General features: G+C 70.9%; 108 protein-coding genes, 1 tRNA gene and 1 riboswitch (2 of these 110 only partly in view). Of the genes, 69 read left to right on the top strand and 40 right to left on the bottom strand.

The features are described from left to right. From O1G22_RS17920 to O1G22_RS17895, 6 genes are all read left to right on the top strand, one after another. Positions 1–543, top strand: partial view of a polysaccharide deacetylase family protein gene (locus O1G22_RS17920; protein ID WP_270082264.1) — the 3' end only. Its footprint begins 726 nt before the window's first position; 543 of the gene's 1,269 nt are visible here — the last part of the coding sequence; the start codon falls outside the window, past its left edge; its stop codon occupies positions 541–543. A 130-nt stretch (positions 544–673) separates the two neighbouring features. Next, positions 674–1,264, top strand: a complete 591-nt coding sequence (locus O1G22_RS17915) for a TlpA family protein disulfide reductase (protein WP_270082263.1) — start codon at positions 674–676, stop codon at positions 1,262–1,264. 1 nt (position 1,265) lies between these two features. After that, positions 1,266–2,036 carry a cytochrome c biogenesis CcdA family protein gene (locus O1G22_RS17910; RefSeq protein ID WP_270082262.1) on the top strand — a complete coding sequence of 257 codons (771 nt, stop codon included), beginning with the start codon at positions 1,266–1,268 and terminating at the stop codon, positions 2,034–2,036. A 3-nt stretch (positions 2,037–2,039) separates the two neighbouring features. Further along, positions 2,040–3,755: a cytochrome c biogenesis protein ResB gene (resB, locus tag O1G22_RS17905; RefSeq protein WP_270082261.1), complete on the top strand. Its 1,716-nt coding sequence runs from the start codon at positions 2,040–2,042 to the stop codon at positions 3,753–3,755. Beyond that, the gene (gene ccsB / locus O1G22_RS17900) at positions 3,752–4,849 is read left to right on the top strand and encodes a c-type cytochrome biogenesis protein CcsB (protein ID WP_270082260.1); all 1,098 of its coding nucleotides are present in this window, start codon (positions 3,752–3,754) and stop codon (positions 4,847–4,849) included. Before resB ends, ccsB begins: the two co-directional genes overlap by 4 nt. 25 nt (positions 4,850–4,874) lie before the next feature. Continuing rightward, a complete protein-coding gene (locus O1G22_RS17895) occupies positions 4,875–5,276 on the top strand; it encodes an SRPBCC family protein (protein WP_270082259.1) in 402 nt (133 codons plus the stop codon). Here the strand turns inward: O1G22_RS17895 and O1G22_RS17890 are convergent. The 5 genes from O1G22_RS17890 to O1G22_RS17870 all read right to left on the bottom strand — a co-directional run bounded on the left by O1G22_RS17890 (position 5,273) and on the right by O1G22_RS17870 (position 11,839). Then, positions 5,273–6,814: an ABC transporter substrate-binding protein gene (locus O1G22_RS17890; protein WP_270082258.1), complete on the bottom strand. Its 1,542-nt coding sequence runs from the start codon at positions 6,812–6,814 to the stop codon at positions 5,273–5,275. The genes O1G22_RS17895 and O1G22_RS17890 overlap by 4 nt on opposite strands. Beyond that, the gene (locus tag O1G22_RS17885; protein ID WP_270082257.1) at positions 6,814–8,919 is read right to left on the bottom strand and encodes a hypothetical protein; all 2,106 of its coding nucleotides are present in this window, start codon (positions 8,917–8,919) and stop codon (positions 6,814–6,816) included. Before O1G22_RS17885 ends, O1G22_RS17890 begins: the two co-directional genes overlap by 1 nt. Before the next feature lie 131 nt (positions 8,920–9,050). Next, a complete protein-coding gene (locus O1G22_RS17880) occupies positions 9,051–10,466 on the bottom strand; it encodes a condensation domain-containing protein (protein ID WP_270082256.1) in 1,416 nt (471 codons plus the stop codon). A 153-nt stretch (positions 10,467–10,619) separates the two neighbouring features. Then, complete coding sequence (locus O1G22_RS17875) at positions 10,620–11,069, bottom strand: nucleoside deaminase (RefSeq protein ID WP_270082255.1); 450 nt, start codon at positions 11,067–11,069, stop codon at positions 10,620–10,622. Between the two features lie 167 nt (positions 11,070–11,236). Then, positions 11,237–11,839 carry a TetR/AcrR family transcriptional regulator gene (locus tag O1G22_RS17870; RefSeq protein ID WP_270082254.1) on the bottom strand — a complete coding sequence of 201 codons (603 nt, stop codon included), beginning with the start codon at positions 11,837–11,839 and terminating at the stop codon, positions 11,237–11,239. Positions 11,840–11,924: 85 nt separating this feature from the next. Between O1G22_RS17870 and O1G22_RS17865 the strand changes: the two genes are divergently transcribed. Together O1G22_RS17865 and O1G22_RS17860 are read left to right on the top strand one after the other, a co-directional pair. Beyond that, entirely contained in the window at positions 11,925–12,476 is a 552-nt protein-coding gene (locus O1G22_RS17865) for an LppU/SCO3897 family protein (protein WP_270082253.1), read from the top strand. A gap of 15 nt (positions 12,477–12,491) precedes the next feature. Beyond that, the gene (locus tag O1G22_RS17860) at positions 12,492–14,378 is read left to right on the top strand and encodes a serine/threonine-protein kinase (protein WP_270082252.1); all 1,887 of its coding nucleotides are present in this window, start codon (positions 12,492–12,494) and stop codon (positions 14,376–14,378) included. A 21-nt stretch (positions 14,379–14,399) separates the two neighbouring features. Here the strand turns inward: O1G22_RS17860 and O1G22_RS17855 are convergent, their stop codons facing one another. Together O1G22_RS17855 and O1G22_RS17850 are read right to left on the bottom strand one after the other, a co-directional pair. Next, positions 14,400–14,744 (bottom strand): hypothetical protein, encoded by a 345-nt coding sequence (locus O1G22_RS17855; RefSeq protein ID WP_270082251.1) that lies wholly within the window; start codon positions 14,742–14,744, stop codon positions 14,400–14,402. Next, entirely contained in the window at positions 14,741–15,430 is a 690-nt protein-coding gene (locus tag O1G22_RS17850; protein WP_270082250.1) for a DUF6232 family protein, read from the bottom strand. The genes O1G22_RS17855 and O1G22_RS17850 overlap by 4 nt, the downstream gene beginning before the upstream one ends. Positions 15,431–15,660: 230 nt before the next feature. On the opposite strand from O1G22_RS17850, the gene O1G22_RS17845 reads away from it, so the two are divergent. The 3 genes from O1G22_RS17845 to O1G22_RS17835 are packed head-to-tail and all read left to right on the top strand — an operon-like array spanning position 15,661 to position 19,302. After that, the gene (locus O1G22_RS17845) at positions 15,661–16,938 is read left to right on the top strand and encodes a hypothetical protein (RefSeq protein WP_270082249.1); all 1,278 of its coding nucleotides are present in this window, start codon (positions 15,661–15,663) and stop codon (positions 16,936–16,938) included. Next, a complete protein-coding gene (locus O1G22_RS17840) occupies positions 16,935–18,530 on the top strand; it encodes a vWA domain-containing protein (RefSeq protein WP_270082248.1) in 1,596 nt (531 codons plus the stop codon). Before O1G22_RS17845 ends, O1G22_RS17840 begins: the two co-directional genes overlap by 4 nt. Continuing rightward, positions 18,517–19,302 carry a hypothetical protein gene (locus O1G22_RS17835; protein ID WP_270082247.1) on the top strand — a complete coding sequence of 262 codons (786 nt, stop codon included), beginning with the start codon at positions 18,517–18,519 and terminating at the stop codon, positions 19,300–19,302. Before O1G22_RS17840 ends, O1G22_RS17835 begins: the two co-directional genes overlap by 14 nt. 14 nt (positions 19,303–19,316) lie before the next feature. On the opposite strand, the gene O1G22_RS17830 is transcribed toward O1G22_RS17835, so the two are convergent. Further along, positions 19,317–19,604: a PLD nuclease N-terminal domain-containing protein gene (locus O1G22_RS17830; protein ID WP_270082246.1), complete on the bottom strand. Its 288-nt coding sequence runs from the start codon at positions 19,602–19,604 to the stop codon at positions 19,317–19,319. Positions 19,605–19,884: 280 nt separating this feature from the next. Between O1G22_RS17830 and O1G22_RS17825 the strand changes: the two genes are divergently transcribed. From O1G22_RS17825 to O1G22_RS17785, 9 genes are all read left to right on the top strand, one after another. Next, entirely contained in the window at positions 19,885–20,418 is a 534-nt protein-coding gene (locus tag O1G22_RS17825; protein ID WP_270082245.1) for a hypothetical protein, read from the top strand. A 68-nt stretch (positions 20,419–20,486) separates the two neighbouring features. Beyond that, positions 20,487–21,938 carry a menaquinone biosynthesis decarboxylase gene (locus tag O1G22_RS17820; RefSeq protein ID WP_270082244.1) on the top strand — a complete coding sequence of 484 codons (1,452 nt, stop codon included), beginning with the start codon at positions 20,487–20,489 and terminating at the stop codon, positions 21,936–21,938. After that, positions 21,935–22,831, top strand: a complete 897-nt coding sequence (gene mqnP / locus O1G22_RS17815) for a menaquinone biosynthesis prenyltransferase MqnP (RefSeq protein WP_270082243.1) — start codon at positions 21,935–21,937, stop codon at positions 22,829–22,831. Before O1G22_RS17820 ends, mqnP begins: the two co-directional genes overlap by 4 nt. A 125-nt stretch (positions 22,832–22,956) precedes the next feature. Then, positions 22,957–23,607, top strand: coding sequence for a UbiX family flavin prenyltransferase (locus O1G22_RS17810; RefSeq protein ID WP_270082242.1), 651 nt, complete (start codon positions 22,957–22,959; stop codon positions 23,605–23,607). A 53-nt stretch (positions 23,608–23,660) separates the two neighbouring features. Then, on the top strand, positions 23,661–24,116 hold the full coding sequence (locus O1G22_RS17805; RefSeq protein WP_153539471.1) for an Lrp/AsnC family transcriptional regulator: 456 nt from the start codon (positions 23,661–23,663) through the stop codon (positions 24,114–24,116). 38 nt (positions 24,117–24,154) lie between these two features. Continuing rightward, positions 24,155–25,318, top strand: a complete 1,164-nt coding sequence (mqnE, locus tag O1G22_RS17800) for an aminofutalosine synthase MqnE (protein ID WP_225100543.1) — start codon at positions 24,155–24,157, stop codon at positions 25,316–25,318. A 3-nt stretch (positions 25,319–25,321) separates the two neighbouring features. Continuing rightward, complete coding sequence (locus O1G22_RS17795; RefSeq protein WP_270082241.1) at positions 25,322–25,846, top strand: GNAT family N-acetyltransferase; 525 nt, start codon at positions 25,322–25,324, stop codon at positions 25,844–25,846. Positions 25,847–25,920: 74 nt separating this feature from the next. Beyond that, positions 25,921–26,229, top strand: coding sequence for a DUF4229 domain-containing protein (locus O1G22_RS17790; protein ID WP_270082240.1), 309 nt, complete (start codon positions 25,921–25,923; stop codon positions 26,227–26,229). A gap of 22 nt (positions 26,230–26,251) precedes the next feature. Further along, the gene (locus tag O1G22_RS17785; RefSeq protein ID WP_270082239.1) at positions 26,252–26,896 is read left to right on the top strand and encodes a TetR/AcrR family transcriptional regulator; all 645 of its coding nucleotides are present in this window, start codon (positions 26,252–26,254) and stop codon (positions 26,894–26,896) included. Positions 26,897–26,905: 9 nt separating this feature from the next. Here O1G22_RS17785 and O1G22_RS17780 read toward each other — a convergent pair whose 3' ends face one another. Further along, entirely contained in the window at positions 26,906–27,715 is an 810-nt protein-coding gene (locus O1G22_RS17780; RefSeq protein ID WP_270082238.1) for a MaoC family dehydratase, read from the bottom strand. A gap of 221 nt (positions 27,716–27,936) precedes the next feature. On the opposite strand from O1G22_RS17780, the gene O1G22_RS17775 reads away from it, so the two are divergent. Both O1G22_RS17775 and O1G22_RS17770 read left to right on the top strand, forming a co-directional pair. Then, positions 27,937–29,883 carry an AMP-dependent synthetase/ligase gene (locus tag O1G22_RS17775; protein WP_428986373.1) on the top strand — a complete coding sequence of 649 codons (1,947 nt, stop codon included), beginning with the start codon at positions 27,937–27,939 and terminating at the stop codon, positions 29,881–29,883. Positions 29,884–30,146: 263 nt separating this feature from the next. Continuing rightward, positions 30,147–31,058 (top strand): LysR family transcriptional regulator, encoded by a 912-nt coding sequence (locus tag O1G22_RS17770; RefSeq protein ID WP_270082237.1) that lies wholly within the window; start codon positions 30,147–30,149, stop codon positions 31,056–31,058. On the opposite strand, the gene O1G22_RS17765 is transcribed toward O1G22_RS17770, so the two are convergent. From O1G22_RS17765 to O1G22_RS17755, 3 genes are read right to left on the bottom strand one after another with little or no spacing between them, the layout of a single operon-like run. Next, entirely contained in the window at positions 31,055–31,705 is a 651-nt protein-coding gene (locus tag O1G22_RS17765; protein WP_270082236.1) for a class I SAM-dependent methyltransferase, read from the bottom strand. The two genes, O1G22_RS17770 and O1G22_RS17765, sit on opposite strands and share 4 nt — an antisense overlap. A gap of 59 nt (positions 31,706–31,764) precedes the next feature. Further along, positions 31,765–32,079 carry an AzlD domain-containing protein gene (locus O1G22_RS17760; protein WP_270082235.1) on the bottom strand — a complete coding sequence of 105 codons (315 nt, stop codon included), beginning with the start codon at positions 32,077–32,079 and terminating at the stop codon, positions 31,765–31,767. Further along, on the bottom strand, positions 32,076–32,855 hold the full coding sequence (locus O1G22_RS17755; RefSeq protein WP_270082234.1) for an AzlC family ABC transporter permease: 780 nt from the start codon (positions 32,853–32,855) through the stop codon (positions 32,076–32,078). Before O1G22_RS17755 ends, O1G22_RS17760 begins: the two co-directional genes overlap by 4 nt. Before the next feature lie 68 nt (positions 32,856–32,923). Between O1G22_RS17755 and O1G22_RS17750 the strand changes: the two genes are divergently transcribed. Next, complete coding sequence (locus tag O1G22_RS17750) at positions 32,924–33,487, top strand: helix-turn-helix domain-containing protein (protein ID WP_270082233.1); 564 nt, start codon at positions 32,924–32,926, stop codon at positions 33,485–33,487. Between the two features lie 89 nt (positions 33,488–33,576). Here O1G22_RS17750 and O1G22_RS17745 read toward each other — a convergent pair whose 3' ends face one another. Then, complete coding sequence (locus O1G22_RS17745; protein WP_003974443.1) at positions 33,577–33,780, bottom strand: cold-shock protein; 204 nt, start codon at positions 33,778–33,780, stop codon at positions 33,577–33,579. A 286-nt stretch (positions 33,781–34,066) separates the two neighbouring features. Here O1G22_RS17745 and O1G22_RS17740 point away from each other — a divergent pair, with 286 nt between their 5' ends. From O1G22_RS17740 to O1G22_RS17715, 6 genes are all read left to right on the top strand, one after another. After that, positions 34,067–34,915, top strand: coding sequence for a menaquinone biosynthetic enzyme MqnA/MqnD family protein (locus O1G22_RS17740; RefSeq protein ID WP_270082232.1), 849 nt, complete (start codon positions 34,067–34,069; stop codon positions 34,913–34,915). A 107-nt stretch (positions 34,916–35,022) separates the two neighbouring features. Next, positions 35,023–36,867: a serine/threonine-protein kinase gene (locus O1G22_RS17735; protein WP_270082231.1), complete on the top strand. Its 1,845-nt coding sequence runs from the start codon at positions 35,023–35,025 to the stop codon at positions 36,865–36,867. Then, positions 36,864–37,583, top strand: coding sequence for a prepilin peptidase (locus O1G22_RS17730; protein WP_270082230.1), 720 nt, complete (start codon positions 36,864–36,866; stop codon positions 37,581–37,583). Before O1G22_RS17735 ends, O1G22_RS17730 begins: the two co-directional genes overlap by 4 nt. A gap of 78 nt (positions 37,584–37,661) precedes the next feature. Next, positions 37,662–38,876 carry a cyclic dehypoxanthinyl futalosine synthase gene (gene mqnC, locus O1G22_RS17725; protein ID WP_270082229.1) on the top strand — a complete coding sequence of 405 codons (1,215 nt, stop codon included), beginning with the start codon at positions 37,662–37,664 and terminating at the stop codon, positions 38,874–38,876. A 7-nt stretch (positions 38,877–38,883) separates the two neighbouring features. Continuing rightward, a complete protein-coding gene (locus O1G22_RS17720; protein WP_270082228.1) occupies positions 38,884–39,483 on the top strand; it encodes a hypothetical protein in 600 nt (199 codons plus the stop codon). Positions 39,484–39,533: 50 nt separating this feature from the next. Next, positions 39,534–40,229 carry a demethylmenaquinone methyltransferase gene (locus O1G22_RS17715; RefSeq protein ID WP_270082227.1) on the top strand — a complete coding sequence of 232 codons (696 nt, stop codon included), beginning with the start codon at positions 39,534–39,536 and terminating at the stop codon, positions 40,227–40,229. A gap of 25 nt (positions 40,230–40,254) precedes the next feature. On the opposite strand, the gene O1G22_RS17710 is transcribed toward O1G22_RS17715, so the two are convergent. Together O1G22_RS17710 and O1G22_RS17705 are read right to left on the bottom strand one after the other, a co-directional pair. Next, positions 40,255–40,563: a PASTA domain-containing protein gene (locus O1G22_RS17710; RefSeq protein WP_225100527.1), complete on the bottom strand. Its 309-nt coding sequence runs from the start codon at positions 40,561–40,563 to the stop codon at positions 40,255–40,257. Between the two features lie 109 nt (positions 40,564–40,672). Then, a complete protein-coding gene (locus O1G22_RS17705) occupies positions 40,673–41,191 on the bottom strand; it encodes a GNAT family N-acetyltransferase (protein WP_270082226.1) in 519 nt (172 codons plus the stop codon). Between the two features lie 97 nt (positions 41,192–41,288). Between O1G22_RS17705 and O1G22_RS17700 the strand changes: the two genes are divergently transcribed. Then, the gene (locus O1G22_RS17700) at positions 41,289–42,581 is read left to right on the top strand and encodes a geranylgeranyl reductase family protein (protein ID WP_270082225.1); all 1,293 of its coding nucleotides are present in this window, start codon (positions 41,289–41,291) and stop codon (positions 42,579–42,581) included. Between the two features lie 7 nt (positions 42,582–42,588). On the opposite strand, the gene def is transcribed toward O1G22_RS17700, so the two are convergent. Together def and O1G22_RS17690 are read right to left on the bottom strand one after the other, a co-directional pair. Then, positions 42,589–43,215, bottom strand: a complete 627-nt coding sequence (gene def / locus O1G22_RS17695; RefSeq protein WP_270082224.1) for a peptide deformylase — start codon at positions 43,213–43,215, stop codon at positions 42,589–42,591. 163 nt (positions 43,216–43,378) lie between these two features. Further along, positions 43,379–44,194: a C40 family peptidase gene (locus tag O1G22_RS17690; protein ID WP_270082223.1), complete on the bottom strand. Its 816-nt coding sequence runs from the start codon at positions 44,192–44,194 to the stop codon at positions 43,379–43,381. Positions 44,195–44,962: 768 nt separating this feature from the next. Here O1G22_RS17690 and O1G22_RS17685 point away from each other — a divergent pair. From O1G22_RS17685 to recQ, 15 genes are all read left to right on the top strand, one after another. After that, positions 44,963–45,322 (top strand): NADH-quinone oxidoreductase subunit A, encoded by a 360-nt coding sequence (locus O1G22_RS17685; protein ID WP_003992243.1) that lies wholly within the window; start codon positions 44,963–44,965, stop codon positions 45,320–45,322. A gap of 15 nt (positions 45,323–45,337) precedes the next feature. Continuing rightward, a complete protein-coding gene (locus O1G22_RS17680; RefSeq protein ID WP_003998928.1) occupies positions 45,338–45,892 on the top strand; it encodes a NuoB/complex I 20 kDa subunit family protein in 555 nt (184 codons plus the stop codon). Next, a complete protein-coding gene (locus O1G22_RS17675) occupies positions 45,889–46,659 on the top strand; it encodes an NADH-quinone oxidoreductase subunit C (protein ID WP_270082222.1) in 771 nt (256 codons plus the stop codon). The genes O1G22_RS17680 and O1G22_RS17675 overlap by 4 nt, the downstream gene beginning before the upstream one ends. Continuing rightward, positions 46,656–47,996, top strand: a complete 1,341-nt coding sequence (locus tag O1G22_RS17670) for an NADH-quinone oxidoreductase subunit D (protein WP_270082221.1) — start codon at positions 46,656–46,658, stop codon at positions 47,994–47,996. Before O1G22_RS17675 ends, O1G22_RS17670 begins: the two co-directional genes overlap by 4 nt. Next, positions 47,993–48,784 (top strand): NADH-quinone oxidoreductase subunit NuoE, encoded by a 792-nt coding sequence (gene nuoE / locus O1G22_RS17665; RefSeq protein ID WP_270082220.1) that lies wholly within the window; start codon positions 47,993–47,995, stop codon positions 48,782–48,784. Before O1G22_RS17670 ends, nuoE begins: the two co-directional genes overlap by 4 nt. Beyond that, positions 48,781–50,130: an NADH-quinone oxidoreductase subunit NuoF gene (nuoF, locus tag O1G22_RS17660; RefSeq protein WP_270082219.1), complete on the top strand. Its 1,350-nt coding sequence runs from the start codon at positions 48,781–48,783 to the stop codon at positions 50,128–50,130. Before nuoE ends, nuoF begins: the two co-directional genes overlap by 4 nt. Then, positions 50,127–52,631 (top strand): NADH-quinone oxidoreductase subunit G, encoded by a 2,505-nt coding sequence (locus O1G22_RS17655; RefSeq protein ID WP_270082218.1) that lies wholly within the window; start codon positions 50,127–50,129, stop codon positions 52,629–52,631. The genes nuoF and O1G22_RS17655 overlap by 4 nt, the downstream gene beginning before the upstream one ends. Next, positions 52,628–53,992 (top strand): NADH-quinone oxidoreductase subunit NuoH, encoded by a 1,365-nt coding sequence (nuoH, locus tag O1G22_RS17650; protein WP_225100516.1) that lies wholly within the window; start codon positions 52,628–52,630, stop codon positions 53,990–53,992. The genes O1G22_RS17655 and nuoH overlap by 4 nt, the downstream gene beginning before the upstream one ends. Beyond that, the gene (gene nuoI / locus O1G22_RS17645; RefSeq protein ID WP_270082217.1) at positions 53,985–54,593 is read left to right on the top strand and encodes an NADH-quinone oxidoreductase subunit NuoI; all 609 of its coding nucleotides are present in this window, start codon (positions 53,985–53,987) and stop codon (positions 54,591–54,593) included. The genes nuoH and nuoI overlap by 8 nt, the downstream gene beginning before the upstream one ends. Continuing rightward, positions 54,590–55,432: an NADH-quinone oxidoreductase subunit J gene (locus tag O1G22_RS17640; RefSeq protein ID WP_270082216.1), complete on the top strand. Its 843-nt coding sequence runs from the start codon at positions 54,590–54,592 to the stop codon at positions 55,430–55,432. Before nuoI ends, O1G22_RS17640 begins: the two co-directional genes overlap by 4 nt. Then, positions 55,429–55,728 (top strand): NADH-quinone oxidoreductase subunit NuoK, encoded by a 300-nt coding sequence (nuoK, locus tag O1G22_RS17635; protein ID WP_071384283.1) that lies wholly within the window; start codon positions 55,429–55,431, stop codon positions 55,726–55,728. The genes O1G22_RS17640 and nuoK (O1G22_RS17635) overlap by 4 nt, the downstream gene beginning before the upstream one ends. Before the next feature lie 15 nt (positions 55,729–55,743). Beyond that, positions 55,744–57,639 carry an NADH-quinone oxidoreductase subunit L gene (gene nuoL, locus O1G22_RS17630; RefSeq protein WP_270082215.1) on the top strand — a complete coding sequence of 632 codons (1,896 nt, stop codon included), beginning with the start codon at positions 55,744–55,746 and terminating at the stop codon, positions 57,637–57,639. Between the two features lie 5 nt (positions 57,640–57,644). Continuing rightward, a complete protein-coding gene (locus tag O1G22_RS17625) occupies positions 57,645–59,216 on the top strand; it encodes an NADH-quinone oxidoreductase subunit M (protein ID WP_270082214.1) in 1,572 nt (523 codons plus the stop codon). Continuing rightward, positions 59,213–60,862 (top strand): NADH-quinone oxidoreductase subunit NuoN, encoded by a 1,650-nt coding sequence (gene nuoN / locus O1G22_RS17620; protein ID WP_270082213.1) that lies wholly within the window; start codon positions 59,213–59,215, stop codon positions 60,860–60,862. The genes O1G22_RS17625 and nuoN overlap by 4 nt, the downstream gene beginning before the upstream one ends. Before the next feature lie 181 nt (positions 60,863–61,043). Beyond that, positions 61,044–63,032, top strand: coding sequence for a DNA helicase RecQ (gene recQ / locus O1G22_RS17615; protein WP_270082212.1), 1,989 nt, complete (start codon positions 61,044–61,046; stop codon positions 63,030–63,032). A 33-nt stretch (positions 63,033–63,065) separates the two neighbouring features. On the opposite strand, the gene O1G22_RS17610 is transcribed toward recQ, so the two are convergent. The 8 genes from O1G22_RS17610 to fahA all read right to left on the bottom strand — a co-directional run bounded on the left by O1G22_RS17610 (position 63,066) and on the right by fahA (position 72,685). Further along, complete coding sequence (locus O1G22_RS17610; protein ID WP_428986372.1) at positions 63,066–65,831, bottom strand: fumarate reductase/succinate dehydrogenase flavoprotein subunit; 2,766 nt, start codon at positions 65,829–65,831, stop codon at positions 63,066–63,068. Positions 65,832–65,842: 11 nt separating this feature from the next. Continuing rightward, on the bottom strand, positions 65,843–66,631 hold the full coding sequence (locus tag O1G22_RS17605; RefSeq protein ID WP_270082211.1) for an ABC transporter ATP-binding protein: 789 nt from the start codon (positions 66,629–66,631) through the stop codon (positions 65,843–65,845). Next, positions 66,615–67,529 (bottom strand): ABC transporter permease, encoded by a 915-nt coding sequence (locus O1G22_RS17600; protein ID WP_270082210.1) that lies wholly within the window; start codon positions 67,527–67,529, stop codon positions 66,615–66,617. The genes O1G22_RS17605 and O1G22_RS17600 overlap by 17 nt, the downstream gene beginning before the upstream one ends. Further along, positions 67,526–68,869 carry an ABC transporter substrate-binding protein gene (locus O1G22_RS17595; RefSeq protein ID WP_270082209.1) on the bottom strand — a complete coding sequence of 448 codons (1,344 nt, stop codon included), beginning with the start codon at positions 68,867–68,869 and terminating at the stop codon, positions 67,526–67,528. The genes O1G22_RS17600 and O1G22_RS17595 overlap by 4 nt, the downstream gene beginning before the upstream one ends. A gap of 15 nt (positions 68,870–68,884) precedes the next feature. After that, positions 68,885–69,112, bottom strand: coding sequence for a 4Fe-4S dicluster domain-containing protein (locus O1G22_RS17590; protein ID WP_030180763.1), 228 nt, complete (start codon positions 69,110–69,112; stop codon positions 68,885–68,887). Between the two features lie 45 nt (positions 69,113–69,157). Beyond that, positions 69,158–69,949, bottom strand: coding sequence for a GntR family transcriptional regulator (locus tag O1G22_RS17585; RefSeq protein WP_270082208.1), 792 nt, complete (start codon positions 69,947–69,949; stop codon positions 69,158–69,160). Positions 69,950–70,082: 133 nt separating this feature from the next. After that, positions 70,083–71,021, bottom strand: coding sequence for a M56 family metallopeptidase (locus O1G22_RS17580; protein ID WP_270082207.1), 939 nt, complete (start codon positions 71,019–71,021; stop codon positions 70,083–70,085). A 446-nt stretch (positions 71,022–71,467) separates the two neighbouring features. Then, positions 71,468–72,685 carry a fumarylacetoacetase gene (fahA, locus tag O1G22_RS17575; RefSeq protein WP_270082206.1) on the bottom strand — a complete coding sequence of 406 codons (1,218 nt, stop codon included), beginning with the start codon at positions 72,683–72,685 and terminating at the stop codon, positions 71,468–71,470. A 280-nt stretch (positions 72,686–72,965) separates the two neighbouring features. Here fahA and O1G22_RS17570 point away from each other — a divergent pair, with 280 nt between their 5' ends. The 3 genes from O1G22_RS17570 to O1G22_RS17560 all read left to right on the top strand — a co-directional run bounded on the left by O1G22_RS17570 (position 72,966) and on the right by O1G22_RS17560 (position 76,484). Then, positions 72,966–74,210, top strand: a complete 1,245-nt coding sequence (locus tag O1G22_RS17570; RefSeq protein WP_270086446.1) for a carboxylate--amine ligase — start codon at positions 72,966–72,968, stop codon at positions 74,208–74,210. A gap of 135 nt (positions 74,211–74,345) precedes the next feature. Next, the gene (locus tag O1G22_RS17565; protein WP_270082205.1) at positions 74,346–75,548 is read left to right on the top strand and encodes an FAD-dependent oxidoreductase; all 1,203 of its coding nucleotides are present in this window, start codon (positions 74,346–74,348) and stop codon (positions 75,546–75,548) included. A 123-nt stretch (positions 75,549–75,671) separates the two neighbouring features. Then, entirely contained in the window at positions 75,672–76,484 is an 813-nt protein-coding gene (locus tag O1G22_RS17560; RefSeq protein ID WP_270082204.1) for an HAD family hydrolase, read from the top strand. 134 nt (positions 76,485–76,618) lie between these two features. On the opposite strand, the gene O1G22_RS17555 is transcribed toward O1G22_RS17560, so the two are convergent. Next, the gene (locus O1G22_RS17555) at positions 76,619–77,113 is read right to left on the bottom strand and encodes a transglycosylase SLT domain-containing protein (protein WP_270082203.1); all 495 of its coding nucleotides are present in this window, start codon (positions 77,111–77,113) and stop codon (positions 76,619–76,621) included. 3 nt (positions 77,114–77,116) lie between these two features. Then, a riboswitch (cyclic di-AMP (ydaO/yuaA leader) is annotated at positions 77,117–77,296 on the bottom strand. A 654-nt stretch (positions 77,297–77,950) separates the two neighbouring features. On the opposite strand from O1G22_RS17555, the gene O1G22_RS17550 reads away from it, so the two are divergent. The 4 genes from O1G22_RS17550 (at position 77,951) to O1G22_RS17535 (ending at position 82,473) form a co-directional block, all read left to right on the top strand. After that, positions 77,951–78,961, top strand: a complete 1,011-nt coding sequence (locus O1G22_RS17550; protein WP_270082202.1) for a polyprenyl synthetase family protein — start codon at positions 77,951–77,953, stop codon at positions 78,959–78,961. 375 nt (positions 78,962–79,336) lie between these two features. Further along, positions 79,337–80,536, top strand: coding sequence for a LolA family protein (locus tag O1G22_RS17545; protein ID WP_270082201.1), 1,200 nt, complete (start codon positions 79,337–79,339; stop codon positions 80,534–80,536). 70 nt (positions 80,537–80,606) lie between these two features. Continuing rightward, a complete protein-coding gene (locus O1G22_RS17540; RefSeq protein WP_270082200.1) occupies positions 80,607–81,605 on the top strand; it encodes an ABC transporter ATP-binding protein in 999 nt (332 codons plus the stop codon). Continuing rightward, a complete protein-coding gene (locus O1G22_RS17535) occupies positions 81,592–82,473 on the top strand; it encodes an ABC transporter permease (protein ID WP_270082199.1) in 882 nt (293 codons plus the stop codon). Before O1G22_RS17540 ends, O1G22_RS17535 begins: the two co-directional genes overlap by 14 nt. A 6-nt stretch (positions 82,474–82,479) precedes the next feature. On the opposite strand, the gene O1G22_RS17530 is transcribed toward O1G22_RS17535, so the two are convergent. Further along, a complete protein-coding gene (locus tag O1G22_RS17530; RefSeq protein WP_270082198.1) occupies positions 82,480–83,067 on the bottom strand; it encodes a flavodoxin family protein in 588 nt (195 codons plus the stop codon). A gap of 204 nt (positions 83,068–83,271) precedes the next feature. Between O1G22_RS17530 and O1G22_RS17525 the strand changes: the two genes are divergently transcribed. Next, positions 83,272–84,600 (top strand): tetratricopeptide repeat protein, encoded by a 1,329-nt coding sequence (locus O1G22_RS17525; protein WP_270082197.1) that lies wholly within the window; start codon positions 83,272–83,274, stop codon positions 84,598–84,600. A gap of 28 nt (positions 84,601–84,628) precedes the next feature. Here the strand turns inward: O1G22_RS17525 and O1G22_RS17520 are convergent, their stop codons facing one another. The 3 genes from O1G22_RS17520 to O1G22_RS17510 all read right to left on the bottom strand — a co-directional run bounded on the left by O1G22_RS17520 (position 84,629) and on the right by O1G22_RS17510 (position 87,096). Beyond that, a complete protein-coding gene (locus O1G22_RS17520; protein ID WP_270082196.1) occupies positions 84,629–85,096 on the bottom strand; it encodes a VOC family protein in 468 nt (155 codons plus the stop codon). Between the two features lie 66 nt (positions 85,097–85,162). After that, positions 85,163–86,122, bottom strand: a complete 960-nt coding sequence (gene rarD, locus O1G22_RS17515) for an EamA family transporter RarD (protein ID WP_270082195.1) — start codon at positions 86,120–86,122, stop codon at positions 85,163–85,165. Positions 86,123–86,241: 119 nt separating this feature from the next. Then, positions 86,242–87,096: an SDR family oxidoreductase gene (locus O1G22_RS17510; protein WP_270082194.1), complete on the bottom strand. Its 855-nt coding sequence runs from the start codon at positions 87,094–87,096 to the stop codon at positions 86,242–86,244. A gap of 93 nt (positions 87,097–87,189) precedes the next feature. On the opposite strand from O1G22_RS17510, the gene O1G22_RS17505 reads away from it, so the two are divergent. After that, positions 87,190–87,600: a winged helix-turn-helix transcriptional regulator gene (locus O1G22_RS17505; protein WP_270082193.1), complete on the top strand. Its 411-nt coding sequence runs from the start codon at positions 87,190–87,192 to the stop codon at positions 87,598–87,600. Between the two features lie 16 nt (positions 87,601–87,616). On the opposite strand, the gene O1G22_RS17500 is transcribed toward O1G22_RS17505, so the two are convergent. From O1G22_RS17500 to O1G22_RS17485, 4 genes are all read right to left on the bottom strand, one after another. Then, positions 87,617–88,678 carry a 2-oxoacid:ferredoxin oxidoreductase subunit beta gene (locus O1G22_RS17500; RefSeq protein WP_270082192.1) on the bottom strand — a complete coding sequence of 354 codons (1,062 nt, stop codon included), beginning with the start codon at positions 88,676–88,678 and terminating at the stop codon, positions 87,617–87,619. After that, positions 88,671–90,599, bottom strand: coding sequence for a 2-oxoacid:acceptor oxidoreductase subunit alpha (locus O1G22_RS17495; protein WP_270082191.1), 1,929 nt, complete (start codon positions 90,597–90,599; stop codon positions 88,671–88,673). The genes O1G22_RS17500 and O1G22_RS17495 overlap by 8 nt, the downstream gene beginning before the upstream one ends. Before the next feature lie 177 nt (positions 90,600–90,776). Then, positions 90,777–91,466 carry a response regulator transcription factor gene (locus O1G22_RS17490; protein ID WP_263636806.1) on the bottom strand — a complete coding sequence of 230 codons (690 nt, stop codon included), beginning with the start codon at positions 91,464–91,466 and terminating at the stop codon, positions 90,777–90,779. A gap of 197 nt (positions 91,467–91,663) precedes the next feature. Then, positions 91,664–93,025, bottom strand: coding sequence for a sensor histidine kinase (locus O1G22_RS17485; protein WP_270082190.1), 1,362 nt, complete (start codon positions 93,023–93,025; stop codon positions 91,664–91,666). Here O1G22_RS17485 and O1G22_RS44885 point away from each other — a divergent pair. Next, positions 93,018–93,197: a hypothetical protein gene (locus tag O1G22_RS44885; RefSeq protein ID WP_428986371.1), complete on the top strand. Its 180-nt coding sequence runs from the start codon at positions 93,018–93,020 to the stop codon at positions 93,195–93,197. The genes O1G22_RS17485 and O1G22_RS44885 overlap by 8 nt on opposite strands. A 74-nt stretch (positions 93,198–93,271) precedes the next feature. Here the strand turns inward: O1G22_RS44885 and O1G22_RS17480 are convergent, their stop codons facing one another. Beyond that, positions 93,272–94,453, bottom strand: coding sequence for a sensor histidine kinase (locus O1G22_RS17480; RefSeq protein WP_270082189.1), 1,182 nt, complete (start codon positions 94,451–94,453; stop codon positions 93,272–93,274). A 264-nt stretch (positions 94,454–94,717) separates the two neighbouring features. Between O1G22_RS17480 and O1G22_RS17475 the strand changes: the two genes are divergently transcribed. From O1G22_RS17475 to O1G22_RS17420, 12 genes are all read left to right on the top strand, one after another. Beyond that, positions 94,718–95,137 carry an NADH-quinone oxidoreductase subunit A gene (locus O1G22_RS17475; RefSeq protein WP_067040487.1) on the top strand — a complete coding sequence of 140 codons (420 nt, stop codon included), beginning with the start codon at positions 94,718–94,720 and terminating at the stop codon, positions 95,135–95,137. After that, positions 95,128–95,724 (top strand): NADH-quinone oxidoreductase subunit B, encoded by a 597-nt coding sequence (locus O1G22_RS17470; RefSeq protein WP_270082188.1) that lies wholly within the window; start codon positions 95,128–95,130, stop codon positions 95,722–95,724. Before O1G22_RS17475 ends, O1G22_RS17470 begins: the two co-directional genes overlap by 10 nt. Then, positions 95,721–97,361 (top strand): NADH-quinone oxidoreductase subunit C, encoded by a 1,641-nt coding sequence (locus O1G22_RS17465; protein WP_270082187.1) that lies wholly within the window; start codon positions 95,721–95,723, stop codon positions 97,359–97,361. The genes O1G22_RS17470 and O1G22_RS17465 overlap by 4 nt, the downstream gene beginning before the upstream one ends. Further along, complete coding sequence (locus O1G22_RS17460; RefSeq protein WP_270082186.1) at positions 97,358–98,326, top strand: complex I subunit 1/NuoH family protein; 969 nt, start codon at positions 97,358–97,360, stop codon at positions 98,324–98,326. The genes O1G22_RS17465 and O1G22_RS17460 overlap by 4 nt, the downstream gene beginning before the upstream one ends. A gap of 2 nt (positions 98,327–98,328) precedes the next feature. Further along, complete coding sequence (locus O1G22_RS17455) at positions 98,329–98,880, top strand: NuoI/complex I 23 kDa subunit family protein (protein WP_270082185.1); 552 nt, start codon at positions 98,329–98,331, stop codon at positions 98,878–98,880. Positions 98,881–98,894: 14 nt separating this feature from the next. Further along, complete coding sequence (locus O1G22_RS17450) at positions 98,895–99,533, top strand: NADH-quinone oxidoreductase subunit J family protein (RefSeq protein WP_270086445.1); 639 nt, start codon at positions 98,895–98,897, stop codon at positions 99,531–99,533. Continuing rightward, positions 99,533–99,922: an NADH-quinone oxidoreductase subunit NuoK gene (gene nuoK / locus O1G22_RS17445; RefSeq protein WP_270082184.1), complete on the top strand. Its 390-nt coding sequence runs from the start codon at positions 99,533–99,535 to the stop codon at positions 99,920–99,922. Before O1G22_RS17450 ends, nuoK (O1G22_RS17445) begins: the two co-directional genes overlap by 1 nt. Then, the gene (locus O1G22_RS17440) at positions 99,919–101,913 is read left to right on the top strand and encodes an NADH-quinone oxidoreductase subunit 5 family protein (RefSeq protein ID WP_270082183.1); all 1,995 of its coding nucleotides are present in this window, start codon (positions 99,919–99,921) and stop codon (positions 101,911–101,913) included. The genes nuoK (O1G22_RS17445) and O1G22_RS17440 overlap by 4 nt, the downstream gene beginning before the upstream one ends. Positions 101,914–101,919: 6 nt before the next feature. Further along, entirely contained in the window at positions 101,920–103,494 is a 1,575-nt protein-coding gene (locus O1G22_RS17435; RefSeq protein ID WP_270082182.1) for an NADH-quinone oxidoreductase subunit M, read from the top strand. Further along, entirely contained in the window at positions 103,491–105,008 is a 1,518-nt protein-coding gene (locus O1G22_RS17430; protein WP_270082181.1) for an NADH-quinone oxidoreductase subunit N, read from the top strand. Before O1G22_RS17435 ends, O1G22_RS17430 begins: the two co-directional genes overlap by 4 nt. Positions 105,009–105,199: 191 nt before the next feature. Then, a complete protein-coding gene (gene htpX, locus O1G22_RS17425; protein ID WP_225100476.1) occupies positions 105,200–106,063 on the top strand; it encodes a zinc metalloprotease HtpX in 864 nt (287 codons plus the stop codon). Beyond that, positions 106,060–106,452, top strand: a complete 393-nt coding sequence (locus O1G22_RS17420; RefSeq protein WP_270082180.1) for a YccF domain-containing protein — start codon at positions 106,060–106,062, stop codon at positions 106,450–106,452. The genes htpX and O1G22_RS17420 overlap by 4 nt, the downstream gene beginning before the upstream one ends. Positions 106,453–106,517: 65 nt before the next feature. On the opposite strand, the gene O1G22_RS17415 is transcribed toward O1G22_RS17420, so the two are convergent. Then, a complete protein-coding gene (locus O1G22_RS17415) occupies positions 106,518–107,783 on the bottom strand; it encodes an APC family permease (RefSeq protein WP_270082179.1) in 1,266 nt (421 codons plus the stop codon). 156 nt (positions 107,784–107,939) lie between these two features. On the opposite strand from O1G22_RS17415, the gene O1G22_RS17410 reads away from it, so the two are divergent. Continuing rightward, a complete protein-coding gene (locus O1G22_RS17410; RefSeq protein WP_270082178.1) occupies positions 107,940–108,206 on the top strand; it encodes a GlsB/YeaQ/YmgE family stress response membrane protein in 267 nt (88 codons plus the stop codon). A 93-nt stretch (positions 108,207–108,299) separates the two neighbouring features. Here O1G22_RS17410 and O1G22_RS17405 read toward each other — a convergent pair whose 3' ends face one another. Continuing rightward, on the bottom strand, positions 108,300–108,788 hold the full coding sequence (locus tag O1G22_RS17405; protein WP_225100467.1) for a YajQ family cyclic di-GMP-binding protein: 489 nt from the start codon (positions 108,786–108,788) through the stop codon (positions 108,300–108,302). 225 nt (positions 108,789–109,013) lie between these two features. Between O1G22_RS17405 and O1G22_RS17400 the strand changes: the two genes are divergently transcribed. Beyond that, positions 109,014–109,095: transfer RNA gene (locus O1G22_RS17400), tRNA-Tyr, on the top strand. A 174-nt stretch (positions 109,096–109,269) separates the two neighbouring features. Here O1G22_RS17400 and O1G22_RS17395 read toward each other — a convergent pair. The 3 genes from O1G22_RS17395 to O1G22_RS17385 form a co-directional block, all read right to left on the bottom strand. Further along, positions 109,270–110,649 (bottom strand): tyrosine-type recombinase/integrase, encoded by a 1,380-nt coding sequence (locus O1G22_RS17395; protein WP_270082177.1) that lies wholly within the window; start codon positions 110,647–110,649, stop codon positions 109,270–109,272. Positions 110,650–110,712: 63 nt separating this feature from the next. Continuing rightward, positions 110,713–110,898, bottom strand: a complete 186-nt coding sequence (locus O1G22_RS17390) for a helix-turn-helix transcriptional regulator (RefSeq protein WP_270082176.1) — start codon at positions 110,896–110,898, stop codon at positions 110,713–110,715. A gap of 474 nt (positions 110,899–111,372) precedes the next feature. Continuing rightward, positions 111,373–112,674, bottom strand: partial view of an ATP-binding protein gene (locus O1G22_RS17385; protein ID WP_270082175.1) — the 3' portion only. It continues 174 nt past the right edge of the window; the window shows 1,302 of its 1,476 coding nt (coding positions 175–1,476); its start codon lies beyond the right edge, outside the window — the gene reads right to left on this strand; the stop codon is at positions 111,373–111,375.

Below are 112,674 nucleotides of genomic sequence, written 5' to 3'. Positions count from 1 at the left end.
CCCTGCCTGCTCAACCAGGAGAACCTGCTGCCGACCGCCCGTGAGCTGGGCTGGCGCTACGACGCCTCCTCGCCGGGCGGGCTGCAGATGTGGCCGGTGAAGAAGCACGGGCTGTGGGACTTCCCGCTGCAGGCGATCCCCTTCCCCGGCAGGAAGTTCCAGGTCCTCTCGATGGACTACAACATGATGTTCAACCAGTCGGCGAACTCCACCAAGGCGCCGGCCTACAACTACCCGGCCTGGCGCGAGCAGGCGGCCGGGGCGTACATCGCCGGCTTCAAGCGGGCGTACTTCTCGAACCGGGCGCCGTTCTTCATCGGCAACCACTTCGAGCACTGGAACGGCGGCATCTACATGGACGCCGTCGAGCAGGCCTTCAAGCACATCGCGCAGGCGAAGGAGAAGGGCGCCGACGTCCGGCTGGTCTCCTTCCGGCAGTTCGCCGACTGGATCGACGTCCAGAAGCCCGAGGTGCTCGCCAAGCTGCGCACGCTGGCCCCCGGACAGGCGCCGACCGGCGGCTGGAAGACCTTCCTCGCCTGACCGCCGCAGCCATGCCCCCTGCGGTGTCCCCCTGCCGGAAATGTCCCGTGTAAATACGCCCTGAAATGCGGTTTTCCGCCCGGCAGGGGGGCGCGCGAGATCGCCGGAACGGCCATGCGAAACTTTTCACATGAGTACCCGTAGCCGCGCCGCCCTGCTCAGCGCCATGGCCGCTGTGGCGGCCCTGACCCTGTCCGCGTGCGGCAAGGGCGGCACCTCCGGCGGCGGTGGCAACACCAACTTCGTCACCGGCAACAACGGCATCGCCACCGCCCCCGTGGGCAAGCGCGACGCGGCCCCGGACCTGTCCGGCACGACCATCGACGGCAAGACCCTCGACGTCGCCTCCTTCAAGGGCCAGGTCGTCGTCGTCAACGTCTGGGGCTCGTGGTGCAGCCCGTGCCGGGAAGAGGCGAAGTACTTCGCCAAGGTCTCGCAGAGTTACGCGGGCAAGGGCGTGCAGTTCGTCGGGATCAACACCCGCGACACCAGCACCACCCCTGCGGTCAACTTCGAGAAGGAACACGGCATCACCTACCCGAGCCTGTACGACCCGACGGGCAAGCTGATGCTCCGCTTCAAGAAGGGCACCCTCAACCCGCAGCTGATCCCCTCCACGCTCGTCATCGACAGGCAGGGGAAGGTCGCCGCGCGGGCCCTGGAGGCGCTCGACGACACCGCGCTGCTGAAGATGCTCCAGCCCGTCCTGACGGAGAAGTGACGTGAGCGCCCTCGTGACGCTCGCGGCGACGGGCGAGAACCAGACCGTGCTCAACGGCGCCCTGCTGATCGCGCTGCCGGTCGCCCTGCTCGGCGGACTCGTCTCCTTCTTCTCGCCCTGCGTCCTGCCGCTGGTCCCCGGCTACCTCTCCTACGTCACCGGCGTCGCCGGCACCGACCTGGCGGAGGCCAGACGGGGCCGGATGGTCGGCGGGGCCGCGCTGTTCGTGCTCGGCTTCAGCGCCGTGTTCGTCTCCGGCGGCGCGCTCTTCGGCTTCTTCGGCTCCACCCTGCAGGAGTACCAGGGCACGCTGTCCAAGGTGCTCGGCGTGCTCATGATCGCCATGGGCGTCTTCTTCATGGGCCTGATGCCCTGGCTCACCCAGCGCGAGTTCCGCTTCCACAAGCGGCCGACCGCCGGCCTGATCGGCGCGCCCGTCCTCGGTGCCCTGTTCGGCATCGGCTGGACGCCCTGCATCGGCCCGACCCTCGCGTCCGTGAACCTCCTTTCCATGAACCAGTCGAGCGCCGGACGCGGCGCGGTGCTGATGATCGCCTACTGCGTCGGCCTCGGGGTGCCCTTCGTGCTCGCCGCGGTCGCCTTCCGCAAGGCGCTCGGCGCCTTCGGCTGGGTCAAGCGCCACTATGTGTGGGTGATGCGCATCGGCGGCACGATGATGATCGCGACCGGTGTGCTGCTGCTGACCGGCGCCTGGGACAGCCTGGTCCAGCAGATGCAGACCTGGTCCACCGGCTTCACTGTGGGGATCTGATCGATGACCAAGACCGCAACCGACACCGGCCAGGACCAGGAGGATCTCGGCGCGGCCGGCTCCCAGCTGTCCACCGCGCCCAAGGAGGAGATCTCCGTCGCGCCCGGCCTCGGCGTCATCGGCTGGGCCCGCTGGTTCTGGCGGCAGCTGACCTCCATGCGGGTCGCGCTGCTGCTGCTCCTGATGCTCTCGCTCGCCGCGATCCCCGGCTCGCTGATCCCGCAGTCCGGCGCCGACCTCAACAAGGTCGACGACTTCCGCAAGGCCCACACGACGCTCGCGCCGATTTACGACAAGCTCGGCCTGTTCCACGTCTACAGCTCGGTGTGGTTCTCCGCGATCTACATCCTGCTGTTCATCTCCCTCATCGGCTGCATCATCCCGCGCGCCTGGCAGTTCACCGGCCAGCTGCGCGGCCGCCCGCCGGGCGCGCCCAAGCGGCTGGACCGGCTGCCCGCCTACACCACCTGGCGCACCACCGAGGACCCTGAGAAGGTCCGCGAGGCCGCGCTCGCCCTGCTGAAGCGGAAGCGCTTCCGCGCCCATGCCGCCGGTGACGCCGTCGCCGCCGAGAAGGGCTATCTGCGCGAAGTGGGCAACCTGGTCTTCCACATCGCCCTGATCGTGCTGCTGATCGCCTTCGCGTGGGGCCAGCTGTACAAGTCGGACGGCACCAAGCTGGTCGTCGAGGGCGACGGCTTCGCCAACTCGATCCTCCAGTACGACGACTTCAAGTCCGGCAGCCTGTTCCGTGACGACGACCTCGTGCCGTTCAGCTTCGACCTCAAGAAGTTCACCGGCACCTACGAGATCAGCGGCCCCAACAAGGGCACGCCGCGCACCTTCCAGGCGACGCTCGGCTACAGCGAGGGCGCGTACGGCAAGGAGAAGTCGACCACCATCAAGGTCAACCAGCCGCTGCACATCGGCGACGCCAAGGTCTACCTGGTCAGCCACGGCTACGCGCCGGTCATCACGGTCCGCGACGGCAAGGGCAAGGTCGTCTACCACGACGCGGTGCCGCTGCTGCCGCTCGACGGCAACGTCAGCTCCAACGGCGTGATCAAGGTGATGGACGGCTACAAGAACGGGCAGGGCGTCTCGGAGCAGCTCGGCTTCCAGGCCTTCTTCGTGCCGACCTTCGACCCGAAGAGCGGCACGATGCTCTCGCAGTTCCCGGCGCTGCTGAACCCGCTGCTCGCCGTGAACGCCTACCACGGCGACCTCGGCGTCGACTCGGGCATCCCGCAGAGCGTGTACCAGCTCGACAAGACGCACATGAAGGAGTTCAAGGACAGCCAGGGCCAGCTGCTGAAGAAGCTCCTCCAGCCGGGCGACACCATGACGCTGCCGAACGGCGCGGGGTCCATCACCTTCGAGAAGGACATCAAGCAGTGGGCCGGCTTCGAGATCGTCCAGGAGCCCGGCAGCATCTGGGCGCTCGGCGGTGCCGTCGCCGCGATCTTCGGCCTGGCCGGGTCCCTGTTCATCCAGCGCCGCCGGGTGTGGGTGCGCGCGGTGCGCGGCGCCGACGGCGTGACGGTCGTCGAGATGGCCGGCCTCGGCCGCAGCGAGTCCGCCAAGGTGCCCGAGGAACTGGGCCACCTCGCCGGAACCCTCTACGACCAGGCGCCGGGCGCACCCGAGTCCGACGCCGACGACGACTCCACCGAATCTCCCGTCGTACCAGCCGTACCTGCCGAAGGGGCTGAGCAGTGACTCCCGCCGCCGCAACCGATCTCGCCGCCGCGACCAACGAACATCTGGCGAGCATGAGCAACACGCTCATCTACTCGTCCATGGCCGTCTACACGCTGGCCTTCTTCGCGTACATCGCCGAGTGGCTGTTCGGCAGCCGCAGCAAGGTGGCCCGTACGGCCGCCGCGCTCACGGCGGACACGCAGGCCGCCCAGGGCCCCGCGATCACCGTCAAGCAGGCCGGCGGGACCGCCGTACTGGAGCGGCCGAAGGTCGTCGTCCGTGCGGCGGCCGGTGCCCGGGACGTGCCGGACGGCCCCGGCGCGCACGGCGGTGACGTCCAGGGCGACCTCTACGGCCGGATCGCGGTCTCCCTCACGGTCCTCGCATTCGTCGTGGAGCTGGCGGGCGTGATCACCCGTGCGGCCTCCGTGCAGCGGGCGCCGTGGGGCAACATGTACGAGTTCAACATCACCTTCTCCACGGTCGCGGTCGCCGTGTACCTCGGGCTGCTGGCACTGAAGAAGAACGTCCGCTGGATGGGTCTGTTCCTGACCACCACGGTCCTGCTGGACCTCGGCCTCGCGGTCACGGTCCTCTACACGGCGAGCGACCAGCTGGTCCCGGCCCTGCACTCGTACTGGCTGTACATCCACGTCTCCACGGCCATCTTCTGCGGCGCGGTCTTCTACGTCGGTGCGGTCGCCACGATCCTGTACCTGTTCAAGGACTCGTACGAGACCAAGCTCCAGACCGGCGGCAAGCCCGGCGCCTTCGCGACCTCGGTCCTGGAGCGGCTGCCCGCCTCGGCGACCCTCGACAAGTTCGCCTACAAGGTCAACGCGGCGGTCTTCCCGCTGTGGACGTTCACGATCATCGCGGGCGCGATCTGGGCGGGCGACGCCTGGGGCCGCTACTGGAACTGGGACCCGAAGGAGACCTGGTCCTTCATCACCTGGGTCGCCTACGCCGGCTATCTGCACGCCCGCGCGACGGCCGGCTGGAAGGGCCGCAAGGCCGCCTACCTGGCGATGATCGCCTTCGGCTGCTTCCTGTTCAACTACTACGGCGTCAACATCTTCGTCACGGGCAAGCACTCCTACGCGGGCGTGTGACCGCCGGGTCGGTGACACTGGTGTCATGAGCGGTTCCATCGCACAGGGCACCAGTCAGACCCACGGGAACACGCACATACTCCACTTCCTGGTGCGGCTCCCGAAGCCCATGGAAGACGTCTGGCCGGCGGTGGCCACCCCTGAGGGACTCTCGGGGTGGTGCACCGCCGTCGAGTTTCTCCAGCCCCGCCTGGACGGGGCGGTCGCCCTGCGCGGGCTGGGTTCCGGGCGGGTGACCGCCTGGGACGTGGACCGGGTGGCCGAGTACAGCTTCGAGGGCGGCGGACGGATCCGGTTCCATCTGGAGCGGGACGGGGCGGCGGCGAGCGTGCTGCGCTTCACCCGGGAGTTCCAGGGCGAGGAGGAGTCCGAGGCCCAGTGGCGCAGTCGCTTCGAACAACTGATCGGAATGCTCGGCTCCGTCTAGGCCGGTGGCAGGCACTCCTTCGCCGGCGGCTTCCCCTCCGGCCAGGCGATCCGTACGAAGCGCGAGCCACCCTGCGGGGTGAGCTCCACGATCGGTACGGCCTTGTCGTACGGGTTGCCGTGCACGTCCAGGCAGATCCAGCCGCTCGCCCCGTCGACCCGCAGCGGGCCCTTGACCTGCGGCCACTGCAGGCCCACGTCCGCCAGCGCGGGCACGCTCCGGCCGTCCGGCACCGCCTCGCGGATGCCGTGCACGGCGAGGCGCAGGGTGTCGTAGCCGATGATCAGCTGGCCGTCGTCCAGGGCGGCCGGGCCGATCGGGCCCACCGGCGCCCGCGTGGCGGAGGTCAGCAAGGTGTGCAGCGTGGTGAAGTCGGCCGTCGAGCCGCCCGTCGCCGGAGGGTCCTTCACCCAGGCGTCCGGATGGGCGAGCGAGGTGTAGCGCACCGACAGGCTGTGCCGCAGGGCGTCGCGGTCCAGCGCCTTGTCATGGGTGAGATAGGACGCCTCGTCGCCGGTCAGCACCGTGAACTGCCGGTCCATGCAGCCGCGCTGGCCGAGCGCGTTGATGAACTGCCGCAGCTGGGTGTGCCGGCCCGCGAAGAGAATCGTGTCCGTCTGCCGGGAGGTGCCGCACAGCAGGGTCGTGATCTGCCGGAACGTGTTAGGGGTCGTGCCCTCCTGGCTGCGGTCGGCGGGCGGGGTGAACGGCTGCGCCCCGTACGGCGAGCCCTTGATCAGCGCCTGGAACGAGTTCTCCAGCGTCTGGGTGTACGGGTCGCCCGGCTTGTCGTACACCAGCAGCGCCCGGCCCGCGCTCACCTTCGCGAAGGAGGCCAGCGCATGGGCCTCGTCGGTGTTGGTCGGCGCCACCCGGGCGAGGCCGGGGTAGGGATCCTTGCCGTTCTGCCCGTTGGCGAGGTCGTCGGCGGTGATGGAGGAGCCGATCACCGGGATGCCCCGCTGGGTCAGCCGCGCCACGGCCGCCTTGTTGGAATCGGTGCTCTGCCCGATGCCCGCGACCGCCCGCAACTGGTCCGCGCTCTTCGTCATCGCGGTCAGCCGGTCCACGGTGTCCTGCCAGCGGTCGCCGCTGGTCCCCGGGTTGGCGAGCACCAGCCGGATCTGCGGGGTCTGCCCGTTGGCGTCGTGATTGGCCTGGTACTGCGCCAGATAGGCGCCCTGCAGCTGATGCTGGATGTCGTTCACGCTCGTCGCGGAGGTCGAGGTGTACGGCAGCATCATCGCCACGGTCACATAACTGCCGGACTTCAGGCCGCTGTTCTCCCGCCAGATCGCCTGGACGACGTTCCGCAGCGCGGGCTGCCCGAAGTCGTACGGCCCCGTCGCCACCCCCACGCACTCGTCGCTGCCCTCCGGCCGGGACACCCCGGGCGCGCAGGAGCGGTCCTCGTGGGTGAGGGCGCGGACGCCGAACACCGCACCGGTCACCAGCGCCGCCGCGACCAGCAGGGCCAGATAGCGGCGCAGCGGGATCTCCCACACGCTCTCCCGCAACCAGCTCCCCACGCGTGCCATCACGCCTCCCCGCCGTCGTCGTCCGGCCCGTCCGCCGGGTCCTCCGGGCCGGTCATGGGCCGCCCGGCGAGCGCCGCCGCCGACCAGTCCCGCGAGGCCCGCCACAGCAGCGCGCCCGCCGCCGGCCGCAGATTGGACAGCTGCTCCAGCTCGAACCGCAGCCGGTCGGCGACCTGCGGATCGGGCAGCACCAGCGGATCCGCCAGCTGCCACACCGCGTGCAGCAACCGCCGTATCCGCAGGTGCAGTACGGCGTCCACACCCTCCGGCACCGCCTGCCCGGCGTCCGTGCGGCCGAGCGCCACCGCGGTCCGCCCGTCGCCGCGGCCGGTGAAGTCACGGCCCTCGGCGTCGTGCGCGTGGAAGTAGGGCGCGGAGGCGACGAAGCGCAGGGTGCGCAGCCAGGCGCCGGTGTCCGCCGTGGCGAAGGTGTCGCGCAGCTCGGCGACCGCGGACTCCGTGACGCCGAGGGCGAGTTCGTGGTGCAGCCGGTAGCGGGCGTGCTCCGGCCCGGTGTAGCGGGCGGCCAGCGTCTCGTGCGCGGTACGCCAGCTCGCGTGGGCGGCCCCTTCCGTGTCCAGCAGATGCAGCCGGAGCAGCAGCAGGGTCCGTACGAACCGGTCCCCGACGAACCGGCCCGGCACCTGAGGCACGCCCTCCGCGGCGAGCAGGGTCTGCAACTCCCGTACGCTCGCCGGGCCGAAGGTGTCCGGCAGCAGCGCGGACGCCAGCGCGCACGCCGAGTCGTGGTCGTGGGCGGCGGCCAGCACGGTCAGCTCCGTCAGCCGCTCGGGCGGCACCAGCCGGTCCAGCAGCGCCTCGTAGGCGGGCGCGGCGGGCTGGTCCTCGGCGGGCCGCACCGGCGCGGTGAGCAGCTCGCCCAGCGAGGACGCCCCGGGCAGGTTCTGCGCGGCCGACTCGGCGAGCAGCACGATGCCCAGCGGGTTCCCGCCGGTCAACCTGTGCACGGCGTGCGGGAGATGGGGCGGCACCGGCACGTTCTCGCAGACCGAGCCGACCAGGTGCAGAGTGTCGTCCGCGCTCAGCGGCGGCAGCGCGACCAGCAGGGCGTGCGAGGACCACGCCGCCGCGTCCGGCGTCCAGTCGGTGCGCCGGGCCACCTCCGCCAGCTCTCGCCGGGCCGCGCTGCGCAGCCCCTCGCCGCCCTCACCGCGCCGGGCCGCGACGAACGCCACCTGGTCGGCGATGCCGTCGGCCCGGTCGCGCAGCACGGCGGACACGAGCCCCGGACCGGGCGCCGACTGGGCGTTGTCGAGCAGCACCAGCGGGCGGCCGAGGCGCTGCATCCTCGACATCACCCCGGTGTACGCCTCCGTCAGGTCGGCCAGCAGCGCCCGCACCAGATACCGCTCGGCGTGCTCGCGGGCGGGGCCGCCCTCGTGGAAGTGCTGGGAGAGCAGGATCAGCCCGCGCTTCGCGTGCCCGCCCGCGTTCGGATACGTCCGGTACCACACGGACGCCTTCTGGTGCCGCCGGCCGGCGAACCCCTCGGCGATCGCCTCCAGGGTCGCCTCGATCGCGCCCGACACCAGCGGGCCGGTGCCGGTGGCCGCGGCGACCACCTTGGCCGCGACCTTTCCGGCCCAGCGGCCGGCGAACCCGCCGAAGCGCGAGCCGCTCTCGTTCAGCAGCAGGATCCGCTCCACCTCGCGGCGGATCCGCTCCGAGTCGGCCTCGCCCCAGCCGCCGGCGGCCACCGCGACCAGGCCCGACATCAGCCGCGGGAAGGTGATCCGGCCGGCGCCGGTCACCGGCTCCGCGAGCTGCTCGGCGATCACCAGCAGCGCCTGCGCGAGCGGCGACCAGGACGCGGCGGGCCGCTCCGCGGGCGGCCGGGCGAACTGCTCCTGCGCGCAGTCGATCAACGCGACCGGGGTGTGCCCGGCGTAGGCCTCCCGGAACTCGCCGAGGACCGCGCTCTTGCCCAGCCCGCGCGCCCCGGTGAGCACCACGAACGGCGGCTCGCCGGGATGCTCCAGGGCGGTGGCGCGATGGTGATGGGGGCGCAGGCCGATGAGCCGCGGGGCCAGACCGGCCGGATCGGCATCGAACAGCGCCCCGCGCCCGTGCAACCGTCTGCCCACCCGATCGCCCCCCTCAAACGATCGCCCCCTCAACAGCAGTGTAGGAAGGGGTAGTTGCTTCGGGCCAGGGCCAGTGGTGTCCGTTGGGTTACGAAATCCGGCGATGTCTGTTCCGGGTCAGGAGAGGCCGGTCAGGACGCGGCGGTGAGACCGCTGTGCTGGACCGAGGCGATGTGATCACGCAGCCGCTCCACGTACAGCCGCAGGTTCTTCGCCGCGACGTCCGTGTCCGGATAGCGGCTCGCCAGCCACAGCCCCTCGTGCAGCCGGTTCACCCACACGCACACCTGGTCGCCGTACGACACCCGGATCAGCCCGTGCGCCCGCTGCTCGGCCCAGAGGCCGGCGCCCGGAATGGACCGGGTGTCGCAGTAGGAGACGATCGAGTACAGGTCCGGCGAGGTCGGCCGGAAGTCCGCGCCGAGCAGGCTCAGCACCCGGGCCAGCGGCATCCGGGACAGCGGCCGGCTCGCGCGCAGCTCGTCCCGCACCGCCCGCATGGCCTCCCGCAGGCCCGTCGTACCGTCGACCGGGACCTCGATCGGGGCGCCTCCGACGTACCAGCCGACCGAGTCGCTCCACCGCGACTTCACCCGGGTGTGGAACGGCACCACGGTCCGGTACACCGGCTGCCCGCCCAGCTCGTGCACGATCAGCGCGGTCGCGGCCAGCAGGCCGACCTGGCTGCCGCCGTAAGGCCTGCAGTACGCCTCGAACGCCGCCGCCCCGTCCGCGTCGGCCAGGGCCTCGCACAGCATCCGCTGGCGCGGCAGCGGCCCGCCCGGTGCCAGCCCGAGGTCCACGGGGAAGCCCGGCAGCATTCCGTCGCAGCGCCGGATGAAGTCACGCCAGCGCTCCACGATCGTGTGCCGGGCGTCGATGCCGTCCGCGTCCGCCCGCTCGATCTGGCAGAAGTCGACGTAACTGGCCACCGGTCCGGGCGAGTCGGGCGCGGCACCGGCCAGACCGGCGGCGTACAGCTCGTGCACCTCGGCGGGGACGCGGTGCAGGGAGTAGGCGTCGACGTTGCTGTGGTCGAAGGCCATGTACACGCTGACGCCGTCGTCCCGTACGACGGCGGTGTAGATGAGGTTGGGCCAGCGCAGCGCGTCCGCGACGGAGTCGAACCGCCCCTGGAGATGCCAGACGAGCTCGTCGGCGTCCGGGAAGTCACCGGCGTCCTCCCGGTGCAGGGACACATCGGCGGCGTCGAGGGTGAACCGGCGCAGCTCGTCCCCGGTGTCCCCGGCCCAGCGGAAGCCGCTGCGCAGCGTCTCGTGCCGGACCGTCCAGGCGCGCAGGGCCTCCTGGAGCACATCGAGGTCGACCGGGCCCGGCAGGTCGAAGGCGGTGCCGAGCCAGGTCGGCACGAACAGCCCGTCCTCCCGGACGCGCCGGGCGGTCCGGATGTGCGACTCCTGGATGTAGGCGGGGGGCCTGGAGTCCTCCGGGAGCGCCGTCGCCGCCGCCACGGTCGCCGGGCTCAGCGTCCACTCGACGAGCCGTCCCGGCCGGACCTCGCAGCGCTGGATGTCAGTGATTCGCACGCGTCTCCCATCACAGAAGGGGGCCCCTGGATGCGGGCCCCCCTCAAGGCAATGCCGGGGGACGGGGCGGGGACATGCGTGTCCGGTCCATTTCAGCGGAACGGGTGGCGGGACGAACGCGGGATTGATTAACCGACGGTGAGGCCGGGCGGTTCACTCACCGATGTCCTCCTGCCACAGTTCCGGGTTGTCCTGGGCGAAGGCGCGCATCAGCGCGACGCACTCGGGGTCCGCCAGGACCAGGATCTCGACGCCGTGTCCGGCGAGCCAGTCGTGGCCGCCGTGGAAGGTGGTGGCCTCGCCGATCACCACGCGGGAGATGCCGAACTGGCGGACCAGGCCGCTGCAGTACCAGCAGGGGGAGAGGGTGGTGACCATGGTCGTGCCGCGGTAGGTGCGTCGGCGGCCCGCCGCACGGAAGGCGGCCGTCTCGGCGTGCGCCGAGGGATCGCCGTCCTGGACCCGGCGGTTGTGGCCGCGGCCGAGGAGAGTGCCGTCGGGCCCGTAGAGCGCGGCCCCGATCGGGATCCCGCCCTCGGCCAGCCCGGCGCGGGCCTCCTCCACGGCGGTGGCGAGCCAGACCCGGGCCAGTCGTTCGTCCATGGCCCCACTGTGCGGGGCGGTGAGGCACGGGGGCAAGGCGCGTCCGCCTACGGTGAGTCCGCCTACGGTGAGTCCGGATGCGGTGGGTTCGGCTGTGGTGAGTCCGCCTACGGTGAGTCCGCCTACGGTGAGTCCGGATGCGGTGGGTTCGGCTGCGGTGGGTCCGCCTACGGTGAGTCCGCCTTCACCGCCCGCCAGATCCGCTCCGGCAGGAGCACCGCCGCCTGGTCGAGGTCCACGTCGTCCACGCCGGACAGCCACCGCCGGGCCACCCCGATCACCGGGCCCAGGATCAGCGCCTCCAGCAGCGGCGCCGGCAGCGGGGCGAGCTCGCCGGCGTCGACGTAACGTTCCGCCCACTGGGCCAGCGGGGACAGGCGGGCCTCCTGGGCGTCCCGCAGGCGCCGGCCGTCGGCCATGCCCTGGCGGTCGGCGTGGGAGGAGTGCAGGAGCAGGGCGGCGTCCCGGTGCTCCTGCGCGAAGTCCAGGTACGCGCGCACCAGGGCCCGGATGCCCGTGTGGGCGGTACGGGTGTTCTCCAGGGCTTTGACCAGTTCGCCCAGCAGCCGTTCCAGCCAGCGCATGACCAGCGCGTTCATCAGCCCGTCGATGCTGCCGAAGTGGTGGTAGAGGCTGCCCAGGCTCACCCCGCTCGCCTTCGTGACGGCACCCACCGTCAGCCCCTGGTCCCCCGCCTCCGCGTACACGCGCAGGGCGGCGTCCAGGAGGGTCTCCACGGTCGCTTCACCGCGTTGTTGTTTCCGGCTCATAGTGGAATGATTTTCTAGAACTCTATTTTAGAACAGCCTTCTGCTGCACCACACTGGTGCACATCCTCACATTCGGGAGCCGCCCATGTCGTCACCCCAGTCGCCTCAGCCGTCCCCGCCACCGAAGCAGGGTGTCGCCTGTCTGGGCGTGCTCGGGGTCGTCGCCCTGGTGGTGATCCTTCTGGTGGTGGTCAATCACAGCGGAGGTGGCGGAAGTTCGTCCGACGACGCCGGTGCGTCACCGTCGGTCTCGTACTCGGGGACGTACGAGCCGCTCACGCCGAGCAGTGCCCCTTACACCAGCGACCCCTACGCCAGCAGTGATCCGTACGAGTCCTCCGACCCGTACAGCAGCCCGAGCCCGGAACCCAGCCCTTACACTTCCGGCACCTGCCTCAACGGCACCCTGCCGGACTCCACCACCGCGCAGTCCGTCAGCGGCGTGGAGGAGGTCTCCTGCTCCGCGTCCGACGCGCACTACGAGGTGATCGAGAGTATTCCGCTGACCTCGGACATGAGTCGCTGCAACGACAACCCCCGGACCCAGTACGCCTTTTCCTCGCGCTACACGATCAACGGGGCGACCGTCAACGAGTATGTGTACTGCCTGGTGGGCCTCGGGTCCTACGCGCGCTGAAACAGGGGGAACGATTTGAACGGGGAACACTGCGGAGTCGAGCCGCTCCAGGACGACGACCCGCGGCGGATCGGGCCGATCCCGCTGGTCGGACGCCTCGGCTCCGGCGGCATGGGGCGGGTCTATCTCGGTGTGCACCAGGGGCGGTACGCCGCCGTCAAGCAGGTCCTGCCGTCCGTCGTCGGCGAGGACAAGGACTTCGTCCGCCGCTTCGGACACGAACTGGACAACCTCTCCCGGCTGCCCGCCGGTGCCACCGCGCCGCTGCTCGCCGGCGACCGGGACGCCCTGCCGCCGTGGTTCGCCACCGCGTACGTACCCGGGCTGACCCTGCGCGAGGCCGTCGAGGCGCACGGCGGACCACTTCCGGCCGAGTCCCTCTGGCTGCTGCTGCACCGCGCGGCGACCGGGCTGGCGGCGGTGCACGCGCTGGACATGGTGCACCGGGACGTCAAGCCGTCCAACGTCATGCTGACCCTCGACGGTGTCACCCTCATCGACTTCGGCGTCGCCCGCGCCGCCGAGCAGTCCCAGCTGACCCGGACCGGCATGGTCGTCGGCACCCCCGCCTACATGTCACCCGAACAGGCCTCCGGCGCACGGCGGTTGACCGGCGCCGTCGACATCTTCGCGCTCGGGTCCGTGGTGGCGTACGCGGGGTCCGGCCGCCCGCCGTTCGGCGACGAGTCCGGGCACGGCGTGCTGTACCGGATCGTGCACGAGCAGCCCGACCTGGACGAACTGCGGGCATCCGACCGGGAATTGGCCGCGGTCGTCGCCTCCTGCCTGGACAAGGACCCCGAGGGCCGTCCGACCGCGGCGGAGCTGGCCGAGCTGACCGCCGCCCACGTTCCCACCGACTCCGGCTCCCCGCTCTGGCCCGCCGCCGTCACCGCACACCTCACGTCTCGGGCGGAGTTCGCGGCGGACGTGCCGGAGGCGGAGGCGGAGGCGGGGGCGGACGAGGGGGACGCTCCTGAGCCCACCAGCGCTGAAGAGGAGCCCGAGGTCGTGGTCCGGCCGGAGGCGCGGCAGCGGCCCGAGCGGGAGCGGCGGCGCAAGCGCGTGATCCTGGCCGTCGTACCGATCGTCGTCGGCGCCGCAGTGGCGACTGTCGCCTTCCAACTGGTCCCCTTCACCACCGACGCCCGTGGCAACGGCGCCGCGGGCACCCCGGGCGCCTCCGTCTCCGCCCCGGCCGATCCCGGCCCCGGCGCCTCCTCGGCGAGTCCCTCCGGATCGTCCACACCGAGCGGGAAGGGCTCGGCCTCCCCGGCGAGCGACAAGAAGAAGGACGACAAGGGCGGCAAGGACGACTCGAAGACGGGCCGGAACCAGCAGCAGACGGACGGCTCCACCGGAGGATCCGGCACCGGGAGCGGCGGGAGCGGCGGCGGCAGCGACTCCGGTTCCGGTTCCGGTTCCGGCAGCTCGGGAGGCTCCAGTACCTCCGGCGGCTCCGGCACCTCCGGCGGCTCCGGTACCTCCGGAGGATCCGGCGGCACGGGCAGCTCGTCCGGTGGAAGCGGAAGCACTGGATCCGGCTCCTTCCACCTGCAGAACGGCGAGAACGGCAAGTGCCTGACCCAGGTCTACGGCTCCACCGGCCTCGGCTCCTGCTCGGACTCCACCGCCCGCTGGACCTTCCGCAGCGCCGCCGGCGGCAGCGTCAAGGTCGTCAACGTCTCCACCGGCGCCTGCCTGAGCGCCAACGGCAACGGCCAGGCCGTCTTCGTCGGCGACTGCTCGCAGGGCGGCAGCAATCTGCGCTGGACGACGGGCTCCGGCAACCACCTGGCCACGGTCATGGACGGCGGCTGCCTCGACCTCGCCTTCGGCGGCGGGGTGAACGAGCAGACGTGCCAGTCGGGGGCGTCCTCGCAGAGCTGGGCGAGGACGTGATCCCCGACGCCGTGACGGCCGCTACCCGCTGATCATCCCGATGATCGCGCGCACCGCCTCGGCCACCGGCTGGCCGACCGTGCCGACGGTGTTCGCGATCCCGGCGATCGCCATCAGCGCGCCCCGCCGCGCTTGCGCCGGTACGGCGGCGTCGGGGGTGAGGGCGGGCAGGTGGTCGTCCAGCAGCTGGGCGTCGGGTGCGGTCACCTGCGTACGCAACTCGGTGATGAGCCGGTTCAGTTCGGCGAGGGCCGCGGCCAGGGCCGGGTCCTGCCCGGCGCCGGCGGCACCGTAGTTCCTGACGATGCCCTGGTTGCCCTGGCCGCCGTACATGTTGACGTTGTCGCCGTAGTAGTAGTTGCTCATGCGCCGATCCCCACGTTTCCGCTGCCGCCGTACATGTTGACGTTGTCGCCGAAGTAGTAGTTCCTGGGCGAGAAGTGCAGGCTCTCCACCAGCACCTTGAACTCGGTGTCCGGGTGATCGATGGCGTAGGAGATCTGGCCGACGAGCTGGTCCAGGTACTGCGGGTCCCGACTGGTCACCAGGGCGGTGGACGCGCCCGAGGTCTCGACCGCGAGGACGTAGTGGTTGGGGGCGAACAGCACCGAGCACAGGTCGACGATGAAGAAGATCTCGGCGGCGATGCCGACGAGCCAGATGAACCCGATGTAGCCGCCGCCGCTCTGCCCGCCGCTCAGTGCGAGGACGGGCAGGCCCGGCAGCATGACGACGAACCCGGTGATCAGCAACCCGGCCGTGTACCGCAGGAACCGCATCACGGCCTCTCTGCGCTTGGGACGCATGAGGAAGGTGTAGACGCGGGCGATGTTGTGCAGCGGATACACCGCCGCGCCGATCCACAGGATCCGCTTGGTGACCCGCAGCTCGACGCTGACGGGGGCCGGCTGCCGGGGCGGTGCGGGTACGTCCGGCATGTACGGCGCCTGGGCCGGTGCGGGGGGTGCGGTGGGCGGGGCAGCGGGCGGCGGGGCGGTCGGCGCGGCCGGTGGATCGTGCGCCGGGGGCCCCGGTGGCTGGCCGTTCTGCATGTGTCTTCGTCCCCCAGAGGTCAAATCGGTGGCTCGTAGCTCAGTGATGACCATTAACAACAGGTCGGTTCGGGGGTGGCAAGCCGTTATGAACAGCGAAGTGCGGTCCTGCCGAGTGAAATTGATGGGGAGTCATCTTCACATTCCTTTCGTCCGGCGTTGGCCGGGCGTTCCGCCGGGCATCGTCCGGTGCGCGGACGATCCTGTCCCGGCTGACGCAGGAGACACGGGTGGACACAGACAGAGCCGAGACCGGAAGACCGCGTTCGACCAGCGAGCCCCGGCTGCGGGTCGGGGCGCCCGCGGTCGCGCCCTCGCCGGGCTCCGCGGTGCGCCGCTGGATCCCGCGCGCCGTTGCCGCGGTCACCGCCCTGTGCGCGATCGTCGTCCTCGCCCAGGGCCATGTCGGCCTGCCCTTCACCCACATCGTCACGATCGAGGCGAAGATGGCCTCGAAGGCCGACTACTTCGAGGATCCCGAGGTCCAGCGGCTGCTCGTCCGGCACGGCTTCCGCGTGCACATCACCCGCATGGGCTCACGGGGGATCGCCGCGCAGAGCTACGACGGCTACGACGTCGTGTTCCCCTCCGGGCAGCCGGCGGCCGACCTGATCACCAGGAAGCGCGCGGCCGAGGGCCACCCGGCGACGACGTACCGCCCGTTCGTCAGCCCGATCGTGCTCGGCACCTACCGCGAGTACGCCGACACGCTCCAGGACGCCGGGATCGCGACCCCGTTACCGGGGGTGCCCGCCGGGGCGAAGCCGCTCTACTACTCGCTGAACATGCAGAAGTTCCTGCAGGCCACCGCCGACGGCCGCCGCTGGGACAGGCTCGGCATCGACCGGCACGGCATCCACAACGGCAACAAGGTGCTCGCCCAGACCTCCGACATCTGCGAGGCCAACTCCGCCGGCACCTATCTGGGCCTTGTCTCCTACGTGTGGAACCACGACAACATCCCGCAGAGTCCGGCCGAGGCGGCACAGTTCGCCGATCGGATAAGGCTCCTCCTCAACGACCAGGGCATGCCGTCCTCCGAGAAGAACGAGACCTATGTCTCCGCCGAGGGCAAGAGCATCGCGCCGATCGCGGTGATCTACGAGCACCAGTTCCTGGCCCACCAGATCGACACCCAGGCCGACACCGGGCACCTCGACGACGAGCGCGTGCTGCTCTACCCGTCCGTGCGGTTCGTCACCGAGCCGCAGCTCATCGCGCTGACCCCGGCCGGCGACCGGCTCGGCGACCTGATCAGCACGGACCCGGCGCTGCAGCAGCGGGCGATGGAGCTGGGCTTCCGGGTCCGGGACGCCGAGGGCGCCTCCGCCACCAGCGACGCGCTGACCCGGTTCCTCACCGACCACCACATCCAGGCGCCCGTCCTGTCGGACGACGACACCAAGGCGGTGCTGCCCCGGCTCGACCTGCTGGAGAAGATGATCGAGACCGTCGGCGACTGCGCCCCCGTGGACCGGTCGGCGACGTCCGGCGGGGAGGCGCCATGAGGGCCCGCGGGCTGCGGGCCGCCCTGTGCCTGGTCCTGCTCGCCGCGCTCGGCGGTCTCGTCTCCTGCTCCGGCGGGGGCGGCGGCCCGGACACCACCCTGCACGTCCTGGCCAGCGACGAACTCGCCGACATGGAGCCCCTGCTGGACCGGCTCCGGCAGGACACCGGGGTCCGCCTCGACATGGACTACCGGCCGACCAACGACGCCGGCGACACCCTGCTGACCGGCCGCCACTCCTACGACCTGGCCTGGCTCTCCTCCGACCGCTACTTCCGCCTGAAGGCCAAGCAGGCCGCCACCGGGAGCCACCCGGCCACCGTCGTGCAGAGCACGTCGACGATGCGTTCCCCGGTCGTCGTCGGCCTCACCCAGGACGTGGCCCGCACGCTGCGCGCCGAGGCGCCCGGCGGACGCCTGTCCTGGGCGGACCTCGCCGACGCCGCCGCCACCGGCACCGTACGCTTCGGCATGGCCGACCCCCGGCACAGCAACAGCGGGCTCGCCGCACTGGTCGGCGTCGCCACCGCCGCGGCCGGCACGGGCAGCGCACTGCGCACCGAGGACGTCAGCTGCGACCGGCTGCGCGGCTTCCGCTCCGGGCAGACCCTGACCGCCGAGAGCTCCCACGCCCTGCTGGACGACTTCGCGAGCCACCCGGGCCGTACCAACGCCCTGATCACCTACGAGTCCGAACTGCTCACCCTGAACGCCTCCGGCCGGCTGAAGCAGCCCCTGGAGATCGTCCACCCCGCCGACGGCATGGTGCTGTCCGACTATCCGCTGCTCCTGCTCGACCAGCGCCGCCGGGACGCCTACGACCGCGTGGTGACGTGGCTGACCGCCGCCGACCACCAGTGGGAGATCATGCGGCGCACGCTGCGCCGCCCGGTCAGCACCTCCGTCACCCGCGACCCCCGGCTCACCGCCCCCCTGGACAACGCCCTGTACTTCCCGGACGACCCGGCCGTCCTCGACCGGCTGCTCGCCGACTACGGCGACCCCCGGCGGCGCGTCGCCGACCAGGTGATCTTCCTGCTGGACTCCTCCGACTCCATGCGCGGCTCCCGTACGACCGCGCTGCGGGCCGCGTTCGCGGGGCTCAGCGGGGCGGACTCCTCCGCCACCGGCAAGTTCGTCCGCTTCTACCAGGGCGAGCGGCTGACCGTGATCCGCTTCGGCGGGCGCCCGCTGGACCAACGCACGGTCACCGTGCGCGGCGGCGCCGACCTCACGTCCCTCACGGACTTCGTCGCCGACGGCGGCTACGACGGCGCCACCGCCGTCTGGTCCGCCCTGGACCAGGGGTACGCCACCGCCGAGAAGGCCCTGCGCGACGACCCGGGACGGGCGGTGTCCATCGTGCTGATGACCGACGGCGAGAACAACGCGGGCATCGACCGCGCGACCTTCGTCAGCCGCTACCGGGCCCGGCCCGCCGACGTCCGCGCCGTGGCCACGTACCCCGTCCACTTCGGCGACTCCGACGCGGCCGAACTGCGCCAGGTCGCCTCGGTGACCGGCGGCCGCATGGTCGACGCCCGCGCACAGTCCCTGTCCACCGCGTTCAAGGAGATCCGTGGCTGTTCTTGACGGCACCTGGTGGAGCGCCTGGTGGGGCGCGATGGTCTGGTGGCTGGTGGCCTTCGCCGGCCTGCTCGTGCTGGGCGTGCTCGTCGTACGGCGGGCCCTCACGCGGCTCAGGAAGGCACCCGAGGATCCTCACTACCTTCCGCTGTACCTGGACAACGACGCGGTCCTGGACGTGTTCAAGCTGGGCAACTACCGGTCGGCGCTGCGCAGGGAGGTCGAGGTACGGAACGTGCGCAACACCGGGTGTCTGGCGTCGATCCCGCTGCTGTCGCTGATGTTCCAGCTCACCGGGGACAGAACCACCGAGATCGTCGCCAAGTACGTCGAGGAGAGCGAGCCGATCTCGGTGATCGGCCTGCTGCTGTCCGTCCTGCGGCGGGGGGACGGGCTCGTCCGGGTGCGGCTGCGGCGGGACGAGCCCGGCACGGTCACGCCGAACCGCGCCCTTCTCGGGAGCGGGAGCGGGGGCGGGGGCGCCGGGACCGGGGTCGCCGGTGAGGTGGTCCTCAGCGAGATCGGTGAGTTCGTCATGGTCACCGGCCGGTTCGAGGCCCAGGACTCGCTGGGCGACACGCTGGTGATGCGGGCCCCCTACGGCGACGGCGCGCACACCGCGCACCTGCGGGTCGTCCTGCGCGTCGACGGGCTGCGCTCCCCGGGGCGGCAGTTGCCGGAGGGCCAGTTCCAGGCCCACTGCCTGGGCAAGGTGACGACGTGGCGCCCCGACACCCGCGAGGTCGTGCTCCAGTACCCCGTGGCCGTCTTCCAGTGAACTCCGGTGCGGGTTCAGCCCTTCTCGGGGTCGTCCCTGTTCAATGACTTGAGGAACTCGGGGTTGTCGTCGGGGGCGACCCACTGTCCGGGTACGGCGCCGCCCGCCGGGGCCGGCTGCCGGACCTTGCCGGTGATCAGCCAGGCCACCGGTCCGACCAGCACCTCACCGAAGAGCAGGATGACGATCACCCACACCACCTTCGGCAGATGGCGCACGTCTGCCTCGGGGGTGTTCAGACAGTCCACGAAGGCGTAGATCCACAGCGCCAGGACCAGCAGGAACGGCAGATATCTGAGCATGCTCGTACGAACTCCCCACACGTGACCCGGTCCCGGTGACCGGGCCAGGGTAGCCGGTGACCGCGGGGGAGTGAACATGATCACTGCGGCGGCCGCGCCGGGGTCTTGACATACCGACAGACGCCGTGGCGCGGGTGGTTCACATGCTCAGTCTTCACCGGCCGCCTCGACCCCGGTGACACCGTCATGATCACTCGGGAGGGGATCGCGACTCTGGGCGGCAAGAACGACGCACAGCGGCGGCCGGCCCCCGGCCTCTTGTGAAGGAGCGCAGTACCTCATGGCCGCCGAAGAGTTCGATCCCCGCACCGACCGGGCTTTCCTGGCATGGGCGCGAGCGGTGTGCGACGAGCTGTGGCTCGGGCTCGGTGAGACGCGCGGTTCGAACGACTTTCTGGAATTCCTGGGGAAAATCTTCACGGACAACGGAGAACTGCCCGCCGAACACCTCGCTCCGCTGGTGCAGCGGCGGCGGATCGAGCTGGCGGAGCGTTATATGCGCCTTTTCATCGGGCAGGCGAGACGGGAGACCGGTCTCGCCGTCGCAGAGGCGCTCTGCTCCTCCCCGCCGGACGACCGTGAGCCGACCGGGCTGACGCAGGTGGGCGACAGCGTGATCCGCGCGATCCGCGAGCCGGACGTCGCCGTGGAGACCGCCGAGGCGGTGCAGGACTACGTCATGGCCCGCTACCGGACGGTGTGGCCCGTGTGCCCGGTCCACCGGATCGGGTTCCACCCCGTGTCCGCCGATGACGCACCGGCATGGGAGTGCTCGGCCGGCGAACACCGTGTGCCGATGCTCGACAGCAGGTGAGCGGCCGGGCCCCGGCCGGGCAGGGGTGGGCGCATGGACAAAGGGGTACGTCGGCGATACTTGGGCACATGGCTTACGACGATCTTCGCTCCCTGCTCCGGGCGCTGGAGCGCGAGGGAGACCTCAAGCGCATCAAGGCCGAGGTCGATCCCTACCTGGAAGTCGGGGAGATCGTCGACCGGGTGCAGAAGTCCGGCGGACCGGCCCTGCTCTTCGAGAACGTGAAGGGCTCGGCGATGCCCCTCGCGATGAACGTGTTCGGCACCGACCGCCGCCTGCTGAAGGCGCTGGGCCTGAAGTCGTACGGCGAGATCTCCGAGAAGATCGGCGGGCTGCTGCGGCCCGAGCTGCCGCACGGCTTCGTCGGGGTGCGCGAGGCCTTCGGGAAGCTCGGCGCGATGGCGCACGTCCCGCCGAAGAAGATCAAGGAGGCCCCGGTCCAGGAGGTCGTGCTGCGCGGGGACGAGGTCGACCTCGACCGGCTCCCGGCGCTGTTCACCTGGCCCAAGGACGGCGGCTCCTTCTTCAACCTGGGGCTCACCCACACCAAGGACCCGGAGACGGGCATCCGCAACCTCGGGCTGTACCGCCTCCAGCGCCACGACAAGCGCACCATCGGCATGCACTGGCAGATCCACAAGGACAGCCGGAACCACTACCAGGTGGCGGCGCGGAGGGGCGAGCGGCTGCCCGTCGCCATCGCCTTCGGGTGCCCGCCCGCCGTGACGTACGCCTCCACCGCCCCGCTCCCCGGTGACATCGACGAATACCTCTTCGCCGGGTTCATCGCGGGCAAGCGGATCGAGATGGTCGACTGCAAGACGGTCCCGCTCCAGGTGCCGGCGAACGCCGAGGTCGTGCTGGAGGGCTGGCTGGAGCCCGGCGAGATGCTGCCCGAGGGGCCCTTCGGCGACCACACCGGCTTCTACACCCCGCAGGAGCCGTTCCCGGCGCTGACGATCGACTGCGTGACGATGCGGAAGCGCCCGCTGCTCCAGTCGATCGTGGTGGGCCGGCCGCCGACGGAGGACGGCCCGCTGGGCCGGGCGACGGAGCGTTTCTTCCTGCCCCTCCTGAAGATCATCGTCCCGGACATCGTGGACTACCACCTGCCCGAGGCCGGCGGCTTCCACAACTGCGCGATCGTCTCGATCGACAAGAAGTACCCGAAGCACGCGCAGAAGGTGATGCACGCGATCTGGGGGGCGCACATGATGTCCCTCACCAAGCTGATCGTGATCGTGGACTCCGACTGCGACGTGCACGATCTGCACGAGGTCGCCTGGCGGGCCCTGGGCAACACCGACTACGCCCGTGACCTCACGGTCGTCGAAGGCCCCGTCGACCACCTCGACCATGCCTCCTACCAGCAGTTCTGGGGTGGCAAGGCGGGCATCGACGCCACGAAGAAGTGGCCGGAGGAGGGCTACACACGGGACGGAGGCTGGCCGGACATGGTCCTGTCCGACCCCGATACGGCGGCCCTGGTGGACCGCCGCTGGAAGGAATACGGATTGTGACCACCGCCGCTATCCAGCCGCCGGGACGTACGCGGGCCTTCCTGCGCCTGGTGATGATCGAGCACTCGATCTTCGCGCTGCCCTTCGCCTACATCGCCTCCCTGACCGCGATGTACCAGTGGGACAGGAACATCCACTGGGCCCGGCTGCTGCTGGTCACGATCTGCATGGTCGGCCTGCGCACGTTCGCGATGGCGGTCAACCGGATCATCGACCGCGAGATCGACGCCCGGAACCCGCGCACGGCCCACCGCGAGCTGGTGACCGGCGCGATGTCGGTCCGCCACGCCTGGACGGGCGCCCTGATCGCGCTGGTGATCTTCCTGGGCGCGGCGGCTCTCCTGAACCCCCTGTGCCTGGCGCTGGCCCCGGTCGCGGTGATCCCGATGGTGGTCTACCCGTACGGCAAACGCTTCACGAACTTCCCGCAGGCCATCCTGGGCCTCGCCCAGGCGATGGGCCCGGTGGGCGGCTGGCTGGCCATCTCCGGTTCCTGGTCCTGGGACGCGGTGATCCTCGGCCTGGCCGTGGGCATCTGGATCGGCGGTTTCGACCTGATCTACGCCTGCCAGGACGTCGAGACCGACCGCGAGATCGGCGTCATGTCGGTCCCGGCGCGCTTCGGCATCCCGGCCGCGATCTGGGGTGCGCGGGCCTGCCACGCGGTGACGACGGCCCTGTTCGTCTGGTACGGCGTGGCCACGCACGCCGGCGCCTTCTTCTGGCTGGGCCTGGTGATCGTCGCGGGCGCGTTCGGCTACGAGCACCGCATCGTCCGCCCGCACGACCTGTCCCGCCTCAACAGGGCGTTCTTCTCGGTCAACGGCTTCATCGGCATTGCCCTGTTCGTGTGTGCCCTGCTCGACCTCCTGGTGCGGGGTCTGTCCGTCTGACCCGCCCAGGGCCGTGTGCGCCGTCCGCATGCCCGGCCCGGCGAGCTCACCGGCGCCCCACCCGGCCTGAGGCATGCCCGACCCACCGGTACGCTCAAGGTGTGAACGCAGGAGAAACGCAGCGCGTGCCTTGGATCGTGGGGGTGTCCGGAGCTTCCGGGACGCCCTATGCGGCGGCGGTGCTGCGTGCGCTGCTGGGGGCGGGGGAGGCGGTGGACCTGGTGGTCAGCCGGGCCTCGCGGCTCACCCTGCTGGACGAGACGGGGATCTCGTTCCGGGACGCCCACTGGCAGGACGACCTGCGGGAATGGCTGGGCCGGGGGGCCGACGGCAAGCCCCACACCTTCGACGTGGACCTCGGTGGGGTGCGGTACTGGAGCGCGGGGGACCTCGCGGCCGGGCCGTCCTCGGGGTCGTACCCCGCGAAGGGCATGCTCATCGTGCCCGCCTCCACCGCCTGCGTGGCGGGTGTGGCGCTCGGGCTGTCCAAGGACCTCCTCCAGCGCACGGCGAGCGTCACCCTCAAGGAGCGCCGCACGCTGGTCGTGGCCGTACGGGAGGCTCCGCTGAACGGCCAGACGCTGCGTCACCTCGTCGCGCTGGACGACGCCGGCGCCACCGTCGTACCGGCCTCGCCCGCCTTCTACGCGGGCGCCACCCACATCCAGGACCTGGTGGACTTCGTCGCCGGGCGGGTGCTGGACGCGGCGGGCGTCGGGCACGGCCTGTACCGGCGGTGGCGGGGCGAGCTGGGCGGCGGCGCGGCAGCCGACTAGCGGTACCCATCTCTCATCAACTTCGGAACTCTGCACCGGAAGGCTTCGATCGCATGGACGCGGTGGACAGGCAGCTCATCCAGGCCCTGAGGGAGAACGGCCGGGCCTCGTACGCGGAGCTGGGGCGCCTCGTCGGCCTGTCGGGACCCAGCGTCACCGACCGCATCAACCGGCTGGAGGCGGCCGGTGTCATCACCGGCTACCGCGCCACGGTGAACGCGGCCTCGCTCGGCCTCGGTGTCACCGCGCTGATCGGCATCTCGCTGTCCGACGCAGCCGACCACGAGGACGTCGCCCAGCGGCTGCGGGACCTGCCGGAGATCGAGGACTGCTGGTTCATCGCCGGCGACGACTCCTACATGCTCAAGGTGCGGGCGGCCGACGTGGACGGCCTGGAGCGGATCATCCGCCGGCTCAGCGGGACCAAGGGCGTCTCGCGGACCCGTACCACCATCGTGCTGTCCACCAAGTGGGAGAACCGGGTCGGGGAACTTCCGGAAGAGGTCTAGGGATACCGTGGGGCGAGCTGTCGAGGAAAGGTGTGGGCATGGACGTCGGGCTCAAGCGCGAGCTGGAGGAGAAGGTCCGTTCCGGTGAGCGGCTGACCCGCGAGGACGGCATCGCGCTGTACGAGTCGGACGACCTGGCCTGGCTCGGCGGTCTCGCGCACGAGGTGCGGACCCGCAAGAACGGTGACGTCGTCCACTTCAACGTCAACCGGCACCTCAACATGACCAACGTGTGCACGGCCTCCTGCGCCTACTGCTCGTTCCAGCGCAAGCCGGGCGAGAAGGACGCGTACACGATGCGCATCGAGGAGGCCGTCAAGCTCGCCAAGGCGATGGAGTCGGAGAACCTCACCGAGCTGCACATCGTCAACGGCCTCCACCCGAACCTGCCGTGGCGGTACTACCCGCGCTCGCTGCGCGAGCTGAAGGCCGCCCTGCCGCACGTCTCGCTGAAGGCCTTCACGGCCACGGAGATCCACCACTTCGAGACGATCAGCGGGCTGTCGGCCTCCGAGATCCTGGACGAGCTGATCGACGCCGGTCTGGAGTCGCTGACCGGCGGCGGCGCGGAGATCTTCGACTGGGAGGTCCGGCAGCACATCGTGGACCACCGCACCCACTGGGAGGACTGGTCCCGGATCCACCGCCTGGCGCACGAGAAGGGTCTGAAGACCCCGTGCACCATGCTGTACGGCCACATCGAGGAGCCCCGGCACCGCGTCGACCACGTCCTGCGCCTGCGCGAGCTCCAGGACGAGACGAACGGCTTCCAGGTCTTCATCCCGCTGCGCTACCAGCACGACTTCGTGGACATGAAGGACGGGAAGGTACGCAACCGGCTTCAGGCCCGCACCCAGATGGCGACCGGCGCCGAGGCCCTGAAGACCTTCGCCGTCTCCCGGCTGCTCTTCGACAACGTCCCGCACGTGAAGGTCTTCTGGGTGATGCACGGCGTGCAGACCGCCCAGCTGGCGCTCCAGCACGGCGCGGACGACATGGACGGCTCGGTCGTCGAGTACAAGATCACGCATGACGCGGACAACTTCGGCACCCCGAACAAGCTGACCCGCGAGGATCTGCTGGAGCTGATCCGGGACGCCGGCTTCCGCCCGGTGGAGCGCAACACGCGCTACGAGATCATCCGCGAGTACGACGGCCCGGACCCGGCCCGCCGGGACTCCCCGCAGCCGATGCGGGTGTGACGCATGCCCCTCACCTTCACGCTCGACCCCGCCGTCACCCCCGGCCTGCGCGACGGCTTCCTCGACCTGTGGACGGACGTCTCCAACGCGGGCGGGGCCGTCGGTTTCGTGCCGCCGGTGACGCGCGAGGACATCCGCCCCGAGGTCGTCCGCTATCTCGCCCAGCTCGCCGAGGGTCGCACCCGGCTGCTCGCCGGACACGACGAGGAGGGGCGCCTCGCCGCGACCGCGTTCCTCACCCTCAACACGCACCGGCTGATGACGCACTGGCTGTGGCTGTACACGGTCATGGTCCACCCGCGGCACCAGGGCCAGGGGTACGGCCGTGACCTGCTCGCGGCCGCCGCCGACGCGGCCCGCACCATCGACGGCATCGAGGCGATCCGGCTGACCTGCCGGGGCGGCCTGGGCCTGGAGCGGTTCTACGCCTCCTGCGGCTACAAGGAGGTCGGCCGGGTGCCCGGCGCCATCCGGGTCGCGCCCGGTGACGACCGCGACGACATCACTCTGCTGCTGCCCCTCGCCTGACCCCCCTGCAAGATCGCCCTCCGGGCGTGTTTCACTGGACGCTGACCCTTTTGGAATCGGACGAGTGGATTGAGATGCTCCGCTACACGCTGATGCGCCTCGGCGTCTTCGCCGGCTGCCTCGTGGTCGTCTGGGGAGCCGTCTACTCCGGCATCTTCCCGCGCGGTTTCGGCGACTCCAACTTCCTGTGGGTGCTGCTGCTGTCCCTGATCCTGTCGGCGCCGATCAGCTGGGTGGTGCTGCGCAGGGAGCGGGAGCGGGCCTCGGTGCAGATCGTGACCAAGGTCGACCGGATGAAGGCCAACCTGGAGGCGAACCGCAGCCAGGAGGACCTCGCCGACGACAGCGCCCGCGCGCAGGGCGAGGCGGCGACCTCCAACTAGTCGTCCAACTAGTCTTGCCCTCATGGGTGGGGCGAGGACCAAGCGGATGCCGCGTGCGGTGCGGGAGCAGCAGATGCTCGACGCCGCCGTGCAGATCTTCGGCCGGCGTGGCTACATGGTCGCGTCGATGGACGAGATAGCCGAACTGGCGGGTGTCTCCAAGCCGTTGGTCTACCTGTATCTGAATTCCAAGGAAGACCTCTTCACCGCCTGCATCCGCCGGGAGGCCGCCGCGCTGACGGAAGCGGTGCGCGCCGGGGTCCGCCCGGACCTGCCCGCCGACCGCCGGCTGTGGGACGGCCTGCTCGCCTTCTTCGCCCACACCGCCGAGCATCCCGAGGCCTGGTCCGTCCTTCACCTCCACGCCCGCACCCACGGCGAGCCCTTCGCCGCCGAGGTCGCAGCGATGCGCGCGGAGATCGTCGCCTTCGTCACCCGCCTGGTGGCCATCGCCGCCCGTGAGGCGCACCAGGATCCCGACCTGCCGGAGGACGAGGTGGCGGGCCTGGCGGAGGCGCTGGTGGGGGCGGCGGAGTCCCTGGCCACGTGGGCCAACGCGACACCGGGGGTCACGGCCCGGCAGACGGCGGGGACGATGATGAACTTCGCGTGGGCGGGTCTGGGCAATTTGATGGCCGGTCAACGGTGGGTGCCTGAGCCGACCTGAGGGGTGTCCCTAGCTCACCTCCCCGACCAGGTGCAGTCGCCCTCCGTCCCCTCGCAGCTCGAAGCGACCGGACCCGTCCGCCCCGTAAGCCACCGTCCCCGGCAGCAACACCGGCGCCAGAAACCTCGCCCGTACCCGCTCCCCGGCAAAGCCGCCCGCGGCCAGACAGCGGGCCACCGTCCACATGCCGTGCGCGATGGCCCGGGGGAAGCCGAAGAGGCGGGCGGTGAGGGGGTGGAGGTGGATGGGGTTGCGGTCGCCGGAGGCCGCGCCGTACCGGCGTCCGATGTCCCCGGCGAGCCGCCACTCGGCGACGACGGGCAGCGGGGGAGACCCTTGGCGTTCCCGGCGCTCGGCGGGCCGCTCGGTGTGATGCCGGGCGAGATACGTACTGCGTGACTCCCACACGACGTCACCGCCCGCCGCCAGCTCGGTGACCACCGTGGCTTCGGTGCCGCGTCGGTGCGGGGCCAACCCCTCCACGTGTACGGCGAGTCGGTATTCGCCCGTCGCCGGTACGGCGGCATGCCGGACGATGTCGATCGAGGTGTGCACCAGGCCCAGCAGCGGCAGCGGGAAGGCGCGGGCGCTCATCAGCCGCATGGCCGGCGGGAAGCCGAGGACATGCGGGTAGGTCACGGGGAGACCGGTCTCGCCGGTGGGGAAACCGCAGATCCGCTCGTAGGCGGCCACGTGGGCCAGGTCGATACGGATCCCGGGCAGCACGAGCCGGGTGCGCGGGAAGTCCGCCTCGGGGGAGGGGCGTTTGAACGGCGAGCGCAGGGCGCCCGTTATGAGATACAGCAACTCGTCTGTCATGTCCTGCCCCCAAAACGCTTACTCGGGAGTAAGGTTACCGCTGGTAAGTCTAACGTGAGCGCCTGTCACAAAAACCCCGAGGTTGCACATCCCCGACCCCGGACCATCCCCGAACCCGCACAACCCCCTCACAGTGGGCCCGTACGATCACCTGCCTAACCAGCGGTAACTCCTTTCTGCCGAGGCCCACCGCAGGTGTCTGCACGCCAGAGGAGCCGCCCGTGTCCACTCCGTACCCGAATGCCCCCGCCTCCTCCCCGGCCCCCGTCATCGCCGTCGACTACGACGGCCGCCCGGTCCTCGTGGAACCCTGGATCCAGCGACTCGACGGCGCCGTACGGGAGGTGCACGTACCGCCGTTCAAGCTTCCGGTCACCCACGGCTCGCTCGCGGACCTGCCGTTCGAGAACGCCGAGTCGGCGCCCGGCCAGGTCGTGCTCAGCCGCCGTGTGCCGGACGGGCGTTGGGAGGACGTGACCGCCGCCGACTTCGCCGGGCAGGTGCTCGCGGTGGCCCAGGGACTGATCGCCGAGGGGCTGGTGCCGGGCGACCGGATCGCCGTCATGGCCCGGACCCGGTACGAGTGGACGGTGCTCGACTTCGCCGCCTGGGCGGCCGGTCTCGTCACCGTGCCCGTCTACCCGACCTCCTCCGTCTTCCAGACCCGCTGGATCCTGCACGACTCCGGCGCCCGCGCCCTCGTCACCGAGACCGCCGCCCAGGCCGCCGCCATCGGCCCCGAGCTGCCGCACCTGCCGGACCTGCGGCATCTGTGGGTGATGGACAAGGAGCACGTGACCCGGCTCGCGGAGGCCGGCGCGCAGGTGCCGGAGAGCGAGGTCGCGGTGCGGCGCGGCATGCTGGGGCCCGACACCCTCGCCACGCTCATCTACACCTCCGGCACCACCGGCCGCCCCAAGGGCTGCGCGCTCTCCCACGGCAACTTCTTCGCCGAGGTGGACAACGCCATCGAGCTCCTCTACCCGGTCTTCAAGGCGCAGGACGAGGACCCGTCGGTGCTGCTGTTCCTGCCGATGTCCCATGTGTTCGGGCGGATGGTGGCCATCGCGTGCATCCGGGCCCGGGTGCGGCTCGGGCACGCGCCGAGCCTCGCCGCCGAGGATCTGCTGCCGGACCTCGCCGCCTTCAAGCCGACCGCCCTGCTGACCATCCCGTACATGCTGGAGAAGGTCTACAACTCGGCCCGCGCGAAGGCGGAATCGGGCGGGCGGGTCACCGTCTTCGACCGGGCGGCGGCGGTCGCCGTGCGCTACGGCGAGGCGCTGGAGGCCCGGCAGACCGGCACCGGCGGCGGCCCGGGCCGCTCACTGAAGACGGCCCGCACCTTCTACGACCCGCTCGTCTACCGCAAGATCCGCTCCGCGATGGGGGGAAGGGTCCGCCACATCATCTGCGGCGGCTCCCCGCTCGGCCGGCGCCTCGCCGCGTTCTATGCCGGCGCCGGCATAGAGATCTTCGAGGGGTACGGCCTGACGGAGACCACCGCCGCCACGACCTGCACCCCGCCGCTCAAGCCCCGCCTGGGCACGGTCGGCTGGCCGATGCCCGGTACCCGCATCCGGATCGCGGCCGACGGCGAGATCCTCGTCGCCGGCGACCACGTCCTGCGCGGCTACTGGGATCCCGCGGCCGGCGGTGTCGTACCCGCGACCCGGGACGGCTGGCTGGCGACCGGCGACATCGGCGAGCTGGACGACGACGGCTACCTCACCATCACCGGCCGCAAGAAGGAGCTGCTGATCACGGCGGGCGGCAAGTCGGTGGCCCCGGCCCCGCTGGAGAACTGGCTGCGCCAGCACCCGCTGATCTCCCAGGTCATGCTGGTCGGCGACGGCCGCCCGTTCGTCTCCGCGCTGATCACCCTCGACCCCGACGGCATCACCCACTGGCGCCAGATGATCGGCAAGCACCCCGTCCCGCCGGAACTCCTCGTCGGCGACCCGGAGTTGGAGGCGGTCCTGCAGCGCGCGATCGACGAGGCCAACAAGATGGTCTCGCGCCCCGAGTCCATCCGCCGCTTCGCCGTCCTGCCCCGGGACTTCAGCGAGACGGAGGGGCATCTCACCCCCTCGATGAAGCTCCGCCGCGAACAGATCATGCAGGACTTCGCGCGCGAGGTGGAGGGGCTGTACGACACGGCCCGGTGAGAGCGCTCCGTGCGGCCTTTCCCGGTACGGGCCTTGCCGGTGGCGGCCTTGCCGGTGCGGGCCTTCCCGGTGCGGGCCTTCCCGGTGAGCGGTCGGCACCCGCTCCCCGGCCGGCTCACGCCTGACGTCCGGACGCCCGGTGTGATGCGGGGAGCGGGTTGCCGCCTGGGTCGGTCGCGGCCCGCTACCGATCCTCGTACCGGGCCTGAGGCTCAGTCAATCCTTGGGTTTCCTCGGCAAACCCCAGTGTTAGCTTGGGTCTTGTGACCCTCGAAGACCTGCGTGTGTTCGTGGCCGTGTGCCGGGCCGGCAGCCTCTCCTCCGTCGCCCGGGACCTGGGCCGCACCCAGTCCGCCGTCAGCCAGCACGTCAAACGCCTGGAGCGGGAGACGGGCGTGGCCCTGCTGGAGCGCCGGCCGCGCGGGGTCGTGCCGACGCAGGCCGGGCGGATCCTAGAGGCCGCGGCCGCCGAGGGCATCTCCGGGCTCGACCTCGCCGTACGGCAGCTGCGCGATCTGCTCGACGGGCACAGCGGGCACGTCCGCGTGGCCACCGGAGCCACCACCGTGCGGCACTTCATGTCCGACGCGGTCGTCGCCTTCCGCCGCCGGCACCCCCGGGTCAACCTGGAGTTCCGCACGGTCAGTTCGGGCCGCGGCACCTTCGACGCGCTCGCCGACGGCACCCTCGACCTGGCCTGGATCACCCTCGGCCCGCCGGTGCGGGGCATCGAGCAGCGGCCCGTGGTCGAGCTGCCATGGGTGCTCGCCGTCCCGGCCGGCGACCCGCTGGCCGCCCGGTCCCGGCTCGACCCCGCCGAGCTGGCCGACGTCCCGCTCATCCGGCTGCCGCCGAACTCCGCCTCCGCCGCCCATCTGGAGGCCGCCTGCGCCGAGTCGGGCGCCCGGTTCGCCTACGACGCCTCCGTCGCCGACTGGGACACCGCGCTGCTCCTCGCCGAACTGGGCGCGGGCCGGGCCGTCGTACCCGCCGTACCCGGACTGCCCGTGCCCGGCGAGGGGCCGCTGCGGCTGATACCGCTGCCGGGGCTGCGGCCCCTGCCGGTCGGCTGGGCGGTGCGCCGCTGGGACGCGCTCAGCCCGCCCGCCCGGGCCTTCGCGGACACGGTGCGCTTCCAAGGCGGCCTTCCAGGGCGACTTCCAGGCGGCTTCTAGGCGGTTTTCTGGGCGAACAGGAAGGCCTGTGGGACCTTCTCGTCGAGCCGCTCGTCGGGCTCGCGGACCGTGCGGGACAGCAGGGTGAAACCGGCGGCCGTGAGCAGCTCGGCCATCGTGTCCGGGCTGCGGCGGAGGAAGTCCAGCGTCACCGGGTGGCCGAAGGGACGCTCCAGGCGGCGGGGCTCCTCCCCGCACTGGAAGGCGAGCAGGAGCCGGCCGCCGGGCGCCAGGACCCGGCGGAACTCCGCGAAGAGCGCCGGGAGCCGGTCCGTGGGGGTGTGGATGGAGGAGTACCAGGACACGACACCGGCGAGCGTGCCGTCCGCCAGGTCGAGCTCCAGCATCGAGCCCTGCTCGAAGCGCAGCCCGGGGTTCTCGCGCCGGGCGACCGCCAGCATGGACGCGGACAGGTCGAGCCCGAAGACGTCGAGCCCGAGCGAGGCGAGCCGCGCGGTGACCCGCCCGGGCCCGCAGCCGAGGTCCGCCACCGCAGCGTTCGGCCCCACCAGCTCGGCGTACACCCCGAGCAGCGCGCGCTCCAGTGGCCGCTGGGTGTACTCCCCCTGGAAGTGGGCGGCGTAGTCGTCGGCGATGGCGTCGTAGAAGGTGCGGGTGGCGGTCAGGAAGTCCTGGGTGTCGGTCATGGGCAGGGACCGTAGCGCGGGGGACTGACAGTGCCCGGGAGAGCCGCGGTGCACAGGGGCTAGGCGACTCCCGCGAGGCGCAGCAGGGCCGCCGTGGCCGCCGCGCCCACGACCACCACCACGAACGGTGCCCTCTTCCACGCCAGCAGGCCGCCCACCAGCACCCCGGCTGGCCGGGCCCACCCCGCGAAGCCGCCGCCCTCGGTCAGCGCGCCCGTGGCCAGCAGGGCGACGAGCAGGACGACGGCCCCGGCCGAGGCCAGCTCCTGCACCCGGGCGGGTATCTCGACCCGCCCGTGCAGCACCGGCCCGACCAGCCGGAAGGCGTACGTCCCGACGGCGAGGGCCAGGATCACGACGACGGTGGCGTTCATACGGCGGCCTCCTCATGGGCCGGTCCGGCAGGTCCGGCGGGTCCGGCGGGTCCGGCAGGTCCTTCCGGACCGGCGGCCGGTTTCCGGTGCAGGACGAGTCCGGCCAGGGCGAGCAGCACCGGCACCCCGGCCGGTACGGCGGGCGTCACGGCCAGGGCGAGCGCGGCGCCGAGCAGGGCGCAGCGCCGTACCGCCGCGTCCGCGCGCAGGGTGGGCAGGACCAGGGCGATCAGGACGGCGGGGAAGGCGGCGTCCAGGCCGTAACGGGCGGTGTCGCCGAGTGCACCGCCGGCCAGTGCGCCCGCCAGCACGCCGGTGTTCCACACGGCGAACAGGCCGAGCCCGGAGATCCAGAACGCCCGCCGCTGCCGTACCGGATCGCTCTGGGCGAGGGCGAAGGCGACCGTCTCGTCGGTGACGAGGTGGGCGCCCAGGAAGCGGGCCGCGCGGCTGGTGCCGAGGATCTCCGCCACGGCGAGGCTGAACGCGGCGGTACGGGTGTTGAGGAGCAGCCCGGTGGCCGCCGCCGCGAGCGGGCCGCCCCCGGCGAGCAGTACGCCGACCGCGCTGAACTGGGCCGATCCCGCGTACACCACCACGGACATCAGTACCGGCACCCACAGCGGCAGCCCGCCGGCGACCGAGACCGCGCCGAAGGAGACGCCGACGATGCCGCTGGCCAGCCAGACCAGCGAGCTGTCGCGGAGCAGGGAGCGGTCCCCGGACCGGGCGGAGGGCGTCTGGGGTGTCGAGGGTGTTCGTTTTGGCGAACGCATGTTCTCTACAATGGACAGCAAGCGCCCTGTTCGTCAAGGCGAACGATCGTACCGATGGAGCGAACGAGATGTCCGAGCTGCCGGCCCGGCTTCCGATGGAGTGGATCGCCGCGTCCCTCAAGCGCGAGCGCGCCCGCGCCGGGCTGTCCCTGTCCGAGCTGGCCAAACGGGCCGGAATCGCCAAGTCCACGCTGTCCCAGCTGGAGGCGGCGGGCGGGAATCCGAGCATGGAGACGATCTGGGCGCTCGCGGTCGCGCTCGGGGTGCCGTTCAGCCTGCTCGTCGAGCCGCCCGCGCCCGGCGTGCAGGTGATCCGCGCCGGCGAGGGGCCCACGGTCCATTCCGAGCAGTCCAGCTATCTGGCCAGCCTGCTCTCCGCGAGCCCGCCGGGCGTCCGCCGGGACATCTACTACGTGTGGCTGGAGCCCGGAACCGTACGGGATTCCGATCCGCACATTCCGGGGACGACGGAACACATCGTCGTCAGTGAAGGGAAAGTGAAGGCCGGGCCACGCGGAGAAGGCGTGGAGCTGGGTCCGGGGGACTACATGTCGTATCGCGGAGATGTCCCGCACGCGTACGAGGCGCTCGCCGCCGGAACGAAGTTCGTCCTGATCATGCAGCACATGTGAGGCGGCGGCCGGGAAAAGGCAGGAGCCCCGTCGCCTTACGGCGTGGGGCTCCTTGGGTACTGCACTCAGGTTCTGCGATCAGGCAGTGATCAGACGGGGGTGACGTTCTCCGCCTGCGGACCCTTCGGGCCCTGCGTCACGTCGAAGGAGACCTGCTGGTTCTCCTCCAGGGAACGGAAGCCCTGGGCGTTGATCGCGGAGTAGTGAACGAAGACGTCGGGGCCGCCGCCCTCCTGGGCGATGAAGCCAAAGCCCTTTTCGGCGTTGAACCACTTAACGGTTCCGGTAGCCATAAGCCCTCCTTGGGCTCAAAAGGGTTGCCCTGCTCCAGAACCTGCACGTGCGAAACGGTGCTGCACAACTGCATTCGTCTGAAAACGACGAGAGCCCGCGGTCACATGCTCCGCAGGCTCTGTACTGCAAGGGAAACCAAACTGCAACTTGCGGCGAGCCTAGCACGCGGGCAGCCGAAAGCAATAGAGGTCAAGATCACTTCACCCGGATGTTTGAACGTCTGCTAGTCCGTTCGACGGCGGGGTCGGTCCGAGCACGGTACAGCACGGGGTCTAGTCTCGCGATGTGGACCATTCCCGCACCCGGCCGCGCGTCGGCCACATCCAGTTCCTGAACTGCCTGCCCCTCTACTGGGGGCTCGCGAGAACCGGCACGCTCCTCGACTTCGAGCTCACCAAGGACACCCCGGAGAAGCTCAGCGAGCGGCTCGTGCGCGGCGATCTCGACATCGGTCCCATCACCCTCGTCGAGTTCCTGCGCAACGCCGACGACCTCGTCGCCTTCCCCGACATCGCCGTGGGCTGCGACGGTCCCGTCATGTCCTGCGTGATCGTCTCGCAGGTCCCGCTGGACGAGCTGGACGGCCGCCGGGTCGCCCTCGGCTCCACCTCGCGCACGTCCGTGCGCCTGGCCCAGCTGCTGCTCGCCGAGCGCTACGGCGTTCAGCCCGACTACTACACCTGCCCGCCCGACCTCAGCCTGATGATGCAGGAGGCCGACGCGGCCGTCCTGATCGGGGACGCGGCCCTGCGGGCCAACCTGCTCGACGCCCCGCGCTACGGCCTGACCGTGCACGATCTGGGCGCGCTGTGGAAAGAGTGGACCGGGCTGCCGTTCGTCTTCGCGGTGTGGGCGGCGCGCCGGGACTACCTGGAGCGTGAGCCGGCGCTCACCCGTGAGGTGCACAGCGCCTTCCTCGACTCCCGCAACCTCTCCCTGGAAGAGGTCGACAAGGTCGCCGAACAGGCCGCCCGCTGGGAGTCCTTCGACGAGGCGACCCTGGCCCAGTACTTCACCACCCTCGACTTCAGCTTCGGCGCTCCGCAGCTGACGGCCGTCGCCGAGTTCGCCCGCCGGGTCGGTCCGACGACGGGTTTCCCGGCGGACGTGAAGGTGGATCTGCTGCAGCCGTGACGCGGGTCGGCACCGGGTTGCCGTCCGGGAGACGCCACCAGGCTGCTGTCCGGGCGGCGCCGGGTCGCTAACCTGCTCTCCAGGAGGCGTTGGGGGGAGCGTGCGCCATGCGGCAGCTGGAAGCCGACGAACCGGCCACCGTCGGGCCCTACCGGCTGCTCGGCCGGCTCGGTTCCGGTGGGATGGGCCGGGTCTACCTCGGCCGCAGCGCGGGCGGCCGGACGGTCGCCGTGAAGATCGTGCACCCGCACTTCGCGCTGGACGACGAGTTCCGCGCCCGCTTCCGGCGCGAGGTGGCGGCCGCCCGCCGGGTCGGCGGCGCCTGGACCGCGCCCGTCCTGGACGCCGACCCCGACGCCCCGGTGCCCTGGGTGGCCACCGCCTACGCGGCCGGCCCGTCCCTCGCCGCGGCCGTCACCGACACCGGCCCGCTGCCCGCGCACACCGTACGGGCCCTGGGCGCGGGCCTCGCCGAGGCGCTCACGGCCGTCCACGAACTGGGCCTGGTCCACCGGGACGTGAAGCCGTCCAACATCCTGCTGACCGTCGACGGCCCGTTGCTGATCGACTTCGGCATCGCCCGCGCCATGGACGGCACGGCGTCCCTGACCTCCACCGGTGCGTCGATCGGCTCCCCCGGCTACATGTCACCCGAGCAGATCCTCGGCAAGGGCATCACGGGCGCCGCCGACGTCTTCTCCCTCGGCGCGGTCCTCGCCCACGCGGCCACCGGCGAACCCCCCTTCCGCGGCGACACCTCGGCCGCGCTGCTCTACAAGGTCGTCCACGAGGAGCCCGAACTCGACTCCCTCGGCTCCGGGTTGCGGGAGGTGGTCGCCGCCTGCCTGGCCAAGGACCCGGCGGCCCGGCCCGCCCCCGCCGAGGTGAGCCGCCGGCTCGCCCCCGAAGGCGCCGCCCGCCTGATCGCCGGCGGCTGGCTGCCGGGCCCCCTGGTGGAACAGGTCAGCCGCAGCGCCGTACACCTGCTGAACCTGGACACGGGGGAGACGGTGCACTCGGGGCCGGTGGCTTTCGAGAGTGCTTCGGTGGACGCCGCCGTCGCTCCGAAGACCCCCGTCGTCCCGGGGACCGGGGCTTTCGGCCCTCCTCCCGTGATGCATCCCGGGGGGTCTCTCGGGGGCTCCTTCGGCGGCCCCTTGGGAGTGCCCGCCGATGTCCCCCCGCCGCCCGCAGTGCCGCCCGCCGTACCGCCCGCCGTGCCGACCGCAGTGCCGACCGCAGTGCCGGCCGGCGCGGCGCCGTCGCCCGATGCCACGGCCCCCGGAGTCTCGCGGCCCGGCCGGGTCTCCGTCAGCGTCGCGGCGAACTCCGTTCCGGGGGACGGCGGTCTGGGGCGGCGGCTGAGCTGCACGGTGGTGCTCGCCGTCGCCGGGGCGCTGGCCGTGGGAACCCTGACCATCGGCGTGCTGCGTCCCTGGGCTCAGGGCGGCCACGACACGAGCGCCGGCGCCATCCCTTCCCACGCCCCCAGCGCCTCGGCGCCGACCGAAGACCCCGGCAGCGGCAGCACCGGCGGTGGCGGCAGCACCGGGGGCGGCGACGTCAACGGCGGTGGCAACGGCACGGGTTCCCGGCCCGGCGTGATCCCGGCCCGCTACCTCGGCACCTGGGAAGGCCAGGCCACCGGCCTCGGCGGCACGCTGCCCATGGGCACGTTCCGGCTCACCGTCCACCAGGCGGCGGTGGGGCAGAAGCTGGGACAGCTGCGGCAGACCGACCAGATCGGAGGCATGTGCACCGACATCCTCACCCTGAAGAAGGTGACGAAGACACAGATCCTCGCGACCTCGGCCGGCTCCCCGGACAACCCCGGGCACTGTGTACCGACCCCGCATCAGGTGGAGTTGACCCCGGTCGGTGACGATCTGACGTTCACGTCGGACAGTTCGGCCGAGGGCAACCCGGTGGCGCGCCTGTCGAGGGCCGGATGAGCACCGGCGCGCTGGCGGCCGCCGCCGCGCTGTGGGGCGCGCCGGCCGGCGCCCTGCTGCCCCGCGCCGCCCACCGCTTCGCCGTACCGCCGGAGGAGCCCTGGCGGGACCACTGCCCGGCCGGGCACCCGATCCGGGGGTGGGTGGGGACGACGGGCTGCGGGACCTGTGGCCGCACGGGCGAGGGCGTCCGCACCGCCGTCGTCACCGCCCTCACCTGCGCCGCCCTCGCCGCCGCCACCGGGGCGCGCCCCGAGCTGGTGGCGTGGCTGCTGCTCGCGCCCGTGGGTGTGCTGCTGGCCGTGGTGGACGTGCGGGTGCGGCGGCTGCCCGACCCGCTGACCCTGCCGCTCGCCCCGGCCGCCCTCGCCCTGCTGGGCCTCGCCGCCCTGCTGCCCGGCCACGCCGGCCACTGGCCCACCGCGCTCTACGGCGCCCTCGCGCTCGGCGCCGGCTACTACGTGCTGCACCTCGTCAACCCGGCCGGCATGGGCTTCGGCGATGTGAAGCTGGCGGTGGGCACGGGCGCCGCGCTCGGCTGGTACGGCTGGTCCACCGTGCTGCTCGGCGCCTTCGCCGGGATCCTGCTGGGCGCGCTCTACGCCGGTGCGCTCGTCGCCGTACGGCGCGCCGGGCGCGGATCGGCGATCGCATTCGGCCCGTTCCTTCTGGCGGGCGCCCTGGCCGGACTCCTGCTGGGCGCGCACACGGCCTGAGGTCGGCGGGCAAAATCCCCTGGCGTAGGCTGGTCCGGTCCGTCCACAACCTTGACGAACCCTGCGAAAGGCACGCCGGTGACCGAGAAGGCCGACCTCACCTCTTTTGATGTCACAGCCGTCCTCGACCGTGCCGCCGCCGGTGGGCGGATCACCCCCGAGGAGGCGCTCACCCTCTACCGCGACGCGCCCCTGCACGCGCTGGGCGCCGCCGCCGACGCCGTACGCCGCCGCAAGTACGCCGGGACCGAGCACATCGCGACGTACATCATCGAGCGCAACATCAACTACACGAACGTGTGTGTCACGGCGTGCAAGTTCTGCGCCTTCTACGCGGCACCCAAGGACAAGGACAAGGGCTGGACCCGCGACCTCGACGACATCCTGCGCCGGTGCGCGGAGACCGTCGAACTGGGTGGCACCCAGATCATGTTCCAGGGCGGCCACCACCCGGACTACGGCGTCGAGTACTACGAGAAGCACTTCAAGGCCATCAAGGACGCCTTCCCCCAGCTGGTGATCCACTCGCTGGGCGCGTCCGAGGTGGAGCACATGGCCCGGATCAGCGGAGTGCCGGTCGAGGAGGCCATCACCCGGATCCACGCGGCGGGCCTCGACTCCTTCGCCGGCGCCGGCGCGGAACTGCTCCCCGAGCGCCCCCGCAAGGCCATCGCACCGCTGAAGGAGTCCGGCGAGCGCTGGCTGGAGATCATGGAGACCGCGCACCGGCTGGGCGTGGAGTCCACCTCGACCATGCTGATGGGCACGGGCGAGACGAACGCCGAGCGCATCGAGCACCTGCGGATGATCCGGGACGTCCAGGACCGCACGGGCGGCTTCCGCGCCTTCATCCCGTACACCTACCAGCCCGAGAACAACCACCTGAAGGGCCGCACGCAGGCCACGATCTTCGAGTACCTGCGGATGATCGCGATCGCCCGCCTCTTCCTCGACAACGTCCAGCACATCCAGGGCTCGTGGCTGACCACGGGCAAGGAGGTCGGCCAGCTGTCGCTGCACTACGGCGCGGACGACCTCGGCTCGATCATGCTGGAGGAGAACGTGGTCTCCTCGGCCGGCGCCAAGCACCGCTCCAACCGCCTGGAGATCATCGACCTGATCCGCAAGGCGGGCCGCGTCCCGGCGCAGCGCGCGACGACGTACGAGCACCTCGTCGTCCACGACGACCCGGCGAACGACCCCGTCGACGACCGCGTGGTCTCCCACATCTCCTCCACGGCCATCGAGGGCGGCACGGCCCACCCCGAGCTGAAGCTGCTCTCCGCCAACTGACCCCGTCGTGCTGACACTTCACCTCGCCGAGCGGTCTCCCGAGGCGGCTGTTCTGGTCGACGGGGCATCCGTCGCCGCGGTCGGCCCGTACGAGGAACTGGCCGCCGCCGAACCCCGGGCGAGGGTGCGGCGCTGGCCCGGCATCCTCACCCCGGGGCTGCTGAACCCGTACGGTCCGGAGCTGCTGGAGGGCACCTACCATCCCGACCCGCGCGAGGCCGACGTCCTCGGCACCGAGCCCATCTGCGGGGTGCGGGCGAGGGAGATCTTCCGCGCTGATCCCGCGCGCCTCGGCGCGAGCGCGCGACGCGGGGTGCAGCGGATGCTGGCGCACGGCACGGTGGCGGTGGCCGGGGAGCTGCGGTCGCGGGTCGTGGTCGACGCCGTGCGCAGGGCCGGGCTCGCGGTGGGGCAGCGGCCCGACCGCCTTCCCGGCCCGGCGGCGCTGTCCCCGACCCCGCTGATCCTGCTGCCGCGGCTCGTCCCGGGCGGGCCCGCCCGCTTCGCCGTGTTCGACGTCGCGGACCGCGCCGAACTGGTCCGCCGCGGCGCCGGCACCTGCGTGGCGACCGTGATCGGCGGGCGCCTGGTGTACCGCCGCCGCTGAAACCGAGGCTGCTGCCGGGACGCCGTACCCCCTGCTGCCACAATGGGCGGGTGACCCGCGCATCCCTGGACAAGCAGCCGCACGAAGTCGCCTCGATGTTCGACAACGTGGCGGAACGGTACGACCTGACGAACGACGTGCTGTCGCTCGGCCAGGACCGGCGCTGGCGCAAGGAGGTGGCGAAGGCGGTCGACGCGCGTCCCGCGCAGAAGGTCCTCGACCTCGCGGCCGGTACGGCGACCTCCTCGCTGCCGTTCGCGCGGACGGGCGCGTACGTCGTCCCCTGCGACTTCTCGGTCGGGATGCTCCAGGTAGGCAAGAAGAAGCACACCTGGCTGCCGTTCACGGCCGGGGACGCGACGAAGCTGCCGTTCAAGGACGACACCTTCGACGCCGTGACGATCTCCTTCGGGCTGCGCAACGTCCAGGACACGGACACGGCCCTGCGCGAGATGTACCGGGTGACCCGCCCCGGCGGCCGCGTGGTGATCTGCGAGTTCTCGACGCCGACGTGGGCGCCGTTCCGCACCGTCTACACCGAGTACCTGATGCGGGCGCTGCCGCCGGCCGCCCGCGCGGTGTCCTCGAACCCGGACGCCTACGTCTATCTCGCCGAGTCCATCCGTGCCTGGCCCGACCAGCCCGCCCTCGCCGAACGGCTGCGCAAGGCGGGCTGGTCGAAGGTGGCGTGGCGCAACCTCACCGGCGGTGTGGTCGCACTGCACCGGGGCTTCAAGGAGAGCTGAGACCCCGCGGGTGCGGCGGTGCGGTCTAGCGGTTGATCATCTCGAACGTGTCGCCCGGCTCGCCGAGTTCGCGCCGGATCCCGCCCGTCGGCGGCCGTGGGATGCGTGGCTCGCGCACGCCTCCGCCGCCCTCGCCCTCGCCGAAGTCGAACCACACGTACACCATCGAGTCCGGCGGCACCTCGGCGCCGGGCTGCGGATACTGGCGTACGACGTAGTCGACGACGGTGAGATGAAAGTCCGGGCGGTCCGGCGCGTTGAGGAACAGGCCCCGCGCCTGGGCCGTTTCGCGCGCGTCCACGGCCATCAGTCCGACCAGCCGCGGCACGCGCACTTCGGGTGTTTTGGGTGTTATGCGCACAGATGTCACCCCCAGCGGTACTGGAAGGGTAACTCCCGCGCGCCCGACCCGGAAGGCGCCGGTGTCTTTCTGTAGCAGACGACTACTGTCCGTGATGGAGACGGAGTCGGAAGCAGAGCGCCGGCTCGTCCAGCGTGGGGTGCGGATAGGTTTCCGCCGGGCGCATGCCGAGCCGGCGGGTCACCGCGATCGACCGCTCGTTGCCCGGCCGTACCACCGCCACCACTTCCCTGATCCCGGCCGCCCGCACCCGCCCCAGGGTCTCGCGCGCGGCCGCGGTGGCGTACCCCTTGCCCCAGTGCTTCCGGCCGAGCCGCCAGCCGATCTCCGTCTCGCCGACCGGACCCCAGTCGGGCCGCCAGGGCTGGGCGCCGGTGAAACCGATGACCTCGCCGTCCGCGTCGAGCATCGTCCACAGACAGAAGCCGTGCTCGGCGTCGTGCCGCCGCTGGCGCGCGGTGAGTTCCTCGTAGACGGACAGGGCCGCCGCCTTGCCGCCGTAGAAGTCCATGACCTCGGGATCGTCGAAGACCCGGTGCCAGGCGACCGCGTCCTCGTGCGTGGGGACGCGCAACCGTACCGCGGGGAGAGGTCCGTTCACAGGGCAGCCCTTCAGCCGGGTGATCAATTCTGCTGAATAGACTGCCCATGTCCAGTGCCGGTCGGCACGCAGATTTCGAACTTGGGGAGATCCCGCCGTGACCGTCGTGAAGGAGCCCCTCTCCGAGAACACCGCCGACGTGATCGTCGTCGGCGCGGGGCCGGCCGGCTCCACGACCGCGTACCACCTCGCCAAGGCCGGTCTCGACGTCCTGCTCCTGGAGAAGACCGAGTTCCCGCGCGAGAAGGTGTGCGGCGACGGCCTCACCCCGCGCGCGGTCAAGCAGCTCGTCGCCATGGGCATCGACATCTCCGAGGAGGCCGGCTGGCTGCGCAACAAGGGCCTGCGCATCATCGGCGGCGGCTCCCGCCTCCAGCTGGACTGGCCGGATCTCGCCGCCTACCCGAACTACGGACTCGTCCGCAAGCGCGACGACTTCGACGAGCAGCTGGCCCGCAACGCCCAGAAGGCGGGCGCGCGGTTGTACGAACGCTGCAATGTGAGCGGCCCGGTCGTCGACGACCGCACCGGCCGCATCACGGGCGTCACCGCCAAGCTCGGCGAGGAGAAGCGCGAGGTCACCTTCCGCGCGCCGCTGGTCGTCGCCGCCGACGGCAACTCCACCCGGCTGTCCCTCGCGATGGGCCTGCACCGCCGCGAGGACCGCCCGATGGGCGTCGCGGTGCGCACCTACTTCACCTCGCCCCGCCACGAGGACGACTACCTGGAGTCCTGGCTGGAACTGTGGGACCGCCGCGGCGCCCAGGACCGGCTGCTGCCCGGCTACGGCTGGATCTTCGGCATGGGCGACGGCACGTCCAACGTCGGCCTCGGCGTCCTGAACACCTCCGCCTCCTTCAAGGAGCTGGACTGGCGCGAGATCCTCAAGGCCTGGTGCGCCTCCATGCCGGAGGACTGGGGCTACACCCCGGAGAACATGACCGGACCCATCCGCGGCGCCGCCCTGCCGATGGCCTTCAACCGCCAGCCCCACTACACGCGCGGCCTGCTGCTCGTCGGCGACGCCGGCGGTCTGGTGAACCCCTTCAACGGCGAGGGCATCGCCTACGCCATGGAGTCCGGCCAGATCGCCGCCGACGTCATCGTCCAGGCCCACGCGCGGGCCACGCCCGCACAGCGTGAGATCGCCCTGCAGCGCTACCCGCGCGTCCTCAAGGACACCTACGGCGGCTACTACACCCTCGGCCGCGCCTTCGTGAAGCTCATCGGCAACCCGAAGGTCATGCAGATCGCCGCCCAGCGCGGCCTCACGCACCCGATGCTGATGAAGTTCACCCTCAAGCTCCTGGCGAACCTCACCGACCCCACGGGCGGTGACGCGATGGACCGCATCATCAACGGCCTGAGCAAGGTGGCCCCGAAGGCGTGAGCCCCCTCTAGCCCCGGCTCAGCTCCTCGGCCCGGGCGGCCCGGCGGGCGAACACCTCGTCCCGCCGGTCCGCCATCTGCCTGAGGGCGTCCTTCTTCTCCCGCTTGGACAGCCGGTCCAGATAGACGTGCCCATAGGTGTGGTCGGTCTCGTGTTCGAGGCAGCGGGCGAAGTACCCCGTGCCCTCGATGACGACGGGGTTGCCGTCCTTGTCCTGTCCCCGTACCACGGCCCGGTCCGGCCGCGGCAGCGCCATCACGGCACCCGGCACCGACAGGCAGCCCTCGCCCTCGTCGAGCAGCCGTCGCCCGCTCGACGGCGTCTCCAGCACCGGATTGACAATGTGTCCGACATGCCGGACTCCGTCGTCATCGGGGCAGTCGTACACGAAAAGGCGCAGATCGACCCCGACCTGATTCGCCGCCAGTCCCGCGCCCTCGGCGACGTACATGGTGAGGAACATGTCGTCGATGAGCGCGGCGAGGTCGGGTCCGAACTCCGTGACGTCCCGGCACGGCTTGTGCAGGACCTCCTCGCCGACCTCGGTGATCCGCCGTACCGCGCCACGCCCGGCCTCGGGGGCGTGACGCGGGTAGTGGTCGACGGGGCTTCCCTGGACGAACACGCGTGGCATCGCGCGGTCTCCTTCGCTCGTGGACGGACCGCCGGACGGCGGCCCGGGCCGAGCATGTCAGGTACGACCGGCCTGACGCACGGGATGGCACACGGGAACGCCGCAAGGGCCGCTGCCCCTGAGCGGCTGCGGCCCTACGCGCGTCGAAAGGTGCGGGATGACCTCAGAGCACCCGCACGGCGCCGGTCGGCGGGTCGTACGACAGCGGGTGCTCCCCGACGCCGCTGGAGGGGTTCTGCGCGCCGACGAACATGCCGTCGCCCACGTACACCGCGACGTGGTACGCGCTGCCCGCGCTGCCCCAGTACAGGATGTCGCCCGGCTGGAGGTTGCTCAGCGAGACCTGGGTGCCGGCCGTCGACTGGTCCTGGGAGACGCGAGGCAGGCTGACGCCCACCTGCTTGAAGGCCGTCTGCACCAGACCGGAGCAGTCGTAGGCGGAGGGGCCGGTGGCACCGGAGACGTAGGCCTTGCCGATCTGCGCCTTCACGAAGCTGATCACGGCGGCGGCCGAACCGGTCGCCGTGGAGGAGCCGGTGGAGGAGGACGAGCCGGTGCTCGACGACGCGGAGAGGACCGTGCGCTCCGCGTTGCGCGAGGCACGCGCGGCGGCCTGGATGCGGGCCTCCTCGTCGGCCTTCTTCTTGGCCTCCGCGGCCTTCTGCTTCGCCTCGGCCAGGTCCGCCTTGGCCTGCTTCGCGGCATTCGCGGCGGCCGCGTCTCGCTCGGCCTGCAGCTGGTAGTTCGCGGCGGCCTGCTGCGTGGCGTCCGCGGTCTGGGCCGCCTGGGCGGCCAGGTCGGCCGTCAGGGTGGGCAGTTCGAGGGTCTGCGTCACCGGCTCGGCCGCGTTCGCCGAGCCGGACGCCCCGGCGACTGCCAGGGTGCTGAGGACGCCACCGGCAACTCCGGCCCGCATCGCGAGGGTCGACGCGCTGCGGCGGGGCTTCCGGTGGCTGCGTATGTGAGCGGTGTGGGACATGGGAACAACCGGTATCAGGGGCTCCTTCATATCTTCAAGAAACGTGTCCTGCGCCACAGTTGCTCAATCGAGACCTCAAATCCCGGGCGCGTCGCTCTTTATTGACGCCGTAACGGACATTGCGGACTGCGGTGATCAAGCCCTTGATCACGCTCTTTGATCATTACGCCCGAATTGCCCCCCACCTACCACTGGTTGCGGTCGTTGGCCAAGCCCGGTTCTCAGAGGCCTCTCATCGATGTGGCGGAGGTCACGGAACGGTTACCGGAACGGCGGCGTCCCCTGCGCACACGAAATGACGGCATCCCTGCGCACGGAGCTCGTGAACGCGCGCACACGTCCGGCCGCCGTCCACATCACGCCCCGCGCTCCCCCTGATGTGTGAACGCGGTCCTCTATCAAGGAGTCGTGTCCAGCGCCAATTTGCATGCAGGCGAACTCTCTTGATATGGAGACGCCCCCTCCGGCCTGCGGCGACAAGCCAGAATGTCACTTCTGGTGATCAACTGAACGCTTCGCGTATGAAGATCACTCATCATCCGACTTCATGATCCTTCGTCAGGTGGTGGAGATCACAAAGCTTGTGGAATACCCCGTGTCGCAGATCACAGAGTGCCGGGCATAAGATGCGTGGCAGCTGGGCTTGTGACCTGCTTCACATGTTCTCGATCTTCGCCCGGGACGAGCGGGGTTCGGGGGACCGGTGAGGCCGGTGTGGGCCCTGTGCAACCGCCAGCAGTCAGCGCCGACTGAGAGGAGCGAGGAGCGGTGAACGCGTATGCGCCCATCCTCGTACTGGGAGCCCTCGGGGCAGGCTTTGCGATCTTCTCCGTGGTCATGGCCACGCTGATCGGTCCGAAGCGGTACAACCGCGCCAAGCTCGAAGCCTACGAGTGCGGTATCGAGCCGACCCCCACGCCGGCGGGCGGCGGGCGCTTCCCCATCAAGTACTACCTGACGGCGATGCTCTTCATCGTCTTCGACATCGAGATCGTCTTCCTCTACCCCTGGGCCGTCACCTTCGACGCCCTGGGGATCTTCGGGCTCGTGGAGATGCTGCTCTTCGTGCTCACCGTCTTCGTCGCGTACGCGTACGTATGGCGGCGCGGCGGCCTGGAATGGGACTGAGGGGCCTTTAACGACATGGGACTCGAAGAAAAGCTGCCGAGCGGATTCCTGCTGACCACCGTCGAGCAGGCCGCGGGCTGGGTGCGCAAGGCGTCCGTCTTCCCCGCCACCTTCGGCCTCGCCTGCTGCGCCATCGAGATGATGACCACCGGCGCCGGCCGTTACGACCTGGCGCGCTTCGGCATGGAGGTCTTCCGCGGCTCACCGCGCCAGGCCGACCTCATGATCGTCGCCGGCCGGGTCAGCCAGAAGATGGCGCCGGTGCTCCGGCAGGTCTACGACCAGATGCCCAACCCCAAGTGGGTGATCTCCATGGGCGTCTGCGCCTCCTCGGGCGGCATGTTTAACAACTACGCGATCGTCCAGGGCGTCGACCACATCGTCCCGGTCGACATCTATCTGCCGGGCTGCCCGCCCCGCCCCGAGATGCTGATGGACGCGATCCTCAAGCTCCACCAGAAGATCCAGACCTCCAAGCTCGGCGTGAACGCCGAGGAGGCCGCCCGCGAGGCGGAGGAGGCCGCGCTCAAGGCCCTGCCCACGATCGAGATGAAGGGGCTGCTGCGGTGAGCGACGCGAACGGCAACGGCACGGGCGGCGTGAACGGGTCCGCGAACGGGGTGAACCCCGAGAAGGACCTCTCCGCCTCCAACCTCCCCGGCCAGCGCGGCCAGGGCGGCGAGGAGATCCGCGTCCAGCGGGGCATGTTCGGCGCCAACAACGGCGGTGACACCTCCGGCTACGGCGGACTCGTCCGCTCGGTCCGCCTCCCCGGACCGGCGAGCAGGCCCTACGGCGGCTGGTTCGACGAGGTCGCCGACGAACTCGAAGGCGCCCTGGAGGAACAGGGACTCCTCCCCGAGAACGCCATCGAGAAGACGGTCGTCGACCGCGGCGAGCTGACCCTCCACATCGAACGCGAGCACCTGCTCCGCGTCGCCCGCACCCTGCGCGACGACCCCGCCCTGCGCTTCGAGCTGTGCACCGGCGTCAGCGGCGTCCACTACCCGCACGACAAGGGCCGCGAGCTGCACGCCGTCTACCACCTGCGCTCGATCACCCACAACCGGCTGATCCGCCTCGAAGTCAGCGCCCCCGACGCCGATCCGCGCATCCCGTCGCTGGTCTCCGTGTACCCGACGAACGACTGGCACGAGCGCGAGACCTACGACTTCTTCGGCATCGTCTTCGACGGTCACCCGGCCCTGACCCGGATCATGATGCCGGACGACTGGCAGGGCCACCCGCAGCGCAAGGACTATCCCCTCGGCGGCATCCCCGTCGAGTACAAGGGCGCCCAGATTCCGGCTCCGGACCAGCGGAGGTCGTACTCGTGAGCACGCAGTCAGCATCCGCGGCCGACGCCGCATCGGCGCGCGAGACCACCGAGGGCACCGTATACACGGTCACCGGTGGTGACTGGGACGAGATCGTCCAGTCCGCGACCCGCGCGGACGACGAACGCATCGTCGTCAACATGGGTCCTCAGCACCCCTCCACCCATGGAGTGCTCCGCCTCATCCTGGAGATCGAGGGCGAGACCGTCACCGAGGCCCGCTGCGGCATCGGCTATCTGCACACCGGCATCGAGAAGAACCTCGAATTCCGCACGTGGACGCAGGGCACCACCTTCGTCACGCGCATGGACTACCTGACGTCCTTCTTCAACGAGACCGCCTACTGTCTCGCCGTCGAGAAACTCCTCGGCATCGAGGACGACATCACCGAGCGCGCCACGATCATCCGGGTGCTCCTGATGGAGCTGAACCGGCTCTCCTCCCACCTGGTCGCCATCGCCACCGGCGGCATGGAGCTGGGCGCCACCACGATCATGATCTACGGATTCCGTGATCGTGAAATGATTCTCGACCTCTACGAGCTCATCACGGGCCTGCGCATGAACCACGCGTACATCCGGCCCGGCGGACTCGCCCAGGACCTGCCGCCCGGCGCGGTGGACCAGATCCGCGAGTTCGTGAAGAAGATGAAGAAGAACCTCCCGGAGTACGACAAGCTCGCCACCGGGAACCCCATCTTCAAGGCCCGCATGCAGGACATCGGCTATCTCGACCTGGCCGGCTGCATGGCCCTCGGCGCCACCGGCCCGATCCTGCGCTCCGCCGGCCTGCCGCACGACCTGCGCAAGGCACAGCCGTACTGCGGCTACGAGACGTACGACTTCGAGATCCCGACCGCCGACACCTGCGACGCCTACGGCCGCTTCCTGGTCCGCCTGGAGGAGATGCGCCAGTCGCTCGGGATCGTCGAGCAGTGCCTGGACCGGCTCCAGCCCGGACCGGTCATGGTCGCCGACAAGAAGATCGCCTGGCCCGCCCAGCTCGCCCTGGGACCGGACGGACTCGGCAACTCCCTCGACCACATCAAGAAGATCATGGGCACCTCCATGGAGGCCCTGATCCACCACTTCAAGCTCGTCACCGAGGGCTTCCGCGTCCCGCCGGGACAGGCGTACGCGGCCGTCGAGTCCCCCAAGGGCGAACTCGGCGTGCACGCCGTCTCCGATGGCGGCACCCGCCCCTACCGGGTCCACTTCCGCGACCCGTCCTTCACCAACCTGCAGGCCATGGCGGCGATGTGCGAAGGCGGCCAGGTCGCCGACGTGATCGTCGCCGTCGCGTCCATCGACCCCGTGATGGGAGGCGTCGACCGGTGACCACCTCTTCTTCGGAGCGGGGCGTCAGCCTGGGCATGCCCGAACTGCCCGCGCCCGCGTACCCGGACGACGTCCGGGCCCGGCTGGAGGCGGACGCGCGCGAGGTCATCGCGCGCTACCCGGACTCCCGCTCCGCCCTGCTGCCGCTGCTCCACCTCGTGCAGTCGGAGGAGGGCCATGTCACGCGCACCGGAATGCAGTTCTGCGCGGACATGCTGGACCTGACCACGGCCGAGGTCACCGCCGTCGCCACCTTCTACACCATGTACCGGCGGCGGCCCTCCGGTGACTACCAGGTCGGCGTGTGCACCAACACGCTGTGCGCCGTGATGGGCGGCGACGAGATCTTCGAGAGCCTCCAGGAACACCTGGGCGTCGGCAACGGCGAGACCACCGACGACGGCAAGGTCACCCTGGAGCACATCGAGTGCAACGCGGCCTGCGACTTCGCGCCGGTCGTGATGGTCAACTGGGAGTTCTTCGACAACCAGACGCCCGGCAGCGCCAAGCGCCTGGTCGACGATCTGCGCGCGGGACGGCCCGTACAGCCCACGCGCGGGGCTCGGCTGTGCACCTTCAAGGAGACCGCGCGGATTCTGGCCGGCTTCCCCGACGAGCGGCCCGGGGCCGTCGAGGAGGGTGGCAGTGCGGGACCCGCGTCGCTGGTGGGCCTTCGCCTGGCAAGGGGAGAGGCCGCACCCGCGCGCGTGGTCCATCCGCGCGGAGGTCCGCATGAGGAACCCCAGGACGCGCCGTCCGCGGAACGTGACGCAGAGGAGGGGGAGTGATGACCGTGGCAGCCGAACTCAAGGACACCAGCCCCGAAAAGCTGCTCGCACCCGTGCTGTCGGCCTTCTGGGACGAGGACCGGTCCTGGACGCTGGACGTCTACCGGAGGCACGAGGGGTACGAGGGGCTGCGCAAGGCGCTCGCCATGTCACCGGACGACCTGATCGCGTACGTCAAGGACTCCGGGCTGCGCGGCCGAGGCGGCGCGGGATTCCCGACCGGAATGAAGTGGCAGTTCATTCCGCAGGGTGATGGAAAACCGCACTATCTAGTTGTCAACGCCGACGAATCGGAGCCCGGGACCTGCAAGGACATCCCGCTCCTCTTCGCGAACCCGCATAGCCTCATCGAGGGCATGGTGATCGCGTGTTATGCCATCAGGTCGTCGCATGCCTTCATCTATCTGCGTGGTGAAGTCGTTCCCGTTCTGCGGCGGTTGCACGAGGCCGTGCGCGAGGCCTACGCGGCGGGCTACCTCGGCGAGAACATCCTGGGCAGCGGGCTCGACCTGGAACTCACCGTGCACGCGGGCGCCGGCGCGTACATCTGCGGTGAGGAGACCGCACTGCTCGACTCGCTCGAAGGCCGCCGTGGTCAACCGCGGCTGCGTCCCCCTTTCCCTGCTGTCGAAGGGCTCTATGCCTGCCCGACTGTTGTGAACAACGTCGAGTCGATCGCGTCGGTTCCCGCCATCCTGAAAAACGGGAAAGAATGGTTCAGGTCGATGGGCAGCGAGAAGTCCCCGGGCTTCACGCTCTTCTCGCTCAGCGGCCATGTCGCCAGCCCCGGCCAGTACGAGGCACCGCTCGGCATCACGCTCCGCCAGCTCCTCGACATGAGCGGCGGCATGCGCCCCGGCCACCGCCTCAAGTTCTGGACGCCTGGCGGCTCCTCGACGCCGATGTTCACCGACGAGCACCTCGACGTCCCTCTTGATTACGAAGGAGTGGGCGCCGCCGGTTCCATGCTCGGCACCAAGGCCCTGCAGTGCTTCGACGAGACGACGTGCGTGGTGCGGGCGGTGACCCGCTGGACCGAGTTCTACGCCCACGAGTCCTGCGGCAAGTGCACGCCCTGCCGTGAAGGGACGTACTGGCTGGTGCAGTTGCTGCGGGACATCGAGGCCGGCAAGGGCACCATGTCCGACCTCGACAAGCTCGCCGACATCGCCGACAACATCAACGGCAAGTCGTTCTGTGCCCTCGGCGACGGCGCCGCCTCCCCGATCTTCTCCTCGCTGAAGTACTTCCGCGAGGAGTACGAGCAGCACATCACGGGCCGGGGCTGCCCCTTCGACCCGGCCAAGTCGACGGCCTGGGCGGACCGCCCGGAGGTGAACGCATGACCGTGACCACCAACGCCCCCGGCGCCGGGGGAGAGGCGGCGGTCCCGCCGGAGGACCTCGTCACGCTGACGATCGACGGCATCGAGATCAGCGTGCCCAAGGGCACCCTGGTCATCCGCGCCGCCGAGCAGCTCGGCATCGAGATCCCGCGGTTCTGCGACCACCCCCTCCTCGCCCCCGCCGGTGCCTGCCGGCAGTGCATCGTCGAGATCGAGGGCCAGCGCAAACCGGTGGCGTCCTGCACCATCACCTGCACCGACGGCATGGTGGTGAAGACCCAGCTGACCTCGCCGGTCGCCGAGAAGGCCCAGAAGGGTGTGATGGAGCTGCTGCTCATCAACCACCCGCTGGACTGCCCGGTCTGCGACAAGGGCGGCGAGTGCCCGCTGCAGAACCAGTCCATGTCGCACGGCACCGCCGAGTCCCGCTTCGACGGAAAGAAGCGGACCTACGAAAAGCCCGTGGCGATCTCCAGCCAGGTGCTGCTCGACCGCGAACGGTGCGTGCTGTGCGCGCGCTGCACCCGGTTCTCCAACCAGATCGCCGGCGACCCGATGATCGAGCTGCTGGAGCGGGGCGCACTCCAGCAGGTCGGCACCGGCGAAGGTGACCCGTTCGAGTCGTACTTCTCCGGCAACACCATCCAGATCTGCCCGGTCGGCGCCCTGACCTCGGCGGCCTACCGGTTCCGCTCGCGCCCCTTCGACCTCATCTCCTCGCCCTCCGTGTGCGAGCACTGCTCCGGCGGCTGCGCCACCCGCACCGACCACCGGCGCGGCAAGGTCATGCGGCGGCTCGCCGAGAACGACCCCGAGGTCAACGAGGAGTGGATCTGCGACAAGGGACGCTTCGCATTCCGGTACGCGCAGGCCAAGGACCGCCTCGACACCCCGCTGGTCCGGGGCGCCGACGGCGTCCTGGAGCCCGCCTCCTGGCCGGAGGCGCTGGACGCGGCCGCGCGCGGGCTGAGCGCCGCCCGCTCCCGGGCCGGCGTTCTCACCGGCGGCCGGCTGACCGTCGAGGACGCCTACGCCTACAGCAAGTTCGCGCGCGTGGCGCTCGACACCAACGACATCGACTTCCGCGCGCGCGTGCACAGCGGCGAGGAATCGGACTTCCTGGCCTCCCAGGTGGCCGGCCGCGGCCGTGACCTCGACGGTACGGGCGTCACGTACACCTCACTGGAGAAGGCGCCCGCCGTCCTGCTGGTCGGCTTCGAGTCGGAGGAGGAGGCGCCCGGCGTCTTCCTGCGGCTGCGCAAGGCCTGGCGGGGGCGCAAGCAGCAGGTGTTCTCGCTGGCCACGCACGCCACGCGCGGGCTGGAGAAGGCGGGCGGCACGCTGCTGCCGGCCGCGCCCGGCACCGAGCCCGAGTGGCTGGACGCCCTCGCGAGCGGTGTCGGCCTGGAGGAACCCGGCACCAGGGCCGCGGAGGCGCTGCGCGGTGAGGGCGCGGTGATCGTCGTCGGTGAGCGGCTCGCCTCGGTCGCGGGCGGCCTCACCGCCGCCGTACGGGCGGCCACTGCCACCGGCGCCCGGCTGGTGTGGATCCCGCGCCGGGCCGGAGAGCGCGGCGCCGTCGAGGCGGGCGCGCTGCCGTCGCTGCTGCCGGGCGGCCGTCCGGCGACCGACCCGCGCGCGCGGGAGGAGGTCGCCGCCGCCTGGGGGCTCGCCGAACTCCCGCTGCGCTACGGCCGCGACACCCACCACATCGTCGAAGCCGCCGCCACCGGCGAACTGTCGGCCCTCGTGGTCGCGGGCGTCGAGGTCGCCGACCTGCCCGACCCGGCACGCGCGCGTGAGGCACTGGACAGCGTCGGTTTCCTGGTGTCGCTGGAGCTGCGGCCCAGCGAGGTCACCGAGCGCGCCGACGTCGTCCTGCCGGTCGCCGCGGTCGCCGAGAAGGCGGGCACCTTCCTCAACTGGGAGGGCAGGGTGCGGTTCTTCGACGCCGCGCTCAAGCCCGACCAGATGACCCGCCGCCTCGCCCCGACCGACGCGCGCGTGCTGCACATGCTCGCCGACGCCATGGACGTCCATCTGGGCCTGCCGGATCTGCGTACCACGCGCGCGGAGATCGACCGGCTCGGCTCCTGGGACGGCCCGCGCGCCGCCGAGCCCCAGGAGTCCGCGGGTGTGCTGCCGCGTCCGGCCGCCGGTGAGGCCGTGCTCGCCGGGCACCGGCTGCTGCTCGACCAAGGCGTCCTCCAGGAGGGAGACGAGGCGCTCGCCGGCACCCGGCACGCCGCACACGCGCGCGTGTCCGCGGCGACGGCCGCCGAGGCGGGCGTGCAGGACGGCGACCTCCTCGCCGTCACCGGCTCCGCCGGAACCGTCGAACTCCCGCTCCGGATCACCGAGATGCCCGACCGGGTGGTCTGGCTCCCGCTGAACTCCGTCGGCACCGGCGTCGCCTCCGACACCGGGGCACAGCCCGGCTCCCTCGTCCGCATCGGCCCGGCGGCAGTCGCCGAAGAGGCCCCCAAGGAGGTGGAGGCATGAGCCCGTACCTCGCCGCTGAAGACCTCTCGATGTTCGGCCGCGACCCCTGGTGGCTGGTCGTCATCAAGGCCGTCTTCTGCTTTGCCTTCCTGATGGTGACCGTGCTGTTCTCCATCGTCTGGGAGCGCAAGGTCGTCGCCTGGATGCAGCTGCGCATCGGCCCCAACCGGCACGGCCCCTGGGGCATGCTCCAGTCGCTCGCCGACGGCGTGAAACTGATGCTCAAGGAAGACGTCATCGTCAAGCGCGCGGACAAGGTGGTCTACATCCTCGCGCCGATCGTCGCGGCCATCCCGGCCTTCATGGCGATCGCGGTGATCCCCTTCGGCCCGGCCGGCAACGAGATCTCGATCTTCGGCCACCGCACCACGATGCAGCTCACCGACCTGCCGATCGCGATGCTCTACATCCTCGCGGTCGCCTCGGTGGGCATCTACGGCATCGTCCTCGCGGGCTGGAGCTCCGGATCCACCTACCCGCTCCTCGGCGGCCTGCGCTCCTGCGCGCAGATGATCTCCTACGAGATCGCCATGGGCGCCGCGTTCGCCTCCGTGTTCCTCTACTCGGGGTCGATGTCGACGTCCACGATCGTGCAGCAGCAGCACGACCGCTGGTACATCCTGCTGCTGCCGGTCTCCTTCATCCTCTACATCGTCACGATGGTCGGCGAGACCAACCGCGCCCCCTTCGACATGCCGGAGTCCGAGGGCGACCTGGTCGGCGGCTTCAACACCGAGTACTCGTCCATCAAGTTCGCGATGTTCATGCTCGCCGAGTACGTCAACATGGTGACGGTCTCGGCCGTCTCCACCACCCTGTTCCTCGGCGGCTGGCGCGCTCCCTGGCCGATCAGCGCCTTCTGGGAGGGCGCCAACCACGGCTGGTGGCCACTGCTCTGGTTCGTGATCAAGGTCCAGCTGCTGCTGTTCTTCTTCATCTGGCTGCGCGGCACTCTCCCGCGCGTGCGCTACGACCAGCTGATGAAGCTCGGCTGGAAGGTCCTCATCCCGGTCTCGGTGACCTGGCTGATGCTGGTGGCGACCGTACGTGCCCTGCGCAACGAGCACTACGACTTCGCCGACATCGCCCTCTATGTCGGTGGTGGTGTCCTCGCCCTGCTGCTGCTCTCCTTCGTCGCCGACATGTTCCGCGAGAAGGCGAAGACGACCGAGGAGCCCGGCGTGCAGGAGGCCGGATTCGACCCGATGGCGGGCGGATTCCCGGTCCCGCCGCTGCCCGGACAGGAGCTGCCGCCGGTGCCGAGGCGCCGCCCCCGCCGCGAGCGCGAGCTGATTGTCAGTGGTGGGTCGGACACTGTCAGTGACGGAACTTCGGATGGAAAGGAGGCGTCCGATGGCTGAGGAGCCCAAGGAGACCAAGCCCGGTTTCCTGAACCCCGTGGCCGGCTTCGGCGTGACCTTCAAGGCCATGTTCAAGAAGCGGCTGACCGAGCAGTACCCGGAGCAGAAGAAGACCACGGCCCCGCGGTTCCACGGACGGCACCAGCTCAACCGCCATCCGGACGGCCTGGAGAAGTGCGTCGGCTGCGAGCTGTGCGCCTGGGCCTGCCCCGCCGACGCCATCTACGTGGAGGGCGCCGACAACACCGACGAGGAGCGCTACTCGCCGGGCGAGCGCTACGGCCGCGTCTACCAGATCAACTACGCCCGCTGCATTCTGTGCGGCCTGTGCATCGAGGCGTGCCCCACGCGCGCGCTGACGATGACCAACGAGTTCGAACTGGCCGACTCCAGCCGCGCCAACCTCATCTACACCAAGGAACAGCTCCTCGCCGGGCTCGAAGAGGGCATGGTCGACACGCCCCACGCGATCTTCCCGGGGACGGACGAACAGGACTACTACCGGGGCCTGGTGACCCAGGCCGCGCCCGGCACGGTACGGCAGGTCGCCGTCTCCAAGGGCGAGACCACCGAGGACCAGGAGCAGGAGGTGGAAGCATGAGCCCGCAGCTCGCCGCCTACACCACCTCCACCGGTGAGGCCTTCCAGTTCTGGGTGCTCGGGACGGTCGCGGTGATCGGCGCCCTGGGTACCGTCTTCATGAAGAAGGCCGTGCACAGCGCGCTGAGCCTCGCCGGGACCATGATCGTCCTGGCGGTGTTCTACCTCGCCAACGGCGCCTACTTCCTGGGCATCGTGCAGATCGTCGTATACACGGGCGCGATCATGATGCTGTTCCTGTTCGTGGTGATGCTCGTCGGCGTGACGGCCGCGGACTCGCTGCGGGAGACCATCAAGGGCCAGCGCTGGCTGGCCCTTCTCTGCGGGGTCGGCTTCGGCGTCCTGCTGTTCGCCGGCATCGGCAACGCCTCCCTGAAGGAGTTCGACGGCACCGGCCAGGCGAACGCGCACGGCAATGTGGAGGGCCTCGCCTCCCTCATCTTCACCAAGTACGTCTTCGCCTTCGAAATCACCGGCGCCCTGCTGATCACGGCCGCCGTCGGCGCCATGGTGCTCACGCACCGGGAGCGCACCGAGCGCGCCAAGACCCAGCGCGAGCTGTCCGAACAGCGCGTCCGCGAGGGCAAGCACGTCCCGCCGCTGCCCGCCCCCGGTGTCTACGCCCGGCACAACGCCGTGGACATCGCCGGTCTGCTGCCCGACGGCACGCCGTCCGAGCTGACCGTCAACAAGACGCTGCGCGAGCGCGGCCAGATCCGTGACGTCTCGGCGGAGGCGCTCAGCGACCTGCGGGCGCTGGAGCAGCGCGCGGAGGAGCGCCTGGAGCGCACGGCGATCGAACCGGCGACGTTCAAGCGGTCCGAGGAGGCGTCGAAGTGAACCCGGTCAACTACCTCTATCTCTCGGCCCTGTTGTTCACGATCGGTGCGACCGGCGTTCTGATCCGGCGCAACGCCATCGTGGTCTTCATGTGCATCGAGCTGATGCTCAACGCCTGCAACCTCGCGTTCGTCACCTTCTCCCGGATGCACGGCAACCTCGACGGCCAGATCATCGCCTTCTTCACGATGGTCGTCGCCGCCGCGGAGGTCGTGGTGGGCCTCGCGATCATCGTGTCGCTGTTCCGTACCCGCCACTCGGCCTCGGTCGACGACGCCAGCCTGATGAAGCTGTAAGGGGTCGGAAGAATCGTGGAGAACCTGATCGCGCTGCTCATCGCGGCGCCCCTGCTCGGAGCGGCCGTCCTGCTGACCGGCGGCCGGCGCCTGGACCGCGTCGGCCACTGGGTCGGCACGCTCCTGTCGGCCGCCTCCTTCGTGTTCGGCCTGATCCTCTTCGCCGACCTGCTCGGCAAGAACGCCGAACACCGCACCCTGATCAAGCACCTGTTCAGCTGGGTCCCGGTGGCCGGCTTCCAGGCGGACGTCACCTTCCGCCTCGACCAGCTGTCGATGACGTTCGTCCTGCTCATCACGGGCGTCGGCTCGCTGATCCACCTGTACTCGGTCGGGTACATGGAGCACGACGAGCGCCGCCGCCGCTTCTTCGGCTATCTGAACCTGTTCCTCGCGGCGATGCTGCTGCTCGTCCTCGCCGACAACTACCTGCTGCTGTACGTCGGCTGGGAGGGCGTCGGTCTCGCCTCGTACCTGCTGATCGGCTTCTGGCAGCACAAGCCCAGCGCCGCGACGGCCGCGAAGAAGGCCTTCCTGGTCAACCGGGTCGGCGACATGGGGATGTCGATCGCCATCATGGTGATGTTCACGACGTACGGCACCTTCGCCTTCGGTCCGGTCCTCGGCCATGCGACCGAGGCCTCCCAAGGCAGGCTCACCGCGATCGGGCTGCTGCTCCTGCTCGCCGCCTGCGGCAAGTCGGCCCAGGTGCCGCTGCAGTCCTGGCTCGGGGACGCCATGGAGGGCCCGACCCCGGTCTCGGCCCTGATCCACGCGGCGACGATGGTGACCGCGGGCGTGTACCTGATCGTCCGCTCCGGAGCCGTCTTCAACGCGGCGCCCGACGCGCAGCTGGCGGTCACCGTCGTCGGCGCGGTCACGCTCCTGTTCGGTGCGATCGTCGGTTGCGCCAAGGACGACATCAAGAAGGCGCTGGCCGGCTCGACCATGTCGCAGATCGGCTACATGATCCTCGCCGCGGGCCTCGGCCCCATCGGCTACGTCTTCGCGATCATGCACCTGGTGACGCACGGCTTCTTCAAGGCCGGACTGTTCCTCGGCGCCGGTTCCGTCATGCACGGCATGAACGACGAGGTCGACATGCGCAGGTACGGCGGCCTCAGGACGTACATGCCGGTCACCTTCGTCACCTTCGGCCTCGGCTACCTCGCCATCATCGGCTTCCCCGGCCTGTCCGGCTTCTTCTCCAAGGACAAGATCATCGAGGCGGCCTTCGCGAAGGGCGGCACCGAGGGCTGGATCCTCGGCGGCGCGGCTCTGCTGGGCGCGGCCATCACCGCCTTCTACATGACGCGCGTGATGCTGATGACGTTCTTCGGCGAGAAGCGCTGGCAGCCGGACGAGAACGGCAACGAGCCGCACCCGCACGAGTCCCCGAAGGTCATGACGATCCCGATGATCGTGCTGGCGGTCGGCTCCGTCTTCGGCGGCGCCTTCTTCAGCATCGGCGACCGCTTCCTGCACTGGCTGGAGCCGGTCACCGGGCACAGCGAAGGACACTCCCCGGTGAGCGCCTGGACGGTCACCGGGGCGACCATGGTCTGCCTGGTCATCGGCGTCGGCATCGCCTGGGCGCAGTACGGCCGCAGGCCCGTCCCGGCCGTCGCCCCGCGCGGCTCGCTGCTCACCCGCGCGGCCCGCCGCGACCTGCTCCAGGACGACTTCAACCATGTGGTCCTGGTCCGTGGCGGCGAGCACCTGACGCGCTCCCTGGTGTACGTCGACCACACCCTGGTCGACGGCGTCGTCAACGGCACGGCGGCCGGCTTCGGTGGCCTGTCCGGGCGGCTGCGCCGGCTCCAGAACGGCTTCGCCCGCTCCTACGCGGTCTCGATGTTCGGCGGTGCGGCACTCCTGGTCGCCGCGACCCTGCTGATGAGGGCGGTCTGATACCGATGTCCTTTCCTCTGCTGACAGCGACAGCGGCGCTCCCGGCCGTTGGGGCCGTCGCCACGGCCGCCGTACCGGCCGCGCGACGCACCGCCGCCAAGTGGCTGGCGCTGGTCGTCTCGCTCGCCACACTCGCCCTGGCGATCACCGTCCTGGTCCGCTTCGACCCGGGCGGCGCCCGCTACCAGCTCACCGAATCCCACGCCTGGATCAAGGACTTCGGGGTGCGGTACGAGCTGGGCGTGGACGGCATCGCGGTGGCGCTGATCGCGCTGACCGCCGTACTGATCCCGTTCATCGTCCTCGCGGGCTGGCACGACGCCGACCCACTGGAGACCGGGAGCAAGCGGTGGCGGCCCACTCAGGGCTTCTTCGCGCTGATCCTGGCCGTCGAGGCGATGGTGATCATCTCCTTCGAGGCCACCGACGTCTTCCTCTTCTACATCTTCTTCGAAGCCATGCTCATCCCGATGTACTTCCTCATCGGCGGCTTCGGGGACCGGGCCCACGCACAGGGCGAGGAAGCCGCCTCGACGCAACGGTCGTACGCGGCCGTGAAGTTCCTGCTCTACAACCTGGTCGGCGGTCTGATCATGCTGGCCGCGGTGATCGGCCTCTACGTGGTCGCCGGGAACTTCAGCCTCGCGGAGATCGCGCACGCGCGCGCGAACGGCTCGCTGCACATGGCGACGAGCACCGAACGCTGGCTGTTCCTCGGCTTCTTCTTCGCCTTCGCGGTGAAGGCGCCGCTGTGGCCGCTGCACACCTGGCTGCCCAACGCCATGCAGGAGGCCACCGCCCCGGTCGCCGTCCTGATCACCGCGGTCGTCGACAAGGTGGGCACCTTCGCGATGCTCCGCTTCTGCCTCCAGCTCTTCCCGGAGGCCAGCAAGTGGGCGACACCGGTGATCCTCGTCCTGGCGCTCATCAGCATCGTCTACGGCGCACTGCTCGCCGTCGGCCAGCGGGACATCAAGCGCCTGGTGGCGTACGCGTCGATCTCGCACTTCGGCTTCATCATCATGGGCATCTTCGCGATGACCAGCCAGGGCCAGTCCGGCGCCACGCTCTACATGGTCAACCACGGCATCTCCACGGCCGCGCTGATGCTGGTCGCCGGCTTCCTGATCTCCCGGCGCGGCTCGCGGCTCATCGCCGACTACGGCGGTGTGCAGAAGGTCGCCCCGGTGCTCGCCGGCACCTTCCTGATCGGCGGCCTGGCCACCCTCTCCCTGCCGGGCCTCGCGCCGTTCGTGAGTGAGTTCCTGGTCCTGGTCGGCACGTTCACGCGCTACCCGGCGATCGGCATCATCGCCACCTTCGGCATCGTCCTCGCCGCGCTCTACACCCTCGTGCTGTACCAGCGGACGATGACGGGCCCGGTGAAGCCAGAGGTCTCGGCGATGCCCGACCTCCGCGCGCGCGAGCTGGTGGTGGTCGCCCCGCTGATCGTGCTGCTGATCTTCCTGGGCGTCTACCCGAAGCCCGTCACGGACATCGTCAACCCGGCGGTCAAACAGACCATGTCCGACGTACACAAGACCGACCCCAAGCCCTCGGTGGAGGCGGCCAAGTGAGCACAACAGCCGTCCACAGCCTGTGGACAACCGCGGCCGACCCGATCTCGAAGATCCCGGCACCGAAGATCGAATACGGACAATTGTCGCCGACGCTGATCGTCGTCGGTGCCGCGCTGGTCGGCGTGCTGGTCGAGGCGTTCGTCCCGCGCAAGTCCCGCTACTACGCGCAGGTGTTCGTGTCCGTCGTGGCCCTGTGCGCCGCGTTCGCCGCGGTGGTCGCGCTCGCAGCCGACGGCTACGGCACCACCAAGGCGCACATCGCGGCGATGGGCGCGATCGCGGTCGACGGCCCGGCCCTGTTCCTGCAGGGCACGATCCTGCTGGCCGGCCTGGTCGCCCTGTTCACTTTCGCCGAGCGGCGCCTGGACCCGGCCGCGCACGGCAACCGCGTCGACTCCTTCGCGGCGCAGGCCGCGTCGGTGCCCGGCAGCGACAGCGAGAAAGCGGCGGTGAAGGCGGGTTTCACCACGACAGAGGTCTTCCCGCTGCTGCTCTTCGCGATCGCGGGCATGCTGGTGTTCCCCTCGGCCAACGACCTGCTGACGCTGTTCGTGGCCCTGGAGGTCTTCTCCCTGCCGCTGTACCTGCTGTGCGCGCTGGCCCGCCGCAAGCGGCTGATGTCGCAGGAGGCCGCGGTCAAGTACTTCCTGCTCGGCGCGTTCGCCTCGGCGTTCACCCTGTTCGGCATCGCCCTGCTGTACGGCTACGCGGGCTCGGTGTCGTACGGGCGCATCGCGCAGGTCGTCGACGGCACGGTCACCAACGTCGACCCGGCGCTCGCCAACACCATGGGCAACGACTCGCTCCTGCTGATCGGCGGGGCCATGATCGTGATGGGCCTGCTGTTCAAGGTGGGCGCGGTGCCGTTCCACATGTGGACGCCCGACGTCTACCAAGGCGCGCCCACCCCCGTGACCGGCTTCATGGCCGCGGCGACGAAGGTGGCCGCGTTCGGCGCGCTGCTGCGCCTGCTCTACGTCGTCCTGCCGGGCATGCGCTGGGACTGGCGGCCGGTGATGTGGGCGGTGGCGATCATCACCATGCTGGGCGGTGCGATCGTCGCGATCACGCAGACCGACATCAAGCGACTGCTGGCGTACTCGTCGATCGCGCACGCCGGGTTCATCCTCGCGGGTGTCATCGCCACGTCGAAGGACGGTGTCTCGTCGGTCCTCTTCTACCTGGCGGCCTACTCCTTCGTGACGATCGGCGCCTTCGCGGTGGTCACGCTGGTGCGCGACGCGGGCGGTGAGGCGACGCATCTGTCGAAGTGGGCGGGCCTGGGCCGCCGCTCCCCGCTGGTGGCGGCGGTCTTCGCGGTCTTCCTGCTGGCCTTCGCCGGGATCCCGCTGACCTCCGGCTTCGCCGGGAAGTTCGCCGTGTTCAAGGCGGCGGCGGCCGGTGGCGCGGCCCCGCTGGTCGTCATCGGTGTGATCTCCTCGGCCATTGCCGCGTTCTTCTACATCCGCGTGATCGTCCTGATGTTCTTCAGCGAACCGAAGCCGGAGGGCCCGACGGTCGCCGTACCGTCCCCGCTGACCACGGCGGCGATCGGCCTGGGCGTGGCGGTGACGCTGGTGCTGGGCGTGGCCCCGCAGTACTTCCTGAACCTGGCCGGCCAGGCGGGAGTCTTCGTACGCTGACACTCCGCTCGTACAGGCCGCTGCCCGGCACCTCCCGCAGAAGGCGGGTGCCGGGCAGCGGCCTGTACGGCCCGGGGAACGGGGCGAGCCTGTGGATAACTCCGTGGCTGTCGGTGCGGGCCCCTATCGTGGAGGAAGCGGTCGAGAGACGACACACGGGGGACCGGCGGGGGACAGGACCATGGAAGCGACGGGCGGGATCAGCGAGATGCCACAGGTGACCGAGGGGCCGGGCGCGGCCGACAGCGAGGCGCTGGCCACGCTGCACCGGGTCTTCGGATACGAGGCGTTCCGGGGCGAGCAGGAAGCGATCATCGAGCATGTCGTGGCCGGCGGCGACGCCCTCGTCCTCATGCCGACCGGCGGCGGCAAGTCGCTGTGCTACCAGATCCCGGCCCTGGTCAGACCCGGTACGGGCGTGGTGATCTCCCCGCTGATCGCACTCATGCAGGACCAGGTGGACGCCCTGCGCGCCCTCGGCGTCCGCGCCGGCTTCATCAACTCCACGCAGGACTTCGACGAGCGCCGCCTGGTCGAGGCCGAATTTCTCTCCGGCGAGCTCGACCTGCTCTACCTGGCCCCGGAGCGGCTGCGCCTGGACAGCTCGCTCGATCTGCTCTCGCGCGGCAAGATCTCCGTCTTCGCCATCGACGAGGCGCACTGCGTGTCCCAGTGGGGCCACGACTTCCGCCCCGACTACCTCTCGCTGTCCCTCCTCGGCGAGCGCTGGCCGGACGTCCCGCGGATCGCGCTCACCGCGACAGCCACCCGCGCCACCCACGAGGAGATCACCCGGCGGCTGAACCTGCCGACAGCCCGCCACTTCGTCGCCAGCTTCGACCGGCCCAACATCCAGTACCGGATCGTGCCCAAGGCCGACCCCAAGAAGCAGCTGCTCGCCTTCCTCCGGCAGGAGCACGCCGGCGACGCCGGCATCGTGTACTGCCTGTCACGCAACTCTGTCGAGCGGACGGCGGAGTTCCTGACCGCCAACGGCATCGAGGCGGTGCCGTACCACGCGGGCCTGGACGCGGGCACGCGCGCCGCCCACCAGTCCCGGTTCCTGCGCGAGGACGGCCTGATCGTCGTGGCGACCATCGCCTTCGGCATGGGCATCGACAAGCCGGACGTCCGGTTCGTCGCCCACCTGGACCTGCCCAAGTCGATCGAGGGCTACTACCAGGAGACCGGCCGCGCGGGCCGAGACGGACTGGCGTCCACGGCGTGGATGGCGTACGGCCTGAACGACGTCATACAGCAGCGCAAGCTGATCCAGTCCGGCGAAGGCGACGAGGCGTTCCGCCGCCGTGCCTCCGCCCACCTGGACTCCATGCTCGCGCTGTGCGAGACGGCCCAGTGCCGCCGCGGCCAGCTCCTGGCCTACTTCGGCCAGGACCCCGATCCGGCGGGCTGCGGCAACTGCGACACCTGCGTCACCCCACCGGAGACCTGGGACGGCACGGTCGCCGCGCAGAAGGTGCTGTCGACGGTGGTACGGCTGCAGCGCGAGCGCGGGCAGAAGTTCGGCGCCGTGCAGATCGTCGACATCCTGCTCGGCAAGCGCACCGGCAAGGTCATCCAGTTCGACCACGACCAGCTGTCCGTCTTCGGCATCGGAACGGACCTCGGCGAGGCCGAGTGGCGGGGCGTCATCCGGCAGCTGCTGGCCCAGGGACTGCTCGCGGTCGAGGGGGAGTACGGCACGCTGGTGCTCACCGAGGCGAGCGGTTCGGTGCTGCGGCAGGAGCGGGAGGTGCCGCTGCGCAAGGAACCGGAGAAGCCGGCCGTGGCCCGGTCGCGGTCGGCCGGCGCGTCCGGCGGCAGCAAGGCCAAGGCAGCCGCGGCCGAACTGCCCGACGAACTGCTGCCCGCCTTCGAGGCCCTGCGCGCCTGGCGCACCGAACAGGCCCGTGAGCAGGGCGTCCCGCCGTACTTCATCTTCAACGATGCCACCCTGCGCGGGATCGTCACCCTGAGACCCACCTCGGTGCGCGAGCTGGGCACGGTGAGCGGCGTCGGCGAGAAGAAGCTGGCGACGTACGGGGAGGGCGTGCTGGCGGTGCTGGCTTCCCTGGACAGTCCGTCGGGCCCGGCCCCGGCCGCCGGGGCCGTACCCGATGCCGACTGGCCGGAGCCCGACGAGGAACCGGAGCCGGAGGACTGGATGTAGCGGGCCCGTCCGGGGCGATGCGGGGAGCGAGCGTCACAGCCCCCGCGCCGCGTAGGCCCTGACGTCCGCGTCCGAGTCGGCCGTCGCCGTGGCGAGAGCCACACGGGCCTCCGCCGTGGCACGGTGCCGGGTCAGCGCGAGTACGGCAGCCTTGCGCACGTCGGCGTTGGGGTCGGCCAGGGCCTTGGCCAGGGCGGGTACGGCGACGTCGGCGGCCCCGGCCGACAGCGCGGTGGCGGCGCCGGAGCGGACCTGCCAGGCCGGGTCGGACAGGGCGGCCACGGCGCGGGCGGCGAGGGACGGCGGGCAGCCGGTGCCGGCCAGCGCACCGAATGCGGCACCGCGTACGAGGGCATCGGGGTCCTCGGTGAGACGGTCCAGCGTGGCCGTGAGCAACTGCCGGTCGGCCGCTGTCGGCGCCGCCGGACCGACAGCGGCCAGCGCCTTGGCCACGCCGACCCGGACCTCCCGGGAGGGATCGTCCGCAGCACCGGCCAACGGCCGGACGGCGTCGACCGAGACCAGCGCCCGTACGGCCTCGGTGCGGACGCCGACGTCGGGGTCGGCCAGCGCCGCCGCGAACACACCGGCCTCGCCGAGCCGCAGGGCGCGCAGCACATCGAGCGCGGCGGCCCGGACCACCGGATCGGCCTGGGCGAGCGCACCGGTGAGGGCGGCGCCCAGGGCGGGTTCGGGCGGCAGGGTCTCGACGAGCTCGCGCAACGAGGCCGCGGCGGACGCGCGGACCTCGGCATCGGGATCGGCGAGGGCGCCGGCCAGGGCCTGCCCGGTGCCGGGCGGCACGGTCTCGGTGAGGACCGAGACGGCCGTACGGCGGACAGCCGCATCGGTGTCCGTCAAGTAGGGCTGCAGAGCTACGAGTTCGGGCTCCGTCTCGGCCAGCTCCAGCAGCTGGAGGAGCCGAGGCGAGGCGGTGCCCTGGGTGCCGGCCCGTTCGCCGGAGACGCTGGCACGCGCAGAGGCCGGTCCTGCGGCGACCGGCGCCACCTCACGCAGCCCGGCCGTGGCCACGTGCTCCGGACGGACTTCGCCGATCCGTCGGGAGGGACCGCCGACGGGCGCGAACTCCTCGACCGGAACCAGATAGGGAGCCACGGGACGCGCCGTGAACTCCATGGCACCAGAGGGGGACTTGTGCAGATCGAGATGGTGGAACCAGGAGGCGTCGTCACGGCCGGGGTGGTCGAGACGCTCGTGGTAGAGGCCCCAACGGGACTCGGTACGGGCGAGGGAGGCACGGGCGGCCATCTCCGCGCAGTCGCGGATGAAGGTGACCTCGGCGCAGCGCATCAGCTCGTGCGGGGTGCGGGCGCCCATGGCGGCGATGTCGGCGCGCATCCGCTCGAAGGCCTCCAGGGCGAGGGAGAGCCGCGCTCCGGACTTCGGCGGTGCGACGTAGTCGTTCACGAAGCGGCGCAGCTTGTACTCGACCTGGGGCTGCGGCGGACCGTCCGGGTGGCGCAGCGGGCGGTAGATCAGCTCGTGCGCCTCGCGCACCTGGTCCGCGGGAAGTTCGCCCTCGTACGCCGTGTACTGGGCGGCGTCCGCGCCCGCGAGGTCGCCGAAGACGAACGCGCCGATCATGTAGTTGTGCGGGACGCAGGCGAGGTCCCCGGCGGCGTACAGACGGGGGACGGTCGTGCGGGCGTGGTCGTCGACGCGGACACCGGAGGCGGAATGGCCGCCGCACAGGCCGATCTCGGAGATGTGCATCTCGACGTCGTGGGTGCGGTAGTCGTGCCCGCGTCCGGCGTGGAAGGTGCCCCGGGTGGGGCGTTCGGTGGAGTGCAGGATCGACTCCAGGGCGCAGACCGACTCCTCGGGGAGATGGCTGAGCTTGAGGTAGACCGGGCCGCGGTCGCCGGCCACCTCGGCGGCGAACTCGGCCATCATCTGCCCGGACCAGTAGTCGGAGTCGACGAACCGCTCGCCGTGCCGGTTGACCTGGTAGCCGCCGAAGGGGTTGGCGACGTAGGCGCAGGCCGGGCCGTTGTAGTCCTTGATCAGCGGGTTGATCTGAAAGCACTCGATGCCGGTCAGCTCGGCGCCCGCGTGGTAGGCCATGGCGTATCCGTCACCGGCGTTGGTGGGGTTCTCGTAGGTGCCGTAGAGGTAGCCGGAGGCGGGCAGGCCGAGCCGGCCGCAGGCGCCGGTCGCGAGGATGACGGCGCCCGCGCGGACGGTGACGAAGGCGCCCGTGCGCGTGTGGAAGCCGACGGCGCCCACGGCCCGCCCCTCGGCGGTCAGGACCCGGACCGGCATCAGCCGGTTCTCGATCCGGATCCGCTCCCGCATCTCGCGCCGCCGCAACTGCCGGTAGAGGACCTTTTTGACGTCCTTGCCCTCTGGCATCGGCAGTACGTACGAGCCGGAGCGATGGACCTGGCGGACCGCGTACTCTCCGTGCTCGTCCTTCTCGAACTTGACCCCGTACGACTCCAGCCGCTGCACCATCGCGAAACCGCGCGTGGCGGTCTGGCGGACGGTGGACTGGTCGACGATGCCGTCGTTGGCGCGGGTGATCTCGGCGACGTAGTCATCGGGTTCGGCGCGGCCCGGGACGACCGCGTTGTTGACGCCGTCCATGCCCATGGCCAGCGCGCCGGAGTGACGGACGTGGGCCTTCTCCAGCAACAGGACGTCCGCGCCACGCTCGGCGGCGGTCAGGGCAGCCATGGTGCCGGCGGTGCCGCCGCCGATGACGAGGACGTCGCAGGTCAGCTCCTCGGCGTCGGTGACGGCGGGAATCTCCGGAGGAGTGGTGGCGGGGGTGGTCACCGGGGTGCCTTTCAGGAGCCGAGAGAGGTGAGGATGTCGCGGCGCAGGGCCGCGCGGGCCGGGTCGTCCACGGCGCCACGGTCGCGGGGCCCGGGGACGTCGCGTACGGCGACGACTCGGCCGGAGCCGAGCAGGGCCACGCGGTCGCCGAGGAAGAGGGCCTCGTCCACATCGTGCGTGACGAAGACGACGGTTGCCCCCGTGCCGCGGAGCACCTCCACCAGCAGGTCCTGCATGCCGGAGCGGGTCTGGGCGTCGAGGGCGCCGAAAGGCTCGTCCATGAGGACCGCACGCGGGCTGTCGGCCAGCGCGCGGGCCAACTGGGCACGCTGGCGCTGCCCGCCCGACACCCGGTGCGGCAACTGTCCTGCCTGCGCGCTGAGTCCGACCCGTTCGAGCCAGGACTCGGCCCGGGCACGGCGTTCACCGCGCGGCACGCCGCTGATGGCGAGTGGAAGCTCGACGTTCCCGCGCAAGGTGCGCCAGGGCAGCAGTGCGTCCTCCTGGAAGACCAGCGCGCGGTCGGCCGACGGCCCGGTCAGCGGGTTGCCGTCCACCTCGGCCGTGCCGCCCAGCGCAGGCAGCAACCCGGCGAGGGTGCGCAGAAGCGTGGACTTTCCGCAGCCGGACGGGCCGACGACGGTGAGGATCTCACCGGGAGCGACATCCAGGTCGACGTTGTACAGCACCGGCGCGTCCGGGCGGCCGAGCACGGCAGAACGGAAGATGAGCCGGGTGCCGCGTACGGCCCCCGATATCGGCGCGACGGGAGCGGTGACGGTTTCAGACGAGGTGCTCATCGTGGGCCTCCTCGGTGTCCTTGTGGCCCTGCTGCTCGGGCTGGGTGTGATGCTCGGCCTTGCGGTCGGCACGGACAGGGGTGACGGCCGGCCGGGGCACGCGGGTGCGGCCAGTGGGGATGTACGAGGTGTGGGGCAGCCAGCGGGTCAGGCGCCGGCCGAGGAGTTCCACGGCCGTGGAGGTGACCCAGCCGAGGACGCCGATGGTGACCATGCCGACGAAGACGCCGGAATAGTTCACCACCGTGTAGTCCTGCCAGGTGCGGTAACCGACCCCGTACTGGCCGGAGATCATCTCGGCGGAGATCACACAGATCCACGACACGCCGATGCCGACCGACAGCCCGCCGAAGATGCCGGGCAGCGCGCCGGGCAGCACGACCGACCCGAGGATCCGCAGCCGTCCACCACCCATGGTGCGCACCGCTTCCTCCCAGACGGGGGTCAGCGCACGGACGGCGTGCCGGGTGGAGACCAGCACGGGGAAGAAGGCTGCGGTGCAGGTGATGAAGACGATGCCCTGCTCGTTGGAAGGAAAGAGCAGGATCGCGACCGGGACGAGGGCGATCGCAGGGATCGGGCGGATCACTTCCAGGACCGGACCGAGCAGGTCCTCGGCGAGCCGCGAGCGGGCGACGAGCACGCCGGTCGCCACGCCCAGGACGGCCGCCAGCGCGAAGCCGGTGAGGATACGGGTGAGGCTGTCGGTGAGGTCGGTCCAGTAGTCGCCGCCGGAGAGCCGGTCGGCGAAGGCGCGGGCGACCTCGGTGACCGTCGGGAACTGCGAGAAGCGTAGCCACAGGTCGACCTTCAGGTCGGTCAGCAGCTGCCACAGGCAGAGGAAAGCGGCCAGGGAGGCGGTGCGCAGCGTATACCGGGCAAGGGGCGGCCGGGTCATGAGGCGCGTCCCAGAGCTTCGCGGTACGACACGATGCGGGCGCCGCCGTGGGCGGTGACATAGGTCTGCGCGGTCGCAGGGGTGACGAAGGGCAGCAGCTGGTCGCCGTCGGTCACCCAGACGGCCTTCTCGGCGAACCAGAGCGTGCCGGTGGTGGCGTCGGGCACGTAGGCGCCACGGATTCGGTCCTGGTGCTGGGCCACGTACGCCAGCAGCTCCCGGGCGGACTTGAAGGAGACGGTCTTGTCACTGCCCTTGGCCCACACCTCGCTCGTGGCCGGCGCGGGCGTCTCGGTGAGCCACTTGGTGTAGGAGGTGCCAAGGGCCTTCTTCACGTACTGGTCGTCGACGAACGAGTCCACGTCGATGTCGCCGGTCAGCTTGGCGGCTTTCAGCACGGACACGTCCTGCTTCAGAGCGGAGACGAGCTGAGGCTTGACCGCCGGGTCGAAGGTGGCGATGCCGCGGGCGCCGTTGTAGAGGTAGACCACCTCGGCGGGCAGACCGGTGGCCTGGGCGACCTCCTCCGCGGCGGTGACGGGGTGGGCGTTGAGGTAGTCCGTCGCCTCGGCCTGGGCCTTGAGGAACGCCTTCAGGACCGCCGGGTGCCGACGGGCGAAGTCCTCGCGGGCGGTCACGCCGTGGAAGGTCGGCAGGTTCAGCTGTGCGCCGTCGTACAGGGCCTTCGCCTTGTCCTGGTAGGCGAGCAGGCCAGGCCAGGCGACGAACTGCGACAGGGCGTCCACGCTGCCGGAGGAGAGCGCCGAGGCGCCCACGGCGGGCTGCTGGTTGAGCTTGGAGATGTCCTTGTCCGGGTCGATGCCGACACGCTGCAGGGCCCGCACGAGCGTGCCGTCGGCTGCGGAGCCGATGCTCGTGGAGACCTTCTTGCCCTTCAGGTCCTTCAGCGAGGTGAGCGTCGAATCAGGCGCGGTGACCACGGTGTTGAGGCCGCCACGCAGGTTGTAGCCGGTAACCGAGACCAGGTGGGTGGGCCGCCCGAGCTGCTTGCCGCGGGCCGCGTTCAGCAGCAGCGGGAAATCACCCATCGAGCCGATGTCGATCTTTCCAGCGGTCATCTGGGCGGTGATCGGGGCGCCGGTGGCGTAGTCCTGCCAGTCGACCTTGTAGGTGTGGCCGTCGTGCAGGGCGTTCAGGTCCCTCTCGAAGTAGCCGAGGGAGCGCAGCAGGGTGCCCGCCGTGACGGTGTTGATGGTCTTGGACTGGTAGCCGATGGTGATGGTGACGTTCTTGCCGTCACCGGCCTCGGCGCTGCCGGCGCAGCCGGTCAGAGGGAGGAGGAAAAGGGCAGCTGTAAGGACAAGCGTGGTGCGTTCCACGGGAGTTCGGGCCTCTCACCGGAGCAGATAGGGCATGTTGACCGTGACGGCGCCGGTGGGGCAGCGGGCCGCGCACGGGCCGCAGTACCAGCACTCGTCGACGTGCATGTACGCCTTGCCGGTGCTGTCGTCGATGGCGAGGGAGTCCAGCGGGCACATGTCCACGCAGAGGGTGCAGCCGTCGATGCACTTCGACTCGTCGATGGTCACGGGCACGTCGGCCCGCTGGGGCGCCAAGGGCATGGCTGTCTCCAGGAAACGTGCGGGCGGGGCGGTTGCGGCGGCCGGTTACAGCGACCGGTGGAGCAGGCCGCTCATGGTGATGCGGTCGCCGCGGAAGCGGATGAACTCCAGGTCGACGGGGCGGCCGTCGGCGAGGTGGGTGAGGCGTTCCAGCATCAGTACGGCGGCGCCACGCGGGGCCTGGAGGACGGCGGCGGAGTGGGCGTCCGCGTTCACCGCCTCCAGGGTGATCTCGGCGTGGCCGAGACGCTGGCCGGTGATGGCTTCCAGGAGGCGGAAGACATCGGTGTTCTCCAAGTCGGCGCCGAGCAGGGCGGTGCCGAGGTCGAGCGGGATGTAGGTGAGGTCGAGCGAGAGGGGAAGGCCGTTGAGGCGGCGCAGGCGTTCGATGCACAGGACGTCGGCGCCGGCCGGGACGCCGAGGCGGTCGGCGACCGGGGCGGGGGCGGGGGCGGGGCCCATGGTGCGGACCTCGTTGGTGACGCGGCCGTGTTCGCGGAGGGTTTCCGCGAGGCCCATCAGACGGTCGAGCCCGTGCGGGTACTTCCGGGCGACGACCACGGTGCCGACGCCGGGCAGTCGCTCCACCAGGCCCTCGGCCCGGAGCAGGTCCAGGGCCTGGCGGATGGTGTTGCGGGAGGCGCGGTAGTCGGCGGCGAGGGTCGACTCGTGCGGGAGGGGGCCTTCCTGGAAGGCGCCGCCGATGATCTGGCGGCGCAGGAGGTCGGCGAGCTGCCGGGCCCGGTCCGCGCGCAGCCGACGACGCGTCCGGTGGGCGGCGACGGTGGTCGCGGCGCCCTGACCGGCGTGGTCTCGGGGGCGATCGGCGGGAGGCATGGCTGGAACCATACCGATGCGGTAGGGAAAGTCGTGTTGCCGAAGTGTTGCGCCAGGTGAGGGGGCGTCGGATACGTCGCTGAGCTGCGGGTTTTCCTTTTCGTTCGGGAAGATCTGCCACCTGGCCAGCCTGTCAGGTCAGTGCCGTCAGTCCCGGGGCGAAGGTGATCAGCAGGGGCAGCAGCGGAACCAAGGCGGCCACCGTCGTCGTCAGGGCCCGGTGCCGGCGCAGCAGCCGTGGCGGGGGCTCCAGAAGGCGGTCCACGCGCTCGCCCAGCAGGCGGCGGCTGGAGTCGCAGGAGAGGACGCCCCGGTGCTGGTTCAGCTCGATCAGCGCGAGGGCTGTGGTGAGGTGTCCGCAGCGGCGGGACGCCGTGTCGTCGGCCGCCAGCTCGACCAGCCGGTGCGTCTGGTCGCAGAAGTGGGCGAAGAGCGGCACGCGCGGGAAGCCTGTGGCGAGCGCGGTGGACAGGTGCAGGAGCCAGTCGTGGTGGGCTCGGGCGTGTCCGCGTTCGTGGGTGAGGACGGCGTCGAGCTGGTGGCCGGTGAGGCGCTGTAGCGCACCCGTGGTGACGACCAGCTGCGGCGGGTGTCCCGGCATCCACCAGGCGTCCGGGTACTCGTCCTCCAGCACCAGCATCGGGCCGCGCGCCGCGGGCAGTCCGGCCGGCAGATCGGGAGCGCGCTCACGCAGTTGTGCGCGGGCCCGGCCGCGCCTGCGGCGGGCCTCGACGAGCTCCCGGGCCAGCATGGCCGTCGTCCAGGCGGCCCCGAAGGCCAGCAGCAGGGTGAGGGTGGTGGCCCACACCGGTGCGGCGGAGAGGTCGTACGCGGCGGTCACCGAGGGCGGCGCCGGGGCGAAGACGCGGTCGCGGACGGTGTGGAAGACGGCCGCAGTGCCCAGGATCAGCGCGGCCAGGCAGCACAGCAGGACGGTGGCGACCAGGCACTGCCACACCCACAGTGCGACCACGGGTTCCCGCTCGGGCCAGGCGGCACGGGTCAGCGCGCGCGGCGCCGGCAGGGCGGCCGTCAGGGCGACGACGCTCAGCAGGAGCAGGCAGACGGTCATGCCGGGGCTCCGGTTCCTGGTCGGAGAGGTGTGCGGGGCGGGTGGTGCCAAGGGTGCGTCACGCGGATGCGCGTCGCGTGTGGTGCGTGTCCCCGCCAGTATGACGAAGACCGGGGGCACGAGTCAGGTGTCGGGGACGATCCGCTTCGCGACCGGCCACGCGCGCGTGAACGCCGATGGCGGCCGCAACTGCTCCCGCGCGGCCCGGGTCGGCGGCCAACTGCCGTGCTGCCGGCAGGTCTGCCCGTGCCAGGCCAGGGCAAGTTGTCCGCCCGGCCCGCCCGGCCCGGCCCGGCCCGCCCGGCCCGCCCCGCCCGGGCCGGGGCGTCCGGCGAGGCCATCGGGCCGTCGCCGTGGCCGGGCGGGGACGGTCAGAGGGCTGCCAGGGCGCCCCGTGGCCACCCCCGGCCGGCGGGTGTGGCGGGCGACCGGAGCCCGGGAGGGGGTCAGCGTGTCACGATCCGTCCGCTCACCTCGCCCAGCCCGACCCGGCATCCGTCCGGGCCGGGGGCCCACGCGGACAGGGTCACCACGTCGCCGTCCTCCAGGAAGGCCCGTTTGCCGTCGGGGAGTTCGAGGGGTTCGCGGCCGTTCCAGGTCAGCTCCAGCAGGGAGCCGCGCTGGCCATCCTCGGGGCCGCTCACCGTGCCCGAGCCGTAGAGGTCGCCGGTGCGCAGCGAGGCGCCGTTCACCGTCATGTGGGCGAGTTGCTGGGCGGCGGTCCAGTACATGGTCGAGAAGGGGGGTTCGGAGACCACCTGGCCGTTGATCGCCACGGAGATCCGCAGGTCGTAGCCGCCCGGTTCGATGCCCGGCGCCGAGTCGTCGAGGTAGGGCAGCAGGGGGTGCGTGCGCTCCGGCGCGGCCACGCGCGCGTGCTCCAGCGCCTCCAGCGGGGTGATCCACGCCGACACCGAGGTCGCGAAGGACTTGCCGAGGAAAGGCCCGAGGGGGACGTACTCCCAGGCCTGGATGTCCCGCGCGGACCAGTCGTTCAGGAGACAGAGGCCGAAGACGTGGTCCCGGAAGTCCCCGAGTGCGACGGGCCTGCCCAGCTCGGAGGGGACACCCACGACGAAGCCGACCTCGGCCTCGATGTCCAGCCGGATCGACGGGCCGAACACGGGTGCCGGGTCGCCCGGGCCCTTGCGCTGCCCGGACGGCCGTACGACGTCCGTGCCCGAGACGACGACCGTGCCGGAGCGGCCGTGGTAACCGATCGGCAGATGCTTCCAGTTGGGAGTGAGGGAGTCCGCGGCGTCCGGGCGGAAGATCTGGCCGACGTTACGCGCGTGGTTCTCCGAGGCGTAGAAGTCGACGTAGTCCGCGACCTCGAAGGGCAGGTGCAGGGTCACCTCGGACAGGGGGTGGAACAGCGGCTCCACGGCCGCGCGGTGCGCGGGATCCGTGACCCAGCCTGTGATCGCGCGCCGTACCTCCGACCAGACCGTGCGGCCGGCGGCCAGCAGGGGGTTGAGGACGGGGCGGGCCAGCAGCGACTGGTGCGACGAGCCGAGGGCGGCGGCCGCGGCGCCCGCGTCGAGGACATGGTCCCCGAGCCGGACGCCGACCCTCCGCTCCCTGCTGCCGGAGGGCGAGAACACGCCATAGGGAAGGTTGTGCGGGCCGAAGGGGTCGCCCTCGGGGACGTCGAAGGGGGGCATGGGGTGCTGCCTCACTCTCATCCGGGCCATGCATGGCAATGCGTTCCATGTGATCGCGCCACACGTTACGGCCGTGACGCATGTCTTGGGCAGAGACCAGGGGGTGCCTCGGCATGAGCTCGAATGGTTGCTCGCACGAGGTCTAAAGGGTTCGCAATGTCCGGAAAGGTCTTGTCGGAGGGGGCAATTCCGGCTTAGCGTCCTTTGGGGACACGGACGGGCCGGATCCGTTCCGTTGGGGGGACACGTGGGGGGACCCGTGGCCGGAGACGCCGTCAGTGTGCCGTTCGAGGCGGACCGTGACGTGCCGGGACTCATCGTCAAGTTCGGCGACTATCCGCTGCATCATGGCGGGGTCGGCGCGATCCGCAGTCTGGGCCGCCTCGGCGTGCCCATGTACGCCATCACCGAGGATCCGTACACGCCGGCGGCCTCCTCGCGCTATCTGAAGAAGGCGTTCGTGTGGCCGACGACCGGCGCGGAGGACCCCGGCCACCTGGTCGAGGGCCTGCTGCGCGTCGGGCGCCGGATAGGCCGCCCGACCGTCCTGATACCGACCGACGAAGAGGCGGCCGTCCTGATCGCCGAGCACCAGGACGAGCTGGCCGGATCTTTTCTCTTCCCGAGGGTCGACCCCGCGCTGCCGCGCCGGCTGGCGAGCAAACAGGGGCTGCACGAACTGTGCGTCGAGCATGGCGTCGCGAGCCCGGCGGCCGTGTTCCCGGAGTCGTACGACGACGTCGTCGCCTTCGCCGGCACGGCCCGCTTCCCGGTGGTGGCCAAGAACCGCGAGGCGTTCGTACGGCGCCGGCGGCCCGCGGTGAACGGCACCACGCGCATCGCCACCCGCGAGGGTCTGCTCAGCCTGGCCCGTGACTGGGGCGAGGAACCGGGCGTGATCCTCCAGGAGTACCTGCCCCGGGAGGAGGCCGAGGACTGGATCGTGCACGCCTGCTTCGGCCCGGACTCCACCCCGCGCGCGCTTTTCACCGGTGTGAAGGTCCGCTCGTGGCCGCCGCACGCCGGCATGACGGCGAACGCGTATGTCGTCGACAACCCGGAACTCGCGGACCTCGCCGCACGTTTCATCAAACAGATCGGCTTCAGCGGCATCATCGACCTCGACCTGCGCTTCGACCGGCGCGACGGACAGTACAAGCTCCTGGACTTCAACCCGCGCATGGGCGCTCAGTTCCGGCTCTTCGAGAACGAGTCGGGGGTGGACGTCGTACGCGCCCTGCATCTCGATCTCACCGGCCGCGCCGTACCGGAGGGGGAACAGCGCGCCGGCCACCGTTACATCGTGGAGAACATCGACCTGCCCGCCCTCCTCGCCTACCGCCGCAGCGGCTATACGACGCCGCACGCGCCGGCGAGGGCAAGCGGGACGGAGCTGGCCTGGTTCGCGGGGGACGACCCGCTGCCGTTCCTCACGATGCTCGCCCGCTTCGTGCGCCCGGGCGCGAAGCACCTCCATCAGCTGTGGCGCACCAACCGCCGCGGCAGCGGCACCTCCACGAAGTAAGCGTCCACGACGCAGGTATCCGCGAAGCAGGGACCCGCGAAGCAGGCGTCCACGACGCAGGCATCCACGAAGTAGGTATCCACGAAGTAGGCAAGGCCACCACGCGTGGCGCACCGTGTCCTGGGGAGGGACTTCGTGACTCGACCGGTTGCAGTCATCGGCGCCGGGCCGTACGGCCTGTCCACCGCCGCCCATCTCCGCGCGCGCGGCATCCCCGTCCGCGTCTTCGGCGACCCCATGGTCAGCTGGCGCGCGCACATGCCCGAGGGCATGCTCCTGAAATCGACCCCCGCCGCCTCCAGCCTCGACTGCCCGCAGCCCGGCCACACCCTCGCCGACTACTGCGCGGCGGCCGGGATCCGCCGCCTGGTCAGCGACGAGGACATCATCCCGGTGGAGACGTTCATCGCCTACGGCGAGTGGTTCCAGTATCAGCTGCTGCCCGGACTGGAGCGGGTACGGGTCGTCTCCGTCGACCGTGACGCGCGCGGCGGCTTCGAACTCAAGCTGGACTCCGGAGAGCTGTTCACGGCGCGCGCGGTCGTCGTCGCCACCGGCCTGTCCGGCCTCGCCCACCTGCCGCCGGAGCTGGCGGGCGCGGCGCCCGACGGACCCGCCGCGACCGGCCCGGTCTCGCACAGCTCCCAGCACCACGACCTCGGCCGGTTCGCCGGCAAGGAGCTGATCGTCGTCGGCGCCGGTCAGTCCGCGCTGGAGACGGCGGCGCTCGCCGCCGAGGCGGGGGCACGCGTGCGCGTGGTCGCGCGCGGCCGCGACCGGGTCGCCTTCGGCGCCCCGCCGTGGGAGCAGCCGCGGCTGCGCCCCGAGTCCCCCTTCGGCCGCGCCTGGTCGCTGTGGGCGCTCAGCTACTACCCGCACCCCTACCGCTACCTGCCCGAGCCCACCCGCCACTTCCTGGTCCGCCGGGTCCTCGGACCGCTCGGCGCCTGGTGGCTGCGTGAGCGCTTCGAGGGCGCCGTACCGGTGCAGGAGGTCGAGCGGATCGTGCGTGCCGAGGCGCCGGACGGCAGCCCGGTCCTCACCGTCCGCACCCATGGCGGCCGTACCGAGCGGCTCACCGCCGACCACGTCATCGCGGCCACCGGGTACCGCGTCGCCGTCGCGGCGATGGACTTCCTCGGCCACGGACTGCGCACCCGGCTCGCGGTGAGCCGCGGCACGCCGAAACTGGGCCCCGGTTGCGTCTCCTCCGTGCCCGGCCTGTACTTCACGGGCCTGCCGGCAGCGTCGTCGTACGGCCCGGTGATGCGGTTCGTCTGCGGCACGGAGTTCGCCTCCCCGCGCCTGGCGCGACACCTCGCCGCGGCCCACGGCTGACTCCCGCGCCGGCCACCGCACCGCGAACAGGAGGACGACACACACCACTTGGGGGTGATGAGCACGTAAGTACGCAGCACGACAAGATGAGTCGGACCGGCGTCGCATCCGTATTCTCTGATCATGGCAGCCTCCCCCGCATATGCACTCATCGCGACTGACCTGGACGGAACGCTGCTGCGCGGCGACGACACGGTCTCCGGCCGGTCGCTCGCCGCGCTCGCGCGGGTGGTGCGCGCCGGTGCGCGCCACCTGGTGGTGACGGGCCGGCCGGCCCCGCGGGTACGGCCGCTGCTCGCGCACCTCGGCTGTACGGGGCTCGCGGTGTGCGGGCAGGGCGCGCAGGTCTACGACGCCGCGGCGGGCCGGCTGCTGTGGTCGGTGCGGCTGGACCGGGAACTGGCGGAGGAGGCGCTCGGCAAGATCGAGGCGGAGGTGGGGGAGGTCTTCGCCGCTGTCGATCAGGACGGTGTCGACGGGCTCACACTGATCGAGCCCGGGTACCGCATGCCGCACCCGACCCTGCCCGCGGTGGGGGTCGGCCGACGTGACGACCTGTGGCGCAGGCCCATCAGCAAGGTGCTGCTGCGCCATGCGGCCCTGTCCGACGACGAGTTGGCGGCCGTGGCGCGCGCGGTGGTGGGTTCGCTGGCGACGGTCACCATGTCGGGGCCGGGGACCGTGGAGCTCCAGCCGTGCGGGGTGACCAAGGCGACCGGGCTGGCGCTGGCCGCCGACCGGCTGGGGATCGCGCCGGAACGGGCGCTGGCGTTCGGGGACATGCCCAATGACATCCCGATGTTCGAGTGGGCCGGGCACGGGGTGGCGATGGCCGATGCGCACCCGGAACTCAAGGCGGTGGCCGACGAGATCACCTCGTCGAACGAGGACGACGGCATCGCCGTCGTCCTCGAACGACTCTTCCCGGTCGGCTGACGGCCGCGCGACTCCGACGGTCGGACGACCGCCCGGCGGCTGTCAGGGCGACTGCCGGGCTGTCGTCAGGGCGACTGCCGGGCTGTCGTCGGGGCGACCGCCGTGCCGCTGTCGGAGCGACCGCCGTGCGGCCGTCAGTACGCGCTGTGGACGTTGTCGATCGAGCCGTAGCGCGCGGCGGCGTAGTTGCAGGCCGCGGTGATGTTGGCGACCGGGTCGTAGATGTTGAACGAGGTGCCGGCCACGTGGTACGCGTTGAAGGTCGGGTCGATGACCTGGAGCAGGCCCTTGGACGGGATGCCCCGGGCCGCGTTGGAGTCCCAGTTGTTGATGGCCCACGGGTTGCCCGAGGACTCCCGGATGATGTTGCGGTAGATGCCGTGGTAGGAGCCCGGGATGCCCTTCTGGGCCATGATCGCGAGCGACTTGTGGATCCAGCCGTTGAGGTTGTTCGGGTACCCGGCAAGGGTGGTGGAGGACACCTTGGTGGCCTTCTTCGCCGGGGCGGCGGAGGCGCTGGTGGCGCCGATGAGCGGCAGGGCGAGGACGGCGGCACCGGTGCCGACGACGGCGAGGGTGCGGGCGAGGCGGTTGGCCCGGGGACGGCGGTGACGAGCGGCAGCACGCATGGGGATGTTCCTCTCCGTCGCCTGCGAGGTGAGCTGTCGGGTTCGGGCGGGGAGGTGCCCGGCCGCACCTTCGCGAGAAGGCACGGCTTCACCCCTAGCCGTTCCGGTGCGACGCGTGTCGTCCGGTCCGGCGGCTTACCTGGGTCCCCCGCTCCTGCCGTACGAAATGGGTTCGTGGATGGTCATGCGGGCGGCGGCAGGATTCGGCGTCCGCCCGACGGCCCGGAACGTATGCGAGAGCACATGTCGGGAACAAGTACTGGATTCACACAACGCACCATTTGACCTTGATGTGTGCCCTATGGGGTACTTGATCCTTTGCGGTTGCCAACCCTCAACTTGCCGACCGGGCAAGGGGAGGGAGGGTGCTCGGTGGCCGGGATGCCGGATGGGGGAGCGTGACCCAACTCACGAAATAGCAAACCCTGTCAAATCGGACATGGCGGATTCCGGGGTTGGGGTGAGAGCTGGGTGTGAGGTGGCCGGTGGACAGCCTGGGGGTGACCCGGGGGTGACCTGGGGGTGCCTCCCGGAACCTGTGACGCGATGCCCGTCGTTGTCGTGTATGTCCGCGGGTGTGCGCGGGGTGGGATGGAGGCGTTACTCCGCTCGCCCCCCGGTTCGCGACAAAGCGCAAGGCTTCCTGTTAAGTCGATAGATGTCCGTTCTTATCATCCGATCACACGCATACCGGCCATGATCCAATACCACCCGGGCTGGACCGGTGGGCGCTATCGGTGATCGAAACAGGACCGGATACGCTGACTTGAGTGATGGCAGCGACCTATCGACAAACCGTGTAATCGCCAGCAGACACCAGCAGACAGGAGACCCCTCGTGACCGTCGTCGGGCCGTTCGGGCTGAGCGTGCGGGACCAGGCTCTCGAAGCCGATGTCCAGGCCGGATTGGCGGCTGTCGAGGAAGGCTTGCTCGAAGCCACCAAGAGTGAGGTTCCGTTCATCACGGAGGCCGCGCAGCACCTGGTACGGGCCGGCGGGAAGCGGTTCCGGCCGCTGCTCGTGATGCTCGCGGCCCAGTTCGGCGACCGTTACGCGCCGGGCATCGTGCCGTCGGCCGTCGTCGTGGAGCTGACGCATCTGGCCACGCTGTACCACGACGACGTCATGGACGAGGCGGCCGTGCGGCGCGGTGTGGACAGCGCCAACACCCGCTGGGGCAACTCCGTCGCGGTCCTCACCGGCGACTTCCTGTTCGCCCGCGCCTCCCAGATCCTCGCCGACCTCGGGCCCGAGGCGGTCCGGGTGCAGGCCCTCGCGTTCGAGCGGCTGGTCACGGGCCAGATCCTGGAGACCGCCGGCCCCTCCGACGGCCGTGACCCGGTCGAGCACTACCTGGACGTGCTCGGCGGCAAGACCGGCTCCCTGGTGGCGGTCTCGTGCCGGTTCGGCGCGATGATGTCGGGCGCCGACGAGACGGTCATCGACGTCCTCACCCAGTACGGCGAGCGGCTCGGTGTCGCCTTCCAGCTCGCCGACGACGTCCTGGACATCGCCTCCGACTCGCACGAGTCCGGCAAGACCCCGGGCACCGACCTGCGCGAGGGCATCCCGACCCTGCCCGTGCTCCGGCTGCGCGAGCGCGCGGCCCGGCTGGGGCTGCCCGAGGACCTCGCGCTGTGCGAGCTGCTGGACTCCGACCTCAGCGACGACGCCCGGCACGCCGAGGCGCTGACCGCGCTGCGCGCCCACCCGGCGCTGGAGCAGGCCCGCCGCGACACCGTGCGGTATGCGGAGGAGGCCCGGGCCGCGCTGTCCCCGCTGCGGGACTGCGACGCCAAGCGGGCGCTGGAGGAGCTGTGCGACGCCGTGGTGCACCGCGCGGGCTGACGCCCCTGACACCGGCTCTGCGGCAGCATTGGCTGACGTGTCCACGACCTGACGTGTCCGCAACGTGCCTCCGACGGCCGGCCGCGCGGCGTGTGCGGGGCCCGCGCGGGTGCCCGTGCGGGCAGACGGCCGTACGGCGGCGTACGGCATTCGTGCGATCCGTCCGGCCCCCTAGGGGTCGCGGAAGCCGTCACCCCCGCGTGTCATACCGCAGTCGTACATGGACTTGGCTCCGTGGTCTGACGCTTCTTCATGGCCGGTTTGGTGAGATGGAGAACACGGACATCACCACTCCTCACCGATTCGGGTGAGAATGGCGGCTCAGGGTGGACCAGCGTGAGGACAGCCGCCGCCGACGACGGAGGTAAGGCACACATGGCACCGTACGAATCCGACGACGCAGTGGACGCCGTGCGGGACGAGAACCCGCACAGCGGACGCCGCAAGGCCGCGCGGTACGCGGTCCCGGTCGCGGTGGTGGGGGTGGCGGCGGCCACGATCGGGCTGGTCCCGGCGCTCGCCGCCTCCGGCGACCCCGACCTGCCCAAGATCACCGCCAAGCAGCTCATCGACAAGATCGCAAAGTCGGACGTGCAGCAGCTGTCCGGCACGGTGAAGATCAGCACCGACCTCGGCCTGCCGAACCTCGGCGGCCTGGAGAGCAGCCTGGTCTCCGGGGCGGGCAAGGGCTCCGGCGAGGGCTCCTCCGCCGACCCCCAGGCCAAGCTCACCGAACTGGTCACCGGCACGCACACACTGCGCGTCGCCGCCGACGGCCCGGACAAGCAGAAGGTGTCGCTGCTGGAGAGCGGCTCCGAGTACAGCCTCATCCACGACGGCACGAACGTCTGGGGCTACGACAGCAAGACCAACTCGGTCTTCCACGGCACCTCCGCCGACTCCGGCAAGGACAGGACCGAGCCCCCGGCCACTCCCAAGGACTTCGCCGACCAGGCACTGAAGGCGGTGGACGACACCACGTCCGTCACTGTAGACGGCACCGAGCAGGTCGCCGGCCGCGCCGCCTACAAGCTGCTGATCAAGCCCCGCCAGTCCGGCACCACGGTCGGCGCGATCAGCATCGCCGTCGACTCGAAGACGGGCATGCCACTGAAGTTCACGCTGACCCCGAAGAGCGGCGGCGCGGCCGTCGTCGACGCGGGCTTCACGGAGGTCTCCTTCGCCAAGCCCTCCGCGTCCACCTTCGCCTTCACCCCGCCCAAGGGCGCGAAGGTGACGGAGCAGAAGAAGGACGGCGCAGACCGGGAGCACGCGGTCAAGCGCGGCGAGGACTTCGCCCCGGGCCACGACAAGGGCACCGTCCTCGGCAAGGGCTGGACGTCCATCGCCACCTTCGAGACCGGCTCCAAGGGCGGTCTGCCGACGGGCGGTTCCAAGGCCGGTGACCTCGGCGGCTTCCTCGGCTCGCTCGGCGACCAGGTCTCCGGCAAGTTCGGCAAGGGCACGGTCTTCTCCACCCGCCTGATCAACGTCCTGATGACCGACGACGGCAAGGTCTACGCCGGCGCGGTGACCAAGTCCGCCCTGGTGAAGGCGGCCGACGAAGGAAAGTGACCCGGTCCGGGCACTACGGGCCGTTACCGTGCGTTGACTCTTCACGGGAGCACGAATCGAGGGGGAGCCGATGGACGGACTGTCCGCCACGGAGCGCGAGGCGGGGGACGCGCGGGAGCGTGCCCCCGGGCAGGCGGGGGCGAGCGTCATCGCCACCCGCGGCCTGACCAAGCGCTACGGCGGCGGACAGCTCGCCGTCGACGGCCTCGACCTGACCGTCCCGGCGGGCAGCGTCTTCGGCTTCCTCGGACCGAACGGCTCGGGCAAGACCACCACCATCCGCATGCTGATGGGCCTGATCGAGCCGACCGCCGGCACGGCGAGCGTGCTGGGCCGCCCGATGCCCCGGGCGGCCCGTGCCGTGCTGCCCGAGGTCGGCGCGCTCATCGAGGGCCCCGCCCTGTACGGCTTCCTCTCCGGCCGGGACAACCTGCTGCGTTACGACGCCGCCGACCCGACCGCCGACCCGCGCACCCGGCGCGCCCGCGTCGCCGCCGCTCTGGACAGGGTGGGCCTCGCGGCCGCCGCCGGCAAGAAGGCGAAGGCGTACTCGCTCGGCATGAAGCAGCGCCTCGGTCTCGCGGCCGCACTGCTCCAGCCGCGACGGCTGCTCGTCCTGGACGAGCCCACCAACGGCCTCGACCCGCAGGGCATGCGGGAGATCCGCACCCTGATCAGGGAATTGGCCGCCGACGGCACGACCGTCTTCCTCTCCTCCCACCTCCTCGACGAGATCGAACAGGTGTGCACGCACGCGGCGGTCATGGCGCAGGGCCGGCTCGTCACCCAGGGCGAGGTGGCCGACCTGGCGGCCGGGGCGCGCGGCCGGCTGGTGGTGATCACCCCGGACGCGGCCGAGGCGGCCCGGGTGTTGAAGGAACAGGGCGTCGGGGACGTCGGCGCCGACGGCGACCGGGTCACCGGCGACCCGCCCGCGCGGGACCTCGCCGAGGTGAACGCAGCCCTGGTCACGGCGGGCGTGCGGGTCCGCGGCTTCACGCTCGAACGGGCTTCGCTGGAGGACGCGTTCGTGGCACTGACGGGGGAGGGCTTCGATGTCGCGGGCTGAGGCGGCGTACGAGCCGGTCCTGCGGGGGCCGAGTCCGCTGTGGACGTTCGGGCTGCTGCGCAGCGAGCTGATCACGACGGTCCGCCGCTGGCGCACGCTCGCCCTGCTCGGGGTGCTGGCCGCGGTGCCGGTGCTGGTCGGGATCGCGGTGAAGATCGAGACGCGGGGCGGCTCGGCGGTCGGCCAGGGCGACCGGAGCCCGGCGTTCCTCGGGCAGATCACCAACAACGGTCTGTTCCTGGTGTTCACGGCGCTGGCCGCGACGCTTCCGTTCTTCCTGCCGATGGCCGTCGGTGTCGTCGCGGGTGACGCGATAGCGGGCGAGTCGGGCGCGGGCACCCTGCGCTATCTGCTGGTCGCCCCGGCCGGCCGGACCAGACTGCTGCTCACCAAGTACGCGACGGTGATGGCCTTCTGTCTGCTCGCCACATTCGTCGTCACCGTCTTCGCGCTGGCCGTCGGCGCGGTGCTGTTCCCGCTCGGCGACCTGATGACGATCTCCGGCACCCGCATCAGCTTCGCCGAAGGACTCGGCCGGGCGCTGCTGATCGCCCTGGTCGTCGCCGCCTCACTGGTCGGCGTGGCGGCCCTCGGCCTGTTCGTGTCGACCCTCACCAACAGCGGCATCGCGGCGATGGCGACCACGGTCGGCCTGGTCATCACCGTCCAGATCCTCGACCAGATACCCCAACTGCACGCGCTGCAGCCGTACTTCTTCTCGCACTACTGGCTGTCCTTCGCCGACCTGATGCGCGAGCCCGTGTACTGGGACGACCTGGTGAAGAACCTCGGCCTCCAGGCGCTGTACGCGGCCGTGTTCGGCTCGGCGGCCTGGGCGAGGTTCACGACGAAGGACATCAGCGCGTAGACGCCCTTAAGCGCTCTGGTACGGGAAGCGGGCGAGGGGCGCGTCCTCGGCGAAGAACGTCTTCGCGCGCGTGAGCGCTTCGGTGTCCCGCAGTACGTCACCGGGCCCGCTGCCGTTGCCGAGCAGGACCCCGCCGAAGCGCATGCCCAGGTAGGCGGCCGAGTTGTTGAGCGTGCCGACGTACGGGTCGGCGACCGACGGCTCGCGGTCGGCCAGCGCCGCGATGCCCCACAGCGTGCGGCCGGCCATGGTCGCCCTGAAGTCCAGGCCGGGGGTGCGCAGCCAGCCCGACCAGTAGTCGAGGTAGCGCTTGGTGAGGCCGGACACCGAGTACCAGTACAGGGGTGAGGCGATCACGATGTCCGTGGCCGCGAGGGTGGCGTCCAGCAGCAGGCCGGTGGTGCTGTCGTGCGGCGGCCGTATGTGCTCGGTGTCGTGCCGCAGGTCCGCGAAGTCGGGCAGCGGGTGTTCGGCGAGGCGGATCCAGCGCTGCTCGACGTCACCGGGCAGCTGCTCGGCCGCCTCGCGGGCCAGCAGTTCGGTGTTGCCCTCGGTGCGGGCGCTGCCGAGTAGGAAGAGGAAGCGGCGGCTCATTGATCCCCCAGGGGAGTGCTGTCGTATCACGAATAAAGGCGTGTGCATTTTATGCACACGCAAGCAATTTCCTCCAGGGGTTCCCGAGTCCGGCTGGTGCGAGGCTGTGACGGTGTGGTGACGCGGAAGCCGAGGGGAGCGGACACACTGGTGGGCAGGACGCGTACGACCGGATCGCGACGCCGGGGGAGTGAGGGAAAACCGATGTCTCGACTGAGCTTCGAGAAGAAGCGGGCGCAGCAGCCCGCGGCGCATCCGGCTGTGGTACCGGTCCGGGTGTTCGGCGCGGACGGCGCGTCGGTGGGCGGGACGTCGGTGACCCCGGCGCCGGGCGAGAAGATCCAGCAGGCGGTCCTGAACCACCTCCAGCGTCTTGCCATCAGCCTCGGCGCCCCCATACGCGCCACGATCCAGGACGACCGGACGGGCCTCGTGGTTCCCCTGGAGGTCTCGGCGGACGGCTCCAGCCGGGTCGTGGGGGAGCCGGTCCGGGTGGCTCCGCCGGGAAAGCCGACGAGTGGAGCGGGCGCGGCTCAGCGGGAAGAGCAGGGCGCAGTGGGAGTGGCTTCGCGGGGAGAGGCGGACGCGGCCGCACCGGAGGGCGTGGCGGGCGGGGCTTCGGTGCGGGAGCCGGGGGCCGTGCCTGCCGGGACCGTACAGATGCCGATCGGGCAGTTCGGCCCCCCGCCGGTCATGTCTCCGGCCCCGACGGCGTCTCCGGCCCCGACCGCGACTCCGGCCCCGGCGGTCGGCACTGACATTCCGGGGAGCGATGTCCCGAAGTCCGACGCCCCCGGGACCGGCGCCCCGACGATCGACGCCGCGAAGGCCGTCATCCCGAAACCCGAGCCCACGAAGTCCGAGGCTACGGAGCCCGAGGCCACGAAGGCTGACGCCCCGAAGGCTGACGCCCCCAAGACCGGCTTCGCGTTGCTCGGTGTCCCCGGGATGAGCCTCGGCGAGGCCGACGAGCCCATCGGTTCCGGCCCCGTTCGCACCCCTGCCCGAGGCTTCGACGCCGTTGCCGAGGAGGTGCTCGGGGACGGGCCCGTGACCGAGACGGCGGAGGGGGCCGCGTTGCTGACCGAGCCGATGACGCGGATCAACGAGGCCGTGCGGGCGGGCCGTATCGAGGCGGCGGCCGAACTCGCCGAGCGTACGGTCGCGGAGGCGGCCACCGTGCTGGGCCCCGGTCACGCCGAGGTGCTGCATCTGCGTGAACTGTCCGCCTACATCGCCTACTTGGCCGGCGAACCGGTCCGTGCCTTCCGGCAGTCACTGGACCTTGCCCGGCTGCGCCGCCAGGCACGGGACGCGGAGGCCGCCTACGGCAACGTGCGGAGCGCGGCGACGGCCTGGCGTGCGGTGCGCGACCCCGAGGAGGGCCTGCGGCTGGGCCATGACCTGATCGAGCTGTGGACGGACCTCAGCGCCGAGCCGGGTCCGGCCGCCGGTGATCCACGGCCCCTGGAGTCCGCCCGCGCCCGCATGGTCCGCCTGACCGACCGGGCGGCCCGCGCCGCACAGCCGTGACCCCGCCCCGCACCGGACTTCGCGGGACTCACTGCAAGCAGAACTCGCTCCCCTCCGGATCCGTCAGCACCACCCACTCCCCGCCGGGCTCCTTCACCTCGCGTACGACCCGGGCGCCCAGTGCCTCCAGCCGTGCCACCTCCTGAGCGCGTCGCTCCGGGCCGGCGTGCAGGTCGAGGTGGAGGCGGTTCTTGACCGTCTTCGGCTCCGGGACGCGCTGGAAGAGCAGGCGCCGGCCCAGCCCGGTGCCGGTCTCGGGGTCGTACGGGTCGTCGGGGTGTCGTACGGCGATCAGGTCACGGAAGGCGAGGCGGCCGTGGTACTCGACCGTGGCCTCGGCGGGCAGCGCGCCGGCGGACAGCAGCCGTTCGACGAGGGCGCTGTTGTCCTCGGCCGTGTAGTGCAGCGCGGCGGCCCAGAAGTCGGCCTGGGCGTGCGGGTCGGCCGCGTCGATGACGAGCTTCCAGTGCAGGGGCGTGGGCGTCTGTGTCGACATGGTCGCCACTTATAGCGCGCGGCACTGACAACGGCCCCGTGCGAAGCGCCCCGCGTGAACAGTCCGTCAGGCCTCCACCGCCGCGGACTCCGCCTTCCCTCCACGCGCCACGATCACCGATTCCCGCGTCCGCCGTGCCGTGCGCAGTGCGTCGCCCGTGAGTAGGATCAGCGCCAGCCAGACCAGTGCGAACCCGGCCCAGCGCTCCACCGGCATGGCCTCGTGGAAGTACAGGACGCCGAGCAGGAACTGGAAGACGGGGGCGAGGTACTGCAGCAGGCCCAGCGTGGACAGCGGTACGCGGATCGCCGCCGCGCCGAAGCAGACCAGGGGGAGCGCGGTGACCAGGCCGGTGCAGGCGAGCAGGGCGGCGTGTCCGGTCCCGTCGTTCACGAAGCTGGACCTGCCGTGCGCGACGAGCCACAGCAGATAGGCGAGCGCGGGCAGGAACTGGATCGCGGTCTCGGCGGCCAGCGACTCGATGCCGCCGAGGCCGACCTTCTTCTTCACCAGGCCGTAGGTGGCGAAGGAGAGGGCGAGGGTGAGCGAGATCCACGGCGGGCGGCCGTAGCCGACGGTCAGGACGACGACGGCGGCGAAACCGGTCGCGACCGCCGCCCACTGCACGGGCCGCAGCCGCTCCTTCAGCAGCAGCACGCCCATCGCGATGGTCACCAGCGGGTTGATGAAGTACCCGAGCGAGGACTCGACCACATGGCCGGAGTTCACGGCCCAGATGTAGACGCCCCAGTTCACAGTGATGACGGCGGCGGCCACGGCGACGAGCGCGAGCCGGCGCGGCTGCCGCAGCAGCTCGCCCGCCCAGGCCCAGCGCCGTACGAAGAGCAGCGCGGCGGCGACGACGACCAGGGACCAGACCATGCGGTGGGCGAGGATCTCCACCGCCCCGGCGGGCTTCAGCAGCGGCCAGAACAGAGGGACCAGCCCCCACATGCCATAGGCGGCGAAGCCGTTCAGCAGGCCTGCCCGGTCCTGGTTCCCGGAGCTGTCGGTCGTCCCGCTCACGGCCCCTCCTTCTTGCTCGTGACACGCGCGCGAGAAAGAAGGTAGCCCCAGGCACCCCCGGCTGTCATGCGCGTATTGGCATACGGTCATGACGGCCGGGGTGGGGCGGGCCGTGCGGGTCAGCTCGTCAGCGCGGCGGCGATCGACTCGGCGATCGGCGTGCTCTGGCGGCCGATCAGGCGGGTGAGGTCACCGCTGGTGACGACGAGCTCGCCCTTTTCGATGGAGGCGTCGACACCGGCGAGGATCCGCGCGAGCGGCTCGGGCAGCCCGGCGCCGGTGAGGATGTCCGCGTAGGCGTCGACGGAGACCGGGTTGACGGCGATGGTCCGGCCGGTCTGCCGGCTCAGCTCGGCCGCGTACTCCGCGTAGCTCCAGGCGACGTCGCCGCCGAGCTCGTACGTCGTGTTCTCGTGCCCCTCGCCGGTCAGGACGGCGACCGCGGCGGCCGCGTAGTCGGCGCGGGCGGCGGAGGAGACCCGGCCCTCGCCGGCGGCGTGGGTGACGGCGTCGTGCGCCAGGACCGGACCCAGGTTCTCGGCGAAGACCTCGTTGTACCAGCCGTTGCGCAGCAGCACGTACGGCAGGCCGGAGGCGAGGAGCGCCTGCTCGGTGCCGCGGTGGTCGTCGGCGAGCGCGGCCGTCAGGGCGCCCGGCGCGCTGGTGTAGGCGAGAAGCGCCACCCCGGCCGCCTTGGCCGCCTCGATGACGACCTTGTGCTGGGCCACACGGTCCTTGCCGATCTCGCTGCCGGAGATCAGCAGCACCTTGTCGCCGGCGGAGAACACGCCGTCGAAGGACTCCGGGGTGTCGTAGTCGGCGACGGCCAGCTGGACCCCGCGCGCCGCCAGCGGCGCGGCCTTCGCCTCGTCGCGGACGACCGCGGTGATCTGCTCGGCCGGGACCTTCTCCAGCAGGCCCTCGATCACGTGCGTGCCGAGGTGTCCGGTGGCTCCGGTGACGACGATGCTCATGGTGTGCCATCTCCTTCTGAGGTGCGTTCTGCCGCTAACCATATGAGGTGCGCTAACTCCAGGAAAGTACCCACTTTGAAGTAAGGTACGGGCATGCCGGTAAGTGAGTGGAAGGGCGACGGCGAGGCCATGTGCCCCCAGCGCCTGGTCCTGGAGCACGTCACGAGTCGCTGGGGCGTGCTGGTGCTGATCCAGCTTCTCGACCGCCCGTACCGCTTCAGCGAACTGCGCCGGGCGATCGGGCGGGTCAGCGAGAAGATGCTCACCCAGACCCTTCAGACCCTGGAGCGCGACGGCCTGGTCCACCGGGACGCCAAGCCGGTCATCCCGCCACGCGTCGACTACTCCCTGACCGAGCTCGGGCGCGAGGCGGCGGAGCAGGTGCGGGCGCTGGCGCAGTGGACCGAGCAGCGCATGGCCGATGTGCTCGGCGCCCGCCAGGCCTACGACGAGAGGCGCCAGGCATACGACGAGGCCCGGGAGATCCAGTCCCGGGCCTCGTAGCGGAGCGAAGAGAGGGTCAGCCGACGACCGTCCAGGTGTCGCCGCCCGCAAGCAGCGCGGCCAGGTCGCCCTTGCCCTTCTGCTCGATCGCGGTGTCCAGCTGGTCGGCCATCGCCGTGTCGTAGACCGGCCGTTCGACGCTGCGGAAGACCCCGATGGGGGTGTGGTGCAGAGTGTCGGGGTCGGCGAGCCGGGAGAGCGCGAAGGCGGTGGTCGGGGACGCGGCGCGGGCGTCATGGACCAGGATGTCCGCCTCGTTGTCCGCCGTCACCGTGACCACCTCCAGATCACCGGTGGCCCGGTTGCGCACGACACCGCGCGCCCCGTCGGCACCGAAGCGGATCGGCTGCCCGTGCTCCAGCCGGATCAGCGCCTCCTCGGACCGCTGCCGGTCCTTCAGGGCGTCGAAGGCACCGTCGTTGAAGATGTTGCAGTTCTGGTAGATCTCGATCAGGGCCGTGCCCGGATGGTCGGACGCCTGGCGCAGCACCTCGGTCAGATGCTTGCGGTCGGAGTCGATCGTGCGCGCCACGAAGGACGCCTCCGCGCCGATCGCGAGGGACACCGGGTTGAAGGGGGCGTCCAGCGAGCCCATCGGGGTCGACTTGGTGATCTTGCCGACCTCGGAGGTGGGCGAGTACTGGCCCTTCGTCAGGCCGTAGATCCGGTTGTTGAACAGCAGGATCTTCAGGTTGACGTTGCGCCGCAGAGCGTGGATCAGATGGTTGCCGCCGATGGACAGCGCGTCGCCGTCACCGGTGACCACCCACACCGACAGATCCCGCCTGCTGGTGGCCAGGCCGGTCGCGATCGCCGGGGCGCGGCCGTGGATGGAGTGCATCCCGTAGGTGTTCATGTAGTACGGGAAGCGGGAGGAGCAGCCGATGCCGGAGACGAAGACGATGTTCTCCTTCGCCAGCCCCAGCTCCGGCATGAACCCCTGCACGGCGGCCAGGATCGCGTAGTCACCGCAGCCCGGGCACCAGCGCACCTCCTGGTCCGACTTGAAGTCCTTCATCGACTGCTTGGCCTCGGCCTTGGGGACCAGCTGGAGCAGCCCGTTGCCGGCGTCAGTCATGGATGGCCTCCTTCAGCGCGGTGGCGAGCTGTTCCGCCTTGAACGGCATGCCGTTGACCTGGTTGTAGGAGTGGGCGTCGACCAGGTACTTCGCCCGGATCAGGGTGGCGAGCTGTCCGAGGTTCATCTCGGGGATCACGACCTTGTCGTACCGCTTCAGCACGGCACCCAGGTTGCGCGGGAAGGGGTTGATGTGGCGCAGGTGGGCCTGTGCGATCGACTCGCCGGCCCGGCGCAGCCGCCGTACCGCCGCCGTGATCGGTCCGTACGTCGAGCCCCAGCCCAGTACCAGCGTGCGCGCGCCGTCCGGGTCGTCGGCCTCGATGTCCGGGACCTCGATGCCGTCGATCTTGGCCTGCCGGGTGCGGACCATGAAGTCGTGGTTGGCCGGGTCGTAGGAGATGTTGCCGGTGCCGTCCTGCTTCTCGATGCCGCCGATGCGGTGCTCCAGACCCGGCGTGCCCGGGAGCGCCCACGGCCGGGCGAGGGTCTGCGGGTCCCGCTTGTACGGCCAGAAGACCTCGGTGCCGTCCTCCAGGGTGTGGTTCGGGCCGGAGGCGAACTGGACGGTCAGGTCCGGCAGTTCCTCCAGGTCCGGGATCCGCCAGGGCTCCGAGCCGTTGGCCAGGTAGCCGTCGGAGAGCAGCATCACCGGGGTGCGGTACGTCAGCGCGATCCGGGCCGCCTCCAGGGCCGCGTCGAAGCAGTCGGCCGGGGTCTTCGGCGCCACGATCGGGACCGGCGCCTCGCCGTTGCGGCCGAACATCGCCTGCAGCAGGTCGGCCTGCTCGGTCTTGGTCGGCAGACCCGTGGACGGGCCACCGCGCTGGATGTCGACCACCAGCAGCGGCAGCTCCAGAGAGACGGCCAGGCCGATCGTCTCGCTCTTGAGCGCCACACCGGGGCCGGACGTCGTCGTCACCGCCAGCGAGCCGCCGAAGGCCGCGCCGAGCGCCGCGCCGATGCCCGCGATCTCGTCCTCGGCCTGGAACGTGCGCACGCCGAAGTTCTTGTGCTTGCTCAGCTCGTGCAGGATGTCCGAGGCCGGCGTGATCGGGTACGAGCCCAGGAACAGCGGCAGATCCGCCTGCCGCGAGGCCGCGATCAGGCCGTAGGCGAGGGCGAGGTTGCCGGAGATGTTCCGGTAGGTGCCGACGGGGAAGGCCTTGGCGGCCGGGGCGACCTCGTAGGAGACCGCGAAGTCCTCCGTCGTCTCGCCGAAGTTCCAGCCCGCCCGGAACGCGGCGATGTTCGCCGCCATGATCTCCGGCTTCTTCGCGAACTTCGACTTCAGGAACTTCTCGGTGCCTTCGGTCGGCCGGTGGTACATCCAGCTCAGAAGGCCCAGCGCGAACATGTTCTTGCTGCGTTCGGCCTCCTTGCGGGAGAGGTCGAACTCCTTCAGCGCCTCCACCGTGAGCGTGGTCAGCGGCACCGGATGCAGGTTGTAGCCGTCCAGCGAGCCGTCCTCCAGCGGGGAGGCGTCGTAGCCGACCTTCTGCAGGGCGCGCTTGGTGAACTCGTCCGTGTTGACGATGATCTCGGCGCCGCGCGGCAGGTCGCCGATGTTCGCCTTCAGGGCGGCCGGGTTCATCGCGACGAGCACGTTCGGCGCGTCACCCGGGGTGAGGATGTCGTGGTCCGCGAAGTGGAGCTGGAACGACGAGACACCGGGCAGGGTGCCGGCGGGGGCACGGATCTCGGCGGGGAAGTTCGGCAGGGTGGAGAGGTCGTTGCCGAAGGAAGCGGTCTCCGAGGTGAAACGGTCACCGGTGAGCTGCATGCCGTCACCCGAGTCCCCCGCGAACCGGATGATCACCCGGTCCAGGCGCCGTACGTCCTTCGCGTCGCCCGGATGGCGCTGCTCTCCGACGACAGATCCGTCGGTCTGCTCCGCCTGGCTGCTGACCTGGCTGGTCACTGAACTGGACCTCCTTCGAGGCGGCTGTCCGGGGTTGGTCGTCCCACGAACCATCCCAGATCAACCCTACGTCGGTCAGGGTCGCCTTCCCGAGGTCATCCACGGATTGGACGACAATTCGAGACGGCGTGTCGCGCTGGCTGCTTCATCGACTTCTACACGGGTCTTCTCCACGGGTCATGAATTCAGATACGTGAGAACGGCCAGAACCCGCCGGTGGTCACCATCGCTCGGCGCCAGGCCGAGCTTCAGGAAAATGTTGCTGACGTGCTTCTCCACGGCGCCGTCGCTGACCACCAGCTGCCGGGCGATGGCCGAATTCGTACGCCCCTCGGCCATCAGTCCGAGCACCTCGCGCTCGCGCGGGGTCAGTCCCGTCAGCACGTCCTGCTTGCGGCTGCGGCCGAGCAGCTGCGCGACCACCTCCGGGTCCAGCGCCGTACCGCCCTCGGCGACCCGCACCACGGCGTCCACGAACTCGCGCACCTCGGCGACCCGGTCCTTGAGCAGATAGCCCACGCCCCGGCTGGAACCGGCAAGCAGTTCGGTGGCGTAGCGCTCCTCCACGTACTGCGACAGCACCAGCACCCCGAGCCCCGGATACGCCTTGCGCAGGCGTACGGCCGCGCGCACACCCTCGTCGGTGTGGGTCGGGGGCATCCGTACGTCCGCCACGACCACGTCGGGCAGCGCCCCCTGTGCGTCGAGGTCGGCGATGGTCTTCACCAGCGCCTCCGCGTCCCCGACACCGGCCACGACATCGTGCCCGCGGTCGGTCAGCAGCCGGGTCAGGCCCTCTCTGAGCAGCACTGAATCCTCGGCGATGACCACCCGCACCCTGTCCTTCACGATCTCCTGGCCCCCCATGCCCGCTCTCCGACGGCGTTCGCCCACATGATCTGTACGACGGTCGCATACGGAGAACAAGCATTCCAGCAATCGTCCCGGTTCGCCGCCCCACCTGGGAAGTTCATGGGTGGGGGAGGGGGTGCAGGGGGCGTGGCGTCGGGCCTCAAGGGGGTTTCGGGTCTCAAGGGGGGTTTCGGGTCTCAAGGGGGTTTACGTCAGGCCCGCCAGGGCAGTTCCGCGATCACCCGGGTCGGGCCGCCCTCGGGGGAGTCCACCACGAGGACGCCGTCCACCGCGTCCAGACGTCCGGCGAGACCGGCCAGGCCCGAGCCGCCGGAGACGTCCGCGCCGCCCACCCCGTCGTCGGCCACCTGGATCAGCAGCCGGTCCTCCGCGCACCACACGTCGACCGAGGCGGACCGGGCCCGGCTGTGCTTGCTGATGTTCTGCAGCAGCTCGGAGACCGTGAAGTAGGCGATGCCCTCGATCGCCGGCGCCGGGCGGCCCGGCAGATCGACCTCGACCGTCACCGGCACCGTGCAGCGGGAGGCGACCGAGGACAGGGCCGCGTCCAGGCCCCGGTCGGTGAGCACGGCCGGATGGATGCCCCGGGCGAGGTCGCGCAGCTCCTGAAGTGCCGTCTTCACCTCGCCGTGCGCCTCCTCGACCATCTGCGCCGCCGCCCGCGGATCCTCCCGGAGCTTCTCCTTCGCCAGCCCCAGGTCCATGGCCAGGTTCACCAGCCGGGCCTGCGCCCCGTCGTGCAGATCCCGCTCGATGCGGCGCAGGTCGGCGGCGGCCGTGTCGACCACGACCCCCCGGTCCGACTCCAGCTCCACCACCCGCGCCGACAGCGGCGACGGCCCCAGCAGCCCTCGTACCAGCAGCCCGTCCACCGTCGTCAGGGCCCGGACGATCCACGGTGTGACCAGCGTGAACACCAGCCCGACCAGCGCGGTCACGGTGATCTCGAAGGGGTTGTCCAGGTACACGCTGTGGTGCTCGTCGCCGTACAGCTGAAGGCCGCCCTGGCCGGCGTAGGCGGGGAAGACCCAGAACCACAGCGGGTAGCTCAGCAGCGACCAGCCCATGGCCCACAGGGTCACCGTCACCGTGAACGAGAACACCGCCCAGGGGAACTGCACCAGCGCGTACAGCATGTTCCGCCACGAGGCACCGCTCTTGAGGACCGCGCCCATCCAGGCCAGCGCGCCCGGCTTGCGCGCCCGGAGCGGCTCCGGCGCGGCCACGTCCAGGCCGAGCAGCCCGCGCGCCCGCGCACGCTCCAGCGCGCCGAAGCCCCGACAGCCGGCCAGCGCCGCCGCGAGCACCGGGACGCCGAGGAAGGTCACGAGCAGGCCCGCCCCCAGCGACACCGTCGTCACCGTCCAGGTGAACAGCACGATCGAGACCGGCAGGCTCAGCAGGACGTACCCGAACTCGCGCCAGGTGCGCACCTCGAACGGCGCCCGCAGCCCGGCGGGCAGCCGGTGGCCGCTTCCGGCGGGCCGCCCCTGCTCCCGCTCGTAGCCGCTTCCGAACCCCTGCCCGTACCCGCTTCCGTACCCCGTGGCCATCGAATCTCGTTCCGTTCTCGTTGTCGCTGCCGTTGTCGCTGCCGTTGTCGCTGCTGTTGTCGCTGTCGCTGTCGCTGTCGCTGTCGCCGTCCGTCGCCGTCGCCGTCGCCGTCGCCGCTGTCGTTTTGGCGGCGGCTCGTGCCGTGATCGCCGTATCTCCAGGGTCGTGTGACCGGGGTTCCCGGGCCATGGAGTCCGTCGGCGTCTCGACCCGGGGGTTTTCCCCACCCCGCAGCACGTACGGGGCTATGCGGCGCGGTCCCGCCACGGCAGCTCCGCCGTGACCACCGTCGGGCCGCCGGCCGGGGAGTCCAGGACGAACAGGCCGTCCACCGCGCCCAGCCGCTCCGCCAGCCCCCGCATCCCGCTGCCGCCCTCCAGCCGGGCACCGCCCTGGCCGTCGTCGCGGACCTGGATCAGCAGCCGGTCCTCCGCGCGCCACACGTCGACCGAGGCGGACCGGGCCCGGCTGTGTTTGCTGATGTTCTGCAGCAGCTCGGAGACCGTGAAGTAGGCGATGCCCTCGATCGCCGCCGCCGGGCGGTCCGCCAGGTCCACGGTGACCTTCACCGGCACCGTGCAGCGCGTGGCCACCGAGGACAGGGCCGCGTCCAGGCCCCGGTCGGTGAGCACGGCCGGATGGATACCCCGGGCGAGGTCGCGCAGCTCCTGCAGGGCCAGCTTCACCTCGCCGTGCGCCTCCTCCACCATCGCCGCCGCCGAGTCGGGGTCCTCCAGCAGCTTCTCCTTGGCCAGGCCGAGCCCCATGGCCAGGTTCACCAGCCGGGCCTGCGCCCCGTCGTGCAGATCCCGCTCGATCCGGCGCAGATCGGCGGCGGCCGTGTCGACCACGACCCCCCGGTCCGACTCCAGCTCGGCGATACGCCGCTCCAGCTCGTCCGAGGGCGACAGCAGCCCGCGGACCATCGCCCGGTCCACGTTCGCCAGCCCCCGGGCCAGATACGGCAGCACCGGCCACAGCACGAACAGCGAGGTCAGCGTGGTGCAGAAGGTGAGGATGCCCCAGGGCAGCCGGATCAGGTCGTACAGCAGCGTGCGCCAGCCCACCGGGTCCTTCAGCGCCATCCACAGCCGCTGCGTCAGGCCCCCGCCTCTGGCGAACGGCAGCGGGGTCGGCTCCTCCACCCGCACCCCGAGCAGCCACCGGGCGCGGGCCCGCTCCAGCTTGCCCAGCTGCCGGGAGCCCAGCAGGCCGAGCGCGAGCAGCGGCAGGCCGATCACGGTGACCGTGAGCGATCCGCCGACGGACAGCGCGGTGATCGCGTAGACGAAGCCGAACACCGTCACCGGCAGGTTCAGCAGGAGATGCAGGATCTCCTTCCACGTGTGCACGTCGAAGGCCGGGCGGGGCGGAGGCAGTCGGTCGGTGTCATCGGCCAGGCCGACGGCAGAGCTGGGAGCGGTCATACCGGTCAGCCTGCCGTGCGTGGCACCTCCGGCGCCATGCGGTACGCCGCCCTCCGCCCGCGGGGGAAAACCCCACCCCCGGGCACCCCAGGCCCGCTCCCGGCCCACGCCCGGGCCGGCCGCCACCCGTCTCACCCCGTGACGGGCTGCTTACCAGCGCTTTATCAGGGCCTAGACTCCGATGCGTACGGATCCTCGAACACGTGGGATCACACAGTCACACAAGTCACTCAGGTCACGAGGTCAGGGAGCGAGGCGCGGACGGTGCGGGAGACGTTGGGGGACTCGACGGTCGCCGCGGCGAACGTCATCGCAGCCGGCTACTTCCGGTCCTACTCGGTCGTGGGCCTGCTCGCCCTCATCGGCGTGCTGTTCGTCGCGGTCGCCTTCGGCGCGGGCCGCCTGCTGCGCCCCGTGGTCCCCACCCCCGAGAAGCTGCTGACCTACGAGTGCGGCGTCGACCCCGTCGGCGAGGGCTGGGCCCACACCCAGGTCCGCTACTACGTCTACGCCTTCCTGTACGTGATCTTCGCGGTCGACTCGATCTTCCTGTTCCCCTGGGCGACGGTCTTCGCCGCCCCCGGCTACGGCGCGACGACGCTCGTGGAGATGTTCGTCTTCCTCGGCTTCCTCGCCGTGGGCCTGCTGTACGCATACAAGAAGGGCGTCCTGGCATGGACGTGACCCCCACTCCTGTGTCGCTCCCGGAGCCGAAGCGGCTGGGCGCGCTGGCCCGGCTGGCCCCCGAGCCGATGAAGGTGATCCTGAACTGGGGCCGCCGCTACTCGCTCTGGGTCTTCAACTTCGGCCTCGCCTGCTGCGCGATCGAGTTCATCGCCGCGTCGATGGCCCGCCACGACTTCATCCGCCTCGGCGTGATCCCTTTCGCGCCGGGCCCCCGCCAGGCCGACCTGATGGTCGTCTCGGGCACGGTGACGGACAAGATGGCCCCGGCCGTGAAGCGCCTGTACGAGCAGATGCCCGAGCCGAAGTACGTCATCTCCTTCGGCGCCTGCTCCAACTGCGGCGGCCCGTACTGGGACTCCTACTCCGTCACCAAGGGCGTCGACCAGATCATCCCCGTGGACGTCTACGTCCCCGGTTGCCCGCCCCGCCCCGAGGCGCTGCTCCAGGGCATCCTCAAGCTCCAGGAGAAGATCGCCCGCGAGTCGCTCGGCGAGCGGTACGGCGACTCCCGCCCGTCGGCGGCCGCCCTCACGAGCGACCTGGTGAAGCCCCCGGTGCCCACCGCGGAGGGAGACGCCCGATGAGCACCGTCGGCTGGCTGCCCGCCCCGGTCGAGGACCTCTTCGGTACGGACGCCACGGCCGAGGAGTCGTACGATCTCCTCACCGTGGACGTACCGCCGTCCGCCTGGCTCACCGCCCTGGAGACGGCCCGTACGACCCTGGGCTGCACCTACTTCGACTGGCTGAGCGCGGTCGACGAACCGGGCACGGGCTTCCGTGTCTCGGCCCACGTCGTCGCCCTGCACCCGGTCCGCCGTCTCCTCGTCCGTACGACGGTCCCGCACGAGGCGCCGCACCTGCCCACCGCCGTCGGCGTGTACGCGGGCGCCGCCTGGCACGAGCGCGAGACCCACGAGATGTTCGGCGTCGCGTTCGAGGGCCACCCGGGGCTGGAGCACCTGTTGCTGCCCGAGAACTTCGAGGGCCACCCCCTCCGCAAGGACTTCGTCCTCGCCGCCCGCGTGGCCAAGGCCTGGCCCGGCGCGAAGGAACCCGGGGAGTCGGAACACGGCGGCCCGAAGCGCCGCCAGATGCTCCCCCCGGGCGTCCCCGACCCCAACGAGTGGGGCCCCCTGAAGGGCCAGCTCCCCCCGGCCCCGGCCCGCCCGGCCCGAGGCACGGCCGCCGAACGCCCGGCACGCGCGCGTGCGGGTGCCGGTACGGGTGCCGGTGCGGGTGCCGCCGGGGAGCGTCCGGTACGGCGCGCCCGTACGGCAGCGGAGGGCTCAGCGAGCCAGACGACGCCGACGGCTGGTGCGCCCGGTGTGCCCGGGGAGACCCCCGCGGGGGCTCCGGGTACTGGTCCCGCCGCTGGTGCCGGTCCCGCCGCGGGTGCCCGGCCGCGCCGGATGCGAAGCGCGAGCCAGGGTTCGGTGAGCCAGACGGCGGCGGCACGACCTGCGGCCGAGGGCGAGTCCGGCCAGGCCGCGGGCCAGTCAACGGAGGGTGTGGCTGCTGCCGGGGCTGCCGGGGCTGCCGGGGCAGCGGGGGCTTCCGGGGCAGCGGCAGCCGGGCCCGCTTCGACACCGGGCCGCCCGCGCCGCTCGCGCAGCGCCTCGGAGGGCTCGGCCTCACAACGAGCCGAGGCCGAGGAGCCGACGCAGACGCCGGAGCCGGAGCAGCCCCTGGCACCTGCCGAACCGACGGAACCGCAGGGTCCGGCCCGCCCCACCCGCCGTGGCACGGCCCCGCGCAGCTCGGACGCCCCCTGGCACCACGCCCGCCCAGCCTTCGACGAGCCGACGCCGAAGCCTGCGGCAGAGCCGGAGCCGGAGTCGGCGCCTGAGCCCGAGCCGGCGCCTGAGCGGAAGTCGGCGCCTGAGCCCGAGCCGGCACCTGAGCCGGAGTCGGCGCCTGAGCCCGAGCCGGCGCCGGAGCGGAAGTTGGCGCCTGAGCCCGAGCCGGCACCTGAGCCGGAGTCGGTGCCTGAGCCCGCGCCGCAGCGCGAGCGGTCCGAACCCGAGCGGTCCGAACCGCAGGGCGGGTCATCCGCACAGCCCGCCGAAGACGAACCGCCCACCCCAGGCACCGAACCGCCCACCCCGGGCACCGAAACGTCCGCCCCGGACAACGAACCGCCCAATTCCGGAACCCCCAATGGCGCCACCGACGGCGCCACGGACGGTACCCGCGACGACACCACAGGAGGCCCGCAGTGAACGACGCGCTGGACGTCGCCCTGCGACTCCTCGTCGTGTTCGTCGTCTTCCTCACCTTCCCTCTGATCGTCGGTCAGACCGAGCACAAGGTGATGGCCCACATGCAGGGCCGCCTCGGCCCGATGTACGCGGGCGGCTTCCACGGCTGGGCCCAGCTCATCGCGGACGGCGTGAAGTTTGCGCAGAAGGAGGACGTGGTCCCGGCGGGCGCCGACCGCCGTGTCTTCCAGCTCGCCCCCGCCGTCGCCCTGCTGCCGTATCTCCTCGTCCTGCTCGCCATCCCGATCGGCCCGAGCAAGGGTGCCGTCGGCCAGGTCCTCGACGCGGGCGTCTTCTTCGTGCTCGCGGTGATGGGCGTCGGCGTGCTCGGCTCGCTGATGGCGGGCTGGGCCAGTGCGAACAAGTTCTCCCTGCTCGGCGGCCTGCGCACGGCCGCCCAGCTGCTCGCCTACGAACTGCCCATGCTGCTCGCAGCCGCCTCGGTCGCGATGGCCGCGGGCACGGTCTCCCTGCCCGGCATCCTGCACGCCTTCCACTGGTGGTGGGTGCCCTGGCAGATCGTCGGCGCGCTCGTCTTCTTCGTCGCCGGTCTCGCCGAGCTGCAACGCCCTCCCTTCGACATGCCCGTCGCCGACTCGGAGATCATCTTCGGCGCGTACACCGAGTACACGGGCCTGCGTTTCGCACTCTTCCTCCTCGCCGAGTACGCCGGCATCGTCGTTCTGTGCGGTCTGACCACCGTCCTCTTCCTGGGCGGCTGGCACGGCCCCTGGGGCGCCGACGGGCTGGGCTGGCTGTGGACCCTGCTGAAGACCGCGATCCTCGCTTTCGTCGTCATCTGGCTCCGCGTCACCTACCCCCGCCTGCGCGAGGACCAGCTCCAGAAGCTCTCCTGGACCCTCCTCGTCCCCCTCTCTCTCGCCCAGATCGCCCTCACCGGCATCGTCAAGGTGGTGATCTCCTAACCGTGGCTCCCATTCCTGGCAGTGGCCTGGCCAAGGGCCTGGCCGTCACCCTGCGCACGATGACGAGGAAGCACGTCACCGAGCAGTACCCGGACGCCCAGCCCGAGCTGCCGCCCCGCACTCGCGGCGTGATCGGCCTGTTCGAGGAGAACTGCACGGTCTGCATGCTCTGCGCCCGCGAGTGCCCCGACTGGTGCATCTACATCGACTCCCACAAGGAGACCGTCCCGCCCGCCGCCCCCGGCGGACGTGAGCGCAGCCGCAACGTCCTCGACCGGTTCGCGATCGACTTCTCCCTGTGCATGTACTGCGGTATCTGCATCGAGGTCTGTCCTTTCGACGCCCTGTTCTGGTCCCCGGAGTTCGAGTACGCCGAGACCGACATCCGCGACCTCACCCACGAGCGGGACAAGCTCCGCGAGTGGATGTGGACCGTCCCGGCCCCGCCGGCCCTGGACCCCGCCGCGGAGGAACCGAAGGAGATCGCCGCCGCCCGCAAGACCGCCGAGAAGCTGGCGGCCGCGCAGGCCGAACCGGGGGAGGACCAGTCGTGAGCCTCGCCGCGGCCATGAGCCTGGCGGCAGCCCGGCACGGCTTTCTGTCCCCGACCGGCGTCGAGATCGCCTTCCTGCTCGTCGGCCTGGTCACCTTCGGCGCGGCCCTGATCACGGTCACCACCCGCCAGCTGGTGCACGCCGCCCTGTGGCTGGTGGTGGCGCTCGGCGGCCTCGCCGTCGAGTACCTGCTGCTCACCGCCGAGTTCATCGCCTGGGTGCAGGTCCTCATCTACGTCGGTTCCGTCGTCGTCCTCCTCCTGTTCGGTCTGATGCTCACCAAGGCGCCGATCGGCCGCTCCCCGGACGCCGACTCCGGCAACCGCTGGGTCGCCCTCGCCGTCGCGGCCGCTGCCGCCGTGGCTCTGGTGTGGGTGGTCGTCGACGCCTTCCGGACGACGTGGATCGACCTGACCGGCCCCGCAGCCGGCACCACCCGCGTCACCGGCGAGAGCCTCTTCCGCACCTGGGTCCTGCCCTTCGAGGCCCTCTCCGTCCTTCTCCTCGCGGCCCTGGTCGGCGCGATCGTCCTGTCCCGCAAGGCGAGGGCGGAGTCGGGCCCTCCCCCTGTGAACTCCCGAGCGGTCACCGAGAGTTCCCCTTCCGTCACGGATTCCGGAATTCACCCGGACGAGAAGGAAGGCGCCCGCTGATGCACCTCGCCTATCCCGCCGTGCTCTCCGCCCTCCTGTTCTGCACCGGCCTGTACGGCGTCCTCGCCCGCCGCAACGCGATCCTGGTCCTGATGTCGGTCGAGCTGATGCTGAACGCCGTCAACCTCAACCTGGTCGCCTTCGACGTCTGGCTCAGCCGGGCCGCGAAGGAGACCCTGCACTCCGGCCAGGCGCTGACCCTGTTCACCATCGCCATCGCCGCCGCCGAGATCGGCATCGGCCTGGCGATCGTGCTCGCCGTCTACCGCAACCGCGGCACCTCCGACATCGACAAGCTCCGCGACACCGCCGAGGGCCACGGGACCGGTGGCCCCGGCACCGAGGGCCCCGGCACCTCCGCGGCTGAGAAGGCTGAGGCCACCGCGTGACCACGACCCACCTCGCCGTCCTCGTCCCCCTCCTGCCGTTCCTGGGGGCCGCCGCGGGCCTGCTGCTCGGCCGTACCGCCCCCGGCTTCGTCCGACCGCTCGCCGTGCTGCCGCCACTGGCCTCCCTCGTGCTGGCCGCGTTGGTCGCCGCCGACCAGGGTGGCGGCCGGGCGATCGACGCCAACACGGAGCTGACTCCCACCGGCTCGGTCCCGATCGAGCTGGCCCTGCACGTCGACGGCTTCGCCGCGCTGGTGGCGATCCTGGTCGCGTTCGTCGCCTCGTGCGTGCAGATCTACTCGACCGGCTACCTGCGCGACGACCCGCGCTACCCCTCCTACGCCGCTCTCGTCTCCCTGTTCACCTCCGCGATGCTCCTGGTCGTCTACTCAGGCGACCTGATCGTGCTGCTGGTCGGCTGGGAGGTCATGGGCATCTGCTCGTACTTCCTGGTCGGCCACTACTGGGAGACCCCCGAGGCCCGCGCCGCCTCCCTGAAGGCCTTCCTGGTCACCAAGCTCGGTGACGTGCCGTTCCTCATCGGCCTGTTCGCCCTCGGCACCGACGCCGGGTCGTTCCGCATCACCCGGATCCTCGGCGCGGTCACGAGCGGCGGCCTCCACCACCCGACCGTGATCGCCCTGCTGCTCCTCGCGGGCGTGGCCGGCAAGTCGGCGCAGTTCCCGCTGCACACCTGGCTCCCGGACGCGATGGCGGGCCCCACGCCCGTCTCGGCGCTGATCCACGCCGCGACGATGGTCGCCGCCGGTGTCTACTTCATCGCCCGTCTCCTCCCCGTCTTCGAGGCCTCCCGGGCCACGATGGTCGTCCTCGCCGTCATGGCCGCCGTGACGATGGCCGGCTCGGCACTCGCCGCACTCGCCCAGGACGACATCAAGCGCGTCCTCGCCTACTCGACCATCGGCCAGCTCGGCTACATGACCGGCGCCCTCGCCGTCGGCGACCGCGGTGCCGCCGTCTTCCACCTCCTGTCCCACGGCGCCTTCAAGGCGCTGCTGTTCCTCGCGGCCGGCGTGATCATCCATGCCGCCGGCACCAACTCGCTGGCCGCCATGTCCCGCATGCGCGGCCTGCGCGACCGCGTCCCGGACGCCTACTGGACGATGACCGTGGCGCTGCTCGCGCTCGCCGCGATCCCGCCGTTCAGCGGCTTCTTCTCCAAGGAGTCCGTCCTCGGCGCCGCTGAGCACGTCGCCATTGGGAACACCGACCACGCCCCCGCAGCGGCCGGCTGGACCGTCCTCGTCGCCGGTCTGCTCACCGCCCTGCTCACCGCCTCCTACGCGACCCGCCTGTGGCTGCTGGCCTTCCGCGGCCAGGGCGCCGAGGCCCCCGATCACGGCCGCCAGCCGCTGACGATGAACGCGGTGCTGTGGGTGCTGGCCGTGCCCTCCCTGGCCTTCGGCGGGCTCGCCTACCGCGCGCTGCCCGGCTGGTTCGACGGCCGCGACCTGACCCCGACGCTCCTCACCTCCGTCCTCGGCACGGGCCTCGCCCTGGTCGGCGGACTGCTCACCTACGGCGCCTGGCAGCGCACCAGCGCACTCGCCGCCCGGGTCCCGATGGGCGCCGTCGCCGCTCACCCCGAGACCTACGCCGGACTGGTCGAGGCCGAGACCATCGCCAGCCACGAGCCGACGTACGGCGACATGGCCGCCGCGCCCGACCCGGCGGACCCCGGGCGGCTGCTGCTCGGCCCGCTGTACCGGCACGCGGCCGCCGGCTTCCACCTGGACGCCGTGTACTCGGCGCTGTTCGTCCGCCCGGTCCAGGCCGGAGCGAGTCTCGTCCGGTTCCTCGACCGCGAGGTCGTCGACACCTACGTACGCGGCGCGGCCGCCCTGCCCCGGCTGCTCGGGGCCGGCGTACGGCGGGCGCAGACCGGCAATGTGCAGACCTATGTGAGCGCGCTGCTCGCCGGCACCGTCGTCCTGGCGGTCGTCGTCGTCCTCGTCGCCACGGGAGCGTGAGCAGGCGTGATCGATATCAACGAGTCCGTGATGCAGTTCCTTCTGGCATTCGTCGTCGTAGGCCCGCTCATCGGCGCCGCCGCCGCTCTCCTGCCGGCCCCGCCCGGGCTGAAGGGGAAGTCACCCGAGCAGGCCGTGCTCCGCCACGGCGTCACCGTGACCGGCGCGATCCTCGTCGCCGCGATCGTCCTGGCGCTCGGCTTCGACCACGACCACCCGTCGACGATGCAGGCCACGACCGACATCAGCTGGATCCCCGCACTCGACGTGCGGATCCACCTCGGCATCGACGGCATTTCCCTCCCCCTTCTGGTCCTGACCGCGCTGCTGACCTTCCTCTGCGCGTTGTACTCCTACTTCAAGCCGCCCGCCGGCGGGTCCCCCAGGGCGTTCGTCGCGTTGCTGCTCCTGCTGGAGTCCGGCACCCTCGCGACCTTCGCCGTTCTCGACCTGCTGCTGTTCTTCCTCGCGTTCGAGATGGTGCTCATCCCGATGTACTTCCTCATCGCCCGCTGGGGCGGCGAGGGCCGGGCCCGGGCCGCGTGGAAGTTCATCCTGTTCACGCTGCTCGGCTCCGTCGTCATGCTGCTCGGCCTGCTCCTGATCGGAATCAAGGCGGGCACATTCGACATGGTGGCACTCGCCACTGACAACGGCCGGTCACTGACCGCATCCGTGCAGGTCATCGCCGTTCTGGCGATCGGGATCGGGCTCGCGGTCAAGGCGCCGATGTGGCCGCTGCACAGCTGGCTGCCCGACGCCCACACCGCCGCCCCGACCGTCGGATCGGTCCTGCTGGCCGGTGTCCTGCTGAAGATGGGTACGTACGGATTTGTCCGGATCCTGCTGCCGATCGCGCCGCACGGCTTCCACACCTTCGCGCCGTACCTCGCCGCGTTCGCCGTCGTCGGGATCATCTACGGGTCCCTGGCCTGCCTGGCTCTGGCCAAGCAGGGCGCCAAGGGCGACCTCAAGCGCCTGATCGCCTACTCCTCCGTCGGCCACATGGGCTTCGTCCTGCTGGGCATCGCCACCATGACCCCGACCGGCGTCAACGGCGCCCTGTTCGCCAACATCGCCCACGGCCTCATCACCGGCCTGCTGTTCTTCCTGGTCGGCGCGCTGAAGGACCGTACGGGCACGACCGACCTCGACTCCCTTGCCAAGGAGACCGGAGCCGCGCTCTACGGCAAGGCCCCACGCCTCGGTGGCCTGCTCGCCTTCGGCGCCGTCGCCTCCCTCGGCCTGCCCGGACTCGCCGGGTTCTGGGGGGAGATGCTGGCCCTGTTCGGCGCGTTCAAGCCCGCCGCCGACCTCAGCCGGCCCGCGTTCCTCACCTTCATGGCGATCGGCGCGTTCGGCACCCTGCTGACCGCCGCGTACATGCTGATCGTGGTCCGCCGCGTCTGCATGGGCGGCGTGGAGCAGGAGGTCCCGAAGCTCGCGGACGTCCACGGCTACGAGTTCGCCGCCTGGACCCCGCTCGTCGTCCTCACCGTCGGCGCCGGACTGTGGCCGAGGGCGCTGCTCGGCCTCACCGACCCGGCCGTGCACCAGCTCCTCGCAGGAGGCACCCGATGAGCGCCCAGCCCCTCGCCGAGTCGTTGGTCCAGTCCGTCGACTGGCTCGCCGTCGCCCCGCCGACCATCGCCGCCGCCGTCGCGCTGGTGGTGCTGGTCGCCGACCTGTTCCTGCCCGAGACCCGCAAGCCCGTCCTCGGCTGGATCTCGGTCGCCGGACTGGGCGCGGCCGCGGTGATGCTGCTGCCGCTCCTGGACGGCGACCGCAGCACCTTCTGCGTGAACCGCGCCACGCGCGCGTGCAGTTACACCGCCGACCACTTCACGCTCGTCATCCAGTTCCTCGTCCTCGGTGGCGCTCTGCTCACGGCCCTGCTGTCCGTCACGAACCTCAAGGACGACGAGCGGCGCGTCCCGGCGGGGGAGTTCTGGTTCCTGCTGCTGTCCTCCGCGGCCGGCGCCGCCCTGCTGCCCGCCTCCCGCGACCTGGCCACCCTGATCGTCGCCCTGGAGGTCGCCTCCCTGCCGGCCTTCGCCCTCGTCGGCATCCGGCACGGCGAAAAGCGTTCCTCCGAGGCGGCACTGAAGTTCTTCCTGTCCTCGGTCACGGCCACCGCGGTCAGCCTGATGGGCGTCAGCTTCGTCTACGCCTCCACCGGCACGCTCTACCTCACCCAGGTCGCCCAGGGCCTGACGCACGTCGACGGACAGCTGCACACCCTCGCCCAGACCGGCGTCGTCCTCACCCTCGTCGGCTTCGCCTTCAAGACGGCCGCCGTGCCCTTCCACTTCTGGGTGCCCGACACCTACGTGGGTGCACCGCTGCCCGTCGCCGCCTACCTGTCGGTCGTCGGCAAGGCCGTCGGCTTCTCCGGCCTGATCCTCGTCACCGTCGTCGCGTTCCCGTCGTACGCCGACGTCTGGGGGCCCGCGCTCGCCGCCCTGGCCGCCCTCACCATGACCGTCGGCAACGTCGGCGCCCTGCGCCAGCAGGCCACGCGCGCGTACAGCGCCGTCCGACTGCTCGCCTGGTCCTCCGTCGGCCAGGCCGGCTACCTCCTGGTGCCGATCGCCGCCGCCGGCTACGCCAGGAACCCGCAGAAGGCGATCGGCTCCACGGTCGCCTACGCGTTGATGTACGCGGCCGTGAATCTCGGCGCGTTCGCGGTGGCCGCCCTGGTGGGCCGCAGCCGCGCCCTGAACCGGATCAGCGACTACCGGGGCCTGTACGCCGCCAACCCGCTCACCGCGCTCCTCCTGGCGTTCTTCCTGCTGTGCCTGGCGGGGCTGCCGCCGGGCATCATCGGCCTGTTCGCCAAGGTCACCGTGTTCTCCGCAGCCGTCGACGCGGGCCTCGGCTGGCTCGCCGTCGTCATGGCCGTCAACGTCGTGATCGCCCTCTTCTATTACCTCCAGTGGACGGGGCTGCTGTTCCGCGCCCCCGAGGGCGAGCCCGCCCGGCACCGCGTCCCGGCCCCGCTCACGGCCGCCATCGCCCTCACCGGGATCCTCGGCGTCGCCCTGTCCGGAGCACCCCAGCTGGTCCTCCGTTTCGCCGCCACCGGCCTGTTCTGACCCACCGCCCCGCGCGCGTGGCGCATCCGTGCCCCACGCGCGCGGGGCGGGCGAAGCCGCGCGTCACCCGTACAGCGGAGCGGCGCCCGCGCAGGCACAGGGAACTCGTGACCGCCGCCTGGCGTTGTCACAAGCGGGAGGGTCCACTGGACCCGAAGTGTTCCCCACCCGCGCGATTTGGAGGGCGTACGGTGCACCGCCGGCACAACGGGCTCAGGACCGCAGTACTCCTCGGGGGACTGTCCGCACTCATCATCGTCATCGGCAGCTTCTTCGGCCGCACGGGACTGATCGTCGCCGTTCTGATCGCTCTGGGCACGAACGCGTACGCGTACTGGAACAGCGACAAGCTGGCCCTTCGCGCGATGCGCGCACGCCCCGTCAGCGAGTTCGAGGCCCCCGCGCTCTACCGGATGGTCCGCGAGCTGTCCACGCAGGCCCGCCAGCCCATGCCCCGCCTGTACATCTCGCCGACGGAGGCCCCCAACGCATTCGCCACGGGCCGCAACCCACGCAACGCGGCCGTGTGCTGCACCGAGGGCATCCTGCGCCTGCTGGACGAGCGCGAGCTGCGCGGCGTGATCGGGCACGAACTGAGCCATGTCTACAACCGGGACATCCTCATCTCCTCGGTCGCCGGCGCCCTCGCCTCGGTGATCATGTTCCTGGTGAACTTCGCCTGGCTGATCCCGGTCGGCCGCTCGGACGACGACGACGGCCCCGGCCTGCTCGGCATGCTCCTGATCATGATCCTCGGCCCGCTCGCCGCCACCCTCATCCAGCTGGCCATCAGCCGCTCCCGCGAGTACGAGGCGGACGCCTCCGGCGCTCAGCTCACCGGCGACCCGCTGGCCCTCGCCGGCGCCCTGCGCAAGCTGGAGATCGGCACCCAGCAACTCCCGCTGCCACCCGAGCCCCGCATCGAGACCGCCAGCCACATGATGATCGCGAACCCCTTCCGCGCGGGCCAGGGACTGACCAAGATGTTCTCCACGCACCCGCCGATGGCGGACCGTATCGCCCGACTGGAGAAGATGGCAGGACGCATCCGATGAAGACCATCCTGAACATCATTTGGCTCGTCCTGAGCGGCTTCTGGCTGTTCCTCGGCTACCTGTTCGCCGGCGTCCTGCTGTGCATCACCATCATCGGCATCCCGTTCGGGATCGCCGCATTTCGCATCGGCCTCTACGCCCTGTGGCCTTTCGGGTACACCACGGTCGAGCGCCGCGACGCGGGCGCCCCTTCCTGCATCGGCAACGTCCTGTGGCTGATCCTGGCCGGCTGGTGGCTGGCGATCGCCCACATCGTCACCGGCATCGCCCTGTGCATCACGATCATCGGCATCCCGTTCGGCATCGCCAACTTCAAGCTGATCCCGGTCTCCCTGCTGCCGCTGGGCCGCGAGATCGTCCCCACGGACCAGCCGTTCGCGACCCGCTGAGCGGACCGCCGGACCACTGCGTGGGTGCGCACGTCAGGGGCAGTCGCCGGCGCCCTGAGGGTGCGTCACGCGCCGCGCCGGTCCACGTGCCGGCCCGCCCACCACCGTCGTACGCCGTAGACGGCCACGCCCAGCGCGAGCACGCCCGCTCCCGTTGCCACTGAGACGGCGGGCAGGGCGAACGCCAGCGTGGCGCAGCCCAGCAGGCCCAGCACGGGCACCACGCGGGACAGTGGGGCCGGACTCAGCGTCCACGCGGAGGCGTTGGCGACGGCGTAGTAGGCCAGCACGCCGAAGGACGAGAAGCCGATCGCGCCGCGCACGTCCGCCGTGGCGGCGAGTACGGCGACCACCGCGCCCACGGCCGGCTCCGCCCGGTGCGGCACGTGGAAGCGGGGATGCACGGCTGCCAGTGACCTGGGCAGATGGCCGTCCCGGGCCATGGCGAGCGTCGTACGGGACACGCCGAGGATCAGCGCGAGCAGCGAGCCCAGCGCTGCCACCGCCGCCCCCGCGCGCACCACGGGCACGAGCCCCGGCGCCCCGGCCGCCCGCACCGCGTCGGCCAGCGGGGCGGTCGCGTGCCCGAGCCGGTCCGCACCGAGGACCGAGAGCGCCGCGACGGCCACGCACGCGTACACCACGAGTGTGATGCCCAGGGCGAGCGGGATGGCGCGCGGGATCGTGCGCGCCGGATCCCGTACCTCCTCGCCGAGGGTCGCGATCCGCGCGTATCCGGCGAATGCGAAGAACAGCAGCCCGGCCGCCTGAAGCACGCCGCCCGCCCCGGACGACAGCCCGATGTCCAGTCGGCCGGTGTCGGCCCGTCCGGAGGCGAGGCACACGACGACCACGGCCGCGAGGACGGCGAGAACGACGGCCACGATCACCCGCGTCAGCCACGCCGACTTCTGGATCCCGCCGTAGTTCACGGCCGTCAGCGCCACCACGGCCGCGACGGCCACCGCGTGCGCCTGCTCCGGCCAGACGTACGCGCCGACCGTGAGCGCCATGGCCGCGCAGGAGGCCGTCTTGCCGACCACGAACGCCCAGCCGGCGAGATATCCCCAGAAGGCACCCAGACGCTCCCGCCCGTACACGTACGTCCCGCCGGAGGCCGGATAGCGGGCGGCGAGCCGGGCCGAGGACATGGCGTTGCAGTAGGCCACGACGGCCGCGAGCGCCAGTCCGGGCAGCAGTCCCGACCCGGCCGCGCGCGCGGCCGGTCCCAGGGCCGAGAAGACGCCGGCGCCGACCATCGAGCCGAGGCCGACGACGACGGCGTCCCGCACCCCCAGCGTGCGTCGCAGGCCGGTGTCCGTAGGTGTCATGCGCCGCACCCTACTGACCGCCCCGCAACCAGGTGGTGGCCCTGTGACGTCCTCTTCATCACCGGAGCACGAACACGCGCGCGTCGACAGCGGGTCCTCACCGGATCCTCAGCAGGCGGACAGTGCGAAGACAGCTCGGAAGGGCAGGTTCACGGCATGAGCATCATCGGTTGGATCATCCTGGGCCTGGTGGCCGGAGTCATCGCCAAGGTCCTCCTGCCGGGACGTGACCCCGGCGGCTTCATCGGTACGACCCTCATCGGCATCGCGGGGGCATTCATCGGCGGCTGGATCTCGGCCCGCTGGATGCACCACCCGATCACCAGGAACTTCTACGACGGCGCCACCTGGGCCGCGGCCATCGGCGGCTCCCTGGTGCTGCTGATCGTCTACCGCATCCTGTTCGGCAACTCACGCGACTGAGCGCCGCTCGGGGGCACGGCGGGAGCGCAGAGGCGCGGAAGGGCGGGCCGCCCGGCACCGGACGACCCGCTCTTCCGCGCCTGTGCCAATTTTCTACCGGTAGTTGACGAACTGCAGCGCGAAGTCGAAGTCCTTGCCCTTCAGCAGCGCGATCACGGCCTGCAGGTCGTCGCGGCTCTTGGAGCTGACGCGCAGCTCGTCGCCCTGGACCTGGGCCTTCACGCCCTTCGGGCCCTCGTCGCGAATGATCTTCGCCACCTTCTTCGCGTTGTCCTGGGAGATGCCCTCCTGGAGCGACGCGGAGATCTTGTACTCCTTGCCGGACAGCTGGGGCTCGTCCGCGTCCAGCGCCTTGAGCGAGATGCCGCGCTTGATCAGCTTGGACTGGAAGACGTCGAGGACAGCCTTCACCCGGTCCTCGGAGTTCGCCCGCATCTCGATCTTGTCGCCGGACCACGAGATCGAGGCGCCCACGCCCTTGAAGTCGTAGCGCTGCGAGATCTCCTTGGCGGTCTGGTTGAGGGCGTTGTCGACCTCCTGCCGCTCGACCTTCGAGACGATGTCGAAACTGGAGTCGGCCATGTCCTGTGGCTCCTTGTATCGGGGTGCGAATCGGGTGCGTGCCGGCGTGCGCGGCGGCGGCCGCCGGGCCCGGCATGACACCGGGCCGCATCCGCACCAGCCTAGCCACCCCGGGAGCCGGCAGGTGGAGATCAACCGGGTGGCGAAGCACCCCTCTGCATCGGGTATTGTTTACGTCGTTGCCGGGGAGCACCGCCGAAAGCGGGTTCGAAGGCAGCACTACCCGGCGGTGTGCCCGAGCGGCCAAAGGGAGCAGACTGTAAATCTGCCGGCTCAGCCTTCCCAGGTTCGAATCCTGGCGCCGCCACACGGAGGGAAACCCCCTCTGATCAGGTTAATTACCTGATCAGAGGGGGTTTCTCGTTGTCGGCACCCGTTCGATTCGCCGTGGACGAAGCGCGGACGTGTCTCACCCCGTACCACCCGTATCCCGACGTCAGTCAGTGCGTGTCCCCCAGGCGTCCCCCAGGGGAGAGGATGATCACTCCGGCTCGTTCCACTCCCGCAGGGCTGCATCGATCCGGCTGTTTGCCCGCTCCCGCGTCTGATCCAGCACCTTGGCGTACACCTTGTGCAGTACCGCGATGCTGTGCCCGGCGCGACGGGCGCACTCCATGGCGTCCACTCCAGAACTGAGCCAGAACGACACCCCGGCGTGTCGAAGGTCGTAGGGGCGACGGGCCAGCAGTGAGGCCGTCTCTGCCTCGCTCAGCACGTCGCGGCGGGCCTTCGCCCACACCTCCCCGTAGCCGGTCTCCTGTAGGAGACCGTTGCGGTTGGTCCGGAAGAGCCGGCCATCAGGCGCCGTGCCGTGCGTGGCGATGTGCTCCCGCAGCATGCGGACGAAGTGCGGCGGGATGGGTACCGGACGGGAGTCCTTCTTGGCCCGAGCTTTCAGGTGGCGCGTCTCGTGAGCCGACCCGTCGTCCGTCCAGCTCCGGCCGGCCCGAACAATGCCCTGTCGCAGAGTGAGCATGCCCCACCCGGTCTCAGGGAGGTGACACTGACTCGCGCGCAGTCCGGCCGCTTCGGCGGGGCGCATGGCCGCGTAGTACAGGCACCCGAAGAACGCTTCCAGGTGACGTCCACGGGTCCCCTGCTCACGCACCCCCGCCAGCAGCGCGCGCACCTGGCGGGGGTTCGCAACGCTTTCGGGGTCCACCTCCTCCACGGACTTCGGAGCGGTCCACTTCACGGCTGTGAGCGGATTGACCGGGAGCGAGAAGTACTGCTCTTCCACCGCCAGCCCGAGAACATCGCTCAGACACGCCCGCTTGCGCTTCGCCGTGCGCGGTGACGCCGACTTGCCGTCGATCCGCAGAGCCAGGGCATCAAGGGCGAGACGTACCGTTGCGGGGTCTTCCAGCGCAGACACCGGCATCGAATGCGTACCGATCCAAGCCAGGGCGCGGGCAACGTCGTCCGGTGGGGTCTCGTTCCAGCGGTTCCGGTTGAACGCCCAGCCGTAGAGCGCACGCCGCATGAGCGCAGCATCGGGCATGCCCGCCCTCGTCTTCACGAGCGCCGGCGTGATGGTGGCCAGCGCATCCGCGTAGTTCTTCCGCGACTTCGCCGGGGCCAGCGCCCACTTACGATCAACGTACGCACGGCAGTGCTCGTACCAGGTGATGGAACCCTGCTTCGCACGCAGCTCGGAGACAGGAAGCCCCGTCTCCTCGTCGAACTGGTCGCCGCGCCGAATGGCGGACATGAGTTCCGAGCGGCGCCCCTCCGCCTGAACCTTGAGGGTGTAACTCTTGGAGTGCTTGTTCGCCCCGACCAGCCAACGGAGACGGTACGGCTTGGGGCGGTCCTTGCGGATCTCGATGGAGTACAGGCGAACGTCGTAGGTCAGCGACATGCAAACTCCAGAGGGGCCCGCTTCAAGCGGGCCCCTCGTGTCTCGTGTGGGTGCGGGAGAAAGTCAGGCTGCGGTCTCGTGCTCGGCCCACCACGCATCCAGGTCACTGCGACGGCAACGGATATGGCCGTTGGGCAGCTTGATGAGCTTGGGGGCCTTGCCGCGAGCGCGCATCCGGTAGAAGGCGGCGCGGCTCATCTCGATCTCTTCGAGGACTTCGGGGAGCTTGAGCATCTTGGGGCGTGCCACGGTGCGACTCCTTCGAGGCTTCGATCTTTGGGTAAGCGGCGGGATCTTCGAACGTTGGGTTTGTCGGGAGCCCGCGTGTGTCCGAGGTGCGGATTTCTGCGTCACCCGCGTCATCTGCGTCATTCGCGCGTCTGACCTGCGGTTTTTGGGTGACGCAGGGCGTTGGGGGTGCGTCATCGGTGACGCAGGCTGTCCGTCATCGGTGACGCAGGTGACGCGGGGTGACGCAGCCAGAGGCCGTCTGCGTCACCGCTGTATGCGCAGGTCACCCACCGTTTTCCGGGCCCTGGTGACGCAGGTGACGCAGCGTTCCCCACTTAGGAAAAAGAGGGGGGTCTGTGGTGGTGCGGCGCGGCTCAGGGCGTGAAGAAGGAGCCGCTGCGCGGCGCGTCCATCGGGCGGCGCGTTGCGCCGAACAGCAAGAGGAGCACGCCTGGACGGTGGTGCTCTTCTTGCTTGTTCGGGGGCAACCGGTCAGAACGCCTGCCCCTGCTCGTGTGGGGGCAGGGCCGGCGGGCGGCTCATCTCGATGTAGCGGCCCTCCTTGGTGCGGCCCGAGTCGATGAGGACGCCACGTGCCGCGAGGGTGGGTTGAAGTCGCTTGAGGCGGTCGGAGAGGACCTTGCCGGTAGTGGGCCAGCCCTTGGGCAGGGGGCGGAAGTCCTCGCCGGTGTAGAGGCGGCTGAGGCAGTGCAGCCACTCAGTGGACGTCATGCGCTGCTCTGCACCCGCATCCAGGCTGGCGGCATGCGTGAGCACGGTCTGCGCCAGGAGGTCACCCTCAATGACGTCGTCGTTGAGATCGTCCAGGCTGGCCCGGTAAGCGGTGAGCGCCCCCAGGCCGGTTGCCACGTCGAGCTGTGCGCACAGGTGCGCGAAGTCTGCCATGCGCAGGTCGGTGGGGGTCTCCGCCTCAACCGCGCGGACCTTGACCGTGAGGTCCAGGAGGGAGCCGAGTACGACGGGCAGAACCTCCGCGTACTCCGTCCAGAGTTCAGCCTCGGTTCGCCGGACCTTTGGCCGTTCCAGGCGCAGGGGGAGGAGCCGTTCCGCGAGGTCGGGGCGGATGACTCCCACGTCGATACCGGTCAGGAGCAGGGGGCGGCGGTAGCGGGCGCGGAACACGTCCCCGTCGGTGAAGAGGGCGCGCTTGACGTTTTCGGCTCCGGTGACGATGCAGCACATGGCGTCGGACAGGTCCGGGGTCATGTGGGAGAGGTTGTCCAGGGCAGTGACCCAGCCGGCCGCCACTGCTGCGATCAGGTTCTCCTCGTCCTTCGGGGCCCTGCGCAGGTCACCGGTCATCCCTTCGATGACCCTCACGAGCATGCGCCCGCCGGTGGACTTGCCGGCGCCCTGAGGGCCGGTGAGGAAGGGAGCGGGGACGGGTACGGATGGCCCGAGGCAGCCGATGAGCCAGGCGATGGCCAGGCATTCGGTCTCGGCGTTGGCGAAGTTGCACAGCCGTAGCAGGAGGTCGATGCCCTTGCCGTCAGTGTCCCTGGCGGGCAGGGGGAGTTCGCCGGTGAGTTGGGTGCGTCGCCAGCACACCTCACGCGGGTCGGGGACGGCGATGTCCCAGCCGGTGGGGTGGATGCGGACGGACTGTCCGTCGGTGCGGCCCAGGTCCAGCCACGTTGCGCCGTCGAATCCGGGCGCAACGCGGATGTGAACGGGCTGCACGTCCTCCGTCAGTGCGAGGGCTTCGATCAGATCCAACGCCTCCTTGAGCGCGGTGCCGTTGAACACGCCGAGTCCGTCCCTGAACAGACCGAC

The organism is Streptomyces camelliae (genome assembly GCF_027625935.1).
Classification (GTDB): domain Bacteria; phylum Actinomycetota; class Actinomycetes; order Streptomycetales; family Streptomycetaceae; genus Streptomyces; species Streptomyces camelliae.
Note: the sequence above shows the minus strand (reverse complement) of the source record. Positions and strands in the feature narration are given on the sequence as shown.

Excerpts from the sequence above, each read along its gene's own strand:
- O1G22_RS17480 (WP_270082189.1), bottom strand. The coding sequence starts at position 94,453 with ATGACCGCTCCCAGCTCTGCCGTCGGCCTGGCCGATGACACCGACCGA.
- O1G22_RS17605 (WP_270082211.1), bottom strand. The coding sequence starts at position 66,631 with ATGAGCACCTCGTCTGAAACCGTCACCGCTCCCGTCGCGCCGATATCG.
- O1G22_RS17410 (WP_270082178.1), top strand. The coding sequence starts at position 107,940 with ATGAGCATCATCGGTTGGATCATCCTGGGCCTGGTGGCCGGAGTCATC.
- O1G22_RS17765 (WP_270082236.1), bottom strand. The coding sequence starts at position 31,705 with ATGACCGACACCCAGGACTTCCTGACCGCCACCCGCACCTTCTACGAC.
- O1G22_RS17840 (WP_270082248.1), top strand. The coding sequence starts at position 16,935 with ATGAGGGCCCGCGGGCTGCGGGCCGCCCTGTGCCTGGTCCTGCTCGCC.
- resB (WP_270082261.1), top strand. The coding sequence starts at position 2,040 with ATGACCAAGACCGCAACCGACACCGGCCAGGACCAGGAGGATCTCGGC.
- O1G22_RS17510 (WP_270082194.1), bottom strand. The coding sequence starts at position 87,096 with ATGAGCATCGTCGTCACCGGAGCCACCGGACACCTCGGCACGCACGTG.
- O1G22_RS17470 (WP_270082188.1), top strand. The coding sequence starts at position 95,128 with ATGGACGTGACCCCCACTCCTGTGTCGCTCCCGGAGCCGAAGCGGCTG.
- O1G22_RS17590 (WP_030180763.1), bottom strand. The coding sequence starts at position 69,112 with ATGCCCTTGGCGCCCCAGCGGGCCGACGTGCCCGTGACCATCGACGAG.
- O1G22_RS17735 (WP_270082231.1), top strand. The coding sequence starts at position 35,023 with ATGCGGCAGCTGGAAGCCGACGAACCGGCCACCGTCGGGCCCTACCGG.
- fahA (WP_270082206.1), bottom strand. The coding sequence starts at position 72,685 with ATGCCCCCCTTCGACGTCCCCGAGGGCGACCCCTTCGGCCCGCACAAC.
- O1G22_RS17525 (WP_270082197.1), top strand. The coding sequence starts at position 83,272 with ATGTCTCGACTGAGCTTCGAGAAGAAGCGGGCGCAGCAGCCCGCGGCG.
- O1G22_RS17420 (WP_270082180.1), top strand. The coding sequence starts at position 106,060 with ATGAAGACCATCCTGAACATCATTTGGCTCGTCCTGAGCGGCTTCTGG.
- O1G22_RS17520 (WP_270082196.1), bottom strand. The coding sequence starts at position 85,096 with ATGTCGACACAGACGCCCACGCCCCTGCACTGGAAGCTCGTCATCGAC.
- O1G22_RS17755 (WP_270082234.1), bottom strand. The coding sequence starts at position 32,855 with ATGCGTTCGCCAAAACGAACACCCTCGACACCCCAGACGCCCTCCGCC.
- O1G22_RS17540 (WP_270082200.1), top strand. The coding sequence starts at position 80,607 with ATGGACGGACTGTCCGCCACGGAGCGCGAGGCGGGGGACGCGCGGGAG.
- O1G22_RS17560 (WP_270082204.1), top strand. The coding sequence starts at position 75,672 with ATGGCAGCCTCCCCCGCATATGCACTCATCGCGACTGACCTGGACGGA.
- O1G22_RS17395 (WP_270082177.1), bottom strand. The coding sequence starts at position 110,649 with ATGTCGCTGACCTACGACGTTCGCCTGTACTCCATCGAGATCCGCAAG.
- O1G22_RS17825 (WP_270082245.1), top strand. The coding sequence starts at position 19,885 with ATGGCCGCCGAAGAGTTCGATCCCCGCACCGACCGGGCTTTCCTGGCA.
- O1G22_RS17760 (WP_270082235.1), bottom strand. The coding sequence starts at position 32,079 with ATGAACGCCACCGTCGTCGTGATCCTGGCCCTCGCCGTCGGGACGTAC.
- O1G22_RS17405 (WP_225100467.1), bottom strand. The coding sequence starts at position 108,788 with ATGGCCGACTCCAGTTTCGACATCGTCTCGAAGGTCGAGCGGCAGGAG.
- O1G22_RS17850 (WP_270082250.1), bottom strand. The coding sequence starts at position 15,430 with ATGCAGAACGGCCAGCCACCGGGGCCCCCGGCGCACGATCCACCGGCC.
- O1G22_RS17530 (WP_270082198.1), bottom strand. The coding sequence starts at position 83,067 with ATGAGCCGCCGCTTCCTCTTCCTACTCGGCAGCGCCCGCACCGAGGGC.
- O1G22_RS17415 (WP_270082179.1), bottom strand. The coding sequence starts at position 107,783 with ATGACACCTACGGACACCGGCCTGCGACGCACGCTGGGGGTGCGGGAC.
- O1G22_RS17600 (WP_270082210.1), bottom strand. The coding sequence starts at position 67,529 with ATGACCCGGCCGCCCCTTGCCCGGTATACGCTGCGCACCGCCTCCCTG.
- O1G22_RS17890 (WP_270082258.1), bottom strand. The coding sequence starts at position 6,814 with ATGGCACGCGTGGGGAGCTGGTTGCGGGAGAGCGTGTGGGAGATCCCG.
- O1G22_RS17830 (WP_270082246.1), bottom strand. The coding sequence starts at position 19,604 with ATGCTCAGATATCTGCCGTTCCTGCTGGTCCTGGCGCTGTGGATCTAC.
- nuoI (WP_270082217.1), top strand. The coding sequence starts at position 53,985 with ATGGCTGAGGAGCCCAAGGAGACCAAGCCCGGTTTCCTGAACCCCGTG.
- O1G22_RS17555 (WP_270082203.1), bottom strand. The coding sequence starts at position 77,113 with ATGCGTGCTGCCGCTCGTCACCGCCGTCCCCGGGCCAACCGCCTCGCC.
- recQ (WP_270082212.1), top strand. The coding sequence starts at position 61,044 with ATGGAAGCGACGGGCGGGATCAGCGAGATGCCACAGGTGACCGAGGGG.
- O1G22_RS17535 (WP_270082199.1), top strand. The coding sequence starts at position 81,592 with ATGTCGCGGGCTGAGGCGGCGTACGAGCCGGTCCTGCGGGGGCCGAGT.
- O1G22_RS17485 (WP_270082190.1), bottom strand. The coding sequence starts at position 93,025 with ATGGCCACGGGGTACGGAAGCGGGTACGGGCAGGGGTTCGGAAGCGGC.
- O1G22_RS17915 (WP_270082263.1), top strand. The coding sequence starts at position 674 with ATGAGTACCCGTAGCCGCGCCGCCCTGCTCAGCGCCATGGCCGCTGTG.
- O1G22_RS17430 (WP_270082181.1), top strand. The coding sequence starts at position 103,491 with ATGAGCGCCCAGCCCCTCGCCGAGTCGTTGGTCCAGTCCGTCGACTGG.
- O1G22_RS17625 (WP_270082214.1), top strand. The coding sequence starts at position 57,645 with ATGTCCTTTCCTCTGCTGACAGCGACAGCGGCGCTCCCGGCCGTTGGG.
- O1G22_RS17855 (WP_270082251.1), bottom strand. The coding sequence starts at position 14,744 with ATGAGCAACTACTACTACGGCGACAACGTCAACATGTACGGCGGCCAG.
- O1G22_RS17795 (WP_270082241.1), top strand. The coding sequence starts at position 25,322 with ATGCCCCTCACCTTCACGCTCGACCCCGCCGTCACCCCCGGCCTGCGC.
- O1G22_RS17640 (WP_270082216.1), top strand. The coding sequence starts at position 54,590 with ATGAGCCCGCAGCTCGCCGCCTACACCACCTCCACCGGTGAGGCCTTC.
- O1G22_RS17820 (WP_270082244.1), top strand. The coding sequence starts at position 20,487 with ATGGCTTACGACGATCTTCGCTCCCTGCTCCGGGCGCTGGAGCGCGAG.
- O1G22_RS17505 (WP_270082193.1), top strand. The coding sequence starts at position 87,190 with ATGCCGGTAAGTGAGTGGAAGGGCGACGGCGAGGCCATGTGCCCCCAG.
- O1G22_RS17745 (WP_003974443.1), bottom strand. The coding sequence starts at position 33,780 with ATGGCTACCGGAACCGTTAAGTGGTTCAACGCCGAAAAGGGCTTTGGC.
- O1G22_RS17730 (WP_270082230.1), top strand. The coding sequence starts at position 36,864 with ATGAGCACCGGCGCGCTGGCGGCCGCCGCCGCGCTGTGGGGCGCGCCG.
- O1G22_RS17785 (WP_270082239.1), top strand. The coding sequence starts at position 26,252 with ATGGGTGGGGCGAGGACCAAGCGGATGCCGCGTGCGGTGCGGGAGCAG.
- O1G22_RS17465 (WP_270082187.1), top strand. The coding sequence starts at position 95,721 with ATGAGCACCGTCGGCTGGCTGCCCGCCCCGGTCGAGGACCTCTTCGGT.
- O1G22_RS17750 (WP_270082233.1), top strand. The coding sequence starts at position 32,924 with ATGTCCGAGCTGCCGGCCCGGCTTCCGATGGAGTGGATCGCCGCGTCC.
- O1G22_RS17585 (WP_270082208.1), bottom strand. The coding sequence starts at position 69,949 with ATGCCTCCCGCCGATCGCCCCCGAGACCACGCCGGTCAGGGCGCCGCG.
- O1G22_RS17780 (WP_270082238.1), bottom strand. The coding sequence starts at position 27,715 with ATGACAGACGAGTTGCTGTATCTCATAACGGGCGCCCTGCGCTCGCCG.
- O1G22_RS17870 (WP_270082254.1), bottom strand. The coding sequence starts at position 11,839 with ATGAGCCGGAAACAACAACGCGGTGAAGCGACCGTGGAGACCCTCCTG.
- O1G22_RS17875 (WP_270082255.1), bottom strand. The coding sequence starts at position 11,069 with ATGGACGAACGACTGGCCCGGGTCTGGCTCGCCACCGCCGTGGAGGAG.
- O1G22_RS17680 (WP_003998928.1), top strand. The coding sequence starts at position 45,338 with ATGGGACTCGAAGAAAAGCTGCCGAGCGGATTCCTGCTGACCACCGTC.
- O1G22_RS17655 (WP_270082218.1), top strand. The coding sequence starts at position 50,127 with ATGACCGTGACCACCAACGCCCCCGGCGCCGGGGGAGAGGCGGCGGTC.
- nuoH (WP_225100516.1), top strand. The coding sequence starts at position 52,628 with ATGAGCCCGTACCTCGCCGCTGAAGACCTCTCGATGTTCGGCCGCGAC.
- O1G22_RS17580 (WP_270082207.1), bottom strand. The coding sequence starts at position 71,021 with ATGACCGTCTGCCTGCTCCTGCTGAGCGTCGTCGCCCTGACGGCCGCC.
- O1G22_RS17490 (WP_263636806.1), bottom strand. The coding sequence starts at position 91,466 with ATGGGGGGCCAGGAGATCGTGAAGGACAGGGTGCGGGTGGTCATCGCC.
- O1G22_RS17500 (WP_270082192.1), bottom strand. The coding sequence starts at position 88,678 with ATGACTGACGCCGGCAACGGGCTGCTCCAGCTGGTCCCCAAGGCCGAG.
- O1G22_RS17450 (WP_270086445.1), top strand. The coding sequence starts at position 98,895 with ATGAGCCTGGCGGCAGCCCGGCACGGCTTTCTGTCCCCGACCGGCGTC.
- O1G22_RS17865 (WP_270082253.1), top strand. The coding sequence starts at position 11,925 with ATGTCGTCACCCCAGTCGCCTCAGCCGTCCCCGCCACCGAAGCAGGGT.
- O1G22_RS17790 (WP_270082240.1), top strand. The coding sequence starts at position 25,921 with ATGCTCCGCTACACGCTGATGCGCCTCGGCGTCTTCGCCGGCTGCCTC.
- O1G22_RS17690 (WP_270082223.1), bottom strand. The coding sequence starts at position 44,194 with ATGTCCCACACCGCTCACATACGCAGCCACCGGAAGCCCCGCCGCAGC.
- O1G22_RS17545 (WP_270082201.1), top strand. The coding sequence starts at position 79,337 with ATGGCACCGTACGAATCCGACGACGCAGTGGACGCCGTGCGGGACGAG.
- def (WP_270082224.1), bottom strand. The coding sequence starts at position 43,215 with ATGCCACGCGTGTTCGTCCAGGGAAGCCCCGTCGACCACTACCCGCGT.
- O1G22_RS17805 (WP_153539471.1), top strand. The coding sequence starts at position 23,661 with ATGGACGCGGTGGACAGGCAGCTCATCCAGGCCCTGAGGGAGAACGGC.
- nuoK (WP_270082184.1), top strand. The coding sequence starts at position 99,533 with ATGCACCTCGCCTATCCCGCCGTGCTCTCCGCCCTCCTGTTCTGCACC.
- O1G22_RS17895 (WP_270082259.1), top strand. The coding sequence starts at position 4,875 with ATGAGCGGTTCCATCGCACAGGGCACCAGTCAGACCCACGGGAACACG.
- mqnE (WP_225100543.1), top strand. The coding sequence starts at position 24,155 with ATGGACGTCGGGCTCAAGCGCGAGCTGGAGGAGAAGGTCCGTTCCGGT.